Below are 115,343 nucleotides of genomic sequence, written 5' to 3' on the forward strand. Positions count from 1 at the left end.
ATAACTGATGCTTCTCAAAATGAGACTGAGATTAGTATTTATTTAGAAGAAAAGAATATTGTTCCCGCTGAGCATCAGCATAAAAAACTTCACGCCAAGGACTTCCTTCCTCCCGTTGCAGTCCAGGATTTTCCTATCCGCAGAAAGAAGGTTACTTTATATGTAAAACGCCGCCGGTGGGAGGTTGTAGCTACCGGAGAAACAGTAACAAGAGATTGGGAAATAGTAAAAAAAGGGACGCGAATGACACTGGAATTCGGTTATTTTTTAAAAGGATTACTTAGATAATCACCCTATCAGCCCCGTTCAGCTTGGCCATATCTACGGAGTTGACGGAAAACAGCTCGGTCAACAATACAAACATCATTTAAGTGATTTTTCCAGTTGGGAGCAGAAAGAACATGCTACCCGGTGGATGCTTTTTGAACAAAACATTGGCCCCGCATTAAGTATAGACGAAACGGCCTTTTCCAGCGGGGAATTGTATACAATCGTCACCAACAAGCTGGCTAAAGGGCGTAAAGGCTCAATAGTGGCTATGATCAAGGGTACTCAGTCTGAATTTCTCAAAGAAATACTATTTAAAATCCCTAAACGCTTACGAGATAAGAACGCTAAACTATTCCATATTACGATCCATTACCACTATGGTACCCTATTTCTGATTTAAGGATCTTGAAGAAATTCTCCATTACGGCATTATCCCAATAATTACCCTTTCTACTCATACTCTGTCGTACAGGCTTACCTTTTAGCAGATCTCTGAATTCATGACTGGCATACTGCACACCTCTGTCTGAGTGAGAAACCATATTTGGAGCCACTGATCTAGTTCTGATAGCCATATTCCAGGCTGTGACCACAGTCTCTCTGGCTGTCATACTTGTGCTCATTGACCATCCAACAATCTCCGATTAATCAGGTGAGTTTACTCATTCTATTAAGCATAAATGATTGTTTGTCTGTCCCGATTGTTTACTCAGGACTGTTGTCAGTTTCATCCGGGAAATATATTATTTTATAGGCTTCCTGCATGAACTCAATTTCTTCATCAGTCAGCTTTGAAAATTCAGCCCGCCTTTTTTTTGCCAGCACCCCTTTATTCTGGTGGAGATATTTGAGCATTTGTGTAATCATCTTGTCAGGCATATCAACAATTTCTTGTATCGCTTTCTTCGCCTCATCAAATCGTAGAATAAAAGTCAATTCTTCAGGCATTTCTTCCTCTATCGTCTCATGAATCGCCCTTACAAGATATAAGCATTGATCTGTCAAATCAGGGTACCTGAAATAGCCTTCAATATCTGCTTCGTTTGTTATCGTCAGTTCTCCATGCCCATCTCTTGAATATTTAATCCTGTTCATTAAGCGCGTGGAGTATTTTTCCAGCGTAGTATCATATTCTTTCTTATGATTGAGCATGTGTGCCGATACTGGTATGATGATACCGGCAGGTACAATTTTTCCCTGGGTTAGTAAGTCATGGATCAAAAAACGGTGTATCCGCCCATTGCCATCATCAAACGGATGGATAAAGACGAAGCCAAATGATAAAATACCACAACGTACCTCCGCCGGAACGCTTTGAGTTTTTAATGCGACTTTTTTTAGACCTTCCATTACGCCAGTCACCATTGAAGGCGGTGGACAGATATAGTGAATGTACTCTTCTCCCAAAGAAATAGACTCGCCGACATAATCTTGGAAATCCCGGAAGGATTTTACCCCGAACCGTGAATCGACGATAGCATTTTGTAATTGTACTAATCTCTCCTCGGATAGCATATCTATATCACTCTCTGCACCAGCCTGCTTCAGCAAAGTCACAAATTTCTGCGTGCGGTCGGCAGAGGGCTTCTCCTTTTCTATTTCATAGGAAGACCTGGTTTCCTTAGTATATAAATAGTTTATGGCCCTAGTAAATATATCATCGGGAAAACTCTTCTTTAGTTCTGCTATTTTTAAGGATAAGTCCTCTTTAAGTAACTCTTTTAATTCGGGTGTCTTCCGCACAACAGGGCAATACATTGAGCCGCCAAGCAGATTGTCATTGATCCTCCAACGGGCATTTTTTTTGATGTCGCCTGTCACATACTTCTCTGTATCGAGGAGGTCTATATAATTACCCCCGATTTGTTTGGTCACAGCAAGCGTACGCCCAGTAAGCCATTCATACAAGTATCCGATTTTACGGGGTAGTTCTCCGGCCGGAGAAAACTCAATAAATTCCAGTATTTCTTCCTCCGGAATCCGCTTTAATACTGCCTGGATAAAATCTAAACTGAAATCATCATACTTCAGATAGAATTCCATGTGCTCTAGCGGATTTGTCGGATCTCCGACATCATACTTTGCCACGAAATCACGCTCAATGTTTCCTTTGGATGTCACACGTACATCGGTACCTCCTGAAATATAAGAGGCATGTGTCATGGTATAATTCACCAAATTGAAACGATCCTTCAGCCACTGACCGCCGACTGCTCTAGGCTGCATATGTTAATAATTTTATATTGGTAGTCTTCCCGACTCATAAGTGATCTTGGGAAAAACAGATAATAAATGACCTATTTCATGTAAGACAGATAAAGTATTGGAAAAATTGATAAAAAAGACAAATATTGGAGAAAAATAGATAATCGATGCTATGATTATTGAGTCAACCCTGCATAGAAAGCACATTTTTTGAGAAAAAACGAATAATTGGCGGGAAAATCTGATAGGATATATCCTTTTCTGAAGAGAAACGGATAGTGATACCCCGAATAAAAAGGCCGTTTTCATAGGAAAAACTGATAGTCGAAACAAAATATAGATAAGTTGTGCCCACTTATTGGAAAAACTGATACCCCAACCTTGTATAAAAGGCCTGCATCTGGAGAAAAAACAGATAACCGGCAGGAATATCGAATAAAATAATATAAGTCCCATTTCAGGAAAAACTTATAATGATAGCCCGTTTTTGGAACCCACAGCAAGGTGAAAACCTGAAAACTGACAGGAAAAATAGGCAACAAGGCCTCTTTTAAGGATCAGAATTAGTCGGTGACTTACCCATATTCACAAAAATTGATACAAAAAACGATACCGACGTGAAAACAGAGCTCACAAGGTCGAGCACGCTTGAGCGGCCTTGTGCTATCCGCCATATATTTTTTGATGACTTTTAACCAAGCCAAGGCCCCCTCCCGGGCTGGCCGCGGTGGGCTGGAAGATAGCCTTTCCTGCCGGCGGCCTGATTTTATTCAGGAGCCAATGCCCATGGTTGCGCGTTGTGACCGCAAGTTCCGCTTCTCCGCAAGGCTTCCGGTAGAAATTTGTGGTCTGTCTGTGCACCGTAGCGTCGCAACTGCTGGTAGCCGATAATATCTTAACGCAAGGTCATCGTTATAAGAAGGGACCTAATGCCATTTGTGTCCAAAGTCACACTGGAAAAAAATGCTCTTAAAACGCTTGCTGCTATAAGTGCAGGCTACACCCTAAAGGGGAATTATTTTATTTAATCAATAAAGGTTTGAATTTTAGATAAATCATCTAAAAACAGGTTCGAAACTTGTCCCCTCCACCCCGCAAAAAGGGAGTCGATAGACTCAAACGAAAAGGCGCTCATAATTGAGCGCCTTTTTTGTTTTTATGATCGATGCGTTAATTATGACTTTTAACTGTCATATGTAGCTCAAGATGCAATTGTTTTTAACACCTGCCTCAGGTCTGCGGCCCTGGAGGAAATTGATTATCTGACAGGTCAATATCCAGCACCCAATCTTCTGATTCATCTTTTATTACCCTTTTATACAATATAAACCCAAATGAATCATCCAGCCATAGCGTAAACTGATGATCTGAATCATACTCAATAGTAAACTGCTTCTCGTGCGTAAATAACTTGTACTCCGTATCCGGTTCAAGTTCCAGCGAATATGCCGCTGGCTCTATCCACACAAACCTGGTCGTGGCAGTACGATTAGCAAACCTAAAGCCCACCAGCTTTTCAGGGTTACTGTATACCTCTTTCCAGTATAAAGCAGGGTTTTGAGGATCATAGGTATGATTCGAAGCCTCCATGATGCGATTGTTATTTTTAAACTAAAAACAGAAAATTCCGGATCAACGAAAATAGCTGTTTTCAGCTAGTTGTAGCACCTCCGATAATGAGTACTTTTATCTGGAAATCCGATGTCATGAGAAATAAATTTTTTATCCTGTCGGCCTGCAGCCTGCTCTGGTCGGTCGTTCTTCTCCACGCACAGGAACCCGTACCCGTCTTCCCTGCTGCAACGTTCAACAGTCAGCAGGCAGGTGAGATGCTGAATAACGGTACTGCCACTTTGCATGGTGTTGTCAAAAAGAAACAGAGAAATCCCGACAACACTTATCTCGGTATTGTGGTCACGTTGTTCCCCTGTACCCCCTATTTCGATGAATGGTACACCTTACAGAAAAAGAATAAAAAAGGAAAAACGTTGGCCATGATGTCACCGCAAGCCTACTCCTACCGGGTCGTTACAAAAGCTTCCGACAAAGACGGTACGTTTGAATTCCGGAATTTAAAACCCGGGAAATACTACCTGCAAACGATGGTGCGTCAGGGAAAAATGAAACAAATGCTGAAAGAGGTCGGTACGGCCACCTATACCGGCTATAATGTGTTCGGCCAGGCGATCACCTCCTATAGCCGGCCCATATACGAAGACTTTAAGTTGTTTTACGAAACCAATGACCTGGTAAAGGATTTCGTGGAAATTACATCAGAAGGTCAGACTGTAAATGTTAAGCTTTAAAACTCTCCCCATGTTATATAAATTCTTGTTTGGCTGCGTTTTGTTATCGCTCGGCCTTTCCTGCGCCGAAGCCCAGGTGGTCCATTTCCCCGACCCCCATTTCAAGGAAGCGCTGATCAGAAAAAAAATAGATACCAACAACGACGGGGAGATACAGTTGTCGGAAGCAAAAAAAGTGACCATCCTGTACCTGGAAGACACACCATTTTCATCCATGGAAGGACTAAAAAGTTTCAGCAACCTGGAGGAATTCGGCACCTATAAAAACAGGATCAGGCAGGTGGACCTGCAGGGGATGATAAGCCTTAAACGCTTATACCTGGTGGGAAGCGATATCGAAAGCCTGAATATTAAAGGCTGCACGAATCTCGAACACTTATCCATGACCGGAAACAGGCTGACCGATATCGATATCAGCGCATTTAAAAAGCTGACAGAGCTAAGCCTGGACTATAACCAGTTGACCAAAATGGAGATCAATAACTATCCGGAACTAAAAGTGATCAACCTATCAGAAAATACTATCTCCGATCTTAAGATCAGTGGTTGCCCCAAACTGGAATCACTGCGTATCAGAAAAAACCGGATAACCGGAAATCTCCATCTCACGGAATTTCCGCAACTGACCATTTTCGAGGCAGATCACAACCTGCTTTCCTCCGCAGACATCCGGGGCCTGAAGAAGCTAACCACCTTCTCGTGCCTCTATTGCAACATCACCACGCTGAACCTGAGCGGCACTGAAAGCCTGGTGGACCTTATATGGTAATCAGACCGTACAACTATTTTTCTTTTGCAGGGTGATCATTCCTGAAAACAGGTATTAATAGTACAAATGCATTCACTCATTTGTCAACTATTAATATTTATCACCATGAAAAAACAAACAAAAATTATTTTATGCCTCGTTTCTGTCACGCTGATTGGTTTATGCCTGTACCATTTCCTGGGTTAATCCGGACTAAAACCAGTTGCCATGAAGGAGAGCATCAATATATGGGGCATCAGGGAATATGAGGGTGATGGCGCCAGTTGCCCTATCGTCCCTGTAAATCTGCCCTGGTATAAAAAGGCATTACTTACTTTTTTCAGGTTCGGGGTATGCCCCGCCTGTGTGATTATGAGCCTGAGTTACAAAATCCGGAAATACTTTAAGGATAAGCGTAGTTAAATATACCGACAATCCTTTCGATCATACTCCAGGCCTTCCAGGAGGAATAGTTGCTGACTATTCCTCTTTTTGTATGCAGTGGAGAATGAAACAGGCCAACCATACACAACATTATCCTGAAACATAAAATTTACCATAACAGGGAAAGAAACAGTATATTACATAGTCAACTAAAATTTTCATGTTATAAGTCCAGTACTGGTGTTTCTGACCAATGTTACCCAAAGAAACACCCCGGGAATGCCAAAAAATACATGTAAAATATCCTTATACTGTTTTTTATGGAGAATTATCTGAACGAGTCTTTTAGGCAACTCTTCATCTCGCTAATCCTGTTATATGTTGTTTTCCTTTCCCCTTCGACGGTACAGGGGCAGGACCCCAATGGGAATTCCCCTTTCAATGTAATTGCACCTTCGCCCGCTGCCGCGGCCATGGACAAATTCGCATTGGTGCCGGTAGGTTATTATACCGGAGTGCCCAATATCAGCATACCGGTTTTTACCTACGCTATCCCCCGTCTGAATTATCAGATGGTGATCGACCTGGGTTACCATTCCGGTGGTATCAAGGTAGACGAAATGCCGGGTAATGTTGGCATTGGCTGGGCATTAGGGGCAGGAGGGTCTGTTAGCCGGAGTGTGGTAGGTCTTCCGGACGATCACCTTGGCTTTGGTTTTATGTATGCGCCTCCGTTTGATGGTACCAAACAGATGCTGGAGAAATACTCTTTTGGCCGGGAGGACTGCGAGCCGGATATATTTACTTTTAACTTTAATGGCATCTCCGGAAAATTCTACATAGGAAAACGGAAGAACAATGTCAACCAGATTATGCTGGCCACGCGGTCAGGTGTGAAGATCGAGTTTCTCCAGAGCAGCGGCCCCGAAATCAATAGTCCCATAGACGGCTTTATCATCACCAATACCGACGGTGTAAAATATGTTTTTGATGTGAAAGAGTTTAGCATCAACAGCTACACCTATGCAGGAACCGTCACCTATGCCTCTACCTGGCACCTTTCTAAAATAATCCTGCCGGTACCAGGTCTGAGTATTCTTTACGAATATGAGCCATATCGTTCGGAATATACAACAGGCATCTCCGAAACCCGGGAATATCGTCTGCGATTTAACATTTCCGGAGGCTATCCGCCTGAGAACTCCCGCACATCGACCAGCAGCGTTGATATTGCTGGTAAGCGGATTTCCCGGATCATTCTACCTGGCAACAGGGATATCCGGTTCGTGTACGGAAATGCCAGAACCGACCTGCCGGGAGACAGCCAGCTGGACAGTATCATTTACGATACTAAAAATCTCAGGGGGATGAAGTTGAGTTATGATTATTCAGTAGGAAGCAGGCTTACCCTTACCGGCGTACAGGAATTTGCCGGCAATCAGCGTAAACCGCCCTACCTTTTTACCTATAATGCAGGCTTGCCCGCCAGGTTATCCTATAGCCAGGACCACTGGGGATATAACAACGGCAAGAGCAATGTTACCCTGATCCCAAAGCTGGAAGACTTTGAGAGATATATCTTTGCCGACATCGGAACCGGCGCACCACCGGAGAACTCATTACGGAACGGCAACCGGGCGGTAGATTCTGCCTCCGCACTGGCAGGATTGCTCAATAAGATCACCTATCCCACCGGCGGGACCACCACTTTTGAATATGAACCAAACCGCGTGTCCGACACTATCCTTCGCCGGTATTACCGGAGCAAAACGGTAACGACTTTCCTCAATGGATATGAAACAACCAGGAGCAAGGTGTTCTCTCTTTACAATGACAGAAAAGGAGGATCAATGGAATTCAGCTTTTATTTCCGTGATTACCCCCACGGTCTTGATACACGCTTTGCTTTTGCCTTCGACATCAAGAGCATGGACGACAGCAAGACCTACGCCTCCGCCACCTTCGACTACAACGACACTAACGGGAAGACATTGCTTCGTAACAATTTACTGGACATGCCGGCCGGACAGTACAAGATCGTGTGGAGTTCAACTTATACCGACCCGCTGGATAATCCATTTACCTTCAACTTAAAGTGGACGGAGATCGTACCGGACTCCATGATGACTCCCAGTTTTCTCACTGGTGGCTGCAGAATAAAGAAAATAGAAGTCAGGGACGGTTTCACCAACGTGATACAATCCCGCAACTATAAATACGTACTGGAAGATGGTATTACTTCTTCAGGGGTCATGGGTAGCCTTCCTGTTTACAACCATATCTACGATACCAGGAAACTGGAAGACATTAATGTGGGAGGCCAACCTGCCAAAATTTTATATACTGCTACCTATCTATCCCGGACCAACTATCCCAATCAGGCCATGCTGTATACCTCCGGCAGTCCTATCGGTTACAAAAGAGTAGAAGAAATACTGCTCACCGGGAAAAATGTATACAAGTATTCTACCTTCAAAGATTCCCGGTCGTTTTCCGAGAACCTCTTTCCTAATCCGCCTGCTTACCTGAAGGACTGGGAACTGGGGCTGTTGAAAGAAATGTATTCCTATGACGTTAATGGCAAAATGGTTAAAAAAGTACGTACGTACTATCAAACACCTTCCATGGCCAGCGACGCCGGAACATTGGACGCGCTGAAAGCAGCCCAGCAGAATTTTGCATACGATGGCGGCAGAGATCCTTCCGGCGAAACCTTCGTCTATCTCGAATACCCCACCCCTATGGGATGCGCGTTACAAGACAGCACGGTACAGACACTATATACGTCAGCGGGCGACTCCGTCGTTAACCGGACCAGTTATACGTATGAAACCGGCAACAACTTCCGTCATTATCAGCCATTATCCATTACAGAGGAGACCAGTAACGGGTGGAAAAAAACCTATCTGGCATATCCTACGGACTATACCGCAGGTACTCCTTTCATTGATAGCATGGTCAATAAAAATGTTATTGCCCTGCCAGTTGAACAGGTAAGTACGCTCAACAGCAAAATCACCACCGGCAGTGTGACACATTACCACCTAACCAACCCGGGTATGCCCGCACAAACATACCGCCTGGAAACTGACCAGCCTATTCCATACGCTAACTTCAAATTTTCCAATCAATTGCCGGGCGTATTACCAGCAGGGAATAAATCCGCTTTTGCGAAAGATGCCCGCTACCGGCCGGAAAATACCCTGACCCTCGGCAACACCGGCGGCAGTGTGCTGACCACCCAAAAGGAAAATGATATTCCTGTATCGTATTTGTGGGGATATCAACAACAATTCCCCGTGGCCCGTATTACCGGCGCCACCTATACACAGGCAGCATCACTGGTAGACCTAAACGTATTAAACAACCCAGCCAGCGATCAGCAACTCAGGACAGAACTAAACAAACTGAGGACTGGTCTGGGCAATGCGGCCGTCACCACCTACACCTATGATCCCCTCATCGGGACCACCAGCGAAACCGACCCATCGGGCAAGATCATTTACTACGAATACGACGCCTTTGGGCGCCTTAAACTCATCAAAGACATCAATGGCAAAATTGTAAAGCAATTCGACTACCAATACCAGGTACCTGCGGCTCAATAAGAAGCAGGGATCATGCCCTCCCGGAGGTATGGTCCCTGTTTCTTAATACTCCCTTAACACAAATTCTTTTTCTTTGCAGCCAACAGCACCATGTACAACATGCCTCATGAGGACATTTCAGGCCCGGTAGAACGTTGGCTGCAGGGAGATGATGCCGCTTTTGAAGCGGTATTCCACTATTACCGGCAAAGACTGCTGCGTTATACTTTCCGTTATCTCAAAAATGAGACGGACGCAGAAGACCTTACTACAGAGATACTGGTCAAAGTCTGGCAATGCCGGCAGTCCGTCACCAGTCCTGCTACCTTCGAAAACTACCTGTTCACCATCGCCCGCAACCGGGTGATTAAATCCTGGCAGAAGAAAGTAGACAACCTCTTATCTTTTGAACCGGGCAACGAGCCCGCGGTTCCAGCCGAAACGAATGATCCTGTATTATACGGCGAGCTGGTACGTCAATACCAGGAAAGCCTCGCCGGCCTGCCTGAACAGCGTCGCCGGATATTCCTGCTGCACCGGGAACAAAACCTCACTTACAAGGAAATCGCCCGGCAGTTAAATATCTCCCCAAAAACAGTAGAGAACCAGATCTCCGCCACACTCAAACAGTTACGCATACAGCTCGCCCAACATCTGGCCTCCCTGATCCTGTAGTTACAGCCAGTATTAACAAATTGTTACGCCATAGGGGAACACCGCAGCAAAAGGATATACAACGGTAAAAGCATTAAATACCTGACTGTATGCGGCAACTACCCGTTGACCAAACACTTATAGAACTATATATCCATGGCCGTTGCACAGCAACGCAACTGGCCGAGGTCCGCCAGTACCTGCACGATCCCGCCTACCGGGAAAGCCTGCAGGAATGGCTGCATCATGACTGGCAGCAGCTCTCCCATGAAAACTATGCTCCCGAAACCGACGCCGATGAAAAATACCGGCAGTACCTGGCATTGGTACAGCCTGCGCCGGCCACACCTGTAAAACAAATATCTACTATCCGGTGGTGGAAAGTGGCAGTTGCCGCGGTATTCACGGGCATCATCGCCCTTACCGGATGGCGCTGGCAACAGCACCTACGGCAACGGGCTTTTCAGGAGCAGCAATGGGTGCAACTGCATAACGAAGCAGGCAAAAGAACCAAAATCACCTTGCCTGACAGCTCGCAGGTATACCTCGATGCCGTCAGCAGCCTGCAATACAATAAGAACTACGGCGTCACCAACCGTAACATCATCCTGGAAGGGGAAGCCTACTTTGTGGTGAAGCATGGCGGCGCCCATCCTTTCAGCGTACAGACCGGAAACCTTACCACTATTGATGTTGGTACGGCGTTCAACATCCGCTACCGCCATACTGAGCCAGCCATTGAGGTGGCCGTTGCCGAGGGTATCGTAAATGTTATGGACCATGCGCGGCCTCAGACGGGTGTTCTGGCACGGCTAACCCAACAGCAGCAGCTACACTTTGACACTGCCACCCGCGAAGCCACTGTTCAAATGCTGCCCGATGCGGAAAGCATCGGCGCATGGCGTCACGGCGTCCTGATATTCCGCCAGCAGCCGCTCAAGGCCGTGGCCGCAGCGCTGGAACGGTACTATGGCATCAACATCCGCTTTGACAGCCCGGAAGCTGCCCGGGGAGTCATTACCACCATTCTCCATCACTCAACGGTAGACGAAGCGCTGGATATTGTTGCCATAACAGCCGGCGTGAGCGTGAAAAGATCAGGGAAAGAAGTATTGATCAAATAAAAAAACCGCTCCTGCAAAAGCGGAGCGGAAATAAGTAATGTGCGCTATGAAGCCGCCGGGGACGGGAATCCAAATGGCGGCCATTTCCATAACACAAACAACAATTAAAAGTATGAAAAAAAACCGAACGGGGCATTGGAGACGAATGCTGCCCGGAAAAACGTTGCGTACCATTTTGCTTGGATGCCTGCTGATGTTCAGCGCGGCGCTTTCCGGACAGGATGCCCGTAAAATGATATCCGTACAATTCAGGAACACACCGTTGCGGGAGGCATGCACCGATCTTGAACGACAAACAGGTTTTAGCTTTTCCTATTCCGAAAATGCACTGTCGGCCTATGGCAAAAATGTTACACTCTCTTTATCTGATGCAGCAATAACGACCGTGCTGACACGGATCTTTGACAAAAGTCCTATTACCTATACCATCAAAGGCAAACTGATTTTCCTGGTCCCCGATCCCGCGTACAGGGCGGCTCCCGACCCTGCTAAAAAAGGCCCGGGGCGCGTTACCGGCAAAGTCATCGACGAAGCCAACGGCGATCCGCTGCCCGACGTTACTGTCCGCATCGGCGACAAAGGCGCTACCACAGCAAAAGACGGCTCTTTCACCATTCCGTTACCCAAAGGTACCTACCAGGCGGAGGTAACTTCTATTGGTTATCTTTCCAAACTGGTCACCGATATTGACATAAAGGACGATCAGACTTTCGAAGTAAGCATCACCCTAAAGAGAGAGAAAAAAACACTGGCAGGCGTGGTAGTGACGTCTTCCGTAAAAAAAGAAAGTGTCAACGCGCTTTACACCCGCCAGAAGAATGAAGCGGGTATTTCCAACGGCATCAGCAGGGAACAGATTGCAGCGCTGCCCGACAAAAACGTGGGCGAAACTTTAAAACGAATTTCCGGTATCAGCACCAACGACAACCGCCGTGTAGTCGTACGCGGTATTGCCGAGCGCTATAACCTCGCCATGATGGACGGCGCCATCTTACCCAGCACAGATGTACAGGTACGTGATTTCGAATTCGACATTATTCCCAGCAACCTGATCGACAACGTAATTGTTTCCAAGACCTCCACCCCCGACATGAGCTTTGGCTTTGGTGGCGGCCTGATACAGGTAAACACCTTTGCTATCCCTCATCAGAACTTTATCACCATCGGCGTTGGCAGCAAATACACCTCCGGCAGCACCGGCAAGGAATTTCTGGGTTATGGCCGCGGCAATAAGGACTACCTGGGTTTCGACGACGGCATCCGGGAACATTTTCCCGACGAGTTGCTGACCTTCAACAACCAAAACTATAATCCTAAAAACCCTAACGCCGCCCCCACACCAGGTGTTACCATGATCACGCCGGCGATGATCGCCGAACAAAATAAAAGAATAGGCGGGCTGGAGAGAATGGGCACCCGGATTTACCGCGCCGCCCCCGGGCAGAATTACCAGTTCAGCCTCGGGCGCAACTATCAGCTGAAGAACCATCGCCTGGGTTTTGTAGGATCTCTCAGCTACCGTAATGAACAGTCTATCGACGACATTTCTCATTTTGAACGGGGAGACTGGGAGAAACTGGGCGCCACGCGCTACAACGCAGAAACCGGCGAAGAATTAGACCCAACGTCTTCCAAACAATACAATTTTAGTACTACATGGGGCGCGTTGCTCAACATGGGCTGGAGTACCCAAAATCATAAAATCACCTTCCGAAATTTTTACTCCCGCGTGTTTAACAACCAGTTTTCCCGTATCGTAGGCTGGGGCAACGAGATCGGTTTTGACGGGCACCCCGCCATCCGGGAATATGACAGGCCCAAATTTATCGACCTGTTACAAAACCGGATCAACGGCGAGCATACCTTCGGCGCTTTTAAGTTTGACTGGAGCCTTTCCCGCAACAAACTGACCAACCTGGAAAAAGATGCCGTGGAAGCCTGGCTGGCCCCTACTACTACACTCAACAGCACCACCTACAACGTAGTTCCCAGTGGTGTTACCAACCCGGGCAACGGTACCTTCAACAGGGCACAGTACCGGTATGAAGAAACCAATAAAATAGCAGAGGCGGCATTGAGCTATCAATTCAAACTACTGGGCCAAAAACAAACGGCCAAAGGTGGTTACCAGTTTATGGAACGCCAGGGAGCATATGACTGGATGGTACTGCCCATTGGTACCGTAGAAACAATCGGTAACGTTTATCCATTTGTACCGGTACAGGAATGGAGTAAATACATGGAGTTCAAGGACCCGCTGAGAGACCTCCTGTATTACCCGGCCTCTTTCTCCCGGAACAGCTACGAAGGTAAAAACACCAACCAGGCGCTGTACGGAATGCTGGACAACCGTATTACCAGCTGGCTGCGCCTGGTATGGGGAATCAGGGCTGAATATTATCAATACGAAAGATTGAAAAACGGCTCTAATGATCTTGCCATCACCACCATGATGGAGCAGGGAGAAAAGCTTAAATATGTTGATCCGGAAACAGGAAAGATCGTCTCTCCTTTTGCAGATCCCACCTCGGAAGAAAAAAAATGGCGTTATCTGCCATCCGCCAGCCTTACCGTCACACCGCTGAATGACTTTAACATCAGAGCCGCCTATGCCCAATCAGTGGTAAGGCCTGCCCTGATTGAAAACTCCCGTATGATACGCTACGACCCTGCTATTGGGGCTTATCGCCGTAATGAAGGCGTGTTATCCACGCTCATTGATCACTACGATTTCCGCCTGGAATGGTACCCTCAAGCTGGTGAAGTTCTTTCCGCAGGGTTCTTTTATAAATACTTCGATAAACCGGTAGAGCTGTACCGAATACAACCGGATGCCAGCGGAAGGGTGTATGTGGTCACCCAAAACTCAGAATGGGCAAAGGTTACCGGCTGGGAATTTGACGTACGCAAACGTCTCGGATTCATTAACCCCGGTGCAAAATGGCTGAACAATATTTTCCTGAGCGGTAATCTCACCTTGCAAAGCTCTGAGGTGCAGGCCAGCACCTTCCAGGGAAAAAGCATGTCGGAAGACAAATACGGCAAACAATACGAATACCGCACCAAAGTACTGCAAAAAGAGAAAAGACCGCTGTACGGACAGGTGCCCGTGCTTTACAATATAGGGCTGCAATATGCCGGTAATCGTTTAGGCGCTAACGTTGCCTTCAACCACATGGGTTATAAAACGTTCACCGCCGGCATGACGCCCAACATTGTGGAGTATGAGCGTCCCCGCGACCAGCTGGACGCACAGTTGAGCTATGCTTTCCTGAAAGACAAAAAACTAACCGTAAGGCTGAATGTCAGCAACATCACCAATACCCCTTACCGCTTCTATATCAACAGCGTTGATACCTACAAATACCAGGACAAATGGAACGGCCTTTCCCTGTCTGAAATTCCGGTTACCGAATGGAGCGACATCTACGAATGGAAACCAGGTTTTTCCCGGAAATACGAAGAGGGACAATATGAAACATCCACAGACGGAAAAACAAAAACCCGTGTCGGAGACAAAGAGACCTTTATCCGTAAAGTAGGTACTTCTTTCAGCCTGTCTGTTTCCTATTCTTTCTAAACAATATCTGATCCTATAAAAAAGAAAAATGAAACACACCAAGATATTAACACTGATAGCGGGCGCCTTCATACTGGCCGTGACGGCCTGCAATAAAAAAGACGAATTCTTTTATGAAGGCGGCATGATGCCAATCACCATCAAAGGATACAACGGCAGCGGCGAAGACCTGGCGGTGAAAGTGGACACCTTCACCTTCAAAAATTTTCTGAACAGCGGCAGCTTCAACCAAAGCGAAGCCTACACCTTTCCCAATGGGCAGCCGGCCGTAAAACTGACCATCGCCGGACGGGAAACAGGAAAAATCATACTGGAAAAGGAGTTAAAAAGAGCGGAAGGCCCTTCTACCATCAGCTTTTTTTATATGAACGGACAAATGATGAACATGCCGGAAAAACAAGATAAAGAAGAGGGCAAAATCAAGCTCTCCTACATGTTCATGCCCACACTCACCCATTACAGTGAACCGGTGGATATTGTATTGGGAAAATATTACTTCACCCCGAAAGTGTTCGAGGAAATCACCCGTATTAAAAACGTAAAGCCTTACGAGTTCAGCGAAACCGTGACACTATCTACGTTTCCCACCACCGGCCAGCAGTATAACGGGCAGAATACCGCCGTGCTGTTCAAGGCCTATATCTACAAGGCCGGCACCAATGAGTATTATACACAGGGAACAATATACAGCTGGCATCCCACTTCGTCCAGCGCACCTACCCCATCGGCGCCTAATCCTTCTTCCACTATCTACATCTTTAGTGAGAGCGATGCTAACAACAGCATAAGGTTCACTAAAAATCTGGAGTTATAAAACATAACAAATCATGAAGTCTTTAAAACAACATATCATCATCATGGCGGCGCTTTCCTGTATGCTTTTCGCTGCCTGCAACAAGGAAGAACAGGAAGTGACCAAGGCCATGCAGGTGGTCATTAACGGTTACAACGGCAGCGAGCACGCATGGCAGGTAGCCATTGACACCACTGTATACGATGCATCGGCCATGCACGGCAAGTTCATCATCAACTCCGCCTCTATGGTCAGCTTCAATGCCGTATATACTTCACCGTTAAACCAGCAGGCTACGCTTACCCTTACAGACACCGCTACCCGGACGGTCCTTTTTAGTAAGCAGTTGCCCGCAAGTGGCACCAAAGCCCTTTTTAATTTTATTTATTTCGATGGCAAAGAACTGGCGATCCAACAACCGGCAGCCGATCCCACTACCAACAAGTTGGGGTTTTATATCCGCTATGCCGCCAGCGATGCACCTTTTGACATTTTCCTTTACCGGCAAGACGCCACTACCGGTATGGAATACCGGGCTTATCTCACCAAAAATGCAAAGCCCAATACCTGGATATATACTGACTATATGCCAACTGCGGATTTTGACAGCAAAAACGCGCTGAATGGCGCCACTATCTGTTTCACAAAGACCGGCACCACAGACCAGTGGGCTTTTGGCGACAGTGAGTACTTCAGCAAAGTACCCACCTTTGGCATGAACTTCCCGCTTGCCGGAGAAAAGGGAATCGTACAACCGTACTTCCTGACGCCCGGCGCGGGCCAGCTGGATATTACCCGCTTATATTTTTATGCCGACAGGCCCTGGTAACTATCCCCTATACCTGCGAACGCCCTGCCAGATCACCGGCGGGGCGTTCTTTTTTATCACAAAAATCCGGGCTTTCGCACCAAATATCTCCCTTTTTACCCCAGCTTACATCCCTGGCACCTCCTGTTCCGCTACTTTTGACATACATCAAAATCTACTTATCAGCCATGATGCATTTCAAACAATACTATCCCTTATTGCTGTTACTGTTGATCACCATCTGTTGCCCGACCCGGATTATTTCCGCCCAGCGCCTCGAAGCCCGTGCCGACAGCCTTATCTCCACCCTCTTTAAAGACAAAAATGGCCCCGGCGGCGTTTTTATGATCGCGCAGAAAGGCAAACCCATCTACCAGAAAGCATGGGGGAAAGCCAACCTGGAACTAAACACCCCTCTCACCGGGGACCATGTGTTCCAGATAGGCTCCATGACCAAGCAGTTTACCGCCGTCGCCATTCTCATGCTGGAACAACAGGGCAAACTAAGCGTTAAAGACCCGTTGTCCAAATACCTGCCCGACTTTCCTAATGGCAGTAATATCACGCTGCACCATCTGTTGACACACACCTCCGGCATACAGGACTACCTCCGGATGAAAACCCTTCCCACCATCGCGCAAAAGGAGATGACCCCTGAAATGGTGATCGACTTTTTCAAAAATGAACCGGTAAACAGCGCACCCGGCGAAAAATACGCCTACAATAACTCAGGCTATTTCCTGCTGGGATATGTGGTGGCTAAAGTTTCCGGTATGGCTTACAAAGACTTTATCCAGAAAAATATCCTCGATAAAGCAGGCATGCATGAAACCTATTATGCCAGCGACAGGCAAGTCATTAAAAACAGGGCGTACGGTTATCATAAAAAAGATTCCGTTTATATTAACAAAACGGTGATCAGCTATGACCTTGCCTATGCAGCCGGCGCACTCATGTCCACCACGGCCGATCTGCTAAAATGGCAAAATGCTGTGAACCAGCACCTGTTACTGAATACGGAAGAAACACAGAAAGCTTTCACCCGGTACACCCTCAGTAATGGCGAGGCTCACAACTATGGCTATGGCTGGCAGTTTAAAGATATCAAAGGAGTCACCGTGAGAGAACACGGCGGTAGTATTTTCGGCTATAAAACAATGGGGGTATATATTCCCGGCGAAGATATTTATGTGCTGGGCTTTAGCAACTGCGATTGTAATTCACCGACAAAAATAACAGAAGAGGTGGCGGCAATAGCGCTGGAGGAGTTAAGGAAGTAATGCAATCACCTCATCATCTAACCAGCCCGCTGCCATTGCCATTTCAAGATGTCCGACGGTGAGTGCTTTTATTTTACGTGACTGTTCATATCCCCGCAAATTCAAGAAACCGGCCGCTTAGCGCAGCCGGTTTCTTTTTTATAAAAAGGAGCTATCTATTTCTGGAAAAACAATTTCCTGGGTGCTTCGGCGGTCAGTTCGCAGCGGAGGGTAGCTCCGTTGCCTGCCAGTTTGGTGATTTCTCCGGCGCCTTCCACTACGGTGCAAACGCTGAAATGTTCATCTTCGATCCGGGAAACGATAATCTTTCCCACGGTTTTCTTACGGGTGATTTTTTTACCGTCTACGTTCACTTCTACTGCTTCGTACACTTTGAACTCGTCGCCCTCCCGCAGGTCGACCGCCTTGCCGGCTGACAGCAGCACTTTTACGGCATCGCCGTAGGCGTTTTTCTCTTCTACGGAGGCGATGGTAGCCATCAGTCTGAAATTCTCTTTCACGAATTTGTCGAGGCGGCCACGGGTGCCGGCCAGCGCGTCGTTGAAGCCATTCTTTCCTTTGCCGGTATTGGAGAAGTTGCCGGCAGCCACCAGTTCACCGGAATTCACGTCCAGTACTTTCACGTTAAAGATCACTTCTGTTTGCTGAGTGACGGAATTGCCAAATACCGGCAGTTTGGATTGTTTCTGGTCTTCCATGACACTCACTACGTTCCCTACCAGCAGGTACTGGGCCTTCAGCTCTCTCATGGTCGACAGCTGCGCGTTTTCCGTCGGCTGGGCTTTCACCTCATTGAGTTCATCCCGCTCCACGAAATCAAAGCGTTTGGCGCGCAGAAAAGCGTCTTCCACTGTATTCCGGATAGCCGCCTGATGGCCGGTACTGTCAGTTCCCTTGAAGATAATACCAATGAGCGGTTTAGTTTGACCGAAAGCGCAGGAAGCCAGCAGCAAAGCTGCAGCCGTAATTATATTCTTCTTCATACTCTATAGGCCCGGAGGTTTTATGAACATCCGGATGATTTATTGGCTATAAGTTTGTCAGTCTCAAATTTAGGTGAAAAACGTATAACCTAACGGGTTATTATGCCGCCGGGCCACGGTATAGGTGGTAAAACTAAATTTTAACATGCCTTTAAGAAGACGGGGAAACGTATATTATTTGACGCTGATCGCTGGTATTTTATATGCCGCTACAGCGTTGACAAGCTTCATTTTATCTGTTTTCAGTTTTTTAAGAAAAGCTTCAATATCAGCGCCATAGGCCCGTTCGCTGGCGGCCAGTAATACGATGCCGGACTGCTGCGGATGAGCGTTTTGCTGGTAGCGGTACACATTCCTTTCCACCACCGCGATGGCTTTACCGTCGGCCGTATTCTGGCTGATCAGGAAGTCCAGTATGTACTGCTGATCTTTTTCATAGACGTTGTAGTTCACCAACGGATTGGCGACCTGCATTTTTTTCAGTTCCTCCACTTTCTGGTTTACCAGCGCCACCACTTCAAAATTGCCCTGTAAAAAATCGATGGTCACCAGCGAGCGGAATTTCTCGAGACTTTCCCCTGATACCAGGTATTCCTGTTTGTAATAGTTGTTGCTGGGATGTGCAGACCAGGCCAACTGGAAACTGGCGTCGTTCAGGTGCAGCGGTCCCGGTACATTCAGATAGTCGGTTGCTTTTGTTTGCGCCATGGCGACGGCGGCCCACAGGGCAAAAACCAAACTTAACAATACTGATTTGTTATGCATCTTGCTTCAGATAATAGTTATAACCTAATAATTGCAGATCATGCGGGTTTTCCCGGTATGCTTCATGTTTGTTCATCCATTTCCATCTGTTGTGATTGTTCTATTAATAATAATGAGTGTTTTTCCTTCTTTTGGTTTATCTGATTTGGGGTAGATGATGACGGCCAGCGCGTTTTCCCGGGTTTTATTCAGGCCGGAGATAATCAGTTTTTTCTCCGGGATGCTGATCTGTTCACCCGTCAGCAGGTTTTTATAGCCATCAACGCCTTTACTATAAAACAATTCTACCAGCTGATGTTTGTGAATTACCATCCAGCCGTTGCCGAATTCAGTATTAAACCGCAGGGCAGATACGCCGGGGCCGATGGAGACCGGCGGCCAGGTGTTAAAGACCGGGTCTCCCAGGTCAAACAAGGCTTTTGGCGTGACGCTCCCCGCGGCGTCTACGACAGCCAGTTCCAGTTTGCCTTCTTCTTCTGTCAGCAGGCAGGAGCTGTCATCGAAGGAAAGGTGAATAATTTCCCGCGGGTATTTATCTCCCAGGGAAAAATAGCGCCGTCTCAGTTCCTCTCCTTTTTCATTGAGCAACCGGTGTATCCACTGCTCCCCCTCTTCTGCCAGGAGGTGGATCTCTTCTCCCTGCACATACACTTTGTTTTGGGCTGGCGGCGGCACTTTGATATTATTTTTCTTTTTGATGGCGCCGTCTTTAAACTCGATGGCCAGCATCTTGTCCGGTTTTTTGTCTGACCATGGGTCTACGTCGTAGAAGAGGGAGGTATCCTTCACTACGCCGATGAAGTTTCCGGTAAAGGGACGGTTACCTTTGGGCTTTTCCGTCTGTTCCCGGTTAAAAACCGGGATACTGATTTCCAGCTCTTTATCCGGATGGTAAGGTACTACCGAGACGAAAGGCTCTTCGGTCGGGCTGTTAAACAATGTCGGCAGTATGCCGTCTTCTTCCTCATAGCTTTCGATGACGACGCCGACGGCGTCCATCAGGGTGTATACCGTATCATAGGAACGGTCGTTATACACATAATTGGCCATGAGGGTCTGGTCTCCACAGTTGAGATTGTCTTTGTGGGATACGCCTGTTGCGGCGGTTAAACGGGTTACGACAGCCGCTGCAGTGCGGGCAGTTTCAATTTGAAACGGTGCTACGGTTTTGTTATTATTCATGCTGGGTACGATTGTGTTCCATCAGGCATGCACACTAATGGGGGTTACCAAATATATTTTACATATGGACAGTCAATTCCTAACGAAAGATACAAAAAAATTTGCACGGCGTGTCCTATTCCGGCAGGTTCAGTTGACATATAGGTATAACACGTAAAAACATACTATCACCTGATAAAACGCATGTATATGGACACTTTTCTCGCCCCCGTAGAGCATCCTAAAAGCCTGATCATGAAACTGGCTTATTATTTCACCCGTAAACAGTTCGGTAAAGTGCTGGCGCCTCTGAAAGTACACAGTGTAAGGCTGCCGGCCGCCTTCGGGATGTTTTACGGCAAAGTGAATAAACTGGATAAGAAACTGACGCTGAGCAGTGAAACCGTCATGCTGGTACGCCAGCAGGTGGCCCGGCTGAATATCTGCCTGTTCTGTATGGACATCGCCCGGTATGAGGTGATCCGCAGTTCCATGGACAGCGCCAAATTCGACGCTCTGCCGGAGTACAGCACCAGCTCTCTGTTCAACCCGGCGGAAAAAGCCCTGCTGGACTATACCACGGAGCTGACCCAGCATAAAAAGGTACACCCGGACACTTTTTCCCGTATGGCCATGTTTTACAACGAAACACAGATCTGTGAGGTAGTGTGGCTGATCGCCAGCGAGCATCTGTATAATATGACTAATATCGGACTGAATATCCATTCCGATATGTTGTGCGATCTGAGCAGGAGAGGCTAAGAACTATATGATAGCCCCCGGGCCTGATGTCCGGGGGCTGTCCTGTTATGACCGGGCAAACAGCTCTCCGGAGAGAAACTGCTGCTGCAAATCTTCCAATTCTGCCACGCGTCTCCGTACGAGGGTTTCATACTCCGGGGAGGCCGTTTTAAAGAACAACGGATTGGTGACCATGCCGGTCAGTTGTTTAAGACCGGTCGTAAAAAACAACGCTACGGGAATGGGCACCAGGTGATCGTCTTTGTAATCATTGATGACCGCCATCGTCAGCCGGATAAACTCCTGATAGGCTTCATCATCCCATTCCGCTTCCATCCTTACTTTAAAGGAAAATTCTTCATCGGAATCGAGGTATTCCAGGTATTTTTTCAGTGATTCTTTCATATTTATACGCATGGTGGAGTATAACGATGCACAACCGCTTCGTTGGGGATCGTTCCATCAACCAACAGTTCTTTAGCGCCTTTGGCGTATTTATTGGCTTTGTGGAGATCTGATCCCGGAGCAGCCCGCGATACATCGCCGAGATGGTCGAGGCGGCCTTCCGCTGTACTCAGGTCTAATTTAGTGTTATTTAGTTTATCAAGATCTATTTCCGCTACTTCTGTACCACCTTTTCTGGCCCACCTTTCCGCGAAGGCCCTTTCTTTTGTCAGCGAGATGTATTGGTCGCCATAACCATCGGTGGAGCCGTTGAGCACGTGGCTCATCGGTGTTTCCGAAGCGCCCGGATCTTTGGGGATGATGCCGTCGCCCGCATCGAGGGTGGTCATATCATTGGGATGCAGTGCCCTGAACCAGATATCTTCCCAGCCCCACACATCGATGTAACAATTGGTATCTTTTACATAGGCGTAGCTGTTCCAGCCTCCGGCAAAACCGATGGGGTCCGGACTGATATAAACACCTTCCTGTGCTGCATAGTAGCGAAAACGGTTATAATACAGTCCTGTCTCCGCATCTTCATACTGCCCGGGGAAGCGGAACGGGATGAAGTCCCGGCTTCCTTTCAGCTTCCTGATATTGCCGTCTATGTCCAGCTCGGCGCTCCATACTTTTTGTCCGGCGCTGTCATAAGCCTCACAAGGGGTGCCCAGGTGATCGGTGATCACAGACCAGGCGGCGCCGGCAGTTATTTTAGCTGCCACGCGAAAAGTATTCTCCTCCCATACCCAGGTGTGGAGCTGTTCGGCCGGCGTAGGTTCGGGATGACTGGCTTTCAGTTCTCCATATTCATCAATCACCGCCCGGGGCTGTTCTTTTTCGGGATAAGACCATTCGTGCAGCAGTTTATGGCCGTCCCATACGAAGCGGGTTACCTGGTGATTGAAGATTTTCTTCGTTCTTCTGCCGAGGCCATCATACTGGAAGTTGACAGTTTTACCATCAGGCCGTGTAACTTGTTTCAGCAATCCGTTGCCGTACCAGGCATATTCCCAGATGGCTCCTGCTGTGACCTTCCGGACAAGGTTTCCTTCCTCATCGTATACCAGGCGGGCTTTATCCGTTTCCAGCAGGCGGCCGCCGGTTTCATATTGACGGTCCTTACGGAGGGGTGTCTTAAAAATATTGCCGGCTTTATCCGGGGAGCGGTATTCATAGTGCCCGTCTTCATACTGCGCCCAGGCCAGGCTGCCTGTTTCATCATGGCCAAATTTCACCGCGCCTTCTCCCTGCCCTTTGATGATTTGTTTGAGCCGTGCGTTGGCTTCCCAGTGATACCTGCGATTGCGGAGGATGGCTGCGCCGCTGGTCACCATATGCGCATCCGGTGTCTGGGCCTGGGCTGCGCCGGGATGATATGTCCATTCGCTGCGGACAGCTCCGGGCAGCTGTCGTACCGTTTCTATCCCCAGCAGGTTGTGTTGTATTTCCGTTTCCCAGTCGCCTGCCCGGATGCCTGTGAGGTCATCCATGGCATTCCATTGAAGCCGGATATCCGCGCCGAGGCTGCTTTGGATGGCGATTCTTTTACCGTCGGCGTTGTACATACTGGAGACCGTGTGCTCCTGCTGTATTTCGCTGAGGACCGCCCCGGTGGTATTCCGCGCAAACCGAAGCAGATTGTCCGCAGTAGACGCTTCCAGCAGGCGGCCGTTGCGGTCGTAGCTGAAAGCTTCCCAGGTGCCGTCGCTGTATTCCACGCGGGAAACCATGTTGTTGGCATTATACTCGTACTTTGTCCATCTGTTGCCGGGCCGGTGTATTTTCAAGAGTTTACCGGTGGAGTCCCGCTCATAATGCCGGGTGATACCATCAAATCCTGTTTCACTGATGATATCTCCGTTGGCATTGCGGCGTATGCGCAGGGTATCGCCGTTTCCATTTACGACGCCGGTCAGCTCCTGATCATTGTTGTACAGAAAATGGACTTTGCTGCCCTGTTCTTCCCGCATACGGATATTACCGATGGGCGTGTAGGTATAACGTACATGGTGTTGTTTATCTTCCGCTGCGATGATATTTTTATAAGCGTTGTATTGCAGCCTGATCACATTGTCCGGCTGCCTGATCTCCGTGACGCGTCCCAGTATATCGCGGAAGAAGTGCTGCTCCTCGCCTACTGCATTACTTTTCCGGACACACTGTCCCCATGCGTCGTATTCCCATGTGGTTTTTCCGCCACCGGGAAGCGCCATAGCGATAACGTTATGGTCTTCGTCATAGGAGATCAGCGTTTCATTTTCCGCTTCGTCTTCCACTTTACATACCAGCCCGTTTTTGTTGTAACGCAGAATGCGTATCCGTCCATCCGGCTCTGTCAGCGTATGCAGCAGGCCGGTATCGTTGTGGTAGATAAAGGTCCGGCTGTCCCCGGAGGGGTTGACAGACTGCAGCATTCTTCCCGCTTCGTCATAACGCGCCCTGATGGAAGAGCCGTCCGGCAGTTCCACCGTGGTGCGGTTGCCCAGTTCATCATATGTATATCCGGTAACATTTGCTTCGCTGTCGATCACCCGGTACAGCTCCATATGGTCTGTATATTCCAACAGGGTAGTATTGCCCATGGGCGCTGTGATGCGATTGACCACAAAATCGGGCGTATAATGCATGATGGTGGTATGTCCCTGTGCGTTGGTGATCTTATTATACCCTTCCCGTGGGAAGTAGGCAATGTGGCCTTCGAGGACGCCACCGTCGCCCCGGGTGTGGACACAGCGTTTCAGCTTATCGTATTCCCAGTAAAAGGACATACCGTTGCGGTCTGTTTTTTTCACCATCAGGTGGTCCTGGTATTCCATGATGGTGGTCTGCCCCAGTGCGTCGGTGATCGCAGACAGATCGCCGGTTTCGTTATAGGCATACCTCACCAGCAGCCGCTGCGACTGCCGGTGTTGCACAGTAATGTCAGTAATCCTGCCTGCCGGGTCCGTGGAGACCAGCAGCTGACGGCCAGCGGTATCAACGATGCGTTGCAGCCTGCCATTGCCATTGTAATGCACGCCGATCATACATCCGGCTTCATTGGCAATACTGATCAGCCGGTACTCCGGCAGCCGCGGATGTATTTTGCGGAAAGTGCAGGTAAGACGGCTCTCGTAGCTGAACAACGTATATTCGTCCGTGCTGGTCCGTGTTAGCAGTAGTTTTTCATGACGGTTGTATTCGTTGTCGCCAGCGTAGGGCAATGCGCTAAAAACGGCGCTACGGCCGTCTTCCAGCAGCACTACAGCGGCATTCTCCTCCGGAAATTCCCGTACCTGCATATCGTAGCGGCAGTGCTGGCCGTAGCCCAGCAATCCTTCAAAGCTGCTGTCGCTGTTCCAGGAGCGCTCCCAATTCAGCGGGATGATGCCCGGCAATTCGAAGTCGATGCCGTCATAGATAACGATGCCCTGCACCAGGTCTACCGGCTCAAATCCTTTTTTACACAGGGCTTTGCTTAGTTTATTGCTGCCAATTTTGTTCTTCAGTGCATGGTTGAACTTAGTAAGTCCTTTTTTGCCCAGTTTACCCAGTCCTTTCATGGCGGCGCCGAAGCCAAAGGACATGATCAGGTTGAGCAATACCCCGGCCCAATCCGGCACGAACGGGCCTCCCACATTTACCGGCTTGCCGAAAGACAAGGGGATGGAATAAGATGTAGGCAGGTACAGGCTGGGAATGGGGATAAACTTCTTGCCCGGCGTCAGCGACAGCGGGATACCGATATCGTTACAGGTCATCAGCATGTGTCCGGAAGGGCTCATCAGGTTACCTTCCACTTTTACTTTTTTACTGCCGAAGAAATTCACCGAATCATGGCCGATCATGGGGGCCAGGAGAAAAGGGCCTCCCATGGGGATATGGAACAGGAATATCAGTTTACCGCTCGTATCGCTCTTTCCCCTGGGCACGTGGTTGATCCGGGTAGTGGCGCCGATGAAGGGAACATAATCCATAGGGTCTATCACCAGACCAATATACGGGTGTGGCAAAGGTATCGGAAATCCGAAAAGGATGACGAAGTGAATATCCAGCCCGATTACCGGGATGAAGTGCTTATTGGTAACAAGCATATAAAGACATGGTTTGGGCGCCCGCAGGCGGGTTTAACAAAAACTAAAACAGTCAGCGAATATAAGTATAATTTAAAAGCGAAAACCGGACGAAGGATGTCCCGTTTCCGCTTTTATTTTTTGGGGGCCACAAACGGGGCTAACACAGAACAACAATTGATATATCAGGATTTTAATGTCAGTATTACCAATACGGACATATGATCGGACGCATCCGCTTTGATGACTTTCACGTCTTTTATCTCCCATACGTCCCGTTGGTGAGACCACCGGCATAACTATCAATTCCTTTTAATATTACCTCCCTCCATTCCGGTGGCGCTTTCAGAGTAAATGGCAATAGTCGATCGGCTTCCAATCAAGGGCGGTGGCTGTATGGTAGGCAAACAGCATACATAACAATAGCGGGCAGAGGATATATTTCATAGCCAGGGGTAGTGATTATTTCCTAAGTTAGGGATTTTTGCATATGCATTCGTATTCCCATGCCTGTGATAGATGAGGACAAATACAGCGGCGCACCAGGGTATCGGGTGGTGTACGGAATTGAGTCCCGGCGACGATACAATCAGGAAACCTATATTATGATACGCAGCACTTCAGCGCATCTATCCATTCCAAAATGGTCCGGCTTACTCCGCAGGCGTATACGTTCGTTTCAGTGCCACTGTATAATATCATGATAATATTACTTTAATTTTCTCCGAAATTCAATTTAAACAGAAAAAGGTAAGTTACTTTTTTGTATCTTGAAACTAATTGTTTGACACCCGTCTCAGAATCTAAACCGGTGCCATTTAAAATTTTCAGCTCAGTTTGTAACCTTTAAATTTAAAATCCCTATTTATGACTAATGTATACGTCAGTGGCGTATTTGACCTGTTCCATGAGGGCCACGTTAATTTTCTCCGGGAAGCATCATCCTATGGCAGGCTGATTGTAGGCATACATGACGATCAATTTGCAACTCAATACAAACGCCGTCCAGCAGTCCCTGAAAAAAGCAGATATGCTGTCGTAAAATCATGCCGGTACGTATCTGAAGTTATTGAAGGCGTTGGCCTTTTAAGCACACAATTATTAGAGGCTTATCAAATTGGCCTGGTATTGCACGGGAATGATTTCAGCCCCCAGACAGCCGAAAAGTATTTCCAGCCGGCAATTAGCCGGGGCATATTTCAGTTTATCAATTACACCTATCACATATCCTCCAGCCAAATCCTTGCATCAATTGAGAACCGCCTGAAGTAGGCTCCTCTTAGCAAGACGCTCATTGGATAACTTATATCCCCTCCTAATAACACAACCCCGCAAAAATGAGAATCTATACTTTGACTGTCAACAGTGACCAATCCATTTGTATTAATATTTCAACTGACAACAATAGTTATTCTTTACCCTGGAGTGACTTTTCACATGATGTCACTATAGACAGAGAATATCAATGGGGGAAATGGGGGGTTCCACTCAGTAGCTTTGATATTAATTATTTTCTGGCGCATCGATTTATATGGCATCATTTTGCAACTTCCTCCAAGGATAATGATTGGTGCTTGATAAAAGAATCCGGCGTGGAATTAGTATGGTCACAGGAGAGGATAAAACAGTTCACAAACCGCATACCTCCTTCCTGCGACTTATATTTCCCATTTGACAAAACCTGGCAAAATCAAAAAATGTTATTAACTCCGTCGGTATTAGGGTACTACTGGGGGGCTCACATCTATCTCCTGCAAGCATCCGGAGCAAGGCGGATGCTGCCTATAACGTCATTAAAACAAGCAATTGATGACGAATTACTTCAACTTTCATTCAACAACCTTATTGAGGTTTACTATTCAAACGAAGATAATTTCTTCGAATACGATGATACTGTTGCTCCCTCTTATATCTCCAGGAGAAATCAGATACGACAGGCTATATTTAATCATTCAGCATGGGATGAACGCAGCAGACAAAAAGTCAGGCATCTTATTCATATAGTAAACAGTCATGCAAAAAACCATCACATCCCACTCGTACTGCATGGAGGGACACTCTTGGGCGCTATACGTCATGGAGGTATTATGCCTTGGGATGATGATCTTGATTTTGGCATTTCGGACGGGAACATACAAGTGCTGCTAACAGCGCTTTCCGAAGAAAAAAATATTCAATATACCTCCTGGAGGGCCAATTTCAACGGAAACCCTTCGATTTACTATAAAATCTGGATGAAAGACGGAGATGTCATCCCCGGTCGTCCATATACTTTCCCATTCTTGGATTTGTGGATTTATCGGGAGGATATTGATCATATCACTTATAAGGAGCTTCCCCCCTTTGACAAGCCACGTTATTTTCCATTGCAGGAAATTCAATTTGAGGGAAGTCAGCTATGGTTACCGAACGATTCCCACACTGTGTTGGACTTATTGTTCAAAGACTGGCGTAACCTTATAAAGGTGTATCCTTTATGTCACCGGCTGGAACAGTACCTGTTCAAACCACTAAGTTATGCTATTAAGGTAGATAAAAAGGGACGGATGTTAGCATAAACAAAACGTCCCTTCACCTGAACATATTATGAAAGAAGATAGCGGAGTTCAGCAACATGATAGTTATCCGGTATTTGATATCCGTTTACAAAAATGGTTGGTGTAAAAGCAACTCCCATTTTCTCACACCATTTCCGCATGTCAACCAGTTGTTCTCCCTGATTATTTAATTCGTACGCAACCGGATGGCTAATGGCATATGCAGCGTAGTCTTTATCCTGCATGAGATACCAGTCGTCCAGTATCTGTTCCAGGCTGACAGGATCCGTACAAGACGCAGCTAAAGCCAGCAGGTGAGCAGCAACCAATCCGCTCCTGTGATTGAGTCCCGGTGTTAGGAATATAATCTGTAGGTGTACATCCAACTTTAATTTAAATAGTTCAGCGAGGTGTTTATGGGCTAACATACAGGGCTTGCAATAAGGATTACACACTTTGATTATCTTATGGCGTGCTGCGGGGTTCCCTAGTGAGATACCAATTCCATCGAGAGATACATTTATTTTCTTCTGCTTAAATAATATCGCATTAAACACTTCAGGACGCAGCTTTATCCGCCGCAACTCCCGTTTGTAACGTTCCCCAGCCTCAGCTTGCTTCAATACCGGCAGCAAGAAATAAAGCAACAGCGGCATCGACAATAGCGCCCATACAAGTGACATCCATTTTCCGCTCTCCAGGAAGTTCAGTAGGACAGGCATTGACAGCCAATCCTGCTGAAAAGCGATTGTACCTTGCAACAGCAATACAATCAGCACAGAGAGACATAACACGCACCATTTTTTTACTATCCTTCCTTGATAGTATGCTGAATAGAAAACATAGGGTATTACGCAAATACTCATCCATGCCAAACAGGATAACGTCGGAGCATGATTAACTCCATTGAACAGCAACAGAAGTAACTCTGCGGAAAAATAAGCCATTCCCAACTGGCTCCACTTTACACCACCAATGGTTGACGCGCTGCTCTTGAGCACTTTCGAACAACTTCCCGCTCCACCACTTTCACAAATGCTCTTAAGCAACGAATGCTGATGGTCCATATCATACCAAACCAACATTCCTGTTATCAACATTCCTAAAACAGCAGCCAACATGAAAAAAACGGCAGGTAAAGCGACAATTCCAAAAGAAAAAATTCCTTGAAACGCGGCTGCCGCCACTACCAACGGCAACATACACAAAGCAGAAACACGAATAATACTTTCTCTTTTTTCATTGCTTCTATTTTCATGATAGTTTTCTTCACCTTCCGGATTATTGGCACCAACCAGCAATACGTATCCTGACAACCACCTTCCAACAAACAACGATGTATCAACTCTAATCATTTTATTTTCCTCCGGGCAAAAGAATTCCAATTTATCTCCGACACGACTTGTTACCACCGTAAAAAAATCATGCTTCCCCTTTCTATCTTTTATTTGTGTTACAAATGGCAAGGGCAGCTCATTCAATCTGTCAGTTCCTACTTTGACTGCTACGTTTTCAACATCGTATACAGACAACACATCACTAACTGCCAGCATGCTGGGATAATAAAGGTGATCTTTCAACGATTTCTTTAAAGATGTAAGGGTAACTGGAACGTTCATATTACTCAGTAGAGCATGCGTAACAGCTATGCAATTCTCCTGCGGGAGCTTAAATAAAAAGTCTATCATACAAAATGGCTTGATAAGTATTCCAAAGGTTTATTTCTCAAAAAAAGTCTACTACGGAAATATGGGGATAATGATTTCTTCTTTACTAAAAGTGGTTAACAATATCACTTAAAGATAAAAAAACTGAAGCATTCGTGTTAACTAAACGAGTATTTTTTTTCAAAAATTAATTTGTTCAATTATTTTTTTCATCTAAATTGTGCGTATAAATTGTTTGAAAAATTATCCCAAACCAAGTCAAAAAAAATCCCCGTATCTGACCGTTAACCTATCATACATTAGTACCCCGTTTTCTCATCTTAAAACTTAGCCAACATGAAAAAAATCAAGCTAGAGGATTTCCATCTGGAACACGAGGATTTATTGTCAAGAGACGACCTGAAAAAAATATTTGGGGGTCTTAGCGGCAGTCCCATTGGAAGTGCCATTATCTTATGCACCGTTACTTTTAGCGGATCCTGGCCGCCAGTCGGCTCGCTTTACCGATACGATTTTGGTTGCAACAGGGAAATGGATTCCTGCAATACTGAAGCCATCGAGCGTTGTGAGAGTTCTGCTGCATTTTATGGCGGTAAATGCGAATCTGTATCCTGTTCCTACTGACCTGCCTTCCAGCTACAAGTGTTTTATTTTCTCCCCTCAAATTTCAGATCATGAAAAAACTCAAACTGGAAAACCTTCATTTCAGCAATGAAGACCTATTGTCAAGAGAAGAATTAAAAAAGATCTTCGGCGGCCTCGATGGCAGCGACGGAAGTGGTCATACTATATGGTGCACCGGCACCTATAGTGGCTCCGGAAATACCACACTGCAGGTTACCAACGCCTGTAGCTCCCCTGACATGGATGCCTGCCATAAGGAGATGAAACAGGAATGTGACAGGCTTGCCTCCGATGCAGGAGGCTCATGTTTACAAACAGCCTGCCAGTAATTTAAAGTCACCTGGTTATGCTTAAAGGGCCCTGCAGCATAGTCAGGTGATTATTTCCATCATCATTAAATATTTGTTATGACGCTCTCCCCAATACCGGTCTACGTGATCAATCTTGAAAAAAGAACAGATCGAAAAGATAACATACTCAAAGAATTTCATGGCAAGAATGAGTTCTCTTTAAGTATTGTTACCGCATTTGAGCATAAACAAGGAACTAAGGGGCTTTGGAAAACAATTCAGCATATAATAAGTCATTATGCAAAAAAAGACGATGAATATATAATTATTTGCGAAGATGATATACAATTTTCAACCCATTATACCCCGAAATACCTCCACCATTGCATTCAGGAAGCTAAAGCTAAAGGAGCTGATTTGCTCCTGGGAGGGGTGAGTTGGTATAATGGGCATATCAGCGTTACCTCAAACTTATATTGGGCAGAACAATTTACAGGACTACATTTTACGGTTATTTTCCGAAAGTTTTTCAATGTAATATTAAATACCTCACTGCATGATCCGGAGGTAGCTGACTACAAAATAGCCTCCCTTTCTAATGATGTTCTGTTCATGTATCCTTTCATCGCCACTCAGCGCGAGTTTGGATATTCCGATGTTACGTCGTTAAACAATGAGCCCGGACGTGTAGAACAATTGTTTAACTTAGTGGAAGAACGGGTTCACAAATTAGAAAGACTCAGTAAAATATATCAACACGCAATTTCCACTCGCCCTCCTTCATACACCAACCTTGAATATGATAGTTTATGTATTCCCACCTATGTTATTAATCTGCCAGAGAGAACAGACCGTCTGATGCATATTAAAAGTGAGTTTGAAGGACGAAAAGAGTTCAATGTGACAGTTATTGAGGCCTGCAAACATCACATAGGCGCCTTTGGTCTTTGGCTTAGCATCAGGAAAATAGTCGGCATCGCTATGGAGAATAACGATGATGTAATTCTCATCTGTGAAGATGATCATCAATTTACCAATTCCTATTCTAAAGAGTATCTTTTACAAAACATATTAGAAGCGCATCACGACGGAATAGACTATTTATCAGGAGGTACCGGACGATTTGATTGCGTAGTTCCGATCACGAGCAATCGCTATTGGGTAAGTCACTGTCTCTCCACACAGTTCATTATTCTGTACAAAAAATTTTTCACGAAAATACTAAATGAACCATACGACGAAAGTACAATTTCGGATCTTTTGCTGTCTTCCATTACCAGTCAAAAAATGCTTCTTTATCCATTTGTCTCAATACAAAAAAACTTCGGCTATTCAGACATCACCCCGGCGCACAATGAAGACAAAGAGCTTATAACACGTTTATTTTCAGAAAGCATGAATAGGTTGCAACATATTCAGCAGGCGCATCAGAAATACGCATCATTTCGTACGCAACAGATAAGTATTGCGTATTAGCGCTATGACCAATTATCCCGTTCCAATATGTCTGAGCGTGTTTTCAGTATTCTGCAAAAACGCGGTCTTCATAACACCAGAGCCATTGCTCTCCCGGTTCAGCCGAAGAGATGGCCGGATGGCTTGTCTGGTGGTAATGCTGTGTCATATGCCTGGCGGGGGAATCGTCGCAGCAGAGGGTAGCGCCGCAGGTTTGACAGGTACGCAGGTGTACCCAGGTACCGTGCTGTTTAACGCATTCCTCACAAACGTGGTCTTTCGCTGTTTTGATTTCAGTGATGGCTTTCAGATGAGAACAGAGGGTCATGATGCAATGATTTATGCTGATAGAAAATAGCCCTGGTGACACGATATGGTTATTAAATATACAAATAGTTAATATTGCAGCGAAAAGCAACTGATCCATGATCACACCCACCGAGGCCATCACCCTGCAGGAGCAACTGAGGACGCAGGTCATCACCACCGATGTACTTCCTTATCCTATACGTACCATTGCCGGCACTGACGTAGAGTACGATAAATCCTCCAACCTCATCGCTGGCAGTGTAGTAGTACTGGATTATAATACCCTGTCTGTATTGGCCGTTGCCTCTCATTGCATGGAGGTGACCTTCCCTTATATCCCCGGACTTTTTTCTTTCCGGGAGATGCCACCCCTGCTGGAGGCCTACCGTCAGCTGAAGATCATACCCGATCTTATCATCTGCGACGGGCAGGGTCAAGCCCACCAGCGTCGTTTCGGGCTGGCATGCCACCTCGGCGTAACGCTGGACATACCCGTGATCGGTTGCGGTAAAACCCGGCTCTGTGGCCAATTCCAAAACCTGGGGGAAAGCCGGGGCAGCGCAGCTCCGCTGATAGCCGAAGAGGACCAGGCCGTTATCGGCAACGCCCTGCGTACCCGCGATGGTATTAACCCGGTGTTTGTCTCCGTAGGTCACAAAATCAGTCTGCCTACCGCCACAGACATTGTCCTGAAGATGGCCACCCAATACCGCCTTCCGGAGACCACGCGGCTGGCCGATCACTATGCGCGGCTGGTATTGCTGGACTACAAAGCAGGGTCAAACGAGCCACCAGTAAGACTTTAAAGATTTATTTAAAATAATTCGTATAATTATTTGGTTGATTCAGATAAATATTTCTATATTTGCAACCCCAAACGGGGCCAACAGTTTGGCGTAAAAGCCCAACAGTAGCGAGGATTGGTAGTTCAGTCGGTTAGAATGCCGCCCTGTCACGGCGGAGGTCGCGGGTTCGAGTCCCGTCCAGTCCGCAAAAAGGGACAAATCATCAGAAGATGGTTTGTCCCTTTTGCGTTTTGGGAAGAATGCCCTGTTGCTCCAGGTCACCTTTATTCATTTCATTTATCCGTTTTGGTTAGTTGATACTGATAGAGGCAACAACCAAACAATGGATCAGAGGGGCTTACGAAATCAAAAATTAAACGGTCACGGGTAAATTTGACGGTAGTTACAATAGGGCGCCTGCAAATAGACCTGAGCATCGTAAAATGTTCCAGGAATAATGAAATAATACCCAATGCCCTTGTCATCGCAGCCGCCGGGAAATGATCTCGTGTTCACGCTCACATAAATAGTATCGTTGTTCCAGATTTTAGGCAATACAAGCGTTTGAGACTGCGCAGAACAGCTCGCCGTTTCCTCGACAGCCGCATATCCTGCCCCATTTTTTACGGACCCGTTGAAAACGAGGTTGCCACTGCAGAAGGGACCGCTCGAATTCGGGTCGTTTACCCATGTGATTTGCACGGTGGTATTTTGGTCGTTCGATATAGTATGGATATTCATGCCGGGAATTGGCTCGTTGCCTGAAGAACCAACGAAATTAGTAGTGCTGGCGCTGCCGCTGACGTTTTGGAAATCAGTAACCTTGACAGATACTGCGTCTCCCTGTTTGAGCGGTTTCATCGTCGAATAGGCGTTATCAAATGTCTCGAAAATATCCGTCCCTAAGGGCGTTACCACCTTCACCTTGAAAGGAGGCTCTCCTCCAAACCATGTGATGTCAATAAAGCCATCTATTGAATGGACCGACACCGGGAGCGAGCCGGCGGTTACACGGCTTATTAGTTTGTCCGGCTGTTCTGTACTTAAAGTGCTGTTCTGCTTTTTACAGGATAGGAAAGGCAGCGCCAGTAAAACGGAGAAAACGACCAATGGTCGTAGGAATAAATGAATTGACATAGATATAACTTTAGGAAGATGAATGGATTTACCAGATATCATACCGGTTGCAATAAGGTGAGGTAAGTGCTATCTGGTTACTATAAAATATACCGGGAACAATGAAATAGTAGTCGATCCCATTTTCATCGCAAATAGGATATCCGCCTGTTTTACCTATATATACCCTGACGGTATCGTTATACCAACCTTTTGGTAATTCAAGCGAAACATGATTGTCGCTGCAACGTGCGGTGGCAGTAGCATGTCCCGAAAAACTTCCGTTCTTGACAGTCGCAAAAAAACGTATATAATCAGTACACCAGGGAGAAGACGAATTGGAGTCATTAGTCCATGTGATGTTTAGCACGTTAGCGAGATCGTTCGAACTGGTTGAAATTGTCATGGTAGGGACTGGCTGGGGACTTGTATTACCGGACCCTACGGTGGTACTGCCGGTCATTAGGTATTCATAATAGTCGTATACCTGGACGGAAATAACATCTCCTGCCTGGAAAATATGGGTAAGATTGATTTCCGATCCAAATAGTATTGTGGTGGGGTAGTTGTTTATCTCCTGGAAGAACCCCGGACCGCTTATAATAACCCGGTACGGTCCTACATGGCCATCATCCCATATGACGGTAAGTTGGTTATTTTCATATGTCACGGAAACAGGCGGAGAGGTTTCGTTTGCACGCATTACTTTCCGATTTGCAGGAAGTTGCTCGTTAATTCTTTCACGATAGGATTTAGTGCATGCTGTAAGTGCTAGTAGAATGAACGTAAATCCAGCTAATAGCGAGATTTTCACTAGTAAAGGGTTAAAAGGTTAAACGGATAAGAATATAGTTTCGAAGTAAAAATAAGTCAAATAAACTCAGATAAATAACATTTATTGTTAATTTAAAGTGATATTATTGGAATAATCGCTGCCACCCCGATACCAGGAAAATAGTTTTAGTGACGGCTATCGAATTTTTTCACTCAACCCCCTTCCCCAACGCGTCCAACCGCCGTATCTGCAAATTCATATGATGCAACACCACTTTCTCATAATCATTAGACCTGTCGCCACTTTTACTAACCAGTACCAGCATCTCTATAGAAAAGAAAAAGAAAATCCACAGGAGCCAGAAAAATAACGCGACGTATGATGCGGATAACAGTTGAACCATAATCTTCAGCTCATCCAAAAATCCGGTACTCGCTTTCATCTCTTTTTCCAGTGCGGGTCTGATATGAAGCAGTTCATCTTCCTTTTGGGCTTTCTGTTGCCGCATAGCGCCAATGGCAGAATCCATGGATGGCAGCAGGGCTATTTTAGGGTTGGGCACCAGCGTGGACGCCACCGTGACATCTGTGACTGTTTTCCAGATAGTTGAATCCCGGCCGGTAGCGGTGACTGCTTGTACCGGCACGCGTTTGGTGGCTGTTTGTGTAGTGGTAGCCGTGGTGGTGGTTCGTTTACTGATATCCTCCACATACTTTTCTTTCTCCGCCTCTTTTTTACTGATGGTCGTATCCAGCGCGGCAATCTGTTTTCTTAGTTCTTCCGTTTTTGAGGGTAGTATCCTGTCTACTTTCGCTGATATGTAGGAAATCTTTTCGATTTCAATATCTTTTTCGAACAGTAACTGATCGATGATCACAGCACCCAGAATAGACATCATAAAAGCCAGGCACGTTCTGAAGATCAACAGCAGCCGGCCCGGATGGATAGACAGCACAATCTGTTTCTCCACCTGCACAATAATGACCGTTGATAGCACTCCCGCGAGTATACAACCTGGCAGGCTCAATGCCAGGTAACGATGCGCAAAAGTAAAACCAATAAAAAACCATAGGATGCAAACGATCAGCATCGCAGCGGTATACTTCTTGACGGACTTAAAAGCCGCTTCACTACAGTTTCGCAGGATATTGTAGTTGTACCCCGTCAGGAAGCAGCCGAAACGGACCCATAAATGTTTCATAACGCCTGGTTTTAAAAGTTTTTATTCAGAATGATATGACTGGAAATCGCAGCAAGACCATTCCGGAATCCGCGGCTATAGCTGATGATAATACCATGTCCCACGCCTTCGTTGACTCTCGCCTGTTCTTCGATTTCCCTGACCTGCAGAATATGGCTTTCGGCAATCTCTTTTTTGATGGTAAGCTCTTCCACGGTATCTATCATCCCACTTCTGCTTCTGCTGGAGATATGAAAATTAATTTGCCGGATAAAGTCTTCGTAAAAGGTTTTCACCTTTCGTATGGACCGTTCCAGGTCATTTTTCAGCGCAATCACGTTTTGCTCCAGGTGAGTGGCGTCTGGGTTTATCAGCGCATCATTATAACCCTTTGATTCATAGTTCTTGTCAAGAAAATCGTATAAAAGGTGTATGCCGCCGTTGAGTGGCGCAACAACCTTTTCCTCAGGTTGCTCCTGCCCGGGAGTCTCCTTTTCGATGAACGTAGTTTCCGGAATATCCGGTATGGTACTTCCTGTTTCCATGGCATGCTGGTGCCCATTCAGGCGTTGCCTGTTGAAGATATTGAACAAACTCATACCTGTTTTATTTGATGATGATTGTTGGAACTTTATATTTATGATGTCCTTTGCTGTGGCAGGACTCGCAGAGCGTGATAAGCAAATGACCAGGATACTCCCAGGGAAGGCGAAACCGTTGCTTTGCTGCTATAAAATGATATTGCCGGTGATGCACCTGCAAGTCTTTATCGCTACGGCAGTGTATACAACGATACTGATCACGTTGGAGAATTTCCTTTCGTTTGGCCTTCCAATCAGGGTGAAATAGAAGTGCGCCATAACTGCCGTGGGATTTGTCGCTTACCCAATACTGTTCCTGGGGTTTCGTCAACGAAGGTTTTGTGCTGCCATTCTCCTGGACATACCTGCGATACAACTGGTCGCTTTTAAAGCGCAGGTAGTGATGCGGCGGATCATTGGGAGTTATCATGGTAGTTGAGGTTAGATGTTGTCAGATGAGGTTACAGCCGGTCATTGCTCCCACTTGCAAAGTGTCCTGCTTTCCATCGCTTTTTCAAGGGGAATACTGATGATCTGATGCCTGCAATTACTTAGTCCACGGCAGTTCGGCTTATAATGATACCGGACGGCGCTTCTACTGTCGCAGACGTACACCATTCGCTGGCTGCAGTGAAGCTGGCTTATTAACAGCCAGGCATATAAGCATTTCATGAAACAAAAATACACCCCCTTCTCTTTCTTTTTTTACGGGAAACCGTAATGTTACGGGACCGCCTATATAACACCGATATCCTTGCAATAAGCCACCAGCTGTTCATTTTTGCTAAAGCCCAGTACGGACTTCATCTGATTGAGTTTTTTTTCTATGCTGCTTAAGCCCGATGGCGTAATGCCCTTCCGCTGAAGATAAGTTGGAATATCTTTCTGCAGCATCCCCTGCGCCAGCAGGGTTATGATCGTGATATCCACCTCTGAAAATGAGTAAGTATTCTTTTTTTCCATCAACTGCTTCACATGGCGCGGAAAATAACGCCGGTGCCGGGCTATTTCACGGATGGCTTCCTTCAGCTCCCGCGCATCGTTCCGGGCTTTGCGCACAAAACCATCGATACCATCATTATGGCAAAGCTGGTCAATAGCAGCCGGTCTGTTTTCCGCCGAAAAGACCAGGATCTTCAGGTCGGGCTGAACTTTCCTGGCAGCGTCAATCAAATCCATGCCGCCGGGCAGCTGCTGATGATGACCATCCGGTTCGAAATACAAATCTGTGATAAGAAGATCAAAAGAGCTGTCAGTTTTAACCGCCTGGGTTATCTTGTTCAGCGCATCATCGCAGTAATAGGCATATGCTATATTCGTGATGTCCAGTTCTTCCAGTGTTTTCTGCACGGAGATATTAGCGCTTTCGTGATCTTCAGCAATAAGGACCTTTGTAATCATGACGAATGATCTATTGGAAAGGAAATATGAATTTTTGCTCCTTTAACAGGATGCTCAAATATATACCTCCCACCAATGCTCCTGATACGGTTTTCCGTATTCCGCAGTCCATTCCCATATTTAACTTGCGGAGGAATACCAACACCATTATCGGTATAGATAATTTGAACCTGGCCGTTCTGACGTTCGAACTTTATCATCACGGAATCAGCCCGGCTGTGTTTTTTCATATTAACCATCAATTCCTGCAGAATATGTTCCACTTCATGTTGTGTTTGCATATCGACCTGGTCCCAAAGCACAGGACCGTTACCGACGATCAGCACTTTAACATCGTCGGAACCAAAGGATGTCAGCAAATTATCCGTTTTAACATAAAAAGGAACGTTCGAGCGGGTGGGGGTTTCGTAAGAGATATCACGGGACCGCTCATACAACAACTCAATCTTATCCAGTAGGTCTTCCTTGTCCATGGCGGCTTTATACTCAAGGTCGGTCATAATGCGGTACAAGCCATTGGCTACCACATCATGCACTTTCTGGGAGGTTTTAAGTTGATGCTCCTGTATAGCCTGCCTGGATGCCATTTCAATCTGCTGCTGCCGTCTGCGGTAACGGAGAATTAAAACAATACCGGCGATTAAGAAGAACAGTACGGTAATCGCCAGCAGGAACCGTTGTATTACCAGCTGGGTTTTCCTTTGTGCATTATCCTTTTGCAGCTGAAGATTGTCGGCCTTATTCTTTGCCGCCTCATACCGGATTAATGCAAATTGGTTCTTGGCGGCGTTCTTTGCGGTTTGGATACTGTCCGTCAGGTATTGGTACCGGATAAAATAAGGTTTCAACAAATTGGTAGGGCTGAGTGTAATAAGTTTTGAAAGCGCTTCGACTTCGTCGTCCGGACTATTCATTTCCCTGGCTTTGTCATACCTTTTGCCGGCATAATACAGTGCAGAATCAGGCAGGGATTGTGAATAGTAGTCAGACAGATGCGCATAGCTGGCGTTGAGCCCCCAGATATCGTTTGAATCCCTACGGATCTTCAATGCCTGTTGCAGCTCAGGCCCGGCTGGATAAGTGGAATCTTTCAGCCATTTAGCTCTGGCATAGTTGGAAAGTACCCGGGCATATTCTTTTTTATCGCCCTCGCTTTTAGCCAGCAGGGACTTGTATATATCGATCGCCTGGTCGTAATCACCTTTCTTCTGGTAAGTAAGAGCTATACCGTTCTGGGCGATGGCCTGGTCTCCCGGCTCTTTTAGAAGTGTGAGGGCTTTACGATAATAATCGATAGCTGCTTCATAGTTTTTAAGATTAAGACAGATATTGCCCAGTCCATGATAGTTGGAACTCAGACACTCCTGGTCCTTCTCTTTGTGTTCATCCAGATAGTTAAGGGACTTCAGCAGGCTCTCCTGCCCTCCGTAATGATCTCCCTCATATGCCTGGATGATACCCATATAAGTATAGGCCATGGCAACTTCCAGGCTGTCTGTAGCTGTCGTGGCAACGAGATTAAAATAATAAAAAGCAGAGTCGTTATTCTTATTGAAAAAGGATTCTCCTTTCTCCAGCGTGGGTGCAGCCATTGGCTGCGGGTGCTCCCGGTAGGATGTGCAGGCCCAAAGACTGCCAAAAAGTATAAGCAGGATAATGTTTGAGGGACGCAAGAAGGGTTATTTTTCTTAAAAATATCGAATTTCTCCATTTTGATGAATTATTAACCGGGAAAAAAAGTGAGGCAAGAAGAATCTTGCCTCACAGCCGCCCTTACGGATTGGGTTTCCTTGGAGGAATTGTTCCGGTTTCGCCACCGGTATCGTCCAAAGTTGTGACCTGTTCATTATTATGATGATGACCGTTGTTAGTGTGGCCGGGACCCAGGCATGCCAGGAAGAAGCCTAATATAATGTAGAGCATTGGTTTTGTTTTTTGAATGTTGAAGAATAGGCTGCCGGTTGCCGGGGCTACCGGCAGCGGGGTTTGAGATTCGTGAAGAAGCGCTTCTTGCTTTTTGGGAAGTGTGGGTGAGGATTACGGAAGCTGATGATCGCTTCCCAAGCCGGTAACCGGCCTCCGCTTTCTTTGCCCAGGGGTGCAGGGGTCCTGTACAGAAAACCTCTTAGCTAAGGAGGTATTACCCGATTGCAGAACAAAGATAATTTGAGATAAATGGTTGATTTACAAACAATTCCGATAATTCCGCTAATTCCCGGTATTCCGTCCGCAATTCCGGGAATGCGGGTTTAATTCCGATTATTCAGGTTTATAATTTTCATTTATGGCAACACTTTATGGCGACTACCAGCAGCTGATCATGCAGGCGTATGAACAAAAAAGGGAAGACAATACGCTTCCCCATGGCTTAATGCATCTCACCCCCGCCAATCTTAAAGAGGAATGCATAAAAAAATGTACACTGGGGATTAGCAAGCGGGATGAGAAGGCCATCAGGGATTTTTGTGGGGACCTGGATAAGTCGAAAACCTGTAAGCGTATCCTCGAAATATGCAGCACAGATAAATTCAGGCCATTGGTCAACTACCTGAAAGGAAAGTCTGAAAATCCTGAAGTGAAGAATATTGAACTGCTGGCCTGGCTAATCGACTTCCCCGGCAGGCCCTGGGAAATAGGGAAAGTGATTTCCGTTGAAGATCAACCAGCGAAGGATCCGGTTATTCCGGAAATTCCGGAAAATCCGGAAAGCCCGGCAACTCCAGTCCGGCTGGAAGACGCCATCCAGGTGGAAGACGCAAAAGATAGGGGGAACACCGGCACTAAACCACTAGAAATCAGCGCCTTCAGAGCAACGCCGCGGAAATCCGCAAAAACACTGGTCACCGCAATCATGTTATCGCTGGTGGCGGGAACAGGGGGCATGTGGTGGTGGATGCAGCCCCCTGCGTCCGGGGAATGCATGTATTGGCAGGAGGATCACTACGAACCCGTGGCCTGTAACCAGAAAATACCGAATGCGGTCATCATACCACGGGATACCTTAAGATTGAAACACTTCAGGAAGATTACCAGGCCGGACACTATCACCTATCAGGCCCTCGGAAAGGTCTGGTACTCCAAGATTAAAGGGGAAATAGAATACTTTACGTTGCCCGGTGAGCACCCGGTAGTGTTTGGCTACCAGCTGAGGCCACTTACAACCTATATGCTCGAGACACGCATTCTGCCGAAAAACTAACAAGAAGCTCCCTCCCCAGCAATAATTAAAAAGCCTCCAGGCCAGACGACCTGAAGGCTTCTCCACTCGCGAACCCCCTGCGGATACCGCGTTCTATCTCTCCTGAATTTTTCCGCAGGACATATTAACCGTTATTGTAACTCCCTCCTATCCTCTCCTGCAACACTCCTATCTTTATAATAAAACCGGCAAAGTCATCCATCGCCGACTGTTTCGAGGTGGCGATGATTTCAAAAATTCCGGTATCTGATGTAAATGTATATTCAGAATAAGCACATACCGGGAGTTTCCGGTTGTTGTTAAAACGCCTGTCCGGTCCTCCCGATCTGTTGACATACTGCCAGGTATAATCGACCACCCGGGCGTCTGCCGGCAATGCTTCCGATTCAATAAAATTAATACGCTGGCCTTTCAGGCGTAAATTCTTATAAAATACCGCTGCAAAGGTACTTCCACGCTTTATTAACAACCGTTCCGGTAAAAAATACAGTTCCATATTATGTAACGCAATACATGGTATGGCCACATTTGTAATAAAATACGGCATCGGCATCCTGTTCCCTGACAAACCCCGTATACCCGTTCTTCTGATGATCTTACCCGCTCCGGCATTGCGTTTATAATCTGTCGTACGCTGCGCATTCAGATACTGCCAGACTTTTGAAGACCGGGAAAATGTACCAAAATGGACTTTGAACTGGTCGTACACCTGCAGGTACTTATCGTCCATGTCATAATGAAGCTCCATGGTAAACCGCTTTCTGTCCAGCTTTTTCAACCAACGGACCAATGGAATGAAACAGACCATACAAAGAGCAAGCTCGCATCCCAGGTATTCATTCTTCAGGTACCATTCCTCTTCTGACGCAGGTTGTACAGTCCGCTCCCGCTTATCAAAGGAAACAGCCAGGAACGCAACAACCACCAGCAACATCGGCAACATCGCCCCTTTTAGGTAGGAAACCTGCCCGCTCTTCCTGTTCAGCTCATTTATAAATGCCTGGGAGTCGGTGTCCGTCAACGTATCCACGTCGGCCGAAGCGATATTATTATCCGCTTCGGCCGGCCCTGATGCCGGTCCGGGATAAGGCGGGGGATAAACAGGTCCTGCTATTTTTTGCCGATAATTAATACCATGGGCATTGAGGTTAACATATGTTCCCCGGGACCCCAGGTTGATGCGTGCACCGCGCACGCCCATCGAATAACTAACACCACTTTTGGAAAAATTTACTTTGAATAACCCGGAGCCAACAGATTTACGAAATGACCACCCCATAATCAACAATTTTTTTTAGCGAAAACGATGGAACGGTTCCACGAAACAGATAAAACAAAACCTATATGGTGAAACAATGGTGAAATAATGGCGAAAGGAAACGGCGACGTATATAGGTATCTGTCCACCACTACCACGAATGGCATCTCGGAGAACAGATTTTACAACCATCTGATGTTAAATAAACTTTCCTGGCCGCCCTGACGGCATCCTGACAAGTATAAAATTCTCCCAGAAACAGCCGCTCTTCCGGTTTGGGCAACACCCGGCACGCCTGGCTATGCACTTCATGATCTCCATTATCCTGCGGATCGAGAGAGACGTAATAGTTTATTTTCATAAAACTATATTTGGTTAGATCTACATTCATAAAACATCTTTAATAATTCCAGGTCAAAACTACAGGATGAAAAATGCCTGATCTTACGGAAACCCGTATCCGCAGTTTTTAATGAAACTTTTAAGCAAAGCGTATAAAAGACATATATTTATAAAAATTTTAGATCCTTATACCAAAAAAACGGATAATGAAACGTGTTTACCCGTTCCTGTACCTGATGCTTTTCAGTACAATAACCCATGCCCAAAAAACCGTTATTAAATGGGGGGAAGAATTTAAACTCCGCAGAGGCAGTACCGACCTGAGAGTCATCGCGGCAGACGACGACGGCGCTTATCTTGAAGAAAGCCACGTAGCCATGAAAGCTTACTTTGTCGTCGGCGCCTCCTTCAGGGAGTCAGCATCTCTCGTAAAAGTGGATAAAAACTTAACCGAAGTTTATCGCAACGATTTTAACAAGGAGCTGAGAGGTAAAGAATTCGTACAGTTCTTCGCCTGCCAGGAGAAGCTGTTCCTGTTCTCTTCCGACTACAGTAAACGCGACAGAACACTGGCCCTCTATGCTTCTGCTGTAAACAAAAAGACGGGAGAGCTGACGGGAGAATGGAGAGAAGTGGCCACCTTCCAGAAAGGTGAGAAAAGAGATGACATTGACTTCAGGATCGGCTACAATGCTGACAGCACCACCATGCTGATCGTAAGCAGCGTGGAAGGATCAGAGAAGAATGAATATAAAATACAGGAGCTTGATAAAAATCTGAAAGCAACTGCCAGGCCACTTATTCTCCGGAACGAGTTTGAACGTAAAAAATACCAGCTGGAAGATGTGCTGTACACAAACGATCGTAAAATAGTACTGGTAGGCCGTATGTTTGAATATGAAGAAGGCAGAAAGAAAAAAGAGAAATTCCTGGACTTCACCAACTATAATATCCGCATCTATAACAACAAAGGAAAGCAGGAAGCAGAGATCAATACCGGTATCAACGGGAAATGGCTCTCCAGTACCAAACTGGTACAGGAAAAGAATAAAGACCTGGTCCTGGCGGCATTCTACAGCAATGAGAAAAAAGGCAGGACCATCGATGGACTGCTGGTGCAGCGTATCAACGTGGCAGACGGAAAGGTAATATCCACCAGTGACAGGAAAATCAACAATTCCCTGCTGTCAGGAGACCAGGATAAGGAAGATGACGACGATACGGACGATACGGACGATAAAGACGAAAGCAGGGATGAACGGAAAATGAGAGCTGAACTGGGAAAAATGAAAGATGAAGGCGAAGGTTTTTCCAGGCATATGCAGTTCCGGAAGATATTTTATACAGCAGATGACGGACTGGTTATCCTGGCTGAACAATACCGCCACTATGTAACTACCAGTCAAAGTTATACCCCGGGCTCCCACGGATCGCCCAGCCAGTGGAGGTCAAGCACCTATGCGCACTACCTGTCCGGCGACCTGATGATGTGTAAAATAGATGCTTCCGGTAACATCGGATGGCTGCAGATCTTACCCAAAGATCAGCGGGAAATCATCATGATGAACAGTTCAACAGCGCCTACCAGCGGACTTTATTACCACAACAGCTATTTTAACGAGGGCAACAGGCCTTTTTATTCAGGCTTCGGCGCGCTGCAGGCCGGCGGCTCCATTCAACTGCTGATGAACGACCATTCCAAAAACAGCAACGTCACCCAGGCCGGGCAGAAAGCAAAAGCCATCGGCCGTTATGCCAAATCCAATTGTTACCTGGTAAGCGTCAACGAAGCTTCCGGCAAAGTCACCCGGAAAGTATTTTTCTCCAACACAGAGGTTCCTACCGCTATGCCCCGACTGGGCGCCATTGTCGGAAACGATATGTATATGGTGGGGAAAACAGACCGGATGATGGGCAAATCAAAAATTGCCATCGGCAAAATCACTTCCAGGTAAACACCACAAACAATAACGTAGCAACAGACCCCACCGTTCAATGGAACAGGTGGCGCCTGTTACTACGTAATTGCCGGCCTCACTCCTACCCCTTCCGATATCCGAAGCTTCTTCCGGACCTACGTAACATTCTCTTTTCAACAGAATTAAAATTATAAAAAAATATAATACATAATATCTTCAGGTGACAGGTAAAGCCGTTGTATTTACCCCACTCATTATCGCCTTTGAGCAACAGCAGTTAATAAATCTCTATCAAATGATATATTCCATTTCTTAACGCCTGATTAACAAACGTAATCCCCCCAAAGTAGTCAATAACGAACTTCATGTTTTACATTGCAAGCTTCTTTTATGTATATGGGATTATGTAGCTGCAATAGAAGTAAAGGATCCTAAATATGCCAACCGGCATTCTAATGTTCAATTTTTCAAACCCAATCTAATGCAACAACATTACCAATTGTCGCAACTGGAAAAACGCGTACGTGTAGACCTCAAAGAACTCAGTCTGCAACAAACGCAGATCGACAGAAACTATTTTTCGTTTATTACGAACGATGTCATTTCACAGAAGAGAGAGATATTGAGCTCTTTCAGAAAACATTTTTATAGTATTGATAACCAACATCAGGCTGTCTGGTACGTCCGGCAATACCAGCATCAACTGATAATGCTGTTGGATCAAATTAACACCACCTTCCTAAAGATACAGCCAGCAGCAAAGACACTCCACCCCAGGAAACAACATGGGACAATCTTCTTGAGATCATTCACAACAACATCAGAAAACTCTTAACTTTTATAGAACGAGATTTCAAACCTCACCTGGATACCGATTTTAAGATTCCCGATTCCACACTACTTTCTGAACAAGCGCTAATCGCAGGCAGGACAGATTTTATTCCTCATATGCCTTTCCAGCATTTCAAAAGAGTTCAAAACCGATCTAATTCATGACCACTAATACATTACTGATAAAGCAGGCTGTAAGCCTGTTGGAGGCAGCCAGGCATCAGGCTGTCAAACAAACCAATAGCCTGATGGTGCTCACTTATTTTTATCTCGGATATCTAATTGTTGAACACGAACAAAAGGGTCAACCCAAAGCCACTTATGGAGCATCGACAATCAAACATCTGAGCAAGGCCCTTTGTAAAAAGTTTGGCAACGGGTTCTCTGAAAGAAATCTGGAGCAGATTAGAGCTTTCTTTTTAATATATAAAAATCGTCAGAAACAAGTGACAATTCCGCAGACAGTGTCTGCGGAATTTGCCACTCAGCATAAAATTCAGCTAAAAAAACCTACTGACAAGGCTTTCCCTCTGTCCTGGTCTCACTACGTGCTATTATGCAGAATAAAAGAGAAAAATGAACGTTCATTCTACGAAATAGAAGCTACACATAACAACTGGGGCGTAAGAGAGTTACAACGTCAAATCAACAGTAGTCTCTTTGAAAGGCTGGTCCTGAGTAAAGACAAAAAGAGAATACAAGAACTGGCCCGAAAGGGCCAAATAGTGGAAAAACCGGAGGACATTCTGAAAACTCCTTATATACTGGAATTTTTAGGACTGGAAGGAAAAAGTAATTATACAGCGTCTGATCTCGAAAAGGCTATTATCGATAAAATTGAACATTTTTTGCTTGAGATGGGAAAAGGTTTTCTTTTCCAGGGCAGACAAGTCAGGTTTTCTTTTGATGAAGAAAGTTTTTTTTGCAGATCTGGTTCTATACAATCGTCTCCTACAATGCTTTGTATTAATTGATTTGAAGATTGGAAAGCTACGACATCAGGATATTGGTCAAATGCAGATGTATGTAAACTACTACGATCGATATGTAAAAGTTGTACATGAAAAGCCAACAGTCGGCATCATTATCTGTAAAGATAAAAGTGATGCAGTCATTGAAATCACTTTACCCAAGGATAATAGGACCGTTTTCGCCAAAGAATACAAATTATACCTGCCAACAAAAGCAGAACTGAAAAAAATCATCACATGAACACTATTAGCATTATGTTACAGACTTCCGGATTGATACCGTCTACCGGCATTCATCTCTTTACTGTCCTACTCCGGGTTCTCCCAATATCCCGAAGCATCTACCGGATCTAAATAAGTCCCGTCAAAACCGGCATTGATTAATTTCTGTGTATAGGAATCGGCGTTGCCATAGATAAGGGCTTTCCATTCCGGCATCCAGTAGCGTACATAATAGTTGCCTTCCCAGTCGCCGTCTATGGCTCCCAGCCAGTCGGGTTTATGCTTCAGCCAGTCGGGGTTCCAGTACCAACGGTAATCTTCCGCCTGTCCCATGCTCATATAGGCCAGCACCAGTCTTTTACCGCCATTCTTCTTCACTTTAAGGGAATTGATCTGGGCGGGGGTCCAGGTGTTGGCGCCTCCTTCCGGCGGGAACGCATCGATGACGAGCACGTCGTAGTTGGTTGCTTTCAGCTGGCTGATATATTGGTCGTCCGGAAAAATCAGGTAGAGGAAATTTTTAGCGTCTGCCAGGGTGTTGATATTATTGGTGTTTTCCCGGTACGGAGCGCTGGTGGGGATGGTTTGCAACTGGCGGCTGGCGGTGGCAAAGGAGATAAATCCGTTGTCTTCATTCTTTTGATAGGAAGCGGTCATATAGGCAGGCGTGCTGCAATAATCGGTGGCCATGACCGTAAGGTGGTTGGCAACGGCCCTTTTCCCGAACCGTACCCATTCTGCGGTCACATCATCGGGGGTCATGGCATTATCCTGGTTTTCATATCCATAATACAGTTCCTCTCTGCCGATGCCATCGATGGCGTTGAGGTAATCAGGTATCACAGGGTCAGAGGTGTCGCCGGTGGTCGTCAGCAACTCGGTACTGTTCTGCGCCACCACGATAAAGCCCGGCTTCCGCGCCCGCGCCCAGCCGCTGATCTCCTGGATGAAGTCACGCAGTTCGTCGCGGTAATTGACCTCTCCCATCACGGGAGCAGAGGTATCGCATTCATGGTTATTACTGACCGGCGGCTGCTCGTTTTTACTGCAGGAAGCAAATGTGAACAGTCCAATAACGGCCAGGGTGAGAATCGTATAGAAAGCACGCATGGTGTAAAGCCTTTAGGTTTTTCCGCTTATATAACGCGGAAAACATGAAAATCCCTCTGTTCGGCGGCGGGTATATTTTCCGGTGGTATAAAATACGCCGCATTCTTCCCGGAGGAAGAATACGGCGCGTGCATCTGCATACATCCAACAAACTGTGTCAGGGCCAGATAACCCCTTCCTGGTCATCACTGAGCCAGGGCTTGCCATCGCAGCTGGTGCCGGGATGTGCTGCCAAACAGTCTTTTACCCATTGGGCGCCGACAGCATGGCTTTTTACTTTAACGGGTGTGCAATAGACCGTTCCGGTGTTATCCTGGTAAAGCTGATATGCCGGATAGCCGCCTTTGGCACTTGTTGTCTCCGATACCGCTTTGGATGCGGTGTATGCCACTCCGCCTACATATACATCATTCAGCAGACAGGCGACTGTCACATACCCATTACCCTGACTGAGGCGCCACTCGTTGGGCGTAACACTCTGGAGGGTCCAGTTGCCGCTGGCACTGTTGTAGGTAAGGTTCGCGGCTGCGAAACCTCCTTCGGTGCTTACCGCTATCTGGAAAGTATAATTGTTATTGATAGTTACTGCAGCTTCCCGTACATAATCGGGAGGGAGCGTGAATGAATCAGGAATGCTAATGATCCAGTCCTGTGTAGATTGGGACCGGTTAGCCCATCGTAGGGTGAAGTCTGCCATAATTAGCTGGGATTAAAGGGTTGAAAATATCAGGCCCACTTGATCGTGAACAACTCTGCCAGATTTTTGGGCCTTGTCTCTTTACCTCCTGCGGGTTTTGTATTGGAGGTATTACTGGTGTTGATAATGGTGGCCGATCCCTCTTTACCGGTGAGGATGGGTTTATCTGTAGAGAATAAAAGCTGATGGTCATGCTTGAGGAATTCATCTTCTTCCAGGGTTCCCACATTATCGCCTTTGATCGTACCACCGAGTGGTTTACGCTGACCGGCATCCGGATCGGTGCCTGCACCATGGTCCCAGGCCCTGCTGAAATATCCGCGCATATCGGGCAACAGCGACCGCTTGTTAGTGCCGGTGCCAAAACGGCCGTTGATGACACTGTTCAACCGGGAAAAGTCAGGGCCCAGTTCCGTTGCCGGATTACAGAGCGACAATTCTTCTGCCGGAGGATTATCGGTAGCGATATATTGCTTACGTTCTCCGATAATTCCCTGCACCGTGCAGGGAAGACTGTCCAGCGCCACCTCACCCACATTGGCACATATGCTGTAAATAGCGATCCTGGCAAAAGGTGTGGCACAACCCACCGTTAGCAATACGGCAGTAGACTTCGGGTTGATGACCAGGTGGACCACCATCTCTGTCAGACCACTGCCCTTACGGGACATTGTGCAGGCATCTGTTCCATCCGTCAGCGAAAATGTTACTTCCGCACCGGAAGGAATGTTCAGTATAGCCTTTGCCGTTACCTCTTTGCCAGCGAGCACGGATTGCCAGCGCGGGAATTCATGGAGGGCCTGAGCAAAACGCATTGGGCTGTTATCCTCACTTTTTGTAATGATACAGGTGTTGCTGGCCGGGTCAAAGCCGATCTTGCCATTTCTGCCGGGATCAAGGTATATCCAGCCATCAGGGGAATTGTAGGTCACATCATTCCCGATTACGACTTTATTGCTGTAATACCGGAAATCGTAGTTATAGACAAGGTTTCTTTGTTGCATAGCCAGTAACAGGGACTGCGTCGTAACAGTACCACATACAGTTTCCATAGTGCTTCTTTTAGCCAGGGAATATACCCCGGCAGTGGAGGTTTACAAAACAGGCTCGAGGTGTAAGATATAAGCATCCAAATGCCTGGCGCTGTCAGCAGACAGGAACTTACCGGAAGCACTGTCATATGCTACAGACAAGTTATTGACCCCGTCGCCATATTTGAGCTGGGTCATGGGAGATGTTACCAGGGTCACAACGGTGTTGCTGAGTACCTGCGACTGAAGCCAGATGTAAACCGTGGTAAAGGGAGTCATAGTGGCGGTGCTGGCCAGCAGCACAGGAGCTGCCGACAGCGCGTTGCCTGTAATATCTGTTCCGTTAACGGTAGCGTCCTGATATAAGCCAACTGTCATATAATCCTGCGCATCGTATTTGTTGAGCAGTGAATACGCGTCAGGAGAACCTCCGCTCACCGGACCTTTAATATTGGCCGAAGGTTCCAGGGTGTACAATTTATTCATGGCTGCTCCCACCGGCACGCTGGATAATTGGTCCAGCTTCGCGCCATTCTGCACTTTGGAAGTAGAAGCGTAAATGCCATATTCTTCCCCCCAACTCAGCTTGTTGGACCGCATGGGCCTGAAAACCTGCCATGCGACATTGGGGGCAGAGCCTCCGGTGGGTTTAGCCACCACCACATTGCTACCGGTTGCATACAATACGTCCAGTTGCGCCTGGGTAAACTGTACAGATAAACTATATTCTGCCATTTTACTAAGTTTTAAAGTACTTACCTACTCTTTTCAGGCTTTTCGGTATCCGCCTGTGATGGTCAATCCGGAGCTCCATTGACTTGATGTTTCAAAGCTAACCAGCAGTAAAAAAAATTCCTATTTCAACATATTTCAACGGGCCGACAAAACGGTTTCATAGGATTTGCGTGATATACGGAGAGCTACCTGATCGGCCGGCAGCTCCCGCAGCCATTGCAGCGCCTGCTCGCACAGGGAAATACATTCCCGGTTGGCCGACGTACTGATCAGCTGCTGTATGCCTGTCAGCTGCCATTCAATAGCGGCTGCCACATTACCGGCGCCGTGAAGATGTTGTGCGAGCTCATTCATCAGCAACACGTCCGGCTGTTCATCGGGAGGGACCGATGCCATCAGCGCTTCCGCTATCCGGGCGTGCGCCTGCTTCCGCGCAGGCGGCGACTGACTGTCGTATGTTACCTCGCAGAAAAGCATATGACGAAACACATAGTACAGCCCTTTCTCTGTCCGCAGCGGAATGAGGATATCCGCCGCCGTCAGCACCTGTAAATCCTTCCACACGCTGCCGGCTTCTTTCATCGCCACTTTTATCAGCAGCCGGGAAGAAAATTCCCTTCCTATAGTAGCTGCCAGCTGCGCTGTTTCTTTGGCGGCGCCCGCCTGGTCCAGTTTAGCCTGCAACAGCTCCTTCAGGGTAAGCGGCACACCCGGCAGCCGGTTCTCCCTGATGAGATGATAAATATGCTCTGCCGATGTCAGCCATCCTTCCGCCAACAATAACTGCAACAACTCTTCCACAAAAAACGGTACACCGCCGGTATGTTGCAGGATATAGTGCAGCGCGGCAGGCGCTATTTTTTTTCCATGCCCCAGCTGCTCCTCCACCATAGCCTTTACCGCCGGCTCGTCCAGTGGTTCCAGTGGGAGCCGGGTAAACAAAGTAGTATGCCATGACGGCGTAAAATTTGTTCTGGCGGAAAGCAAAAACATACACCCTCCCTGTCCGCGGTCCGCCATCATATCCGCTAAAAACTCATGGCTACCGGGATCCATCCAATGCAGGTCTTCCAGCAGCAGTACATATTTTTTCTTCCGGGAGATGTTGATCATACATTTTTTCAATGCCTGGAAGAGTAACCGTTTCTGGTCTGCCGGCGCCGCCTGCGAAGGGGGATAACAGTCGGTAAACGGCCAGCCAAAACAGGCCAGCACCACCGGCATGGTAACCGCCAAATCGCAGCCTGCGGCAGACAACAGCTGTTCCAGCAGCGATACGGCCCGCCCCCCTGCCTGCTGATACAATCCATAGTACTGCCGGATGATTTCTATAAAGGGAAATAAAGTCCGGTGTTTATGCTCCGGCAAACAGCGGCGTTCAATCAGCATGACGCCTGTCATTTTTTTCCTGGCCTCCAGCATTAGCCTGGATTTGCCAATGCCCGCCTCACCGGTTATCAGCACCACCTCCCTGTGCGTCTCCTCTACCCGTTCATAACAGCGGATAATAGTATCCAGCGCCTCGGCCCTCCCATGCATGGAGCGGTTGGCTGCCGTGGCATACAGCCGGGAAAAAACTTCCGCACGGCGTTCCTTCAACACGTAAAAAGTTTCCCGCACCCCGACACATCCTTCTCCGGGGAGATGGTGGCATTTCTCCAGCTCCGCAAAGTGGCTTATCAATGCGGCGGTGGTACCGGTAACGAGTATACGGTCCGCCGGCGTGTCCTGCAGCAGGTTAAATCCCGTACCGGGCGTAGTACCTTCCGCCACCCTGTTCTCCCGGGAGATAATAATGCCGGTATGGATCGTTTGCCGGGTTACCAACGTTATCCTTTGTTGTTCATGTAACAGCAGGTTGTGCTGCTGCATCTCTCCCAACACTTCCAGCGCGGTGCGGCAGGCCATGCGGGCGTCGTTGTCGGTGGCCTGTGGATAACCGAAATAAATCAACAGGTTACCAGCCATCATTCCTTTGACGAAACCGCCAAAACGTGCGGCAATGGCAGCACATCCCCGCAGCTGACGATGCAGCAACTCCTCCAGTACATCTTCCTCCGGCTGCAGCCCTTTACAGGCTACCGTCTCCAGCTTTATGCACAGTACGGTTACCAACCGCTTTTCCCTTTTTTCGTAGTGCCATGACAGCATGTTGTCCATGGTTTCCATAGAAGAGAACTTCCGCATCGTATGGGTAACCGCCGCCATTGGCGGAACGGTTAATTCGGTAGCTGCCAGCTCCTGCAGCAACAGGTGCGCGTCTGCCGCCCGGTCCACCGCTTTTTTCTCCAGCACCCGTTGCAGCAGGTTTCCAAGCGGATGCTCCGTTAAAAAGCCTGGTAGTGGGACAGGGTCCGCGCTTAACTGCTGCTCGTACACCGCTGTTAATGTACCACCGCTGATAACAGGGGTACCGGTGATACATTCTGTCAGCACCAGCCCCCAGGCATACAGGTCAGACCGTACAGAGGGCGGTTCTCCCCGCAGCTGCTCCGGCGCACAATAAGCAGGGGTGCCGGCCGTGTCATCTGCCGGAAAACCATCTCCTGTAAAAATACTGATACCGAAATCGAGCACTTTGGCATAAGGCCTTGCACCTGGCTGCGTGATCATGATATTTTCCGGCTTCAGGTCCCGGTGTACGATCCCCATGCTATGTGCGCAAGCCAATGCGTCCAACACCTGCCCCATCAGTTCCGCTGCCAGGGGCAGATGAATGACTCCATGTTGCTGAATAAACTGTTTGAGCGTTATACCCGCGATGTATTCAAAAACAACAAACGGTATGTGATCCCCGGTGTAGCCGGTATCCAGTAGCTTCACGATACAGGGATGATTGATCTCCGAACAGATCCTTACTTCTCTTTCAAACCGCTCCTGCCGCTGCCGGTCTGACAACGAATTTCCTTTTATCAGTTTAATGGCCACATACTGACGGGTGTTTTTCCGGATAGCTTTGTATACACAGCTGTGCATACTTTCAAACAGGGTTTCCACGATACTGTAATATTCCATGGAGGGAAAAGGGCCGTGCTTTGAGGGTTTCATAGGAATACATTGCTGTTTTTCAGGCAGCCTTCCTGTCAGGGCAATATGCTGCCCAGATCTTCAGATCCCTTGCTGATACTGAAATAAGGATGCCCTAAACGGACTTCTCCCATACGTCTTTCTACAACGTTGGCAAACATCTGCCCGAAAGACAGTTGTTCGTATAGCTGTTTCCGTAAGCGAAAAATCTGTAGGTTGATAAAATAAACATCTATTTCTTTCCGCATCTCTTTGGAGATGTCGCTGATGAGTTCATCGAGGGAGATCCATCCCTGTTCTTCCGGACGTTGCTTTAGCTGGTGATCGGCCAGCCGTTTGCGTGCCAGTGCCAGCAGCAGGTAGTTGTGCGCCCTGCTGCCCAGATCAATGAGCTGGTCTGCCGATACCTTCAGCTGCAAACGGATATGTTCTTCATTACTGCTGAGCAAAAACAGGAAAACGGTATGGCGGGTCAGGTTGAAATGATCGATCGTATCTTCCAGATAACCGTGCAGACCAGGAGCAGGCGGTTGCAGATCGATCACATTCCAGCAGGTTGTTTCCGTACTGCCAAAACGTATCTGATGTTTTCTGCTGAGTTTGCGGATGGACTGGCGCAGCAGCTCATTGTCGATAAGCGTTCCGTTCCGGCTGTGGTCACGGAGAAACCACCCTTCCCGGTTCCAGAAAATGGTAGCGTGGGATTGAGAGACATCCTGCTGTGGAATACATCTGTGAACGATAGCAGCATTCCGTCCGAAGGCATAATAGGGTGTTAATACAATGAGCTCTTTGGTAACAACATTGATCATACTAGCCATGGATAGTCAGTTTCATTAGGGTTGTCAACAGCAATATGGCGATATTCTGATCTGATAGGGATAGCAGGGACTTCCGGTCAAAGGGATAGATAGTGTCCAGGTATAGGCAGCGGAGTATACCTGTCCTGCTAAAATAAGCTATTTTATGGGAACAGTCACCAAAAAGTGAAAGCCGTATAGCGATGCTATACGGCTTCCTGTAACTTCTTTTCGGGTACGTTTTTTTATCAGGCAGAGGATTCATTACCGGTGATTCGTTTCATCATATTTCTCCAGCTCCACAATAAACTCCGTTCCTTTTCCTTCTTCGCTTTCAAACCATATCCTGCCACCGTGGGCATCTACAATTTGTTTGGAGATCGCCAGTCCGAAACCGAAAGACTCTTCTCCCATAGTGCCACGGCGTTTTACATCCTGCGACAAATTAAAAATACTTCCCTTCAGATGATCGGGAATACCGATACCATTATCCCGCACTGTAATACGGACCACAGCGTCTTCCAGTGCCATAGCCACTTCCACCACACCACCAACGGGGCTGAACTTCACCGCATTGGTAATAAGATTGGAGAATACCCGCCATATTTTTTCACGGCTGGCCCAGATGGTCGCCTGGAAAAGATTCACCACAATCAGCTGTTCTTTTTCTTTTGCTTTTGTTTTTACCAGGTCGATACAATAGCGCAGGGCAACATCCACTTCTACCTGCTCTTTCCTGATATCTCCCCGCACATTCATATACAGCAGGTTACTGATCAGCTCCAACGCCATATGGCCCGACTGGTGGATGAGGTATAATGCTTCTGTATTCTGCGGATCAGTGATATTGCCGTAACTTCTCAGGAAATCGGCCATGGATATCATATTTCCAACGGGGTTACGAAGGTCGTGGGCTACTACTTTCAGCATACGGGTGTTATCCTGCTGGCTCTGCTCCAGCGCCCGCAAGCTTTTTTCGAGATGCTCGTTCTGCCGGGAGATCAGCCTGTTCAGGCTTTCCAGCTTAGCCGTCTGTTTGCTGGACCGCTTCCAGTTCTGCCAGATAAGTACTACAATGATCACTACCAGCAGTGTAAAAAGCAACATGATACTGAGGTAGGTGTTCTTTATCTCGTTCTGCTTTTTCAGCAGGTCCAATTCCATTTCGCCTGACAGGTAATTGACCTGCGTCTTTACATCCACCGCATGAAAAGGGTCCCTGACAATGGTCAGCGAGTCTTTCATACGCCGGTGGCTTCGCCACAGCGCCAAAGCATCCGTAAGGTTACCCGTTGCCTCGTAGTACCTGGACTGCAATTCCATCCAGGATAGCTCCGAGCCTTTATCCGGTACCGTATCAATCGTTCCCCGCATTTTTAGCAACCACTCCTTCGCCTCCGGAAATTTTTTTTGCATCAGTTTTAAACTGATCAGATGTCCCATATTGATCTGCGCGTTCTTCGGTTCGGCACCAGGCAGCAAATTCAAAGCAATGCTCTTCCTTAGCAATTGTTCACCCGTGAGCGTATCTCCATGCCTAATCAGCAGATCACCTTTGTTACCCAGTACGACCCCTTCTGCAGCTGCTGAAAAAGCAGCCCAGTTATCCACTTTCAGGAAAGGGAGTTTATGCAGGTTGATATATTTCAGTGCGCTGTCATAATAGTACAAAGCACTGTCTTTGTTGTTCAGCCGGTCAAAGCACAGCGCAACATTGTCCAGCTCTCCCTGCTGATAACTGAACCGGTAAAATGTTTTTTCCCGGCAGGCGCCCAGTTCTGTGAACGCGTTTTTAAAATATGGAATCGCCATGTCGTACTTCCGTTGCTGATAGTACACCATCGCCAGCTTGGCGCTGTATTCTCCCAATGCACAGGTATCTCTGGTACGCTCAATAAACGTTCTGCCCTCGTAATACAACGACAACGCATTGTCCAGTTTCCCCTCGTCTCTGTTGATATCCCCCAGGAAGATGAGGGCCCTGCCGTATTCCGCTGCATACCCCGGCCGGTTGGTTTTGCCGGAAAGCACTTTCAGGATGCTGTCTATATATATCCTTCCCCGGTAGCGGTCCACCTGATTCATCCAGTAGTAATCCAGTTTATATCTGTACTTCCATACCAGGTCCATAGGACCGGGGTTAGGAAATTTTGCGTAAATGGAATCCAGTATATGAAAGGCTGCAGGACCCGGCACCAGCAGGTCCGTTCGCTGAAAGACAGGTTTAAAATAAGCAGGATGATCGGCGTTATCATTGCCGGTACGGTTACACGCCATCGGCAAAGTCAACAACAATGGGACCAACCAACACAATATGCTTTTATAAAAACATTGATCACAGGACACGGAAAAAAAACGCATTCAATAAAATTAATATACTAATAAACAGCGTTTACCAATCGGTTCGTCGTAAGCCAGGGGAACAACATGTAAGTCTTCCGAACATTCATGACCAAATATACATTGGAAGGCAGACATTCACAACAGGCGGGATATTATGTCGGAAAATGTGACAGGGAGGCCTTTTCCACCTGAACAACCGCTTTTCAGCGGTTGTTCAGGTTATTATTGATGTGCTTGCTTTTAAAGCCTCAGCTTTTACGTAACAGAGGCTGTGTGCTGCAACGAAAAGAACCGCCCAGGCTGCGGGTGATATGAAAATCCACGTATTCCACGGTAACTCCGCGGCTGGCTATCTGATCGCCGATATGCCGGAACACCGGATCGGTCACATATACCTCCGGGCTAAGTGGCAGCCCGTTCGTGGCCAGGTTGGTCGCTTCTTTATACGTCACGTTGATACGGTCCCAGGTGCGGGGCCTTTCGGGGATGCCATCTTTGAACGCCTCCTCACACACTACCATCAGGTCGTTCCTGATAAAACCGAGTGCGCAATCGAGATGCAGGATGTCTGGTTGCAGCCGCACCACTTCCAGCGTGTAGCCGTAAGGGTGAAGCAGTTTCTAAACTATTCCGCATTAGCCCGGTATGGCACCTAACCGCACCCAACCTTTCCCGGCATTTTTTTTTAATATTTACACAACATTTCCTATCCGTTAATCCTTATTTATTCATCTCACCTTTTTTAGAAAAATCGTCCCCGGAAAAAGCCGTGTTTGGTATTGATGATCGCTGAGACTGGCAGAAAACCCCATTTCCCGAAGGTTATCCTGTGACACCCCTTCACTCCTTGCTATATTCTTTCACTTCTAAAAAAGTATCCACATGAGTGCATTGTTTAAAAAACAGCCGGCAGTGGTAACATCTACCGGAACACCCCAAAAACTCTTTCGGGCCGGCATGGCGGCCACCGTTATCAGCTTTCTGCTGACAGTCACCAGCTGCCATAAAGGCGACCCACACCAGGCCTGTGTTCAATGTGACTGTCTGAGTAAATCCTACAAACAAATCAATCTCGTGGCAGACACGAATGGTTACAATGCAGGCCGTATCGACCCCCGACTACGGAATGCCTGGGGCATCGCTGTGGGCGCCACCGGCGCCTTTTGGATTTCCGCTGCCGGCAACGGCTCCAGCGTGATCTACGATAAAAGCGGCGCTGCCCTCAGAGCACCGGTATTTATCCCTTCCCCCCTGGGTAAAAATCCCGGCTCCCCTACCGGTGTGGTATTCAACAGCACTACCAGCTTCAAGGGTGCCCGTTTTATCTATGCCACGGAAGAAGGCACGATCGTATCCTGGACTTCCGGCGATACAGCGGTGATACAGGCCAACCGCGCTTCCTTCAATGCTGTTTACAAAGGCATTGCAATGGCCATCGACAGCGGCAAACTTTACCTCTATGCAACCAATTTCCACAATGGCACCGTCGATGTATTTGATTCCGCCTATCATTACGTCAGCACCAAACCCTTCCATGATCCGGCTATCCCTGCAGGCTTTGCGCCGTTCAATATCCGCAACATCGAAGGCGTGCTTTTCGTTACTTACGCGAAACAGGGACCCGGCAAAAAAGATGATCAGGCCGGACCAGGCAACGGGTATGTGAACATCTACAGGACCAACGGCACCCTCATCAGGAGGTTCGCCTCCGGCGGCACCCTTAACTCACCCTGGGGCATCACACAAGGCTGCTCCGGCACATGGCCGTTCAATGACGGTGTAATTCTCATCGGTAATTTCGGCGACGGTCATATCAATGCCTACAATGCAAGAGGAACTTATCTCGGACAGTTGCAGAAAGGCAACGGCCCGGTTATCATAGACGGCTTATGGGCACTGGAAAGCAACCTGCCTTCCGCCCCCAATCAGCTGTTCTTCACAGCTGGCCCTGATGATGAGAAACATGGTTTGTTTGGTTATCTCCGGAAAAACTAACATCCACTTATATCAGCACAGCGACGAGCAACTGCAACGTCAGCAAAAAGCCGGGCGTATTTTTGCGCCCGGCTCCCCATGTATCATAAAAGTAAGTTACAACGTGGATAACAGACAGGCGACGATCACCAGCGTCACGGTAGCGATGGCGCACACTGTACGAACGGTATTCAGCCTGTTCCAGGGCCGTTCAAAACGTACGCGGTGTGCGGCCAGCGCGGCGCTGTCCTCCAGCGCCACTTTGTCCAGCGCATTGTTCAACGGCACATTACCCGCCATCGTTACACCGAATACGCCTAACAGGTAAGTCACCGCCGCTGCCAGCAGCCACCATCCCGACGACTGCATTCCCTCCCGGAACACCAGCCAGGTGCTCAGCGGCAGCAAAAACACCGGTCCCATAAATCCCACAAAAAACACCGGGTTGAGAATAGCCCGGTTAATAGACTGCATCGCTGCCAGGTAAGCAGCATCCGGCAAACGGCCCAGGCCAGGATTCACCGAACAGGAGTAGGCATAAAACAGGCCCGCCATCAGCGCGGCCGTTACGGCTGTTATGACCAATAGAAAAAATAGCATAGTAACAGATCAGGTTATGCTTAAAGATAGGCAACCTGCCAAAAACAGACAGCGGAATTTTTCCGCTGTAAGGAAAAATTCCGCTGTTGGTCGTTATGACATGGTAACAGGAAGATTACCAGCCGGGTGTTTGTTTGTAGAGACCGTTGGTACGGGCAATTTCATCCGGGCTGATAGGCCATGCCATATGTTTGGCCGGACTGAAATTACGGGCAGGCCAAACCACCTGTATGGTATAGGGAGAAGCAGGGTCCTGACGGTTGGCGTGAATACGGCCATGCAGCGGCGCATTGATCTTGTCATAGTCACCCCATCTTTTCAGATCATGAAAACGGTCTGTCCACTCACAAGCCAGCTCCACGCGGCGTTCATGTTTCAGATCGGTCATCGTGGGGTTGGCAATGGCTGCCAGGCCTACACGGGCCCTTACCTCGTTGAGCGGCGCAGCAGCTTCACCACCACGGCCCAGCTGGATCAGCGCTTCTGCTTTAAACAACAGCACTTCCGCATAACGCATCAGCGGCAGATTGAGCGCCGTAGTAGGGTAATCCGGGTTAGAACTGGCGAAAGTATTGCTGGCCATGTCACCGTTGGAACCATAACCATAAGGCTCCATGTATTTATTGATCTGGAAACCGGACAGGCTGTTGGTAGAAGAATACTTCGTCTTCTGGCCGATATAGGTGAACTCATCACCGAATTTCAGGATGGTGACTTCACGACGCGGATCGTTGGCTTCGTATTCGTCATACAGTTCCTCTGTAGGCTGGAAATAGCCCCAGCCATTGTATTTACCCCAGCCTTTGTTCTCCAGGATTACCCCGGGGAATTCAGAACCGCCCTGGATGCTGGAGTTAACAGACCAGATGTATTCGGAAGACCAGTTATTGGCCACGCGGAAAACAGCCTGGTAGTTTTCACGGTTGGTGGCTTTTCCGGTGATGAGCGCACGGTGGCCTTCATCACGGATTTTATCGCACAAAGCCGGTATCGGCTGCCATTTGGTTTTATCAAACTGCGCCCAGTAAGCATAGGTTTTCACCATATAGCCCCATGCTGCAGCTTTGTGTGCACGGCCTTTGTCGGCATCGCCATAGGTTTCAAACAACGGCAGCATGTCTGCCGCTTTCTGCAGATCGCTGATCACCTGTGCATAGTTGTCTGTTACAGAGCGCAGCTGCGGTGGTATACGTTTGCCGTATTCCGCATTTTCCGGTCCGTCAAACGGAACACCCTGGTCTTTATGGCCGTACATGTAGGCTAACCAAAAATGCGCGAAACCACGCATAAAGTATGCCTCGCCGAGAGAACGTTTCCTTACTTCGTCTGATACGTTGACAGCTTTCGGGATATTTTCAATCGCCTGGTTGGCCCTGTTGATGACATTGTAGAGGTCACGCCAGCCAGCAGTCAGGTAGCCTTCACGGCCGCTCGGAATGAAGTTTTTGATATTTTCACCGTCCGCCTTGGTACGTCCTACGATCAGGTCGTCGCTGGCATCCTGTACCCAGAACAGGTCACGGCCCCAGGTGCTTTCGTTTTTCATGTCCACATACATGGCTGCGGTAGCCTTACGCAGGTCGTTATCGCTCTGCCAGAAGAAAGCGGTGGAAGGCGCGCCGTTAGGTTTGGTGTCCACCCATTTGTCTGCGCACGAGCTCCAGCCGGCCATCAGCGCCATCAGTGCGGGTATATAGATGTATTTCTTTTTCATGATTGTCAGTTTGATCAGAATTTAACATTAAGGCCCAGGGAATAGGTACGGGAAACCGGGAACTGTCCGCCATCGAGGCCGATGCCGCCCACTTCAGGGTCCATACCGGTATACTTGGTGAAGGTAAGCAGGTTGTCACCGCTGAAGTATACACGCAGACCGTTGTTCCAGCGCATTTTGCCGAAAGTATAACCGACCAGCAGGTTTTTCAGGCGCAGGTAGTTACCGTTTTCGAGGTACCAGTCAGATGCTGTCTGGAAGTTTTTGTTGGGATCCTCTGCAGAGATACGCGGGATATTGGAACCGGTATTTTCCGGAGACCAGGCATCGAGGATTTTGTCCCAGCGGTTGTAACCCTGTTCTGCACCGTTGAGCGTGGATTGTTTAAAGGCGTTGAACAGTTTCACGCCGCCCACCCCCTGTAGGAACAGGCTCAGGTCAAAGTTCTTCCAGGTAAGGTTAGCAGTAAAGCCGTACGTCAGTTTCGGGAAAGCAGCGCCCATATATACGCGGTCGCCATCGTCAATTTTACCGTCTCCATTCTGATCGATGAACTTCAGATCGCCGGCTTTGGCGTTTGGTTGGATCTTCTGCCCGTCTTTTGTATAGCCATTCACTTCTGCGTCTGACTGGAAGATACCGGCAGACTGGATCAGCCAGTAGGAATAGTAAGGCTGTCCTACTTTTGAACGGTACGGGGAGAGCACTGTTCTCCAATTATCAGCATGCAACCATACGGAGTTAGGGTTTTCGTCAATTTCTACCACGCGGTTTTTGAGTGTGGCGATATTAGCGTTCAGGTTATACCCTACCTGACCGATTTTATCCTGCCAGCCTACTGCTACTTCAAAGCCTTTGTTACCAATTTTACCTTGGTTGATCAGTGGTGCGGACAATCCGAAGGTGGCCGGCCAGTAAGTATCCTGTTGTTTGATCAGGTTGTAAGTCAGTTTATCAAAATAATCAGCCGTGATGGTGAGACGTTGTTTCAGCAGGGCGATATCGATACCGATGTCCGTCTGCTGGGAGGTTTCCCAGGTAAGGGTAGGATTAAATTGTTTGTCGATGTACAGGGCGTTGGACAGCGGAGCGCCGTTGCCTACCTGGTAGGTGAAGTCGTTCGCGAGCAGCGGATAAGGATAGTTGATAAACACGGACTGCATGTTACCGATACGTCCCCAGCTGGCGCGGATTTTCAGCAGGTCAACAGCCGGTAAGCTGAAGAAGGGTTCTGAGCTGATTTTCCATGCTCCGGTAACACCGGGAAAATCCAGTGCGCGATAACCTGCCGGAAGCCGGCCGGCAATATCACGGCGATAGCTACCGGTTACAAAGTAACGATCGGCCCAGCTATAGGAAATCCTTCCCACGTAGGAAACGTTCCTGTCTTTCCATTCTCCGTCAGTCGGACGGTCCTGATCAAACACTGAAGCCAGCGACATGAAACGCGCCCAGTCGGATTCATTTTCAAATCCTCTGGCAGCGATGGCGAAGTTGCGATTACCGGTCTCCTGTCCTGTCATAGACAGCATAGCGCCGATATTGTGTTTCTTAATGATCTTGTTGTAGTTGAGGGTATTTTCCCACAGCCAGTTGTAGTCTCTGTTAGTAGCATAAGACAGCTTGTTCTGTGCGTTGGATTTACCGGGTTCCAGCCTTCTGGGTTCAAAGTTTTTCCAGAGGCCGTCGGTCTGGCGGTAAGAGAAACGGGATATGTAGGAGAGGCCGGGAAGGATGTCGGAGACGGTCAGTTCGGTCACAGACTGCAGATCGCTCTTCTTATTGTAAGGCTGGTTACGCAGCAGGGTGGCCACGGGGTTTACCACGTCGCCATGGATACCGAGGTATTTGGAATCTACGGGACCTACGCCGCCGAAGGAGCCATCCGCATAGTAAGGGGTGGCAGAGCGGGGCATATAGATAGCGGAGAGGATAACGCCGGTATAACCGCTGGAGGTTTCCGCATCGCGGTTATCGTTATTGTTCCAGAAGATGTCCTGGCGCAGTTTTACATGCTTTGACAGCTCGTAGTTGGCGTTGAAGCGAAGGGAAATATTTTTGTTGTAGGTGTTCAGCAGTGTTCCTTCTTCATTTTCGTAGCGTGCCTGGAACAGGGTGGAGAATTTATCCGATCCTGCGTTTACGCTGATGTTATGCCGTTGCATGATACCGGTGCGGAATATTTCCTTCATCCAGTTGGTGCGGGTCACCTGTGCATAGGGGTTGAGAGAAGCGTCCCATCCCGGTAACGGCGGTTTTCCTGCGTTGGCATAAGCCAGGTTGGATACTTTGGCTTCGTCTTCCGCGCTGAGCGACTGGAGGGTGCGCCACGCCTGTTTAGCGCCGACAAAACCGGTGTATTGCACCTGCGGCAGGCCTTTGGCAGCCTGGCGGGTAGTGATGAGGATAACGCCTGCAGAACCGGCGAAAGCACCGTAAATAGCCGAAGACGCGGCGTCTTTCAACACGGTGATAGATTCTACGTCGGCGGGGTTGTAAGGGGCGTTAGGCACACCGTCTACCACGTACAACACGCTTTCTTTTCCGCGGGAGCCCATACCCCGGATCACCACATTATTGGAATTGCTGGTATGGCCACCGTTGCTGACAACAGTGATGCCTGGCACTTTGCCCTGGATCATGTTACCAACGTCCATTACAGGGCGTTCCTTGATCTGTTTCATATCCGGCACTGTCGCTACCGCGGCGGAGAGGTCACTTTTTTTTGCGGTACCGTAACCGATGACCACCACTTCGTCCAGCGCAGTGTTCCCGTTTTTCATCACGAGGTTGAGCGTGTTGCCGCTGCCCGGTGTGAGCTCGGTGGTCTGGTAGCCTACATAGCTGAAGCTGATGATGGGGTTTTCGGTGTCGATGGTGAGTTCATAGCGTCCGTCCGCGTCGGTGATGGCCCTGTTTTTAGTGCCTTTCACCCATACCGTGACACCGGGAATAGGTTCATTGTTCTCCGTTGTAACACGACCGGTGATACGGCGTGCCACCACCTGTTTACCGTTCTGGGAAGCTTCTTGCTGCTGTTGTGCGCGGCGCAGCAGGATCGCTTTGTCATTCACGCTGTATTCAATGCCGGACTGGTTCTGAAGCAGGTGCAGTGCTTCATTCAGGGTGATGTTGTTGGCTTTGAAGTCGCGGATCAGGATGTTGTCAAAATCCTGTTTGACATAATTAAAGGTAAAGCTGCTTTGATTGCTTAATGCTTTTAGCACCTGCGATAAAGAAGCGTTGGACATGTCCAGCTTTACTTTTTCGTTGAGACTGTTTTGCCGGCCGAAACCGATGGTGGCAGGGAGCAGGCAGCAGCCCAGCAACAGGAAGCGTTTCATCCCTGACATGGTAAGCCCGCCGCTGCGGACCTGATGGTCCGAGACTGTAGATTTCCTTTTCATAATAATTGTTTTTCGGAGTGTTGTAGCTTTTTAAAAAATGGTCACCTCTCTACCTGAAATTTTATACTGTTTACGACTGATATAACAAATATTGTCCAGCATTCCTGTGAAACTGTCTGTTTTGAACATCACGGTAATATTTTTATCTATCCCTTGTTGGTTTTTCCAGCTGGCGGAGTAGCCGTAGCGGTCGCAGAGCCTTTCCACTGCATCTTTCAGCGGGATATCGGCAGCGGTGAAAGCCCCGTCTTTCCAGGCGGCTACTTTAGCGGCGTCGGTTTCACTGACCTGCAAAAGGGTATCGCTGGCGTTGCAGGCGGCAGCATAGCCGGGCTGCAGTATCAGCGGGCGGGCGTTGCGCGGGTGCGCTTTGACCTGTACTTTGCCCTGCAGCAGCGACACACGGGTATTTCTTTCGCTGGCGTAGGCTTCTACATTGAACCGGGTGCCCAATACCTGGATGGCCATATCACGGGTATGTACCACAAAGGGATTTCCGGCGCTGGCATGCACATCAAAGAAACCTTCGCCGGTGAGGGTAACGCTGCGTTCCTGCCGGTTAAAATCCTTTTTCCAGGCTACGGAAGCATGTGCGTTTAACCATACCTGAGAGCTGTCTGGCAATGTTACCTTTTTGATACCGGCCGTTTCGTTGGTGACGGTCACCATACCGGCCAATGCAGGCAGGAGGGGTCGGTCTCCCTGTTGTTGCTGCCACAACCAGCCAGCGCCGCCCAGCAGCACGATACTGGCTGCCGCGGCCCATCGCCACCAACCCCGGGATGCTAACCGCGGACCCGGTTGCTGTGCCGGTGCGTTATCCACAGGGGGCTGTCCGGAGGGATGGTCTGCCGGCTGTATGCTACCGTAGCCGACCATATGCTGTGGCTGCCCGGATGCATCATCTGCCGGCAACGTACTCCGGAAGCCCGCCAGGAACTGTTGCCGCCGAAGGTCTGCTTCCAGGCCTTCCAGGTCGACAGGCGTCCCCGCTCCCAGACCGTTATACCATTTGTCCAGGACCGCCAGCTCTTCAGGGGTACATTTCCCTGCATGAAATTTTTCTAACAGGGCCTGTGCCCCGGGATAATTTTGCGGTGTCATCTACTTAAGAATACCCGATGCGAAAGAAATGTTAACTCAGCCAACGTTAAGAAATTGTAAACAGCATCCAGGCGGATACGAGGCTGACCGACAGGGAAGGATTAGCTTTAATATGTGTCTTTACCTGCTTCAGGGCACGGCAATACAACACACGGGCGGAGGCGGCGTCTATATCCAGGATACCGGCGATCTGCTGGTAGGAATAATGATGACGGACCCGCAGCGTCATCAGCTGCTGCTGGCTGGGCGACAGGGTGTCCAGCGCTTCGTTGAGAATGGCTTCCTGCAGGCCATACCGGTCTTCCTGGGCAAAAATACCCGGTGTCTCCAGCGAATCATTCAATAATGTTTCCAGCTGTTTAAGGTGCGCCTGGTAACGGCCTTCGGTACGATAATATTTAAATATACGGAGCTTAAGGGCATGCAGAAGGTAATACTCAAGACCTTCATCTTTAGGAGCGGTTTCCCATTTCTCCCACAGGGAAAGAAATATGTCCTGCACGATATCAAACGCGTCGTGTGCATTCGTTTTGGCCACAGCAATGGCCAGCAGCTTGTTCCAGTAAACACCCACAGATTGCTCAAAATCGGCCACGGCGCCGGCTTTACAGGAATTGATTGGTTTATGCACGGTCATAACTAGTGAATATAACAGTCTCTACAAAAGTAATCGTTCAATATTACGTGGATATTAATTCTCGCAGCAGGACAGGCTTTTCCCGAATATATGTTACAACACCTGCTTTTTTTGGTTGACATGTCGTTGTATCGAATATAATTCTGTTTTTTGAAAAAAGAAATACCCTTTTGGCCGGTTACCTTTATTATTGTAAACTACACAGGATGGAATACGACGTAATTATCATTGGTGGCGGCCAGAGCGCGCTCGCCGTAGCTTACTACCTCCGGCGCACCTCCCAGCGGTTTCTCCTGCTCGACGGGGAAGCGCATCCGGGAGGTTCCTGGCAGCATGGCTGGCATTCCCTGTCCCTTTTCTCTCCGGCGCTATGGAGCTCATTGCCCGGCGTGCTGATGCCTGGCGGGCAGCAGTACTACCCCTCCCGTGATGAAACGATTCAATATCTGCGGGCGTATGAAGACCGTTACCAGTTTCCCGTACAAAGACCGGTGAAAGTGCTGTCCGTAGAGAAAGATGCTGATGGCTACCGCTTGCAGACCACGGCTGGCGACTACCGCACCCGTGCGGTGGTCAGCGCCACCGGCAGCTTCGTCAACCCCTACTTTCCGGATATCCCGGGGAAAGAACGTTTCCGCGGCACCCTCCTGCACTCTTCCCGGTACCAGTCGCCCTACACGTTCCGCGGCCAGCGGGTGGCCGTAGTGGGCGAAGGCAACTCCGGCGCGCAGATACTGGCCGACCTGGCGCCCGTAGCCGATACCCTGTGGATCACCCGGCAGCCCCCCTCCTTCCTGCCGGACCATATAGATGGTAAATACCTTTTTGACGCCGCCACCATGCAATATGAAGCCATGCAACAAGGCAAGGACTTTCAGCGGCCCTCCCTCGGGCAGATCGTGATGGTGCCAGCCGTAAAAGCGGCCAGGGACAGCGGTGTTTATCAACATTACCTGCCTGCCTTCGATTATTTTTATGAAGATGGTATTGCGTGGGAGAACGGACAAAAAGAAGCCGTCGATACCGTTATCTTCTGCACCGGCTTCCGGCCCGCGCTGGAGCATCTGCGGCCGCTGGGCATCATGCAGCCCAATGGCAAAATCAATACCCGTGGTACCATGGCCACAGACATGCCCGGATTATGGCTGGTAGGATACGGCCAGTGGACCGGCTTCGCCTCCGCCACCCTGATCGGGGTGGGCAGAACAGCACGAAAAACAGCGGAAGAACTGATCGCTTACCTGGAAAACGCTCAAGGATAAACAAAAAAGGTTGGCGTAAAATGCCTCCTGTTTGCCGCTATCACACACCATCTATCCGGACAAGTCGCCGTAAGTTTGTATTGTCAACAACAAACAAAAAAAATCTAAAATACTTATATCATGACAACCGCAAATCAGACTACCATTACCGTAGAAAGCACTATCAACGCCCCTATTGAAAAAGTATGGCAATACTGGAACGCTCCGGAACACATCACCCAATGGTGTGCAGCATCCGACGACTGGCACGCACCCGAGGCTTCCAACGATCTGCGTACCGGCGGTAAATTCAGCACTACCATGGCTGCTAAAGACGGCAGCTTCAGCTTCGATTTCGGCGGCGAATACACTGAAGTGAAAGAACACGAACTGATCACTTATCAGCTCGGCGACAACCGCCGCGTAAAGATCATCTTCAACAGCTACGGTGATACTACCCATATTACCGAAACTTTTGATCCTGAAAACACCAACTCGCCGGAAATGCAACAGGCTGGCTGGCAGGCTATCCTGGACAACTTCCGCAAGTACACCGAAAATAACTAAGCGTAATTTATATCAGGCCGGGGCGTAAGCGCTCCGGCCTGTTTTTGATCTTACATCATTGTCTTCAGTAACTTCCGCGTATAGCCGAGACCGATAGTATAGATCGCATCAAATTTACTGAAATCGAATATCCCGAATTGCCCTAATCCTTCCGGCTCGATAAAATACTCACACTGTTGTTTGCTTTTCAGCACCGGCTCCCGGATAGCCATATGCACCGTGCGTTCCATGTTGGCAAAAAAACCACCCGCAGGGTTATACGGTGTCAGCGGGTTTACATGCACGCCTATCACCCGTTTATATTTTAACAGCAGCGGTTCAACAGGCAGGTTACCGGAAAGTCCTCCGTCCACATAAGGGACCCCGTCTATGTCCACCGGGCGGAATAACATAGGAATTGTAGAAGCTGCGAGGATAGCCGGTATCAGCGGACCGCGATCGAAAATTTTCTGTTCACCGTTTGCAAAATTGGTTGCCGCCACATACAGCGGCACAGGCAACGATTCAAAAGTAGTATGCCGCAGATTTTTCTTCAGGGCCTCTTCTACTTTTTTTAACGACAAAAAACCGGCGCGCCAGTTTTTCCATTCCATGGATAACCCCAGCTTCTGCTGCCGGAATATTTCCCGGACTTCATCCGTATGAAAACCGTCGCAGATAAATGCGGCGGCAATAGAGCCCGCACTGGTGGCTGCAATAGCTTCCGGAAAAATCTGCCGTTCGGCAAAAGCTTTCAGCACGCCTAAATGGGCATAGCCACGGGCGCCTCCCCCGGACAATACAAACGGACGTAACACAGGCATATGGGATGCGGTTTGATTTACACTTCAAGATAGCCAAAAAACAAACGCAGGGAAACAGGGCGTTGTCCGGAAACGGACAGAAAGCTGTCCGCCCGTGAACAAACCAGGACCGCTACAGCCAGTACCACCGGTCCTTTCATGGCTGGCAATGTTATTGTGCATTCAGGTCAACCAATATCGTCTCATGTTACGCAACTACCTGAAAATTGCCTGGCGGAACCTGAACAAGCACCGTCTGTACACGTTAATCAACGTCATGGGCCTTGCATTGGCCACCGCTACATTTCTGCTGATCACGCACTACCTGCGGTTTGAATACAGTTATGAAGATTTCTATAAAAATGCTGACAACATATACCGTGTGACGCTGGACCGCTACAAGGGAGCGGAGTTTGTGGTGACCGACTGCGAAACCCACTATCCACTGGGACCTCTTATGAAAAAGGAAATACCGGAAATAAAGGATTTTGTACGGATACAGTCCATGGAAGAATTCCGCGAAATAAAACAGGGCAACCGGATTTTCCGGATGGACCGGTTCTACGCCGCCGACCCGTCTGTTTTTACCGTATTCAACTATCGTTTTATTGAAGGCGGTCCGGCCACCGCGCTACATGCACCGTTTCAGGCGGTCATCACCGCTTCCGTGGCCAGGAAACTGTTTGGACAGGTACATGCCAAAGGCAAAATTTTCGAGATCCTCAATAAAGTATTCACCGTTTCCGGTGTGATAGAAGACCTGCCCCCCAATACCCATCTCAAAATCAACGCGCTGGTCTCCTACGCCACACTGCCCTCCCTTGGCCGGGTACTGGATAACTGGAACGGCAACAACACCTTCACCTATGTGCAACTGGCGCCGCATAGCAGTCTCCCGCTTCTCAACGAAAAACTGAAAAAACTGTCCAAAGAACATATCAGGGAAAATATCTTCACCGCACAGGCCATCAAAGATATCCACCTGTACTCCCATAAATCCTTCGAACCGGAGATCAACGGAGACATCAGGACAGTACGCTTTCTTATGGTCACTGCTGTTCTTATACTGCTGGTGGGCTCCGTGAATTATGTGAACCTTACCACCGCCCGTGCTGCTGAAAGAGTCAGGGAAACAGGTATGCGTAAGGCATTGGGTTCTTCCCGTAGTATGCTGATCAGCCAGTTTATGGTAGAAAACCTGTTGATTAATCTGTTGGCGATGGGTACAGCCCTTGTACTCGTTAAGCTGGCGCTGCCCGCTTACTTTAACCTGATGAACCGGCCGGAAGATGCCGGCTTCTTTGTTTCTCCGACGTTATGGCTCATGGTGGCCGCCCTTTTTCTGCTCAACTGCCTGCTTTCCGGTATTTACCCTGCGCTGTTTTTGTCTGGTGTACCACCGGTGAGCGTGACCAAAAGAACATTTACCGGTGGCGCCAAAGGTGTGCTGCTCAGGAAGGCACTGGTCGTAGGGCAGTTTACCGCCGCATTGGTCGTGCTCTCCGCCTCTTTCATCGTATACCGGCAGTTGAACTGGCTCCGTACGCAGGACCTGGGCCTGAGTACCGACCAGGTGCTGATTGTCAGCGCGCCGTCTGCCGACGAGGAAGTTGCCCGGAAAAACGACCTGACCGCCTTTCGTAACAGCGTGCTGCAGCTGCCGCAGGTAAAGCAGGTGTCTGCCTGCGGTTCGGTACCCGGTATCGATCTTTCCATGGTGAGCAGCAGTTCCGGGATCAGCCAGTATGGCTCCGGGACAGGAGCGGGGTATAACTACTACCTCTATAGTATCGACGCCGGTTTTATACCCACCATGCAGATAAAAATGGCTGCAGGACGCAATTTCGACCCGGGCAGCAACAACGCCAACGCCGTGATCATCAACCGGGAAGCAGCCAGGCTATTGGGCTTCAGCAGTCCCGAAGCGGCCGTTGGCGGCAGGATAACGCCCTCCTTTAGCGACACCCTCCCCTACTCCACCATTGTGGGCGTAACAGAGAACTACCACCAGCAGTCCATGAAAGACGTGTTGCTGCCGATGTTCCATTGGTACGATGACACGGGCAACTTTTACGTCCTGAAAATACACACCGCCGATATGCCCGGCACACTGGCTGCTATTAAACAACTATGGGAACAGCAGCATCCCGGTTATCCGTTCGACTACCATTTCCTCGACGCTATGTATCAACAGCAATACCAGGGGGATGAACAATTCGGTAAGGTGGTGAAGCTGTTTTCTGTATTTACCCTGCTCATTACCTGCCTGGGTATTCTGGGGCTGACCGCCTTCAGCATCACCAAACGAAGGAAAGAAATCGGCATCCGCAAAACGCTGGGGGCTTCTGCAGGACATATTGTGACGTTGCTCAGCCGCGACTTCGTGTACCTGATATTGATTGCGCTGGCGGTGGCCACGCCGCTGACCTGGTGGGCGATGAGTCAGTGGCTGAACAGTTTCGCTTACCGTGCACCTATTTCATGGACCGTCTTCAGTATGGCAGGTCTGCTTACACTGTCGGTAGCCATGGTGACGATCAGTTTCCAGACGCTGCGCGCAGCGCTGGACAACCCTGTGAATGCGCTCCGGTCTGAATAATATTTATATGCATCCTGCAATAGCGGGCCTGCTATTGTTTTGTTAAAAGTCAACCACAAAATATTTTCCCGGGGGATACGCTTTAGCCTACATGTCCTATATTTGTCGTGTATGAAATTACTGTTAGTAGAGGACGAACCGGCGGTAGTATCCGTGATCACGCGCGGTTTGGCGGAAGCCGGCTATGAAGTGAGCGTTGCGCCTGATGGCGCCAGCGGCCTGCGTATGGCGCTGGACAACCGTTCGTTTTTACTGATCATACTGGATGTGATGCTTCCCAATATGAACGGGATAGAAGTGTGCCGCGCCCTGCGCGCCGCACAGATAGCCACGCCCATACTCATGCTCACGGCGCTGGGCACCACCGAAAATATCGTGATGGGGCTGGACAGCGGTGCAGACGACTACCTGGTGAAGCCTTTCAAACTAGCAGAACTGGAAGCCCGCATCCGCAGCCTGACACGGCGCAAAAATAATATAACCGCCCCCGTTACCACCCCGGAGCTGGGACTGCTACAACTGGGCGACCTGGAACTGAACACCGACACCAAAGCGGCCAGCAGGCAAGGGAAAAACATCCAGCTCACCGCCACCGAATACCGGCTGCTGGAATACCTGATGAAAAATCCCCGGAAAGTGTTGTCCCGGATGGAACTCCTGGAACAGGTGTGGGGCATCGACTTTAATATGAACACCAAAGTGGTGGACGTCTATATTAACTATCTCCGGAAAAAAATCAACAAAAACAATCTCCCTGAACTGATACAAACCGTAACGGGACTGGGTTACATGCTAAAGGAACAAAAGGCGGATGAAAATACGCACTAAAATACTGCTCATCTTTGCCGGTCTCACCATCTCTACGATCATGGTGATGAGCGTACTTGTGTATTATTTTGCCAACCAGCATTCTTTCGAAGATTTTTATAAACGGCTCGAAATACGCGCCTACCTTACCGCCCGGGCCTCTCTTCCCTATTACGAGGCCGACTCTGTGATCTACAACGAGATCCGTGACGAACACCTGGAGAAACTGCCTGCCGAAAAAGAATACCTGTTACAGGTGAGCGGCAACGGCCAGGTGCAGCAGGACAGCTCCCTGAAACTGCCAGTCAGCTTCTATCAGCAGGTATTGACCAACAGTAAGGCCACCTATCGCCAGGGCAACCGCTTCTATGAGGGGGTGCTCTACAAAAGCAAAAAGGGACTGTATATCGTGATCGTATCGGCCATCAACCAGTACAGCGCCGATTACCTGGGATGGCTGCGCAAAATCCTGCTGATCTGCTTCGTGGTGTCTTCCGCTATCCTGATTGCGGTGGGCGCCTTCTTTTCCCGGTATATCTTCCGGCCCATCCGGCATATTATGCACCAGGTGAAAAGCATCAGCTCCCGTAACCTGCACCTGCGGCTGCAGGCCAAAGAAAGTCATGATGAGATCAATGAGCTGGCCACCACGTTCAACAATATGCTGGACCGGCTGGAAACGGCCTTTGAAACGCAGAATAACTTTGTCAGCAACGCCTCTCATGAACTGAGCACCCCCCTCACCGCCATCATTGGCGAAGCAGAACTGGCACTCAATAAAGACAGGACTCCTGAAAATTATACCGCCGCCCTGCGCAGTATCCTTAGCGAGGCCGGCCGGCTGGAACATATTACCAAGAGCCTCCTGCACCTTGCGCAGACCGGCTTCGACGGCAAAAAGCAGGACTGGGGGCAGGTGCGCATGGATGAGCTGCTGTTCACCATCAAAAGCACCGTAGATAAAATACACCCTGGCAATAAAGTAGAGATAGACTACAGCCTCTTCCCGGAAGAAGAAGAAAAACTGTCTGTCAACGGCAACGAACAACTGCTGGAACTGGCGCTGAGCAACATTGTGATGAACGCCATCAAATACTCCAACAACCAGCCTGTTTCCATTGCGCTGGCTGCCACCGACCTGAAAATACTGATCAATATAAAAGACCAGGGTATCGGTATCCCGCCTGCCGACCTGCCGTATATCTTCTCCCCCTTCTTCCGCGCCTCCAATACCGGCCTCTTTAAAGGGTATGGTATCGGGCTGCCGCTGGCGATGAATATCCTCCGGATGCATAAAGGAGATATCATCGTAGAAAGCCAGGTAAACGTGGGAACCGAGATCAGAGTTGAACTTCCACTGTAGCGGCTGCTTTTCTTACCGTTTTCTTACCACATTCTTACCACCTTTTAACCCCCTTCTTACCGCTTACTAACCTGCGGCTGGTAGTTTTGTGATCATAAAAGCAACAGCTATGAAAAATATACTCATTCCGACCGATTTCTCCATACGTTCACTGGGATATGTGCACAGCGTTGTAGCCCACTACCCCAACGAAGCTGTGAATATCATTTTTATGCACGCCTTGCATATGCCCGATTCATTGTTTGACCTGATTACGTATACCCGTAACAGTAGGCACATCGAGCTGATCACCGCCGATTTCAAAGATGGTTGCGAGATCATCCGTAACAAATATGCCTCTTCTGTCAATAAGCTGAAAGTGGAATTTTTCCATGGTAATACCAGGGTGGCATTCCGCAACTTCTGCCTGGCACAGAACATAGATGTGATCCTGCAGCCGACCGACAACGATTTTATTTGTCCTTCCAAAAGAAGTTTCAATCCGGCCAAACTGATCGCTTCTTCCAAATATCCATTGATTAAAACAACACTGACCGGATCTACCCGGAAGATAGTCGCCAAATCTACTATTTCCGCGCTGCTGATGGCTTCAGAATAACTACTAAAAACAGGGAGCTATGTTACTAAAGAAGAATATCCCCTTAAAATATGTATTCGGTAAAATCAAATACGAGATGCTGCTGGTAGCGGTGTATACCATGGCCATCAGTGTACTGTATTTCCAGTTTGATTTGACCTTTATCAGTATTCCGATAGCCGTACCCATGGTGCTGGGCACTGTCTTATCACTGCTGCTGGCTTTCCGTTCCAACCAGGCGTACGACCGCTGGTGGGAAGCACGGACCATCTGGGGCGCTGTCGTGAATGATTCCCGTACCCTGACAAGACAGGTTCTGAGTTTGATGGATTCCACCTACGCATCAGAAGAGATGCAGCATTTTCAGGAACGGTTTGTAAAGCGGCAGGCAGCCTGGTGTTACAGCCTCGGGCAGTCATTAAGAAAAACAGATCCGGTAAAAGGGTTAGACAGGTTAATCACCAGAAGGGAGTTGAACCATTTGATGAAATATGATAATGTACCGGCTGCCCTGTTGCTTTTACATGGTAAGGACCTGAAAGAAGCGCTGAACAATGGTTGGATCAACCAGTACCAGCAGGTATGTATGGACCAGACGTTGTCCCGCCTGTGCGATTCTATGGGTAAATGCGAAAGGATCAAGAATACGGTGTTTCCGGCCACTTACAGCCTGTACACGCACTTTACGCTGATCTTTTTTATCCTGTTATTACCATTTTCCCTGGTAGACGTACTGGGCTTTATGGAAATACCGCTGGTGATTGCCATCGCCTCCTCTTTCCTGCTGATAGAGAAGATGGGCATCAACCTGCAGGACCCGTTCGAAAATAAACCTACAGATACGCCGGTAACCACCATCGCCCGCAATATTGAAAAAGACCTGCGGCAGATGTTACAGGAACAGTACGAACCACAGGAGGAAGTACTGGAAACAGGCAGAAGGTATTATGTACTATAAGACATTCCGCTCATGTGTCAGTTAACGTCTAAGACAAGGACGTAATATTTATAGCGTATAGTTTCCCCCGGTATATACCGGGGGTTTTTCTTGTCTGGTCACCAGATGGACCAAATGGGGGAAATTGATTATCTTGGTATCATCAAACAAATCCTTTATCAACCCATACATGGCAAGAAACAACTCATTTCTCAGTGATCTGTATAACGAGGAGATAACCGGCGTTGCTTACAAAAACCTCCAGCTGAAGAAAAGCATCCTGTCGTGGTTTGCCAACCAGGGCAGCACCACCATTGCGGACCTGAGCAAGGTGCTGAATGTAAGCTCCCCCAAGATTGCAGAGCTGATCAACGAACTGATGGAAGCCGGGCTGGTAAAGGACTACGGCAAAACAGAATCCACCGTGGGCCGCAGGCCCAACCTGTATGGGCTGGAGTCCAACTCCCTGTTTTTCCTGGGCGTGGAGGTCAAAAACAATTATATCAACATCGGCCTGCTCAATTTCCAGAAGGAGCTGGTGAAGTTCCAGGAAAAGATCCCTTACGAGCTGAGCAACACGGCCGCCTCGCTGGACGAGCTTTGCCGCCTGATCAGCCAGTTCATCAAAGAGCTGAAAGGCGTCGCCAGGAAGATCTCCAGTATCTGCATCAACCTGTCCGGCCGTATCAACTACCGCACCGGCTACAGTTACAGCTACTTTTATTTCAATGAAGAACCCCTTACCCGCATCATAGAGCGTAAACTGGGCGTTAAAACCTATGTGGAAAACGACTCCCGGTCCATGGCCTACGGTGAGTTCTGCAATGGTGTGGTGAAGAATGAAAAAAACGTAATTTTCATCAACGCCGATTACGGTATAGCCCTGGGCGTTATGATCAACGGGGAACTGTATTATGGCAAATCCGGTTTTTCCGGTGAGTTTGGGCATATCCCCTTTTTTGAAAACGAGATCCTCTGTCACTGCGGCAAGAAAGGCTGCCTCGAAACCGAAACATCCGGACAGGCGCTGGTACGGCAGTTCAAACAACGGTTATCTGAAGGGGCTACTTCGGGCATCACCCGGAAAATAGCGGTGAAAGACATTACGCTGGAAGATATTCTGGATGCCGCTAATCACGACGATACGCTGGCCATAGAGCTGATTGCCGCCATCGGAGAGAAACTGGGCAAAGGCATTGCTATTCTGATCAACCTGTATAATCCGGAGCTGATTATCCTGGGAGGGGCATTGTCCGCCACGGGGGAAACGATTTTCCTGCCTTTGCGGAGCGCCATCAATAAATATTCCCTTAGCCTTGTCAATAATGATACGCAATACAAGCTGTCCAAGCTGGGCAGCAGGGCCGGCGTAATTGGCGCCTCCCTGCTGGCCCGTAATAAGCTATTTGATATGTTATAGGCCTATGCCTTCCAGGGCAGCGTTACCCAGGGGCTGTCCGGCGCCTGCAACAGGTAATTCATATTGTTTTGCAACGCCTGGAAACTATCTTCCTCCACCCCATTCCATACGCAGCGGGCAAACTGGTAGGAGAGCGACAGGTGCCTCCATGAACTGTAAGTACGCCTGATCACCGGCACGCAGGCCATGATCTGCTCCAATGCCGCTTCATACCCGATGTATCCCGCGTCAAAGCCTGCCCTGGAGAGGTTGATGATACGGGCAAAATCCCATATCAGCATATCCGGCTGCAGCTTGTCGTGGATGAGCTGTTTGCTGCGGAACAGTTCCAGCGCATCGCGGGTATTGCGCAGACGCTCCATCACCACGGCCTCTTCCAGCTCGTTGGCCGCAATGTATTCCCGCAGAAAGGCTTTGCTTTCTTTCATGGACACGCTGCTGATGGCCTGTAAGATGATGTCATAATCAATTCTGTGGCCGCTCTCCCGGAGCCATGCGAACATCTCGTTCAGTTCTTCCGGACTGTCGATGTCCCACCATTCGGAAAGTAACTGACGGCATTCCGGTTTGGAAATACCCGTGGTAAGGTCGTTGAGGTATTGGCCGTTGAGGAAAGCCAGATCGGCCCCACAGGCTACGGCCCATTGTTGTTCCTGTGTTAGTAAGCTGGTTTTATTCAGCAACACCGTTTCCGGTTCCCGGCTGAGCGCTTCTTCATCGGCATCGTCGCCGGTAAAAAACTGATTAAACTGTTTGATGTTTTCCGCAAATGGAAGAAGTTGATCAGTCGTATTCATCGACTGTTCCATCTGCTGGCGGTACAGGTTAATCATCTCGTTGCTCAGGCCCAGATTCTTCAGTTGTTGCCAGTACAGTTCCATATACTGCTGGGAATTCATGGGAAATGGTTTTTGGGTATGGTCGTATGCGTATTCTGATACAAGATAGACATTCCCGTAATCATAACCAAAAACCTTTTTGTGAGGCAACCTCACCTTTTCATCTGACTATCAATGGCTTGAATAGCCATAACACAAAATAGCCATTTCTGCCGAAGCACTGTAATCCTTTACCCATAGCGATTCAGGGGGATTATTTCCGGCAGGGAACCGGTAGCAGCTCCGGAACACAGGCGTGGCCGTTATACTTTAGCTGCCTGCCGCAATAGTAAATCCCCCCAGTCATTCAGTTGCCACAACACTTTCACCAGCTCCGCTCCCAGTGCAGTAAGCCGGTACTCCACCCTGGGAGGCACTTCATTAAAACTTTCACGGGAGATAATACCCGCAGCTTCCAGCTCTTTCAACTGCTGATTGAGTACCCGCCTGTCTACACGGCCAATACCCCGCAAAAACTCGCTGGGCCTCTTTTTCCCTTCATTGATCTGCCACACGATAGGGATCTTCCACTTTCCGCTGATGGCATTAACAGCAAATTCCAGCGGGCAAATTTTTTCTTCAATAGCACGGTCCTTTGTCTTCATAAAATTGACTTTTTTGTCCCTATGGGATAAAAATATGCGGTATTGTCCGGCTCCATTTGTTTTCTCACCTTTGCGAAAACAACAGGCCTGCCTGCATATTATTCATTTTTACAAACATGGACAAACCCACCCGCAAAGGCGCCAGATCTACGAAGGACATCACGCCGGAAATACAACGCCAACTGAACAATGGGGAAACATCCTCGGTCAACCTGACCGAATGGCTGGCCGTAGACCAGCGGACATTACTCGCCCACCTGCTGCAACAGCTGGACCGGCAACAATATCTGAAGCCCGTACTGTCTGCTGCCGGCCAGCTAAAAAAACAGACGGTCAATACGCTCAACGAAGTTATCGGGACCACGCTTTTGTCACTGGCAACCACCCACCAGGACCAGGAACTATTGGATAAGATGATGCAGCATCCGGCTGATATGGTGCGGTGCTGGGCCACCTATACCATCGGCCGCCATCCCGCGTTATCGCTGGCAGAAAAGCTGCAACGTATCCAGGTCTTTGCGGCCGATGATCATTTCGGGGTAAGAGAAATCTGCTGGATGGCTGTCCGGCCGGATATAGCCACACACGTAAAGGAAAGCATCACTATATTGTCCACCTGGACCGCCCACAACAATCCTTATGTCAGGAGGTTCGCCACAGAAGCCACCAGGCCCAGAGGCGTATGGTGCGAGCATATAGAAGTCCTCAAAAAAGAACCCTCACAGGCACTGGCAATACTGGAGCCGCTAAAAGCGGATGAAGCCCGGTATGTACAGGACAGTGTAGGCAACTGGCTCAACGATGCCGGTAAAACACGGCCCGATTTCGTACAGGCGCTCTGCCAGCGCTGGCAACAGGAAAGCGATAGCAAAGCGACCGCCTACATCGTCAAAAAAGCGCTACGCACCCTCACAAAAAAGACAGCATAACCTCCGCAGAAGTTATGCTGTCACCAGAGAAACAAACCCTGATTATTTGCGGGCATTCACGGGATTAGGCTTTGCTTCCCCGCCTCCCGGCAGGGTCACAAAATACGGCGTGCCGTAACCATTCCCCGGCCGGAAAAAATCCGTGGAGATAATCTGGGCGCCGCTTCTAAATGCTGCATCGGCACGGGTATGGTCATTCACTTTCGCCTCATACGTTTCTATATCGGAGCGGGTCCTTACCAAAAAACCTTGCTGCACGGCCTGCTGTATCTCCTGCTGGCGTGTAATGGCATTGTCCAGCAGTAAAAACGCAGCATAACTGTCCTGTGGCTGCGACTGCATAAACATCACCCGGCCTTCCAGGTTAGGCCTGTTCTTAGCATAGTCGGACGTAAGGTTCATACCAGCCGTGGAAGGCAGCAGCAGGAAAACAAATTTTCCGCGGGCGGCTTTTACGGTCGGCCAGTTTTTTGCCAGCACCGCCTCACGCAGTGTAGGAAACCTGCCGTGTACATCGTCAGGTGTAATCAGTTTGTCCCTCCCCAATTGCGCAAGCACCTCCTGGTCTAAGGCATCGAAAGCCTTTTCGTCAAAAGGCAATACCTCCGCAGCTCCGGGGAACAACGGGATACCTTTGTCTTTTGCTTCAATCATCACATAGATCGGAAAGTGGCCGGGATGAGCGTCGGACCAGGAGCGCATAGCCGCCAGCGCGCCTTTGAAGGTAGTATAGTGCGTGCGGAAATCAATATCTGCCATGTGCAACACTTTGAAGCCCGGCTTGTCCAGGTCAGTGGTATCAAAAGGCGCGAGGTCCGTCACACCTTTCCGGCGCAGCACCTGGTAGGCCGCAGGATGGTTAAACCGGTTACCGGTAGGATCGTTATACACATCTATCTCGATACTCCTGATACCCGCGTCCAGCTGTACATCAAACGGAGGATGATTGTAATGCAGTCCTTCGCTCATCTTTACTTTGTTGGGATGAAACTCCTGGAAAGCGGCCAGTTGTTCTTTCGGCATGCTTTTCATATACGTCTCTCCCATTTTTTCAAAGACGGGATCAATCAAAGCCAGCACGGAGGAATCCACCGGACGGGCGTAACTGTTATGTGTGCCCAGTACCTGCACCTGGTTTATTTTGAGCTTGTCCAGCGACTGCGCACTGCAAACGGTGGTAACACAGGCCATCAGCATTGTCCCCAATGCATGGGTAATATTTATTCTCATCGTTAATCGTTTTTTTGTCTTTAGAAAATTTTAACGCTCACGCCTATCTGTCCGCGGAGCGAATACCATTCGGCTTGCTCCACGCGATCAAAAGTGCCGTGGTAATAGCGTACCGGCGCGTTGGTGATATTATTCAGTTCGAGGAATGTCCTGATCTTCGGCGTAATGGCATAAGAAGCGGAAAAGTCGACCGTGAAGTTCTCTGCATACCAGCGGTAATGGTCCGGGCCGGCAGCCTGACGGATTACATCCAGGTATTTACCTTTGTAGTTGCCCGCTATCCTCGTCATTAACTTTCCGTATTCATACAAGAGCGAGGCGTTGAAGATATGTTTGGCCTGTTTGGGGATCACACTGTTGTCTTCCACCTTTTCGTTGTTCACAAACCGGGGGATTTTCACGCGGGAATCGGTGTAGGTATAGTTGACATCCACGCCAAAGCCTTTCCAGAAGCCAGGCAGTCCGGTGAACCGTTTCACAAAGCCAGCTTCGACACCTGCCAGCCAAGCCCCTTGCAGGTTCTGGGGTTCGCTCACGGTATACTGTATACCATTGATATTTTCAGAAGACTGGTTCGTATATACCAGGTCGGTTAGTTTTTTGTAGAACACGCCTGCATTAACCATGCCGATACCACCGAAATAGTGTTCGGCCATCAGGTCGAAATTATTGGCAAACGTGGGTTTCAGGGCCGCGTTGCCCCGGGTGATGAGTTTATTGGCATCGTCCTGCGTAGTGCCGGGGTTCAGGTTATTGAAATCCGCGCGGGCAAAGCTGCGGGTATAAGCCACCCGCAGTATATCCTTCTCCGTTAGCTGGTATTTTACATGCAACATCGGCAGGAAAGCGTTGTAGCTATTGTCCTGTGTAAGGGTCGTTACCTGCTTGCCGTTCACTTTGCTGCCATTGAAAGTCACCTTGTTGTACTCATTGCGGATACCGCCGGTCAGCATCAGTTTATCGGACACTTTGTATTCCCCCATCACGTAAAGCGCATATACGTTTTCCACACCGCTGAAGTACTTGGTGGCGCCGGATGCATTGGTAGCAGAATCCACCTGGAAGGGATACAGTTTATACCGGCTGATACCTTCCGGCGTAACCAGCGATTGCAGATTACCCAGTGCCATCTGATCGATGATCACGTTGTTGTAGGGTGAATGGATTTCAGACAGGAAGCCGCCGTTGTAAGGGAAAGGTTCGGTGCCGAGGCTGGCCATGGACGGCGCCGCGCCCTGCATACCTGCGATGTATATGTTATAAGGCGACTGCACCACTTTGTCTTTGTGAATGAACTTACCACCGAATTTCAGCAGGAGCTTTTCTGACGGGGTATATTTTAAATTAAAACTGAAACGTTTGTTCTCCTCCCAGTTAGTGGCGCGTAGCATGATCACCTGCGACAGTTTCATGGCATCGGCAGTGATGGGGGTATTGGCCGATATATGCGGTAATACGGCGTCAATCACGTCACCCTTTCCGTCGGGGGCGTCCATGGCGAGGTACTTTTTACCATCGGCCGCGAGGCCTTCATAAGCAACTGCCTGCTGGAAAGTGGCCATAGGGTAGTATCCCGGATCTTTAAACCGGAACTTCGATTTATCCATGCTGGCAGCCCAGTCCAGCATGAGCTTTCCGGAGAAAACAGACTGACCGCTTAATTCGCCGGAATACAGGTCGGTGAAATAATTGGAGGCGCGGTCTGTGATGGTAGCGTTTTTATTGTTGAAATAGAAATAGGTCTCGCGTACGTTCTGTCCGTCGAGGAAGGAACTGTAGATACCTCTGAACTGAATCTTGTGCCGGTCGTTGAATTTATATTCCAGGCCGGCATTCAGGCCGGTGGTTTTCCGGTGGGCGATGTAGTCGCGCAGCTGCAGATCGGTGATGGAATACGACTGTTTTTCGTTCGGGTTGGCGAAGTCGTAGTTCATATTGTAGCGGTCCTGTGCAGCGGTGCGGTCCCAGATAACGGCAGATACGATGAAGCCCAGTTTGCCTTTCAGGAGGCGGTCGCCATAAACGACGGACGCGTTGTAGGAACCTTTGCGGGCCTGGTCGCCATACCCGCCGGCGGCGTTGATCCGCAGCATCCGGGACAGCGGCGCCGCCCTGGTGATGAAATTGATGGACCCGCCGATGGCATCCCCTTCCATATCGGGGGTGATGGCTTTGGACAGCTGTACGTATTCTATCAGTTCTGAAGGGAAGATATCCATCTGGATACGGCGGTCGGTATAATCCAGGCTGGCGGTGGGCAGGCGGTTACCATTCAGCAGGGTGGCGCTCCACTGAATGGGTGTGCCGCGTACAGATACATAACGTCCTTCACCCTGGTCCCGTTCAATGGAAACGCCCTGGATACGCTGCACCGCTTCTGCTGCATTGCGGTCCGGCAATTTACCGATAGCATCGGCGGCCAGTACTTCCATAATGCCCGGCGCATTTTTTTTGATGCTGATGGCCCGTATCTGTGAACCGGCGGAAGCGCCTTTCACCACCACTTCGCCCAGCACATCGTTGGCAGGCTCCATCATAATGGCGCCCAGCTGGTTCAATCCCGGTTTGACATCTACCTCAATTATTTTAATGGCAAACCCTACGTAGTTGATTTTAAGTGTCACTTTCCCGGTTTTCCGGAGGGTGAAGTTAAACACCCCGGAAAGATCGGTCTGCGTTCCGGCGCCATCGATGACGATAGTCGCAGAAGGCAATGGTCCCTCTTTGGATAAAATACTCCCCCGGATCTGCTGTGCCGTACAGAAAACAGGCAGGAGTAAAATCAGTAATAAAAGCCGGCTGCTCATGTGCGAAAAATATTTTCCGCAAAGGTGGGCCGGAGGCTGGTGGTAGTCGTCCTTGTAGATAAATCCGTACGACTTTATAGATCGGCAGAAACAAGCAGCCTTATTATTAATTAAAAATCAATTACTTATGAAATATTACGGAATTGTTATCTCCTGCTGTCAGCGCACTTTTCACAACACTCTCTACAGTCACTACCATCGTATTTTTACTTTTCATATAGGCGGAAGGGGTAGTACCGGTCACTTTTTTGAAGTATTGGTTGAACGAAGATTTCGAATGAAAACCCGCTTCAAATGCTAAGGAAAGGATGTTAGGTGTTTCTTTGTCCTCCCGGCATTTATTTAGCAGTTTCACCACCTCGCGGATCCTGTATTCGTTGACAAACTGGTAAAAGGACTGTCCGAGGTACTGGTTGAGCGTTTCCGAAAGATGGTGCCGGGATATCTCCATAGCGGCGGCGAGTTTATCCAGCGTCAGTTCAGGGTCTTTATAGGCCGCTTTTTCGTACATCCACTGTTTTACCTGCGCAGCAATGCCAGCCTGTTGATCCGCAGACAACACCGATTTACGGGGCAGCTGCGGCGCATCGGCTACCGGCTCTTCTTCAGTGGCGGCGGCTGCTGGCGGAGTATCTTGCAGCAGTGGCAGTGAGGTACCGGTATCCATTAAAAATAAAATCCTCACCCTGCCGATAGCCAGGCAGATACTCAGCAATGAGATGTAGGTAAATATTCTTCCCCACAGATGGCTGTCCATGATAAACCGGGAGGCAGGCGGCAGGTAATTATTGACGGTCAGTACCACGCTAAAAAATGCTGTCCCTAAAAAGACGATTGCCATCCACCGTACCAGCTGTATCTCCGAACGCCAGAAAACCGGTATACACCGGGCTTCCCGCAGCGATAAGATACCATACAGGGGGAATGAGACCATGGCCGTGTATCCCACTGCCTGATTATAATAAATGATAGCGGGCGGTGTTTTGCCATCGTGGGCGATAATGTAACCGGCGATGGCGAAGTAGGCCACAGCCGCGACCATTGCCGGCAGAAAATGGAGGTAGTTTCTCCACCTGGCCTGCTGATATCTTCCGGAAAGATGGGTGGTATACATCCACAATACCGGCGCGTACATCAGCGTAATGAAGGTGTAATACTGCTTGTGGATTTCCGCATGGGGGAACAAGGTATGTAGCATGAAACCCGCTCCCAGGTGGACAAACACCAATATTAAAAACCAGCTCAATATATTATCGGAAGATCTTTTCCTATGATGGATAACGAATATGCTGAACACCACCAACGCCTGAAAGGCGCCCAGTAAAATAATATACTTCATAACACCCCTGTTTATATGATTTCGGGGGTGAAGCTACATAACCACTATTAAGAAATTATTACCAGTCGCTCAGGGTTGTTCCGGCGCCGGTTGACGGAGTACGGCGTAACGGTCCAACAGTATACTTCCCATTGTTTCCCAGTCGGACGCCTGTTCCCGGATACCGAGCATACCGGCGATCGTGGAAAAGATGTCCGCCTTTGTTTTTCCTGCTTTCCGGAGATGTTGTACCGAAGCGGCGCCTTCCGACTTGGAGAGTTTTCTGTCGGGCGCTTCCATCAGAAGCGAGTGATGGTAAAAGGTAGTGCGGCTGAAACGGTCCATAGCGACTGTTTCGGCGAGGTATAGTTGCGCCAGCGTGGAGTCCCGGAGGTCTTCCCCCCGGACGATAAGATCAACGCCGAAGTAGTCATCATCCACCACGGAAGCCAGCTGGTAAGCAGCATGACCGTCTTTTTTCCGCACTACGAAATGCCGTTGTTCCGCCGGCAGTACCACCGGCAGCGCGCCTTTGTCCGTATGCATATGCAGCGGCAGCGGTGTTTCCGTATTGATGCGCCAGCAGACATCCGGTTGGTCCCATGGCAGGCCGCGGTGGAGGCAATGGCCATCATAGACGCCGCCTGTCTGTTGTAACCGCGACCGGCTGCAGTCGCAGGCAAAAAGTTTGCCCTGTGCCTTCAACGCTTCCAGCGCCTGCTGGTACAGTGCTTCCCGGTGCAGCTGTGACCATTGGCGGTGCAGGTCATCCGGTGTACGGGGACCTTCTTCCCAGGGTATTTCCAGGAAATGCAACGTGTCGAAGATATCCTGCACATATTCCGGACGTACCCGTTGCTGGTCCATGTCATCGATGCGCAACAGGATGGCAGCGCCGGTACGGCGGGCCAGCGTGGCTGTCAGCACAAACGAAAACACATTGCCCAGATGCAGGAAACCGCTGGGCGTAGGCGCAATGCGGGTTTTACGATGCGCCGGGTATGACTGGCTGTAGAGGGTCTTTTCTATGTGGAAGCTGTTTTGCGCAAAAATAACATGTCTTTGCATTTTGCGCTTCATAAAATGAAGACGGCTAATACCCGAAAAAATTTTTCATCAATTTGTTGGAAAATAAAAAAAGAAATCTTTACCTTCGCACTCCCTTAGGGGAAGAGGATTGGTAGTTCAGTCGGTTAGAATGCCGCCCTGTCACGGCGGAGGTCGCGGGTTCGAGTCCCGTCCAGTCCGCAAAGAGGGACAAATCATCATCAATATGATTTGTCCCTTTTGCATTTTCGGGGGTATTGCCCGACAGGTGGGCGATGAGTGCGAATACTTCATTTACTTTTCCGGTTCGAAGTGCCTCATTTTTGCGATCATAGACGATTCCTTCAGGAAATATGAGTTTTTGTAATTTCTCTTTCATACCCGCATCACTGGAATGCCACACCATAGGCAATTTAGAAGAAAGTGACAACGCATATTGAATAGCTTCTTCCGGGTTCGAAATGCCTAGCTTACATTTATCCAGTTGCGCGGCTATATTTTCACGTTCCTTAATATAACGAGGATAAATTTTATCAAAAGTTTCCTGGCTCATCTCCTTTAGCACAAAACGGCTTTCCTCCAGACCATCTATCTTTTTATTTATTTCCCTTAACTGGCTGGTTAGAATGCCTTGTTGTTCCAGGTTACCCTTATTCATTTCGTTATATTCTGCAATAAGCACTGATTTTAATGGCTCCATTAGTTCCTCCTGCACACAATACCGGTCCAATAGCTCCTCAAACAGTTCATGCATTCGTTTCGCACTTTTATTGCACTTACAACCATCTGTCCGGCATTTATAATACCATAGCCCTTTGGCTTTCACCACATACCCTTTAAATAACTTTTCCAGGTATTCAATTTTAATATCCCGGTAATCATATATAATGGGAGAAGTGCTACTACGCTGAACACGTCCTATGTATTGAATTAATTTCCCTTCAAATGCAAAAGGGAATGCAAGAAAGAGACAATCCAGATTATTAATATCGATCCCTTCTCCTATAAATTGTCCGGTAGCAATCAGCACTTGAAACTCCCCGGAAGCTATCTGCTTCATCTTTGATTTTCGCAATTGCTCACTGTCATCACCAGATAACGTTACTATCTCAAATTGATGTTTAAGAAATTGACAAAGTGTATCAATATGACTTTTCCTTTCTGTAAGGATTAATCCTTTTCTTCCTGCTCCAACTTCCTTTTTAATATCATTGATTATAAGATTATTCCTTGCTGAATCATGGATTAGAATCTGGGATAGAGATTCAAACTTATCTGTTTTATAATCAAATGGAACAAACAATTCTGTGTCCCGGATCTTTATGGAAAGATTATTATGTTCTCCTTCTTCATCGTTATTTGATTTTATTTCATGTATAACATCGCCGATGAAAGAGAATATTAATTGTTCATCTTTATTCTTTCTGAATGGTGTGGCCGTTAGCCCATATAGATAAAATGAATTGAATCTTTTAATTGTATCCCTAAACGTTTTAGCTGGTATGTGATGGCATTCATCAATAATGATAGTTCCAAAAGCTTGAAAAATGGGGTCATTCTCGTTTATTACCTCCAAACTTTGCATCATTGCTACAGTTATTAGCAGGCCTTCTTTCTTTTCTCCGCTCACAATTTTACCAATCAAATGCCTGGGAATTCCCATAAAAGTTTGTATTCTTTCCATCCATTGATCAAACAATTGTTTGCGATGCACTATGATCAGGGCGGGTTGCTTTTTGTTTGCGATAATGGAAAGTGCAATCACTGTCTTGCCCGCTCCCGGTGGGGCCACGATTATGCCAAAATCCTTTTTTGCAGTTATTTCAACTGCTGCTTCCTGATAATCATACAATGTTATTTTTGAAGGGATCTTTACATCGGCATATTTTCTTCTATTATCCTTTAATTCATAGGGAATACTTTCTTGTATACAATACCGTAGTAATTGGCCGATGAATCCTCTGGGAATAATAATCCTATCTCCCTGCTCCTCTAATATTTTAAAATAAGCGGCTGTTCCGTAAATGGGCGTTCCCATTTTCTTTTTGATCAGGTAATCAGTATTTATAAAATTGAGATTATCTCTCAAAAAACCAATTAATTGGGTAGACAATTGAGATCGGTTCAGAGAAATAATATTGCTTAAACCTATATTAAGATGATCTTGTTTGGATACAATATTTACAGAAGAATCTGATTGCTGTACAATAGTATTAAAAAGTTGATTATAAATTATCTCCAGACTTTCAGTAGCTATTTTTGAGACAGTACCCAGAAATTTCCATTGATTTTCAAACGGTATTAAACTCACAGGATCTATAAAGCAGGAGTTACCCTTTTCAATAACCTGCTTTTGAAGAGGTAATGCAATTAAGTTTCCTAAACCTATGCCAGTGTGATAGTCCTGATTTGGAAATATTCTGTCAAAGCTGGACTTCTTGTCAAATATGGAAATAATACCCGCCAGCTCAAGCAGATATCTAACAATTTTTCTGCTTTTGTAAGCAGCATAAGGGTTGGTAAAAAAGACCCAAACATGCCCTCCATTTCCTGATCTGGATCGTTCTAATGAAGCAGGTATCTTGTATTGCTCACATAATGCCAGGAATTTCCGGCATTCATCATCCCATCCTTGCTCATCAAAATCAACTGCTACAAACCAAGAGGTATTATCATCCAGTAAAGGATATATACCAGTTACCTGTTCTCCTGCTAAATGTTTAACAAACTCTTTTGTAGTAAGGGGCGATAAAGTTTTTGTCCTTAAAATTCGAGAATGTGCCTCCTTTATGTTTGTGCATCTTATAGGCACCCCAATCCATTTGATAAGAAGGCATATATCCGCTCTTGCCATCCTTTTCCCATCTAATAGCAAAAGCGTCCTCTTTTGCTTTAAAAAGGGATTGGAATAATGTTAATTTTTCTTCAGTTATTTCAATGGCATTATGCACGGCCAGAATAAGTTTACAAATTTTGATCGCTTGTTTATCTCGGATAGGCAAATTCACTTTACATAGAATACCAGGAACCACGTCCGGCGCCATGTTGTTGCAGATGTTTAGCAGAAACGAGGCTTTCCAAGTGTTTTTTTACAGTATTCCTATTGGCTTTTGTTAAAACTACTATTTCACTGATTGTTACACGACCTCTGGATTTAGCCAGTTCAAGTATTTCTATAGATAGTGCAGGTAGCTGTCCTAAAAGAAGTTTTTCCCGTTCAATTTTAATCTCCAGTCGGGCTTTCTGCTGCTGTAGGGCACGTAGAAAAAATAAAACCCAAGGCATCCAGTCTGGATTTTCGGTCTTTAACGTGCCTTGTGTTCTCCTTAAAGCAAGGTAATACCCTTCTTTACTCTGTTCAATAACGGCTTCCAGAGAGCTATATGGTACGTATGCATATCCTGCTCTTAATAGAAGAACTGTAGTTAGAATACGTGACAACCGACCATTGCCATCCTGAAATGGATGGATTGCAAGAAAAACTACAATAAAAATACATATTATTAAAAGTGGATGAAGTTCTTTCGTTTCAATAGTATTAACAGTCCAGCTAACAAGTTCCTGCATACGCAATTGTGTATCAAAAGGACTGGCGGTTTCAAATACAATACCCAAACTTTCCCCATCTTGGTCAAAAGCTTCAACATGATTCGGTGATTTTTTGTAATTCCCCCGATGCCAGTTGTCTTTGGAACTATGCTTTAATAATTCCCGGTGAAGTTGCTGAATGTATCCTTCAGTTAGTGGGATATATGCATAATTTTCAAAAATAAGGTTCATTACATCTGCATATCCAGCAACTTCTTCTTCATCTCGAGATGTAAATTGCTTTATAGCTAAGTTCCCAAGCAATTTTTCTACTTGTTGATCAGTTAATTTCGCTCCTTCGATACGAGTTGATGACCCAATGCTTTCAATTGTCGCAACTCGCTTTAGTGAAGTGAGATGTTCTGGTGCCAGTTGCCCTAAGGCGCGCCATGCACCTTTAAATTCATCAATTTCTGAAATCAGGGAGAGCACCTCAGCAGTGATATTTATGGTTGTAGTCTTTATCATATATACCCATAAAACTACCCAATTATACCCAATTATTTAAGAACTAACTTTAAATACCCACAAAATTACCCAATTATACCCAATTTAAATTTACTCCTACGTCTTGACTTAAGAAGAAGACAATCTTCAGAAAATTATCTCAGTGTTTCCTCTTTATATGTTCAATTCAAAATAATGAATTAAAAATATTTTTAATAAGTAGATAGTCTCATGAACTGGTGGATGTCCTCTAAATCAGCAGCAAAAAGGTTCGAACATTGTCCCCTCTTTCATTTGAGCCGGTTTTCCCTGACAGGCTTGCAATTAGCGCGAATACTTCATTTACTTTTCCGGCTCGAAATGCCTCATTTTTGCCACAGATTTTTATACTTCAGACTGGCCCGATAAATGGGAGGACCTCAAAATCAATTCGTAACTCTAATTCTTATGGCCGAAGTTCGGGGAAGTCTACACTGCTATCCGGTACATAGAAAAGTAAAAGCAAAGCAACAAATTACTTAACGTATTTTGCGGCTTTGCTCTTCTCCTCTCCTAACAGATAAAGGTAATCGACGTTTTAAAACGTCCAACTACTAGTATCTGGGCCTAAATCCAGGGCCTCGGTTGGGTCTGGAAAAACGATTATTTTCCGGTCTTTCAGGTTTTGGACGAGCCTCATACACTACTATTGTCTGGCCAGCAACTACTGAATTATTCAATTCCTTAATTGCCAGTACGGCATTGGAATCGTCCGGCATTTCAACGAATGCAAAGCCTTTAGAACGGCCACTGTACTTATCATAAGCCACATTAATACTATAAACAACTCCAAATGGGTCAAATAAAGACCATATCTCATCTTCAGTTGTTCTGTCACTTAAATTACCTACAAAAATATTCACAAATATAATTTTAATTAAACATGTATACTCTGAAAAAACAGGGGCTAAGGAAGAAACAGAAACCCAAACTAAATCAGAAGAAGCCAAATGTAACCTTGCTAAAGTTAGGGCAATAAATTGGGTATTACAGGAATAATTTATGGGGATATTCCAAGTGCGTTAAAAGTTAGCTTCCTGTAAGGCTAACGCGCTGCAAATTAAAAAATGGCTGTTAGCGAATTGATCAATAAATGGGAAGATTGGTAATTGCGCCTTTTAGCGCTGCAGGAGACCGACTGACCGCGATGGTCTTTTTAGGGTCGTAATATCCTCTATTACCGCGGTCGGAGGTAACAAAGGCAGGTCATTATAAGAAATAGACGGATAATATATAATTTTTTTAACTTATAAATGTATATAAATCTAAGGCTTAAATTTCGCCCCTCGTTAAACAATTTAACGGCTTCTTTCAATCAGCTTTTTACTTTAAAATCCGCCTTGGAAATATAAACCTCTTTCCTTTTTTACGATATTCTCTGATAGAAGTAATCAGCCATTTCGAATAGGTGGCGAAATCAGCATCATTTTCCCTGGAAAAAAGTTCAAATATTTCTCCTCCCCAGTCTACTATCACATAAAAATAAAGATCGCCGGATTTTCCTGTTCCCCATAAGAGGCTGTCTGCAGTCCGATAGATGGGAAACCCGTAACTGTTTGCAATATCCTTTCTAACCTTATCATCGTTCCAGGTGTAGTTGTCATAGGCCCTCCACAAGAGGTGTCTCTGGAAAACATGTTTTCCATTGGAATATCTGTCATCTTCTCCCAATGGATGGTCTCCTTCTATTAATTTGAAACCTTCAGGAAAAGACGCTTGTCCTGCGGCATCAGTGGCACTGTCCGACGCCCCGATCTCTGTTCCGATAAGCATCTCCGTTTGGGTAGTAGTTCCTCCCGTTCCAAGATGTTCAATGGTAAAATAGATGCAGTGCGTTAGGCCTGACAGAGGCATATAATAATTGGTTGAAGGTAACATCTGAATATATATCGTTATTTCGCCGGAATTCCCCCCCTTAATTGTCGTTTCTGCACAGTATCAAATCCCGGAATGATTTTCATCTTTGTATTACTGACAAATTCAGGTAATTTATGAAAACGCCATTTAATATACGCTATCTTCTTAAATCAATATTGCTAATTACGATCGTTATGTCTACAACATCCACATCTGACGCGCAAACTGTCAAACCTGCCGAAACCGGCTATGCTTCTACCAACGGTATTAAAACCTATTACGAAGTATACGGCGAGGGCACGCCTTTAGTATTACTGCATGGGGCTTATATGACCATCGGTCTGAACTGGGGCCGGTTAATCCCTGAACTGTCAAAAAACAGGAAAGTAATTGCTGTTGAGCTGCAGGGCCATGGACATACGGAATATTCAGACAGAGCGCTGTCGCTTGCCACCCTGGCCAGCGATGTGGCCGGCGTGTTGGACCACCTTAAAATTGACAGTGCTGATGTGGCAGGGTATAGTTTTGGCGGCAAAGTGGCTTACGAGTTCGCCATACAAAACCCTGAGCGGTTAAGAAAATTAGTCATCATTTCTGCTGCCTATAAAACCAGTGGCTGGCTGCCGGAAGTCAGCAACGCATTTAAAAACATGAAGACTGAATTTTTCGACAACACACCCATGAAAACCGCCTACGATGCAGTGGCGCCGGATAAAACAAAATGGACAACATTCCTGGAACAGATGTTCGCCTCCGCTGCGGCGCCATTCGACCTCGGCGATGACAATATTGCAAAAATTGCGGCGCCGGTATTGATCATATCCGGTGACAACGACGGGATGAATAAAATGGAGCTGATAAAAACCTATCAATTATTGGGAGGCGCAGGTACGGCAGACCTGGGCGCAGCGCCGAAGTCGCAGCTGGCCATTGTGCCCGGACAAAGCCATGTGAGCCTGATGATGCAGACAGCCCTCCTCTCCAATTACATCAACGGTTTCCTGAAGTAAGCCTTACTTGATAAAAAGCCTTCCAATCCAACGATTGGAAGGCTTTTTTACTCAAAGAAAGATACGTTAGGACATCGTGATTTCATTTTCTTTTAACCGTTGGTAGATCTGCTGCAGCATACGGCTCTTAAAAGCTTCCTCCTGGTGTACATTCTGGATCCATACCTGCAACTTCAGCGCTACGTTGCTGTCGTTAATACTCTTCACCAGCAATTCAGGCACTACTTTACTGATAATAGCATCCGACCCGGACACTTCTTCCAGGATGATTTTCTTCGCCATCGGCAACGCTGCGGAAGGAGCAATGGTGAATAACATCTCCGTTCGTATATGATTATTGCTGAGTGTCCAGTTAATCAGTTTGGAAGATAACAGATCCCCGTTGGGCACCGTGACCTCCGCCCCTTCTGTGGTCATCATTCTGCTGGACCGGATGCCGATGTCTTTTACCCGGCCTTTCTGTCCGGCAACTTCCACATAGTCGCCGATCTTCAGCGGACGTTCAAAAATGAGGATCACACCGGAAACGAGGTTATTCACAATGTTCTGCAACCCCAGACCGATACCTACGCCCAAAGCGCCGAGTACCACCGTGATCTTATCCATCGGTAAACCGGAAGCCGCAATAGCGATCAGAAAACCGGCAACCAGCACCAGCAGGCGCAGTAGCAGCAACCGGGAACTCTTCTCTTTTACTTCACCCACTATATCATCATCTGTTTCCCCAAAAAAGTAACCGATATATTTCTGGAAGAAATTAGAAATTAACAGGATCACGAAAAACAACAGGATATTGCCTAGGGTAAAAGAGGTGGTGCCAATCTTTCTCGGCGTGGAGATCAGGTCGCTGATGCCGTTATACAAATCATTATAGATATTCAGATTGGTGGTAAACACCATCAGCCATAATACCACTACCAGCACCGTCAGTATCTTGTGTAATCCCGCACGTATCTTCTCAAAATCAAAACGGGCCGTGATACCGCCTGCTATCCGGCTGGACTGCATCTGAAGATAAAAGGTTTCTTCCACGATCTGCACAAACACCGTGAGACCGATGATCTGTAATAAACCGGCAATGGCAGCCGTACTGTATACCTGCGCTATGCTTAATCGGCCATACAGGTTGAACAGCGCCGCCAGCACATTGAAAACAACAAATACCATCGACACGATCCTCACCAGCTTGCCGGCAGATAGGTTTTTATAGATACGGAAGTAAATAAACAGACCAGTTACCACAGACAATACATTCAGCACCAGCATCCATATCCGCACACGCAGGTCCGGCGCCACGACGGCCGCAGTCCCCGTCGTCAGCATATATAACACTACAATGGCGATCCAGTAAATAAACAGCCGGCGTTCCCACCTGCGCCAGAACAGGAAGGTGAGTATAAACAGCAAAAAAGATTGCAACAGATCTATGTAGGCCGCCGGTGCATTAAGATCGAAGAAAGAAGCGATATTCAGTATAATTACCAGCGTGCCGGCAAAGGGAAGAACCTTCAGATATTTTATGTAGGGCGGCTGCAGCAGGTCGCTTTTACCGGCTTTTTTTATCCTTTTGAATTGTTTGTTTACCCGGAAGAAAAATACCAGTCCTATCAACAGCATCCACCACCATATATCAGAATGGGTACTGGCATAGTAATTCAATATTTTACCCATTCCTTCGAACGACCGGGAAGACTGCCGGGTCAGTGTGTCGGCAGCGACGTCCTTACGACCATTGTCTTCCCACAGGTAATTGTACTCTTTACCAAGTGATTTAAGACTAAAAACCTTTAACTGTTTATCTACTTTGTTTTCCAGCTCCACTGCTTTAAAGTAGCTGCCGGAAATACCTGCCTGCAATACGGCGATTTTATCCAGATGCTGTTTGGTAGCAGCATTTGCCTCTACCCATTTGCTTTTCAGTTCTTTTAATTCCGGCAGGTAGAAGTTTCTGAAGGTAGTATCGGCTTTGATTTGTTTAACAAAGGAGTCTTTGGTAAAAGCCATCATCTCCGCATTCATCTTCACGAGTTCCTTGTTATATTCGAACAGCCGGGAGCGCCAGTTTTCCAGGTGCCCGCGCATATCGGCCAGTAATACATGGAACATCTGGAGGTTGCGGATATTCAACACCTTATTATACAGCTTCAGGTTATCTTCGATCGTCTGCAGATTGGCTTTTATTTCAGGCAGTTCTTCTGCCATGCCACATGTATCAAATCCCCGGGAGGTGATGTCATTGATGCGGTTCAGGGTGTTGTGGAGCTCTTCCATCCGTATCAACAGACTGTCAACGCTCAGCTTCACGGGGCCGGGGGCGATTGCAGCAGAGGAGTCTTTTCCGGATTGCGCGCGCGCCGCGTTTCCCATAAAAAGTAAACCGCACAGGAGAACAAGCGATACCAGTATTCTCGTGCATGTACCATGCATAAATGTTGTCATTGTGTGTGTAGGCAAAGATGTCCCGTTCAAAAGCATACGCCCTGAAAGGAAAGTGAAACAAGTATTAACAGTGGTGACGGGTTATGGGGATGGTCAAAAAGCGAAACAAATATAACGATATTTTTTCAATTGTATATTTTCTTATTTTGTCTGCGATTACATCGCAGGTAAGGCGGGTTAGTAGCCCGGAACAACGACTTGCAAAATAATACGCATCTTAGCGAAAAAATTACGCGTACTGCATCCAATTTTTATGTAAATTACTGTCATCTGTCGATTTTCACCTTAGAGAGCTGTTATCATAAATTGGTTCCATGAATAATGAAAAGTCGTTAAACCCGGTATTGTTATACATATAACGGTACTCCCCCATTCTTAAAGTATTAGTGCATCATCAGGTTTCGTGCGTCCGGAAACAGTAATAAAATCATTGCTGAAGTACCGGTTTGTTTCTTCACCGCATTTGCTGCATACGGCCATGGCCGTATAGGTAAATCGTTTAAGCAAAAGTCTTAGGTCAACCCAAAAAATATACTCCCGGCATTATTAATCACCAATAAAAATTCATCCAAATGAAACCGAAATGTCTATCGTTCAGTTTATTGACCGCCTTTATGATGATGCTCTTGGGCGCCGGCTGCACCAAAGAACAACGTCCCGCCGATGTACCCACCAACAGTGAATCCGCCAAAGCTTCGGGCGCTGTTACCGAAAGCCTCGACAGTCTGCTGGCATACAAGAGCAGGCCCCACGAAATCTATGCAGCCTTTTACCGCCTGGAAGGTCCCTGTTACGGACCAGCGCCCTTTGGCACCAACTTCTCACAAGTGCCCGACAGCCTGGACATATTGATCCTCTTTTGTTTCTCTCCCTCTTCTCCGGTAGCATCCCAGGTTCCAGGATGGATTAATACCCTGCATACCAAAGGCACCAAAGTGATCCTGACAGGAGGATTAGACCTGGTTGCCGGCGCTACCCATGACGCTGTCGGCTACGCTAAGACCGCCAAATATATTATGGACAGTGTTGTCAACAAATACGGTTTTGACGGGTATGATATTGATATAGAAAGCGAACCATCCGGTCAGGACCTGACTGACAAAGCAGGCGTATATAAGGCGCTTTCCAAATACCTGGGCCCTAAATCCGGTACCGGAAAGTTACTGACCTTCGATACCAACAGAAACGGCAGCAACAGCCTTTTCCAGAAAGTGTACACCATGGTTGATTATGTGTGGCTGCAGGCCTACGGACGCGGCGCCAGCACCCTGCAATCCACCTGGTCTACTTTCTCCCCTTATATTCAATCATCGCAGTTCGTGCCCGGTTTCTCTTTTTATGAAGAGCGGGGTTATCCTTCCAACGTATGGTACGACGTGACCTATCCTGTGAACGGCACCGGCCGGGCTTATGACTATGCCCGCTGGGAACCTACGTCCGGCAAAAAGGGCGGCGTGTTCAGCTACGCGATCGACAGGGATGCACCACTGACATCCTCCACCGATAACACAATGTACGCACCCACCTACATCGTCAGCAAACAACTGATCCAGATCATGAACCCCAGCGGTGGCGGCAGCGGAACAACCGGCGTAGTGTTTTACCAGGATGCGGGCTACGGCGGCGCCGCATCACAACCCATCGCTAAAGGCAACTATACTTTGTCTCAGTTACAGGCAAAAGGCGTGGTGAATGATTGGGCGTCCTCCGTAAAAATTCCTTCCGGTTGGTCTGTTACCATTTATGCAGATGATAATTTTTCCGGCACCTCCTGGACGCTGACCAGCAACAACAGCTGGCTGGGCGGATTATCTCCCAGCGCGAACGATAAAATGAGTTCCGCAAAAATCCAGTAGCCTTTTCCATATAATTAAAGCGCCCGGCTATGGCCGGGCGCTTTAATTTGGATCGTTAAATCGAAATTATATCGTAAAAATCATATTAAAGCGTCCCTTTAATATACTCAGCGAGCTCCCTGATCTTTTCTTCGTTACGCTTATAGTAGGTCCACTGACCTTCCCTGACAGACTTCAGCAGCCCGCAATTCACCATAGAAGAGAGATAAGCCGATGCGGTGGACTGGGAGATCCCCGCTTTCCGCTGAATCACACTCATACACACGCCATAATCCTTCACCTCCGGCTCAATGTCCTCCGCCGCAAAATGATCATGCGGATGTTTCAGCCAGGTAAGGATCTGGATGCGATGCTCATTGGATAAAATCTTAAACAGCTCTATCATATCTATATTTCCCGAAATATCAATACAAAGAAAACGATTTTAATCGATATCCCTTATCATAATTATTCTGATACAAAAACATAAGTTATACCATTCTAAGAATCATAAGATGCCGCTATCCACCGGCAATTTACCGGGCGCCTCCTTTATTCACGTCAGTACTTTGCCTGTCCTATATCCAGCCGGTCAAACTTTCCATCAGCGCCCTCATGGAATTTGAAGAACACTTTAAAAGTACCCCAACTGCCGGCTTTGAAATTGCCATACACCGCTTTTCCCTCATTCTCCACCTTGTCGATGGACAGAAATTTTTCATGGCCCAGCGCCTTTCCGAAAAAAGATGTAAAATCAACCGTATTACCGTCATCTGTCATCACAGGATGATCGATAAAAAAAGAATACCAGCTTTTGTCGCCAGCCTGTAACGCCGCTATGGCTTTCCTCACATTCTCGTGGGTTATTTTTGATACGTCCATCGTTTGTTTTTTGGGAGATGATTGTGCTGCTATTTTCCGGGAATGACTTTGCGCTCCGGCCATCAGTGGCCCGCAAAGTGCCATAATGATAACAATCCTATACATGGTTAACCATTTTTGAGTGGATGTTGCAGGTAGATGATCACCAGGTTGAGTAACAGGAAAGGCAGCTCTATAAGCACCCCTTTCAGGTCTTTGTCCAACAGGTGAAAACAAATGATCAGCAGGATACCCAACGCCATCAGGAAGTTGCCCCATACAAAAGTTTTCGGGAACAGGATCAGCACCGCCGCCAGGATGGTGACGATCCCATTGATCATCACCCCCGTTTTGCCGATGCCCCACTTACCAAACATATCCAACATCTCCGGCTTCCCGGAAAACATGGCATATCCCTGTTTTAAGCCCATGAACACGGCAACGAGGATCAGTATAGCATTAATGATTTTTAAGACCATGACAGACAGTATTAGTAGCGTTAACGGGGATCATTCACTTTTGATGGTAACAAAGCTCGACAATATAATTTACTGATTTATGGTGAACTTTTCGCTTTTTTAATTCCTGCCAGCCGTAAAAGGCAACGGCCCGCTCTTTGAGCAGGCCGTCGTTTTGCTATATACAACAAACATTAAAACAGTTTTCTCCACACATGGCTCATGAAGCGAAGCTTCCATAAACTGCGGCGTATGTTTTTTGCACTGCCGCGGCGCAGTTCCCCGAAAATAGGCGTTTTATATTGTTCCATACCCTGGGTGGCTATCTGCAAGGCGAGGCCATACTCTTCATTGAGCGTGGCAATGACCCAGCCCAGGAGCAGGTCGCGCTGGGACTGATGGTCCCGGGCATCGAAGTTATTCAGGTATACCATTTCTCCCCAGCCGGCAGTTTCCTTATGAGAAGCGGCCAGCAGCTTTTGCAGGAAGGGGCTGGAGCTGATGCTTTTGAGCTGTTCCTGTGAAATGCGGTTCGGCCCTTTTACGGTGATTTCACTGAGGAAAAAAGGCAGGTTGTCCATATGCCGCAGCACAGCGTGCAGCTTATCTTCACCATGATAGGCATGCATAATGCCCGGCTCAAACTCTGCTATTTTAATAGCACGGGCCATCTTTTCATCGAGCGACTGGAAGATACGCAGGTCCAGTCCCTGTGAATCCGTTTTGAACCAGTCGATATACCCGATATTCAATTCCTGCAATACCTCCGGGATGGTGCGTGTCATCAGCTTCGTTTCCCTCTCCACGGCAAACTTGTCCGCAAAAGCATACGGCTTCAGATCGTCCATGCGGGGCACCAGGAAGCTGGAGCAGTAAGGAGACTGCGTGAGGTAAAACGGCTGTCCGTCGCTGGAGGTATCCGCCACCACACAGTTGAAAACATACAGCTTCCGGTAATTATCGTTCTCACGGACGATGTAACCATACTTCCGGTCATCCGGGTCAAAGGCAATACAGACAGCATATTTCGCGATCTTCTTCCACCTGAAATGGATAGCGCCCGACGCACCTATATCCACCAACACAGGCGGCTGATTGATTAACTCCGGTGTATTAAGTACTTTTTCTATTAATGACATCTATGTTCTGCTGTTTAAATGGATGTGGATAACCCGCTGAAATACCGGTAAATATAAGCACGATTCACAATATATAGAAATAACAATCGTATCTATTAACGGCCACAGGCGGGCTTTAAATCCTGCCGTAATATCGTGATTTCTTCAGAAATGCCATCAAGGCTGCCTCGTCCCCGTAATTTAGCGTGATGATATCTTTTATCGCCTGACTTTTATTTTTAGCACGGCGGTAGTAAGACTTACAAATGGCATATCCCATGAAGTAACCCAGATCGCCCATCGTTTTCGTGGTGGCGCCGTTGTACAACCAGTTCGAGAAATCTTCTCCCATCATCTCTTTTCTGAAGGCTTCCTTCAGCGCTCCTTCGTTGGCCCGCCCATACTGGAGATAAGAATTCATCAGGGGTTCCTTCAGGATCAGTTCTGTAATAAAATCACAGGCGCCTTCGTGTAACGCCTGACCGAGTAATATCTTCGCCTCGGACCGCTGTTGGGTATGCACGTATTCATGCACCACCACAGGAATGATATTGTCGGTACTTTGCGTCCCGAAGAAGTTCGCCAGCCGTTTGTCGGGGAACTCAGACACGTCGGTATTTTTATTGCCGGTGGTTATTTCCGTCCCTATTAACGCCAGCGAATCATGTACCGTGCCCGCGGCCCGTATAGCCGTAATGGTGAAAAAGAGCTTTGCCGGACGCAGATCGGGATATAGTATTTTGAACTCCCGGATATAGGTTTCTATAGCCGGTATCTTCGGTTTTACCTTCAACGTGTTCTCCCGGACAGACGCCCAGAATTTCGGGTATTTATTGATGGCCGTCACCAGCCTCGGCGCATCAAACCGCCTGAGTTTCATAAACAGTTTAAGTCCTTCAGTACCCTTATCGATATACAAAGACTGCATAAAGGCAATCTGCTGGCTGGTATCTTTCACTGTCTGCACACTGTCGAACGCTACCCAGAAATTGTCGACATCGGAAGTGAAGACCCGGGGAGCTTCCTGGCCGTCAACACGGGCAGAACAGGTCAGTAACAAGATAAATAAAACAAAAGGGAGGAGGCTATTACAGCGTAAACCGGTTTTTCTTTTCATGTAAGATGGCATTTGTTGACAGCAGAAAGATCCGGTAAAATAAAGAAAAACGATCAGCCACCCAATTATCCGCAACACTATTTTGTGTTATGGATTTTCGCGGTTTTTTCATCTTGTACAAAACATCCGGTATGTCCGTTTTTAACATCCTGTTCCCCCACCCGTGGCTGAAGCCCCGGACTATATTGAGATTAATGACTGTGACCCTTTTGTTGTTGTCCTGTAAAAGCCGGCAGGCCGATCCTGTCATTGCGGCCCAGTGTCATTACTTTGATGGTGTTGCAGGAAATGATATCGCCCTTGGTCCACCACAGGAAGGAGACTGGCGTTTTACACACCACGAAAAAGAACAGACCTATGAAGCGTACAAGGCAGCCCGTCCGGCAAAACCCTCTGCCACCCGTTCGGTCATTTACCTGTTACCTGTCGGCGATTTTACGCCTTTACAGGAAAAAATACTTGAAGCCACACGTGAATACACCGCCATTTTCTTCCAGCAACAGACAGTACTCCTGCCAGCCCGCGCTGATGCCGGCTTTCCGCCAAACACCTTCCGGCAGCAGGAAGACGGTCATACACAGCTGCTGGCGCCATACATCCTCGACAGCCTGCTGAAAGGCGACATTCCGCCGGATGGCCTTGCGCTGATGGCTATTACGGCGCGGGACCTGTTCCCTAAAAGTGATTGGAATTATGTTTTCGGGCTCGCTTCCTATGCAGACCGGGTGGGGGTGACATCTATCTACCGGTTCCAGAACGGTACGCCGGACAGTGCCTCCTATATCCCCTGCCTAATGCGGCTGAATAAAATCGCCTCCCATGAAATCGGACATATGTTTTCCCTGCATCACTGCCTCCATGTCCGCTGCGTCATGAATGGCACCAACAATCTGCGGGAAACAGACAGCGCGCCTGCCCGTCTTTGCTCCGATTGTCAGAAAAAACTTTACCGGAGCCTCCGGTACGACAATCAAAAAAGATTACAGCAGCTCACGGATTATTGCCGGCAGCAAGGACTACAACCGGATTACCGCCTGCTTAAAAAAGATCTGGATGCCATTCAGTAACGCATAAATACGCCAACCTCCCCCCCGGCCCTCCCTTATTTCCGGTAACGTTCTCGGAGATTTATATGCCCGAATGGTTGCAAAGTAACCGGTTTCGGACGTAATTTGTTAGAGAAACTGTATCAACCAGAATAATTCTATAGCATCAGGGAAGCAGAGAAACAGAAGAAGCCTGTTCACCACGTCTTTCATATATCAACAGTGTCTTCCATCTAATGTGGAACAAAGCACGCCCGATGCGGTCGCATGACCGCCCGGCAACGCTTTCCGGCAAATACCGAAAATATTCACACAACTAAATATCCGGGGGAATATTTATGAAAAAATGGCTACTTCATTTATTGCCGGCAACACTGTTTGTCACGATCGTTACTAACGGCAACGCCTATTCGCAAAGCTCCGCTACTGCCACGTGGGCGCTTACGGCCAACCAACAGGCGGTAACCACAGGAAACATCTCCGCCACTGCACAGCAGCTCAATGGGCTGGTACATTACGATTATATCTCCGGCGGGGAACGGACCATCCCCACCGGCGGCGCCTGGCCGGCGCAGACAAGCGCCGATGATACGCGCAATATGTTGTATACTGTGGCTCCCGCTACCGGCAGCACCCTCACTGTAAAAGAAATAGCAGTGTCTCTCAGCTTCAACGGCTCCGGCGCCGGCAGGGTAAAGCTGTCGTGGTCTACAGACAGCCTACACTTCACTGATGTCACGACTGACTTTGCGCTGGTATCTGCCTCCACACCTACCGCCTATACTTTCTCCGGACTGAACATCAATGTACGCAACAACGGCAGACTGTTCTTTCGCATCTCGCCATGGACCACCGGCGTGGTGACAGGTAAGTACCTCATCACCAAAAATGTGGTCATCAAGGGGATTACTACCACGGCGCCGGTGGCGGCGTGGCCGCTTACCGCCGACCAGCAGGGTACGGCAACCGGTAACATTACCGTGGCCTCCCAAACGCTCAGTGGCCTGTCCATCGGTGGTTACAGCAATGGTCAGCAACTATCCCCAGCCACCGGTAACTGGCCCGCCGAGAGCGCTCCGGCCGCTGGCAGATATGTACAGTTCGCCGTCGCGCCCACTACCGGCAACGCCTTTACTGCTACCGGCATCTCCGTGTCGCTCGTCTTCGGCGCCACTGGCGGGCAGGCGCGGGTATCCTGGTCTGTCAACGGTACTGACTATACGGATTTAGACACCACACTTACCATCGGCGCTACCGCCAACACCTATACGCTGAGTACCCCCGACATCACCGCTGCTACCGGGCAAATGCTCTACCTCCGCATATCTCCGTGGAGCAGCACCGCCGCCACCAGTGCGCTCACCATCAGCGATGTAAACGTTACCGGCTACACGTACATCGTACCGGCTGTTATGTGGGCGCTCACGGCAGACCCGTCGCCCACCGTATCCGGTGATGTTACCGCCACCGCACAAACGCTCACCGGCCTGAAAGTGAACAACTACATCTCCGGCAACGGCGGCCAGCGGCTGCTGCCACCGGACAGCATCTGGCCTGCGGCCACAAACCCGGATAACGGACGGTATATACAATACACCGTAGCACCTGTAACCGGCAACAGCCTCACAATACAACAGGTAACCGTTCCGCTCTCTTTTAACTCCTCTGACTATGCACATGCACGCATCGCGTGGTCCACAGACGGTACCTCCTTCACGGATTTTACCGCCAACCAGGCACTGACGGCAGGCGCCACGCCGGTAGCCTATACTTTCAGCAACCTTAACATAGATGTGCCCACGGGAAAAACGTTCTATCTGCGCGTGTACCCATGGACCACCGCAGCTGTCAGCGGCAAATACCTCGTCACTAAAAATGTGATGATCAGCGGCACCACCTATCCTTTCCGCCAGATCGCCTTTCCCGGCGCCGAAGGCGCAGGCAGGTTCGCCAAAGGCGGCAGAGGCGGCAGTGTGTATTATGTCACCAATCTCAATAATTCCGGCGCCGGCAGCCTCCGCGACGCTGTCAGTCAGCCCAACCGCACCGTGATGTTTAAAGTCTCCGGTACCATCAACCTCCTCAGCGCCGTTGTGATCACACAGGACAATATCACCATCGCCGGGCAGACAGCGCCGGGAGATGGTATCTGTCTTGCCAACTACGGCATGGGCATACGGGCCAACAACGTCATCATACGCTATATCCGCAGCCGCCCCGGCGATATCATCCTCAACCCGAACGACACCGCCAAGGCTGTGGATGCCATGTACAATAACTTCGGATCACCAGTCACTAAACCGTTCTCCAATATCATCGTAGACCACTGCTCTCTCAGCTGGTCCACCGACGAAGCCGGTTCCTTTTATGCCATCTCCAATTTCACGCTGCAATGGAGCATGCTGAGCGAAAGCCTCTACAAGTCCAAACACGTGAAAGAGACGCCGCACGGCTACGGCGGCATCTGGGGCGGCCAGCAGGTGTCCTTTCATCACAACCTCCTCGCCAGCCACAGCAACCGCAATCCCCGCTTCTCCGGCAGCGCCAATACCGGGCAACCGGAACTGGAATATGTTGACTTCAGGAACAACGTCATCTACAACTGGGCGGGATCGACCTATGGCGGCGCCGGCGGGCATCATAACATGGTCAACAACTACTACAAACCCGGCCCGGCTACCACCGGCAGCGCCAGCTGCGCTACCGCCAACCGCCGCCACCGTATCCTGATGTATACCACCTTCAGCGTATCCCTCGCCGGCGACACCATCCCCGGCGGCAAGTTTTATGTCAAAGGCAATTACGTGCCCGGCTATCCCTGCGTGGAAGAAACCACCGACACGTCGTCCAACAACTGGACCTATGGCGTACATCCTGACGGGCAGCCCGGCGCGGAAGCAGCGCTGGCCACCGCCCGCGTAAACACGCCTTTCCCCTATGCACCGGTAACTACCCAGACAGCGCAGGATGCATTCACCTCCGTGACAGCTGCCGTGGGCGCCATCCTCCCCCGCAGGGACACGGTAGACCGGCGCATCATCCGCGAAACACGCACCGGCACCGCCACCTTCGGCGACAGCAGCTACCAGTCCGGCGGCATGGGTATTCCCTCCGGTATCATCGACAGCCAGAACACCGTAGGCGGATGGCCCACTCTCCAGTCCACCACCTATCCTGATGATACGGATAACGACGGACTGCCCAACTGGTGGGAGAAAATGAAAGGCGGCGACTCCACCGGTATCACCGCCAATAGCCTCGACAGTGACGGCTTTACCATGCTGGAAAAATACCTCAACGCCATCCCTTCGCCCGACCAGCAGGTGACCTTCACACAGGCCTCCGGTATCCGCACCGGCGGAGACACCGTACGCATCAGCTTCGACATCGACTGGGCCAAAGACGTATTTGCCTTCGGCATCTACCGGTCCACCGACAATGTCAACTTCACCAAAATCACCACTATCACTGCCAATATCAACCAGACACATTATCTGCTGGACGATCCGGCAGCACCAGCGCAAACCTGCTACTATAAAATCGGCAGCACCCGTATAGACGGCACCGGTAGCACCCTGTACAGCCAGACCATCACCATCGGCAATGCCCTGATGATGCGCCAGCAGGCCGGCAAAACGCTGATGCAGGCACTGTCATCTGCCGGCATCTCTAAAAACAACGGTCTCACGATCTACCCCAACCCCGTCTCCGACAGGCTGGTGGTAAATCACCCCGCTGTGAAAGGCAGAGGAGCCATCACCCTTTACACCGTCGACGGACAAAGAGTAAAAACCTGGATCGCTGCCAACGGCACCACAGAAACAAGGATCGGCACAGGAGAACTGAATAACGGCACTTATGTGCTGGTGATGGACAACGGAGGAATCAGCAGCGGAAAAGTGTTCATAATTTTTAAATGATTGTCATGATGTATAAAAAGGATTTTATCAAACAACTAACCGGCATGCTCGTCTGTATGTTGCTGTGGCTGGCGCCCGCCGCCACAGCACAGTCGCAGGCAGGCACACTGACAGGAACGGTTACCTCGGCAGAAGATCACAAACCACTCATCGGCGTCACCGTAAGGGTGAAAGACACTCAAACCGCCACCATCACGGATGAAAACGGCCGCTACAAACTGAAGCTGCCTGCCAAAGCAGACAAACTGGTATTTTCCTACACCGGCCACGTGACCAGGGAAGAAACTATCAGAGGTCGTGCAGTCATCGATGTGGCCATGGCCATGGAAACAAAAAATATCAGCGACGTTGTAGTGGTAGGTTACGCCACCGTAAGAAGGAAAGACCTGACAGGCGCCGTATCTTCCGTCAACGCCAAACAGCTGAAAGACATCCCCGTCAACTCCGCCGCAGAAGCCCTCACCGGCCGCCTGGCGGGCGTACAGATCACCTCTTCGGAAGGTAAGCCCGGATCGGATTTCACCATCAAAGTACGGGGCGGCGGATCAGTCACGCAAGACAACGCTCCTCTCTACATCATCGACGGGGTACAGGTGGAAGACGGCTTCGCCGGCATCGCACCACAGGACATCGAATCCGTGGACGTGCTCAAAGATGCCTCCGCTACGGCCATCTACGGCGCCCGTGGCGCCAACGGCGTTGTGATCATCACTACCAAAAACGGAAAGGAAGGCAAAACAATTGTCAGCTACAACGGTACCGTAGGCGTACGCAGCCTGCCTAAAGAACTGAAAGTACTCTCACCTTACGAATTTGTACGGTATCAATACGAACGAAGCCGCGGCCTGTCGGCAGACAGCCTTTCCTTCGCCAATATTTACGGGGAAGACCTGGAGAAATATAAGTCCGTACCCACCATCGACTGGCAGGACAACGTCTTCGGCCGCAAAGCGCTGATGCAGACACATAACGTCAGCATCGCCGGCGGCAGCAAAACCACCCGCTTCAACCTCTCCTACACCAACAACCAGGAAGACGGCATCATGCTCAATGCAGGACTGAAACGTAATCTTATCAACTTCAAACTGGACCACAGGGCCAACGATAAACTACGTATAGGTCTCAACGTAAGGTACAGCGATGAAACCATCAGCGGCGCCGGCTCGTCCAACGAAGGCGCCTCGGCCTACAACGGGTTGCGCCATGCCATCAAATACCGCCCCTTTGAACTGGATAACACTAACGCCGAACTGGAAGACGACGTGGATTACTACAATGACACTAACGCCGGCAACGGCCTGGGTATCATCAACCCCGTCCTGCTCAGTAACGCACAATACCGGAGAAAATACACCCGCATCTTCAACATCGGCGGCTACCTGAATTATACATTCAATAAATATTTCTCTTTCCGCTCTACCATCGGCTATGACCGCAACAACCAGGAACGGAACGCTTTCGACGGCCCTATCACCTCCAATTCAAGACTCAACGGCGCCAATCTGCCGCTGATCAGCAACATCCTCACCAACCGCAGTTCGCTGAACAATTCTAACGTGCTCACCTACACGAACAGAGCGAAAAGCGGTCACCATGTAAACGTGCTGCTGGGCGAAGAAACCTATACCACCACATCCGGTATGCTGGACAACGAGCTGCGCTACTTCCCCGTGAGCATTACACCGGAAAAAGCTTTTGCACAGTTCAACCTCGGGACAACGGTGCCGCTCTTCCCTAAAACAACAGTGCTCGAAAGCAGCATGCTGTCTTTCTTTGGAAAAGTAAACTACGACTACCAGGATAAATACTTATTCAGCGCCAGCCTCCGTGCCGACGGATCTTCCAAGTTCGCCCCGGACAAACGCTGGGGATACTTCCCCTCCGCAGCCCTCTCCTGGCGTATCTCGCAGGAAGCGTTTATGCAGGACGCGCATTTTATTTCTGACCTGAAGCTGCGCCTGAGCTATGGACTCGCAGGCAACAACCGTATCGGTGATTACCTTTACCTGAACACCTACGCCGCCAACGCACAGTATGCCCTGAATGAGCAGATCACGCCCGGTTACGCTGCCAACAGCCTGGCCAACAAAAACCTGAAATGGGAAACCACCGTATCGCGGAACATCGGCATAGACGCCGCCTTCTTTAAAGACAGGCTGCAGTTTACCGCCGACCTGTATTACAACAAAGTAAAAGACCTGCTCATTCCCATCCGCATCCCTACCAGTTCGGGCTACCTCGAACAATTACAGAACGTAGGCATGACCTCCAACAAAGGGATAGAACTGCAGCTGACCGCGACCATCATCCAGAAAAACGATTTCAGCTGGACCTCCAATTTCAACATCGCGTTTAACCGCAATAAAGTAGAATCGCTTTCCGGCTACCTCACACAGTTCTATAGAAACTCGGGCTGGGGCATCTCCGGACAACCGGCGGACTTCATCGTCAGGACCGGCGAACCCGTTGGCTCCATGTATGGTTTTGTGAACGACGGCTTTTATACCCTGGATGATTTTAACTATGACGCCACCACGAAAGTATACACCCTGAAGCCCGGCGTAACAGACGTATCCACCGCCATCGGCGTAGCACAGCCCGGCTGGATGAAACTGAAAGATCTCAATGGCGACGGCATCATCGATGAAAGTGACAAGACCATCATCGGCGACGCCAATCCCAAATTTAACGGTGGCCTCCATCAACAGTTCGTTTACAAAAATTTCGATCTGAGCGTGTTCCTGAATTTCGTGGTGGGCAACAAGATCCTTAATGCCAATAAGGTGGAATTTACGAACAGCTATTCCCGTCATACCAATATGCTGGGCATAATGGAAGACCGTTGGCGGACTATCGACAACAGCGGAAAAGTGATTCAACAGGTGATCACTGTGGGCGGCAAACAGGTGGTGACCGGCGCTTCACCCGAAGAACTGGCAGCCGTCAATGGCGACGCCAGGATCTGGATGCCGATTTCCGGCGCCGGCGCCTTCTATCCCACCTCCTGGGCAGTAGAAGACGGCTCCTTCCTCCGGATCAACAACATCACCATCGGCTATACGTTTCCGTCCAAATGGTTGAGCAGAGCAAAAATCAGCAGCCTGCGCATTTACGCCACCGGCAACAACCTCGCCGTGCTGACCGGCTACAGTGGCTATGACCCGGAAGTGAACTCCCGCCGCTCCACGCCCATTACGCCAGGGGTAGACTATGCCGCCTATCCGCGCAGCCGCTCTTTCTTTTTTGGTTTAAACCTGACATTATGAAAATGATGAAGATAGTTTTCTACACAGGATGTATCGTGATGCTGACGATGGCCGTTTCCTGCAAGAAATTCCTCGACAAAGAGCCATCGTCCGCCTTCGACGAACGATATATTTTCAGCGATGTGCCCAATGCCACCAGCGCCGTCGTCGGCGCTTATGAGCCGCTTACCCACCAGCAGGCCTACGGTAGCCGGTTGAGCCTCATGTACCCGTACGACAACGACGAAATGATTGGCGTTACCAACACTTCTGCGCCGGACAACAGCTCCCGCGACCTGTCCCGTTACAACCTGCAGGCTACCAACGCACAGTTGCCCGGGCCTTTTCAGCAGCTCTACGTAGGAATAGAACGCGCCAACACCTGCATTAAAAATATCCCGGCCATGGAGCTATACAGCAAAGGCAGCGCCACCGAGCAGCAGCAGTTGCGCCGCTTGCATGGCGAAGCACTCACCCTGAGAGCGCAGTATTATTTTGAACTGATCAGGAACTGGGGAGACGTGCCCGCACAATATGAACCCTCTATTGATCAGCCTGACCTGTTTCTCCCCAAGACCGACCGTGACAGTATATACGGCCGTATCCTCAACGACCTGAAGCTCGCCGCTGAACTGGTACCCTGGCGCAACGAGCCGGGCGTAGCAGCAGATGAAAGGATCACCAAAGGCGCGGTAAAAGGGTTACGCGCAAGAATTGCATTGTTCAGAGGCGGGTATTCCCTGCGACGTGCTTCACGGCAGATGGAGCGTGCGGCAGATTACCCGGAGTATTATAAAATAGCGCGCGAAGAATGCGCTGACATCATACAACGCCGCGATAAACATACGCTGAATCCTTCATTTCAGGCTGTATTCAAAGACGGGCTGGATGCTTACAAGCAGGACCCTTATGGTGAAGTCATCTTCGAAATAGCCATGGCTACCGGACTAACGGGCAACCTTGGTTATTATGACGGCCCGCGTTTTTATGTGGCCGGTAATGCCGGTCAGCTGGGCAACAGCTCCATCCGCGTCATTCCTACCTACTTCTATTCCTTCGATTCGCTGGATACCCGCCGCGATGTCACCACTGCGCCCTACTACAACAATGCCGACAAGACCAAGACCGTTCAGACGATGGTGAATATGGTCAGCGGAAAATTCCGCGCTGACTGGATCACGCCGGCGCCGACCACCACCACGCAGCAGCTGGGCATCAACTGGCCGGTGTTACGTTTTTCGGATGTGTTGCTGATGTTCGCGGAAGCGGAAAATGAGCTAAACAACGGTCCTACAGCCGCTGCCATCGCCGCTTATGAAGAAGTGAGAAAAAGAGGGTTCAAAGGCAATGAAACAAAAATCGGCCTCACGCCTGCTACCAAAGCAACTTTCTTCTCTGCGCTGGTCAGCGAACGCTCTTTTGAATTTGGGGGAGAAGGAATCCGCAAGTATGATCTGATCCGGTGGAACCTGCTCCATCAGAAGATCCAGGAAACAAGGGCCAACTATACAAAGATGATGAAGCGGGAACCTCCCTACAATAACCTGCCGCAGGCGATGTATTATAAAACCGGCTCTCCGACGGTGATATGGGGAAATTCGCTTTACCAGCCAACACCTGGCACGCCGCCGGCAGGCTACGCCAAAGCTAACTGGGTCAGCTCCATCACCGCCAGCTGGATCACCAACGTGGCACAGCTGTTCACGCCCAATCGCAGTGAGTTACTACCGATACCACAAACATCGCTGGAAGCGAACCATAAACTAACACAGGATTATGGATATTGATCATTTAGGGATTTTTTGATTTACGATTTTTTGATTTCGCAAATCATAAAGAAGAAGACCAAAGCGATTTAATTTCTATCGCTTTGGTCTTCTTCATTTTTACCCAAAATCAAAAAATCGTAAATCAAAAAATCCCTAAATTCTTCAACTCTCTCAGTGCTGTTTCCGCTACTTTAGTAGCGCCCAGCTCACTCAGATGGGTATCGTCTTTTTTACCTTTAGGCAGTTTGGGGAAGATTCCCGGCTGAATGTGCACAAATAATTTTACAGATGCTTCCGGTCCGTATTCCTCCAGCAGTTCCGCGGATTTTTTATTCAGGTCTACCAGCGGCACCTTCATGTCAGCCGCCAGTTCCCGTACCACGGAAACATAGTTCCCGTGCGTGTTTTCTATTTTGCCGTTGTTGTCGAACTTACGGCGCACAAGGCAGGTAAACAGCACCGGGCGGGCCTTTTTAGCTTTCACTTCGTTGACATAGTTCATCAGGTTCTGGCGGAAAGTAGTATGCGGATCGGTATGCCTGGCCGTATCCGGCTTCTGGTCATTCGGGCCGAACATAATAAAAACATAATCGCCTTGCTGAACGCTGTCGATCACTTTTTGCCAGTGCCCTTCCGTACGGAAACTTTTGGAACTTCTGCCGCTGCGGGCAGCGTTATGCACTTCTACATAAGAAGGGAAAAGCGGGCGTGCCATCTGCATCCAGCCGCGGATAGGATAGAGACTGTCGCCGCCGAAACCCGTAAGGTATTTTTCATCATAATCACACATGGTAGAGTCACCGATGGAGAAGATACGTACTTTCTTTTGCTGTGGCAGGAAACTGCAAAGTAACAGGCCCATGCCTGCCAGCATTATCCTGGTGATTTTGGTTAGTCGCATGTTGGGTTTGTTTTCACCTTAAATATAATCAACGTCGGAGAGCCATGCCAGTGCCTGCGGGATAAAAGAGCGAGAACGTTCTCGCTCTTTTATGCTTTACAGCGTATTTAATTGATTATTTTGTTGGTTATGCAAGACCACTATTTTTCCCGCAGAAAATTTTTGTATACCAGCGCTGTGGCGCTGTCAGGCGCCATGTTTACCAGCACCCTGCCCGTACTGGGACAGACAGCGGCCGCACCGCTGAAAATCGGCATTATTGGCACCGGCAACCGGGGCAGCGGTATCGCTAAACTACTGCAGAAAATAGCCGGTATAGAGCTGACCGCCTGCTGTGATGTGATACCGGCGCATTTGCAGCGGGGCATGTCGCTGGCAGCCAAAGGAGCGAAAGCCTATACCGATTACCGGCAGTTGCTGAATGATAAAAAAGTGGAAGCCGTTATCATCGCTACACCGCTTTCGATGCATTACCCTATGGCTAAAGATGCGCTGGATGCCGGCAAACATGTATATCTCGAAAAAACCATGACTTATGATATTCCGCAGGCGATACAGCTGGCGGCTCAGGTCCGCAAAAGCGGGCTGGTGTTGCAGGTAGGGCATCAATACCGTTATTATGAGCTGTACCACCGGGTGAAGGAAGTCATCGGGCAAAACTGGCTGGGGAAAATTACCCATTTTGAATGCCAGTACCATCGCAATTCCGACTGGCGAAACCCTGTACCCGACCCGTCCCTGGAGCGACTGGTCAACTGGCGCATGTACCGCGAATACTCCGGCGGCCTGATAGCAGAACTGTGCGGTCATCAGATCGACATGGTAAATTATCTTCAGGACGCGCATCCATTACGCGTAGTGGGCATGGGCGGCATCGACTACTGGAAAGACGGCAGGGAGACCTGGGATAATGTGCGGACAATTTTTGAATATCCCGGCGGCGTGAAAGCCAGCGTATCCTCTATACTCAGCAATGCCTACAAAGGGTATGCTATCCGGGTGCTGGGTGACCGTGGTACTATTGAGATACAGCGGGACAAAGCATTTGTTTACAGTGAAGGAGGAAAAAAGGAACTGGCGGTGGTAGACGGTGTTACCGGCGCCACTAAAACCGATCAGACCGGAGAAGGTGTTCCCCTGACATTCGGCATTGCCGGCCAACGGGTACCGGAGCCGACCACTTCTGCGCTGCTGGCTTTTGCAGAAAGCATCCGTAAAAACATCCCTCCTGCTTCCAGTGCGGAAACAGGCAAAATAGCCGCCATAGCGGTACATATGGCGAACAAAGCCATTGAAACGGGTACCAGCCAGTCCTGGCAGCCGGAATACGATGCATCTTAATATAGCCGGACAAATCTTTGCTTTCTTCGCGCACTTTGCGTGAAAAAACGGATCTTTGCACCAGATCTCATTGTGCCCCAAAGAAACCTTTGCCTATGTTCAAGGTGCAAACGTTCCGGCCTCATCAGCGGTTGCAGGATGATCTGCTGTCATGGCAGATGATCACGTGTGATTTCCCCGCAGAAGAGGTCCGGTACCTGACGGTCCTCCCGCATTTTATGCAGAGCATGTGGTTCAATCCCGGCCCTGAGCGTACTTTGTACGATGTTATCAGACAGGAATATTTACCCGCTGCCACTCTTTCGGGCCCCCGCAGCCAGGTCAGCGAATGGCGCGTCAGCGGCAACATGCAGCTATTGGCCGCACATTTTAAGCCAGGTAGCTGGTCCAGGTTGTTCCATCTGCCTGCGCAATCGTTTTGTGACCGTAGTACAGACCTCGCTGCCATATTTGGCGCTGGTACGGCATCCGTCATTGCAGCGATCAGCGCGTGTCGTTCTCCGGAACAACAGGTAACATTGCTGGAGTCCTGGCTGCTGGCGCAGTTGACAGACACGCCTAAAAACGGCTGTCATCTCGGAGATGCCATACAGCTTATACTTGCGGCCAACGGCAACATTACCATCAGGCAACTGGAAGCGCAGGTATTCCTCACCAAACGCACGCTGGAAAGGGCTTTCCTGGACCAGACAGGACTGCACCTTAAAATGTTCTGCCGGCTGGTACGTTTCAGAAAAACCATCGATTACATCGCACGGATGCGGTACCCGCAATGGAAGTTGCTTGCACATAAAGCCGGCTATTGCGACCAGACACATTTTATCAATGAATTCCGGTATTTCACCCATCGCTTACCACATCAGTTCCCCGATTTATCTCCACAAACCGCGGCAGATTTTGTCACTTTTATCTGATAAACACTTTTCCGGTTTCTTTACATTTATATTACTTCTCTTCAGGTATTTTGACCGTGTCAGGTGATAACTATACTATAACCTCAAATTTTTAAGCTATGTCTCATACACCAAACGGGGGTACCAACCGCCGCGACTTCCTCGGGAAAATGCTGACAGGCGCCACGCTGCTGAGTATCCCCTCTTTCGCCACCCTGGCACAGGAAAGCAAACAGATGAGCACCGATACCCCTGATGCATGGGTTAACAAAATCAAAGGGAAACACCGCATCGTACTGGATGTTACCCGTCCGCATGAGATGTTTCCCTTTGCATGGGCAAAAGTGTTCCTGCTGACCAACCAGGCTACCGGTGTGCCGGAGAAAGACTGCTGCGCCGTAGTGGTGTTACGGCATGACGGCATCCCCTATGCGATGAAAGATGAGCTGTGGGAAAAATACAAGTTCGGACAGCTGTTCAAGGTGAATGATCCCAAAACAAAAGCACCGGCCATCCGTAATCCTTTCTGGCAGCCGCAGCCGGGGGACTTCGTTGTTCCTGGCATTGGCGCAGTGGAGATAGGCATTAATCAGTTACAGGCCAGCGGCGTGTTGTTCGCCGTGTGCAACATGGCCATCACGGTGTACAGTGCTATTGTGGCAAAGGAAATGTCGCTGGACGCAACGGCTGTTAAGAACGAATGGCTGGCAGGCGTTTTACCCGGCATCGACGTGGTGCCGTCCGGCATGTGGGCGCTGGGGCGGGCACAGGAAAAGAACTGTGGCTATTGTTTTACAGGATGACCAACAAACAACGTTATGTCACTTTTTTAATGGGGCTGCTCGCCGCCCTGTATAGCTGTCGCCGCGCAGGCCCCTTACCGGAAAAATTATGGCAGGCGCCTGATACCGCCATGATACCCCATACCGCCGAAGGCGACAGGATACGTTATGGACGGTCGCTGATAGCACATACCGCCCAATACCTCGGCCCACAAGGCAGTGTGGCGCAGATCAGCAATGGCATGAACTGCCAGAACTGCCACCTGGATGCCGGCACCAAACCGTGGGGCAATAACTACGGCAGCACCGCCTCCACCTATCCTAAGTTCAGGGCCAGAAGCGGCACCGTGGAATCCATCGGTAAAAAAGTGAACGATTGTTTTGTGAGAAGTCTCAATGGCGCCGCCCTCGATAGCAACAGTCCGGAGTTGCAGGCCATCATCGCCTATATACAATGGCTGGGAAAGGATCTTCCTAAAAATTATAAATCACCTGGTAGTGGTATCCGTGAACTGCCCTATCTGCCGGTAGCTGCTGATACTGTGAAAGGGAAAACCGTTTTCCTGCAACAGTGTCAGCGGTGCCACGGCGCCGATGGCCGCGGCGAGCGCCCCGCCGGGGCAACGGAATACCGTTACCCGCCGCTATGGGGGCCGGACAGCTACAACACCGGCGCCGGTTTATACCGGCTGTCAAGGTTTGCAGGATATGTAAAATACAATATGCCCCTGGGCACCGATTACCAGCATCCGCTGCTCAGCGATGAAGACGCCTGGAATGTGGCCGCTTTCGTGAATTCGCAACCACGGCCAGCAAAAGCTTTTCCGGCCGACTGGCCCGATATCCGCACCAAACCGCCGGACCATCCCTTTGGGCCTTTCAGCGATACCTTTCCCGCTATACAGCATAAATACGGCCCCTTCGGCCCCATTGCACGGCAGCACAAAAAATAATATCCGTTTCACCTAAAACGATCCGCTATGAAAAAGTTGTTGATCATGTTCACCTTTCTGCTGGGCAGCATTGTTTGCCTCGCACAGG

The 115,343-nt window shown here is 48.5% G+C and carries 91 protein-coding genes, 2 tRNA genes and 2 pseudogenes (1 of these 95 running past the window's edge); 45 read left to right on the top strand and 50 right to left on the bottom strand.

Annotated features, from left to right (window positions below):
• The coding region (locus B5D63_RS09585) for an ISAon1 family transposase N-terminal region protein (RefSeq protein WP_143312858.1) at window positions 1–288 on the top strand (288 nt) is incomplete at its 5' end.
• 341 nt (window positions 289–629) lie between these two features.
• Here the strand turns inward: B5D63_RS09585 and B5D63_RS35705 are convergent.
• The 3 genes from B5D63_RS35705 to B5D63_RS09600 all read right to left on the bottom strand — a co-directional run bounded on the left by B5D63_RS35705 (window position 630) and on the right by B5D63_RS09600 (window position 4,065).
• Complete coding sequence (locus B5D63_RS35705) at window positions 630–908, bottom strand: transposase (RefSeq protein ID WP_394333850.1); 279 nt, start codon at window positions 906–908, stop codon at window positions 630–632.
• A gap of 67 nt (window positions 909–975) precedes the next feature.
• Complete coding sequence (locus B5D63_RS09595; protein WP_078668609.1) at window positions 976–2,496, bottom strand: Fic family protein; 1,521 nt, start codon at window positions 2,494–2,496, stop codon at window positions 976–978.
• A 1,209-nt stretch (window positions 2,497–3,705) separates the two neighbouring features.
• A complete protein-coding gene (locus tag B5D63_RS09600) occupies window positions 3,706–4,065 on the bottom strand; it encodes a hypothetical protein (protein ID WP_078668610.1) in 360 nt (119 codons plus the stop codon).
• A gap of 116 nt (window positions 4,066–4,181) precedes the next feature.
• Here B5D63_RS09600 and B5D63_RS09605 point away from each other — a divergent pair, with 116 nt between their 5' ends.
• From B5D63_RS09605 to B5D63_RS09650, 10 genes are all read left to right on the top strand, one after another.
• The gene (locus tag B5D63_RS09605) at window positions 4,182–4,781 is read left to right on the top strand and encodes a SpaA isopeptide-forming pilin-related protein (RefSeq protein ID WP_143312859.1); all 600 of its coding nucleotides are present in this window, start codon (window positions 4,182–4,184) and stop codon (window positions 4,779–4,781) included.
• A 10-nt stretch (window positions 4,782–4,791) separates the two neighbouring features.
• On the top strand, window positions 4,792–5,550 hold the full coding sequence (locus B5D63_RS09610; RefSeq protein ID WP_078668612.1) for a leucine-rich repeat domain-containing protein: 759 nt from the start codon (window positions 4,792–4,794) through the stop codon (window positions 5,548–5,550).
• 207 nt (window positions 5,551–5,757) lie between these two features.
• Window positions 5,758–5,952 carry a hypothetical protein gene (locus tag B5D63_RS09615; RefSeq protein ID WP_078668613.1) on the top strand — a complete coding sequence of 65 codons (195 nt, stop codon included), beginning with the start codon at window positions 5,758–5,760 and terminating at the stop codon, window positions 5,950–5,952.
• Window positions 5,953–6,233: 281 nt separating this feature from the next.
• Complete coding sequence (locus B5D63_RS09620; protein WP_078668614.1) at window positions 6,234–9,521, top strand: RHS repeat domain-containing protein; 3,288 nt, start codon at window positions 6,234–6,236, stop codon at window positions 9,519–9,521.
• 99 nt (window positions 9,522–9,620) lie between these two features.
• Window positions 9,621–10,175 (top strand): RNA polymerase sigma-70 factor, encoded by a 555-nt coding sequence (locus B5D63_RS09625; protein ID WP_159455966.1) that lies wholly within the window; start codon window positions 9,621–9,623, stop codon window positions 10,173–10,175.
• Between the two features lie 89 nt (window positions 10,176–10,264).
• Window positions 10,265–11,278 (top strand): FecR family protein, encoded by a 1,014-nt coding sequence (locus B5D63_RS09630; protein WP_078668616.1) that lies wholly within the window; start codon window positions 10,265–10,267, stop codon window positions 11,276–11,278.
• A gap of 112 nt (window positions 11,279–11,390) precedes the next feature.
• Window positions 11,391–14,858: a TonB-dependent receptor domain-containing protein gene (locus tag B5D63_RS09635; protein ID WP_200816976.1), complete on the top strand. Its 3,468-nt coding sequence runs from the start codon at window positions 11,391–11,393 to the stop codon at window positions 14,856–14,858.
• A gap of 28 nt (window positions 14,859–14,886) precedes the next feature.
• Complete coding sequence (locus tag B5D63_RS09640; RefSeq protein WP_078668618.1) at window positions 14,887–15,672, top strand: hypothetical protein; 786 nt, start codon at window positions 14,887–14,889, stop codon at window positions 15,670–15,672.
• 13 nt (window positions 15,673–15,685) lie between these two features.
• A complete protein-coding gene (locus tag B5D63_RS09645) occupies window positions 15,686–16,480 on the top strand; it encodes a hypothetical protein (RefSeq protein WP_078668619.1) in 795 nt (264 codons plus the stop codon).
• A 167-nt stretch (window positions 16,481–16,647) separates the two neighbouring features.
• Window positions 16,648–17,739 (top strand): serine hydrolase domain-containing protein, encoded by a 1,092-nt coding sequence (locus B5D63_RS09650; protein WP_200816977.1) that lies wholly within the window; start codon window positions 16,648–16,650, stop codon window positions 17,737–17,739.
• Window positions 17,740–17,894: 155 nt separating this feature from the next.
• On the opposite strand, the gene B5D63_RS09655 is transcribed toward B5D63_RS09650, so the two are convergent.
• The 3 genes from B5D63_RS09655 to B5D63_RS09665 form a co-directional block, all read right to left on the bottom strand.
• The gene (locus tag B5D63_RS09655) at window positions 17,895–18,722 is read right to left on the bottom strand and encodes a hypothetical protein (protein WP_078668620.1); all 828 of its coding nucleotides are present in this window, start codon (window positions 18,720–18,722) and stop codon (window positions 17,895–17,897) included.
• A gap of 174 nt (window positions 18,723–18,896) precedes the next feature.
• On the bottom strand, window positions 18,897–19,487 hold the full coding sequence (locus B5D63_RS09660; protein ID WP_078668621.1) for a hypothetical protein: 591 nt from the start codon (window positions 19,485–19,487) through the stop codon (window positions 18,897–18,899).
• Between the two features lie 72 nt (window positions 19,488–19,559).
• Window positions 19,560–20,669 (bottom strand): hypothetical protein, encoded by a 1,110-nt coding sequence (locus B5D63_RS09665; RefSeq protein ID WP_078668622.1) that lies wholly within the window; start codon window positions 20,667–20,669, stop codon window positions 19,560–19,562.
• Between the two features lie 189 nt (window positions 20,670–20,858).
• On the opposite strand from B5D63_RS09665, the gene B5D63_RS09670 reads away from it, so the two are divergent.
• A complete protein-coding gene (locus B5D63_RS09670) occupies window positions 20,859–21,410 on the top strand; it encodes a carboxymuconolactone decarboxylase family protein (protein ID WP_078670258.1) in 552 nt (183 codons plus the stop codon).
• Between the two features lie 45 nt (window positions 21,411–21,455).
• On the opposite strand, the gene B5D63_RS09675 is transcribed toward B5D63_RS09670, so the two are convergent.
• Together B5D63_RS09675 and B5D63_RS09680 are read right to left on the bottom strand one after the other, a co-directional pair.
• On the bottom strand, window positions 21,456–21,806 hold the full coding sequence (locus tag B5D63_RS09675) for a hypothetical protein (protein WP_159455967.1): 351 nt from the start codon (window positions 21,804–21,806) through the stop codon (window positions 21,456–21,458).
• On the bottom strand, window positions 21,797–25,909 hold the full coding sequence (locus B5D63_RS09680; protein ID WP_078668624.1) for an RHS repeat-associated core domain-containing protein: 4,113 nt from the start codon (window positions 25,907–25,909) through the stop codon (window positions 21,797–21,799). Before B5D63_RS09680 ends, B5D63_RS09675 begins: the two co-directional genes overlap by 10 nt.
• 846 nt (window positions 25,910–26,755) lie before the next feature.
• Here B5D63_RS09680 and B5D63_RS09685 point away from each other — a divergent pair.
• Together B5D63_RS09685 and B5D63_RS09690 are read left to right on the top strand one after the other, a co-directional pair.
• Window positions 26,756–27,160 carry an FAD synthase family protein gene (locus B5D63_RS09685; RefSeq protein WP_078668625.1) on the top strand — a complete coding sequence of 135 codons (405 nt, stop codon included), beginning with the start codon at window positions 26,756–26,758 and terminating at the stop codon, window positions 27,158–27,160.
• A gap of 65 nt (window positions 27,161–27,225) precedes the next feature.
• Window positions 27,226–28,446, top strand: a complete 1,221-nt coding sequence (locus tag B5D63_RS09690) for a LicD family protein (RefSeq protein WP_078668626.1) — start codon at window positions 27,226–27,228, stop codon at window positions 28,444–28,446.
• A gap of 26 nt (window positions 28,447–28,472) precedes the next feature.
• On the opposite strand, the gene B5D63_RS09695 is transcribed toward B5D63_RS09690, so the two are convergent.
• Complete coding sequence (locus B5D63_RS09695) at window positions 28,473–30,113, bottom strand: vitamin K epoxide reductase family protein (protein WP_078668627.1); 1,641 nt, start codon at window positions 30,111–30,113, stop codon at window positions 28,473–28,475.
• Window positions 30,114–30,428: 315 nt separating this feature from the next.
• Here B5D63_RS09695 and B5D63_RS09700 point away from each other — a divergent pair, with 315 nt between their 5' ends.
• From B5D63_RS09700 to B5D63_RS09710, 3 genes are all read left to right on the top strand, one after another.
• Complete coding sequence (locus B5D63_RS09700; protein ID WP_078668628.1) at window positions 30,429–30,716, top strand: hypothetical protein; 288 nt, start codon at window positions 30,429–30,431, stop codon at window positions 30,714–30,716.
• Between the two features lie 50 nt (window positions 30,717–30,766).
• Window positions 30,767–31,045 carry a hypothetical protein gene (locus tag B5D63_RS09705; RefSeq protein WP_078668629.1) on the top strand — a complete coding sequence of 93 codons (279 nt, stop codon included), beginning with the start codon at window positions 30,767–30,769 and terminating at the stop codon, window positions 31,043–31,045.
• Window positions 31,046–31,123: 78 nt separating this feature from the next.
• A complete protein-coding gene (locus B5D63_RS09710; RefSeq protein ID WP_078668630.1) occupies window positions 31,124–32,482 on the top strand; it encodes a glycosyltransferase family 25 protein in 1,359 nt (452 codons plus the stop codon).
• Between the two features lie 43 nt (window positions 32,483–32,525).
• On the opposite strand, the gene B5D63_RS09715 is transcribed toward B5D63_RS09710, so the two are convergent.
• Window positions 32,526–32,789 carry a UBP-type zinc finger domain-containing protein gene (locus B5D63_RS09715; RefSeq protein WP_078668631.1) on the bottom strand — a complete coding sequence of 88 codons (264 nt, stop codon included), beginning with the start codon at window positions 32,787–32,789 and terminating at the stop codon, window positions 32,526–32,528.
• 97 nt (window positions 32,790–32,886) lie between these two features.
• Between B5D63_RS09715 and nfi the strand changes: the two genes are divergently transcribed.
• A complete protein-coding gene (gene nfi / locus B5D63_RS09720) occupies window positions 32,887–33,576 on the top strand; it encodes a deoxyribonuclease V (RefSeq protein WP_078668632.1) in 690 nt (229 codons plus the stop codon).
• A gap of 111 nt (window positions 33,577–33,687) precedes the next feature.
• A tRNA-Asp gene (locus B5D63_RS09725) sits at window positions 33,688–33,761 on the top strand.
• A 175-nt stretch (window positions 33,762–33,936) separates the two neighbouring features.
• Here B5D63_RS09725 and B5D63_RS09730 read toward each other — a convergent pair.
• The 7 genes from B5D63_RS09730 to B5D63_RS09765 form a co-directional block, all read right to left on the bottom strand.
• Complete coding sequence (locus tag B5D63_RS09730) at window positions 33,937–34,692, bottom strand: hypothetical protein (RefSeq protein WP_078668633.1); 756 nt, start codon at window positions 34,690–34,692, stop codon at window positions 33,937–33,939.
• A 28-nt stretch (window positions 34,693–34,720) separates the two neighbouring features.
• Window positions 34,721–35,374 (bottom strand): DUF6266 family protein, encoded by a 654-nt coding sequence (locus tag B5D63_RS09735; RefSeq protein WP_078668634.1) that lies wholly within the window; start codon window positions 35,372–35,374, stop codon window positions 34,721–34,723.
• A 280-nt stretch (window positions 35,375–35,654) separates the two neighbouring features.
• Complete coding sequence (locus B5D63_RS09740) at window positions 35,655–36,647, bottom strand: DUF4407 domain-containing protein (RefSeq protein WP_078668635.1); 993 nt, start codon at window positions 36,645–36,647, stop codon at window positions 35,655–35,657.
• Window positions 36,648–36,658: 11 nt separating this feature from the next.
• Entirely contained in the window at window positions 36,659–37,225 is a 567-nt protein-coding gene (locus B5D63_RS09745) for a hypothetical protein (protein WP_078668636.1), read from the bottom strand.
• A 7-nt stretch (window positions 37,226–37,232) separates the two neighbouring features.
• Entirely contained in the window at window positions 37,233–37,637 is a 405-nt protein-coding gene (locus B5D63_RS09750; RefSeq protein ID WP_078668637.1) for an HNH endonuclease, read from the bottom strand.
• Between the two features lie 305 nt (window positions 37,638–37,942).
• Complete coding sequence (locus B5D63_RS09760; protein WP_078668639.1) at window positions 37,943–38,608, bottom strand: response regulator; 666 nt, start codon at window positions 38,606–38,608, stop codon at window positions 37,943–37,945.
• The gene (locus tag B5D63_RS09765) at window positions 38,605–40,281 is read right to left on the bottom strand and encodes a tetratricopeptide repeat-containing sensor histidine kinase (protein ID WP_143312861.1); all 1,677 of its coding nucleotides are present in this window, start codon (window positions 40,279–40,281) and stop codon (window positions 38,605–38,607) included. Before B5D63_RS09765 ends, B5D63_RS09760 begins: the two co-directional genes overlap by 4 nt.
• Window positions 40,282–40,892: 611 nt before the next feature.
• Here B5D63_RS09765 and B5D63_RS09770 point away from each other — a divergent pair.
• Window positions 40,893–41,807, top strand: coding sequence for a hypothetical protein (locus B5D63_RS09770; protein WP_078668641.1), 915 nt, complete (start codon window positions 40,893–40,895; stop codon window positions 41,805–41,807).
• A gap of 124 nt (window positions 41,808–41,931) precedes the next feature.
• Here B5D63_RS09770 and B5D63_RS09775 read toward each other — a convergent pair whose 3' ends face one another.
• Entirely contained in the window at window positions 41,932–43,086 is a 1,155-nt protein-coding gene (locus B5D63_RS09775; RefSeq protein WP_078668642.1) for a DUF4236 domain-containing protein, read from the bottom strand.
• A 527-nt stretch (window positions 43,087–43,613) separates the two neighbouring features.
• Here B5D63_RS09775 and B5D63_RS09785 point away from each other — a divergent pair.
• The 3 genes and pseudogenes from B5D63_RS09785 (at window position 43,614) to B5D63_RS35710 (ending at window position 47,369) form a co-directional block, all read left to right on the top strand.
• Window positions 43,614–45,362 carry a hypothetical protein gene (locus tag B5D63_RS09785; RefSeq protein ID WP_078668643.1) on the top strand — a complete coding sequence of 583 codons (1,749 nt, stop codon included), beginning with the start codon at window positions 43,614–43,616 and terminating at the stop codon, window positions 45,360–45,362.
• 1,043 nt (window positions 45,363–46,405) lie between these two features.
• Window positions 46,406–46,945, top strand: a pseudogene (locus B5D63_RS09795) (DUF1016 N-terminal domain-containing protein); the annotation flags it as partial.
• 64 nt (window positions 46,946–47,009) lie between these two features.
• Window positions 47,010–47,369, top strand: a complete 360-nt coding sequence (locus B5D63_RS35710) for a PDDEXK nuclease domain-containing protein (protein ID WP_394333848.1) — start codon at window positions 47,010–47,012, stop codon at window positions 47,367–47,369.
• Between the two features lie 68 nt (window positions 47,370–47,437).
• Here the strand turns inward: B5D63_RS35710 and B5D63_RS09800 are convergent, their stop codons facing one another.
• From B5D63_RS09800 to B5D63_RS09840, 8 genes are all read right to left on the bottom strand, one after another.
• Complete coding sequence (locus B5D63_RS09800) at window positions 47,438–48,460, bottom strand: endo alpha-1,4 polygalactosaminidase (RefSeq protein ID WP_078668645.1); 1,023 nt, start codon at window positions 48,458–48,460, stop codon at window positions 47,438–47,440.
• Window positions 48,461–48,617: 157 nt separating this feature from the next.
• The gene (locus B5D63_RS35275; protein ID WP_200816978.1) at window positions 48,618–49,157 is read right to left on the bottom strand and encodes a hypothetical protein; all 540 of its coding nucleotides are present in this window, start codon (window positions 49,155–49,157) and stop codon (window positions 48,618–48,620) included.
• A 29-nt stretch (window positions 49,158–49,186) separates the two neighbouring features.
• Complete coding sequence (locus tag B5D63_RS09810) at window positions 49,187–50,209, bottom strand: hypothetical protein (RefSeq protein WP_078668646.1); 1,023 nt, start codon at window positions 50,207–50,209, stop codon at window positions 49,187–49,189.
• A gap of 42 nt (window positions 50,210–50,251) precedes the next feature.
• Window positions 50,252–50,923 (bottom strand): hypothetical protein, encoded by a 672-nt coding sequence (locus tag B5D63_RS09815; RefSeq protein WP_078668647.1) that lies wholly within the window; start codon window positions 50,921–50,923, stop codon window positions 50,252–50,254.
• A 135-nt stretch (window positions 50,924–51,058) separates the two neighbouring features.
• Window positions 51,059–53,971, bottom strand: coding sequence for a protein kinase domain-containing protein (locus B5D63_RS09820; RefSeq protein WP_078668648.1), 2,913 nt, complete (start codon window positions 53,969–53,971; stop codon window positions 51,059–51,061).
• A gap of 35 nt (window positions 53,972–54,006) precedes the next feature.
• Window positions 54,007–54,771 carry an FHA domain-containing protein gene (locus B5D63_RS09825; protein WP_078668649.1) on the bottom strand — a complete coding sequence of 255 codons (765 nt, stop codon included), beginning with the start codon at window positions 54,769–54,771 and terminating at the stop codon, window positions 54,007–54,009.
• 243 nt (window positions 54,772–55,014) lie between these two features.
• Window positions 55,015–57,027 (bottom strand): tetratricopeptide repeat-containing sensor histidine kinase, encoded by a 2,013-nt coding sequence (locus B5D63_RS09835; protein WP_159455968.1) that lies wholly within the window; start codon window positions 57,025–57,027, stop codon window positions 55,015–55,017.
• A 314-nt stretch (window positions 57,028–57,341) separates the two neighbouring features.
• Window positions 57,342–57,677: a hypothetical protein gene (locus B5D63_RS09840; protein ID WP_200816979.1), complete on the bottom strand. Its 336-nt coding sequence runs from the start codon at window positions 57,675–57,677 to the stop codon at window positions 57,342–57,344.
• Window positions 57,678–57,975: 298 nt separating this feature from the next.
• Here B5D63_RS09840 and B5D63_RS09845 point away from each other — a divergent pair, with 298 nt between their 5' ends.
• Entirely contained in the window at window positions 57,976–59,088 is a 1,113-nt protein-coding gene (locus B5D63_RS09845) for a TIGR03118 family protein (protein WP_078668653.1), read from the top strand.
• Between the two features lie 96 nt (window positions 59,089–59,184).
• Here B5D63_RS09845 and B5D63_RS09850 read toward each other — a convergent pair whose 3' ends face one another.
• The 5 genes from B5D63_RS09850 to B5D63_RS09870 all read right to left on the bottom strand — a co-directional run bounded on the left by B5D63_RS09850 (window position 59,185) and on the right by B5D63_RS09870 (window position 66,529).
• Window positions 59,185–59,667: an anthrone oxygenase family protein gene (locus tag B5D63_RS09850; RefSeq protein ID WP_078668654.1), complete on the bottom strand. Its 483-nt coding sequence runs from the start codon at window positions 59,665–59,667 to the stop codon at window positions 59,185–59,187.
• Window positions 59,668–59,782: 115 nt separating this feature from the next.
• A complete protein-coding gene (locus B5D63_RS09855; protein ID WP_078668655.1) occupies window positions 59,783–61,381 on the bottom strand; it encodes a RagB/SusD family nutrient uptake outer membrane protein in 1,599 nt (532 codons plus the stop codon).
• Between the two features lie 14 nt (window positions 61,382–61,395).
• Window positions 61,396–64,788 carry a SusC/RagA family TonB-linked outer membrane protein gene (locus B5D63_RS09860; protein WP_235021501.1) on the bottom strand — a complete coding sequence of 1,131 codons (3,393 nt, stop codon included), beginning with the start codon at window positions 64,786–64,788 and terminating at the stop codon, window positions 61,396–61,398.
• A gap of 30 nt (window positions 64,789–64,818) precedes the next feature.
• A complete protein-coding gene (locus B5D63_RS09865; RefSeq protein ID WP_078668656.1) occupies window positions 64,819–65,892 on the bottom strand; it encodes a FecR family protein in 1,074 nt (357 codons plus the stop codon).
• Window positions 65,893–65,938: 46 nt separating this feature from the next.
• Entirely contained in the window at window positions 65,939–66,529 is a 591-nt protein-coding gene (locus tag B5D63_RS09870) for an RNA polymerase sigma factor (RefSeq protein ID WP_078668657.1), read from the bottom strand.
• A 206-nt stretch (window positions 66,530–66,735) separates the two neighbouring features.
• Here B5D63_RS09870 and B5D63_RS09875 point away from each other — a divergent pair, with 206 nt between their 5' ends.
• Entirely contained in the window at window positions 66,736–67,791 is a 1,056-nt protein-coding gene (locus B5D63_RS09875; RefSeq protein WP_078668658.1) for an ArsO family NAD(P)H-dependent flavin-containing monooxygenase, read from the top strand.
• Window positions 67,792–67,911: 120 nt separating this feature from the next.
• Window positions 67,912–68,337 carry an SRPBCC family protein gene (locus tag B5D63_RS09880; RefSeq protein WP_078668659.1) on the top strand — a complete coding sequence of 142 codons (426 nt, stop codon included), beginning with the start codon at window positions 67,912–67,914 and terminating at the stop codon, window positions 68,335–68,337.
• A gap of 50 nt (window positions 68,338–68,387) precedes the next feature.
• On the opposite strand, the gene B5D63_RS09885 is transcribed toward B5D63_RS09880, so the two are convergent.
• On the bottom strand, window positions 68,388–69,140 hold the full coding sequence (locus B5D63_RS09885) for a patatin-like phospholipase family protein (protein WP_078668660.1): 753 nt from the start codon (window positions 69,138–69,140) through the stop codon (window positions 68,388–68,390).
• A 184-nt stretch (window positions 69,141–69,324) separates the two neighbouring features.
• On the opposite strand from B5D63_RS09885, the gene B5D63_RS09890 reads away from it, so the two are divergent.
• The 6 genes from B5D63_RS09890 to B5D63_RS09915 all read left to right on the top strand — a co-directional run bounded on the left by B5D63_RS09890 (window position 69,325) and on the right by B5D63_RS09915 (window position 76,822).
• On the top strand, window positions 69,325–71,718 hold the full coding sequence (locus B5D63_RS09890) for an ABC transporter permease (RefSeq protein ID WP_159455969.1): 2,394 nt from the start codon (window positions 69,325–69,327) through the stop codon (window positions 71,716–71,718).
• Between the two features lie 111 nt (window positions 71,719–71,829).
• Window positions 71,830–72,546 (top strand): response regulator transcription factor, encoded by a 717-nt coding sequence (locus B5D63_RS09895; protein WP_078668662.1) that lies wholly within the window; start codon window positions 71,830–71,832, stop codon window positions 72,544–72,546.
• Entirely contained in the window at window positions 72,530–73,888 is a 1,359-nt protein-coding gene (locus B5D63_RS09900) for a sensor histidine kinase (RefSeq protein ID WP_078668663.1), read from the top strand. Before B5D63_RS09895 ends, B5D63_RS09900 begins: the two co-directional genes overlap by 17 nt.
• A 109-nt stretch (window positions 73,889–73,997) precedes the next feature.
• Window positions 73,998–74,486, top strand: a complete 489-nt coding sequence (locus B5D63_RS09905) for a hypothetical protein (protein ID WP_078668664.1) — start codon at window positions 73,998–74,000, stop codon at window positions 74,484–74,486.
• Window positions 74,487–74,505: 19 nt separating this feature from the next.
• Window positions 74,506–75,423: a bestrophin family protein gene (locus B5D63_RS09910; RefSeq protein ID WP_078668665.1), complete on the top strand. Its 918-nt coding sequence runs from the start codon at window positions 74,506–74,508 to the stop codon at window positions 75,421–75,423.
• A gap of 169 nt (window positions 75,424–75,592) precedes the next feature.
• Window positions 75,593–76,822, top strand: a complete 1,230-nt coding sequence (locus tag B5D63_RS09915) for an ROK family transcriptional regulator (RefSeq protein ID WP_078668666.1) — start codon at window positions 75,593–75,595, stop codon at window positions 76,820–76,822.
• Window positions 76,823–76,824: 2 nt separating this feature from the next.
• On the opposite strand, the gene B5D63_RS09920 is transcribed toward B5D63_RS09915, so the two are convergent.
• Both B5D63_RS09920 and B5D63_RS09925 read right to left on the bottom strand, forming a co-directional pair.
• Window positions 76,825–77,721, bottom strand: a complete 897-nt coding sequence (locus B5D63_RS09920) for a DUF1266 domain-containing protein (protein WP_078668667.1) — start codon at window positions 77,719–77,721, stop codon at window positions 76,825–76,827.
• A 242-nt stretch (window positions 77,722–77,963) separates the two neighbouring features.
• Complete coding sequence (locus B5D63_RS09925) at window positions 77,964–78,305, bottom strand: winged helix-turn-helix transcriptional regulator (protein ID WP_078668668.1); 342 nt, start codon at window positions 78,303–78,305, stop codon at window positions 77,964–77,966.
• Between the two features lie 116 nt (window positions 78,306–78,421).
• Between B5D63_RS09925 and B5D63_RS09930 the strand changes: the two genes are divergently transcribed.
• The gene (locus tag B5D63_RS09930; RefSeq protein WP_078668669.1) at window positions 78,422–79,234 is read left to right on the top strand and encodes a DNA alkylation repair protein; all 813 of its coding nucleotides are present in this window, start codon (window positions 78,422–78,424) and stop codon (window positions 79,232–79,234) included.
• Window positions 79,235–79,276: 42 nt separating this feature from the next.
• On the opposite strand, the gene B5D63_RS09935 is transcribed toward B5D63_RS09930, so the two are convergent.
• The 4 genes from B5D63_RS09935 to B5D63_RS09950 all read right to left on the bottom strand — a co-directional run bounded on the left by B5D63_RS09935 (window position 79,277) and on the right by B5D63_RS09950 (window position 85,657).
• Window positions 79,277–80,464, bottom strand: a complete 1,188-nt coding sequence (locus B5D63_RS09935) for a Ca2+-dependent phosphoinositide-specific phospholipase C (protein WP_078668670.1) — start codon at window positions 80,462–80,464, stop codon at window positions 79,277–79,279.
• Between the two features lie 20 nt (window positions 80,465–80,484).
• The gene (locus B5D63_RS09940) at window positions 80,485–83,271 is read right to left on the bottom strand and encodes a TonB-dependent receptor (RefSeq protein WP_078668671.1); all 2,787 of its coding nucleotides are present in this window, start codon (window positions 83,269–83,271) and stop codon (window positions 80,485–80,487) included.
• Window positions 83,272–83,392: 121 nt separating this feature from the next.
• Window positions 83,393–84,610 carry a helix-turn-helix domain-containing protein gene (locus tag B5D63_RS09945; protein ID WP_078668672.1) on the bottom strand — a complete coding sequence of 406 codons (1,218 nt, stop codon included), beginning with the start codon at window positions 84,608–84,610 and terminating at the stop codon, window positions 83,393–83,395.
• Window positions 84,611–84,679: 69 nt separating this feature from the next.
• Window positions 84,680–85,657, bottom strand: coding sequence for a glutamate--tRNA ligase family protein (locus B5D63_RS09950; protein ID WP_078670261.1), 978 nt, complete (start codon window positions 85,655–85,657; stop codon window positions 84,680–84,682).
• A 106-nt stretch (window positions 85,658–85,763) separates the two neighbouring features.
• Here B5D63_RS09950 and B5D63_RS09955 point away from each other — a divergent pair.
• Window positions 85,764–85,837, top strand: a tRNA-Asp gene (locus B5D63_RS09955).
• 712 nt (window positions 85,838–86,549) lie between these two features.
• Here the strand turns inward: B5D63_RS09955 and B5D63_RS35715 are convergent.
• The 5 genes and pseudogenes from B5D63_RS35715 to B5D63_RS09980 all read right to left on the bottom strand — a co-directional run.
• Window positions 86,550–88,448 (bottom strand): annotated as a pseudogene (locus B5D63_RS35715) (TOTE conflict system archaeo-eukaryotic primase domain-containing protein); the annotation flags it as partial.
• Window positions 88,357–88,680: a TOTE conflict system archaeo-eukaryotic primase domain-containing protein gene (locus tag B5D63_RS09965; RefSeq protein WP_078668673.1), complete on the bottom strand. Its 324-nt coding sequence runs from the start codon at window positions 88,678–88,680 to the stop codon at window positions 88,357–88,359. The pseudogene B5D63_RS35715 and the gene B5D63_RS09965, both read right to left, overlap by 92 nt.
• Window positions 88,646–89,692 (bottom strand): Fic family protein, encoded by a 1,047-nt coding sequence (locus B5D63_RS09970; RefSeq protein ID WP_078668674.1) that lies wholly within the window; start codon window positions 89,690–89,692, stop codon window positions 88,646–88,648. The genes B5D63_RS09965 and B5D63_RS09970 overlap by 35 nt, the downstream gene beginning before the upstream one ends.
• Before the next feature lie 572 nt (window positions 89,693–90,264).
• Window positions 90,265–90,660, bottom strand: coding sequence for an RNA recognition motif domain-containing protein (locus B5D63_RS09975; RefSeq protein WP_235021502.1), 396 nt, complete (start codon window positions 90,658–90,660; stop codon window positions 90,265–90,267).
• Window positions 90,661–91,033: 373 nt separating this feature from the next.
• On the bottom strand, window positions 91,034–91,588 hold the full coding sequence (locus B5D63_RS09980) for a hypothetical protein (RefSeq protein WP_235021503.1): 555 nt from the start codon (window positions 91,586–91,588) through the stop codon (window positions 91,034–91,036).
• Window positions 91,589–91,761: 173 nt separating this feature from the next.
• Here B5D63_RS09980 and B5D63_RS09985 point away from each other — a divergent pair, with 173 nt between their 5' ends.
• Window positions 91,762–92,577 (top strand): alpha/beta fold hydrolase, encoded by an 816-nt coding sequence (locus B5D63_RS09985; RefSeq protein WP_143312863.1) that lies wholly within the window; start codon window positions 91,762–91,764, stop codon window positions 92,575–92,577.
• Window positions 92,578–92,643: 66 nt separating this feature from the next.
• Here the strand turns inward: B5D63_RS09985 and B5D63_RS09990 are convergent, their stop codons facing one another.
• Entirely contained in the window at window positions 92,644–94,944 is a 2,301-nt protein-coding gene (locus tag B5D63_RS09990) for a mechanosensitive ion channel family protein (protein ID WP_159455970.1), read from the bottom strand.
• Between the two features lie 644 nt (window positions 94,945–95,588).
• Between B5D63_RS09990 and B5D63_RS09995 the strand changes: the two genes are divergently transcribed.
• On the top strand, window positions 95,589–96,872 hold the full coding sequence (locus tag B5D63_RS09995) for an EndoS/ChiA family endoglycosidase (protein ID WP_078668679.1): 1,284 nt from the start codon (window positions 95,589–95,591) through the stop codon (window positions 96,870–96,872).
• An 85-nt stretch (window positions 96,873–96,957) separates the two neighbouring features.
• Here B5D63_RS09995 and B5D63_RS10000 read toward each other — a convergent pair whose 3' ends face one another.
• From B5D63_RS10000 to B5D63_RS10020, 5 genes are all read right to left on the bottom strand, one after another.
• A complete protein-coding gene (locus B5D63_RS10000) occupies window positions 96,958–97,257 on the bottom strand; it encodes an ArsR/SmtB family transcription factor (protein WP_078668680.1) in 300 nt (99 codons plus the stop codon).
• Between the two features lie 155 nt (window positions 97,258–97,412).
• The gene (locus tag B5D63_RS10005; protein ID WP_200816980.1) at window positions 97,413–97,838 is read right to left on the bottom strand and encodes a hypothetical protein; all 426 of its coding nucleotides are present in this window, start codon (window positions 97,836–97,838) and stop codon (window positions 97,413–97,415) included.
• 2 nt (window positions 97,839–97,840) lie between these two features.
• Window positions 97,841–98,191: a DoxX family protein gene (locus B5D63_RS10010; protein ID WP_078668681.1), complete on the bottom strand. Its 351-nt coding sequence runs from the start codon at window positions 98,189–98,191 to the stop codon at window positions 97,841–97,843.
• 173 nt (window positions 98,192–98,364) lie between these two features.
• Window positions 98,365–99,309, bottom strand: a complete 945-nt coding sequence (locus B5D63_RS10015) for a class I SAM-dependent methyltransferase (protein ID WP_078668682.1) — start codon at window positions 99,307–99,309, stop codon at window positions 98,365–98,367.
• A gap of 115 nt (window positions 99,310–99,424) precedes the next feature.
• The gene (locus B5D63_RS10020) at window positions 99,425–100,405 is read right to left on the bottom strand and encodes a DUF2268 domain-containing putative Zn-dependent protease (protein ID WP_078668683.1); all 981 of its coding nucleotides are present in this window, start codon (window positions 100,403–100,405) and stop codon (window positions 99,425–99,427) included.
• Window positions 100,406–100,536: 131 nt separating this feature from the next.
• Between B5D63_RS10020 and B5D63_RS10025 the strand changes: the two genes are divergently transcribed.
• From B5D63_RS10025 to B5D63_RS10040, 4 genes are all read left to right on the top strand, one after another.
• Window positions 100,537–101,472, top strand: coding sequence for an archaemetzincin (locus tag B5D63_RS10025; protein ID WP_159455971.1), 936 nt, complete (start codon window positions 100,537–100,539; stop codon window positions 101,470–101,472).
• A gap of 317 nt (window positions 101,473–101,789) precedes the next feature.
• Window positions 101,790–105,371: a T9SS type A sorting domain-containing protein gene (locus B5D63_RS34625; protein WP_200816981.1), complete on the top strand. Its 3,582-nt coding sequence runs from the start codon at window positions 101,790–101,792 to the stop codon at window positions 105,369–105,371.
• 5 nt (window positions 105,372–105,376) lie between these two features.
• Window positions 105,377–108,637, top strand: coding sequence for a SusC/RagA family TonB-linked outer membrane protein (locus tag B5D63_RS10035; RefSeq protein ID WP_200816982.1), 3,261 nt, complete (start codon window positions 105,377–105,379; stop codon window positions 108,635–108,637).
• 2 nt (window positions 108,638–108,639) lie between these two features.
• Window positions 108,640–110,403, top strand: a complete 1,764-nt coding sequence (locus B5D63_RS10040; protein ID WP_200816983.1) for a RagB/SusD family nutrient uptake outer membrane protein — start codon at window positions 108,640–108,642, stop codon at window positions 110,401–110,403.
• Window positions 110,404–110,527: 124 nt separating this feature from the next.
• On the opposite strand, the gene B5D63_RS10045 is transcribed toward B5D63_RS10040, so the two are convergent.
• Complete coding sequence (locus B5D63_RS10045; RefSeq protein ID WP_078668686.1) at window positions 110,528–111,286, bottom strand: rhamnogalacturonan acetylesterase; 759 nt, start codon at window positions 111,284–111,286, stop codon at window positions 110,528–110,530.
• 129 nt (window positions 111,287–111,415) lie between these two features.
• Here B5D63_RS10045 and B5D63_RS10050 point away from each other — a divergent pair, with 129 nt between their 5' ends.
• The 5 genes from B5D63_RS10050 to B5D63_RS10070 all read left to right on the top strand — a co-directional run.
• Window positions 111,416–112,627: a Gfo/Idh/MocA family protein gene (locus tag B5D63_RS10050; protein ID WP_078668687.1), complete on the top strand. Its 1,212-nt coding sequence runs from the start codon at window positions 111,416–111,418 to the stop codon at window positions 112,625–112,627.
• A gap of 95 nt (window positions 112,628–112,722) precedes the next feature.
• Window positions 112,723–113,541 (top strand): AraC family transcriptional regulator, encoded by an 819-nt coding sequence (locus B5D63_RS10055; protein WP_078668688.1) that lies wholly within the window; start codon window positions 112,723–112,725, stop codon window positions 113,539–113,541.
• A 98-nt stretch (window positions 113,542–113,639) separates the two neighbouring features.
• Window positions 113,640–114,323: a hypothetical protein gene (locus tag B5D63_RS10060; RefSeq protein ID WP_078668689.1), complete on the top strand. Its 684-nt coding sequence runs from the start codon at window positions 113,640–113,642 to the stop codon at window positions 114,321–114,323.
• A complete protein-coding gene (locus B5D63_RS10065) occupies window positions 114,320–115,255 on the top strand; it encodes a c-type cytochrome (protein ID WP_078668690.1) in 936 nt (311 codons plus the stop codon). The genes B5D63_RS10060 and B5D63_RS10065 overlap by 4 nt, the downstream gene beginning before the upstream one ends.
• Before the next feature lie 27 nt (window positions 115,256–115,282).
• Window positions 115,283–115,343, top strand: partial view of a DsrE family protein gene (locus tag B5D63_RS10070; RefSeq protein WP_078668691.1) — the 5' end (the start) only. 353 nt of this gene lie beyond the right edge of the window; 61 of the gene's 414 nt are visible here — the first part of the coding sequence; the start codon lies at window positions 115,283–115,285; its stop codon lies beyond the right edge, outside the window.

It is taken from the genome of Chitinophaga eiseniae (assembly GCF_900167135.1).
In the GTDB taxonomy this organism is placed as follows: Bacteria; Bacteroidota; Bacteroidia; order Chitinophagales; family Chitinophagaceae; genus Chitinophaga; species Chitinophaga eiseniae.

What these genes read in the sequence shown, in the direction of transcription:
- B5D63_RS09670 (WP_078670258.1), top strand. Translation starts at nt 20,859, where the DNA reads ATGGACACTTTTCTCGCCCCCGTAGAGCATCCTAAAAGCCTGATCATG.
- B5D63_RS09880 (WP_078668659.1), top strand. Translation starts at nt 67,912, where the DNA reads ATGACAACCGCAAATCAGACTACCATTACCGTAGAAAGCACTATCAAC.
- B5D63_RS09835 (WP_159455968.1), bottom strand. Translation starts at nt 57,027, where the DNA reads ATGGCGTGTAACCGTACCGGCAATGATAACGCCGATCATCCTGCTTAT.
- B5D63_RS09995 (WP_078668679.1), top strand. Translation starts at nt 95,589, where the DNA reads ATGAAACCGAAATGTCTATCGTTCAGTTTATTGACCGCCTTTATGATG.
- B5D63_RS09715 (WP_078668631.1), bottom strand. Translation starts at nt 32,789, where the DNA reads ATGACCCTCTGTTCTCATCTGAAAGCCATCACTGAAATCAAAACAGCG.
- B5D63_RS09825 (WP_078668649.1), bottom strand. Translation starts at nt 54,771, where the DNA reads ATGGCTAGTATGATCAATGTTGTTACCAAAGAGCTCATTGTATTAACA.
- B5D63_RS09895 (WP_078668662.1), top strand. Translation starts at nt 71,830, where the DNA reads ATGAAATTACTGTTAGTAGAGGACGAACCGGCGGTAGTATCCGTGATC.
- B5D63_RS09615 (WP_078668613.1), top strand. Translation starts at nt 5,758, where the DNA reads ATGAAGGAGAGCATCAATATATGGGGCATCAGGGAATATGAGGGTGAT.
- B5D63_RS09935 (WP_078668670.1), bottom strand. Translation starts at nt 80,464, where the DNA reads ATGAGAATAAATATTACCCATGCATTGGGGACAATGCTGATGGCCTGT.
- B5D63_RS09760 (WP_078668639.1), bottom strand. Translation starts at nt 38,608, where the DNA reads ATGATTACAAAGGTCCTTATTGCTGAAGATCACGAAAGCGCTAATATC.
- B5D63_RS09655 (WP_078668620.1), bottom strand. Translation starts at nt 18,722, where the DNA reads ATGAAGAAGAATATAATTACGGCTGCAGCTTTGCTGCTGGCTTCCTGC.
- B5D63_RS09980 (WP_235021503.1), bottom strand. Translation starts at nt 91,588, where the DNA reads ATGTTACCTTCAACCAATTATTATATGCCTCTGTCAGGCCTAACGCAC.
- B5D63_RS10050 (WP_078668687.1), top strand. Translation starts at nt 111,416, where the DNA reads ATGCAAGACCACTATTTTTCCCGCAGAAAATTTTTGTATACCAGCGCT.
- B5D63_RS09750 (WP_078668637.1), bottom strand. Translation starts at nt 37,637, where the DNA reads ATGATAACTCCCAATGATCCGCCGCATCACTACCTGCGCTTTAAAAGC.
- B5D63_RS09745 (WP_078668636.1), bottom strand. Translation starts at nt 37,225, where the DNA reads ATGAGTTTGTTCAATATCTTCAACAGGCAACGCCTGAATGGGCACCAG.
- B5D63_RS10000 (WP_078668680.1), bottom strand. Translation starts at nt 97,257, where the DNA reads ATGATAGAGCTGTTTAAGATTTTATCCAATGAGCATCGCATCCAGATC.
- B5D63_RS09920 (WP_078668667.1), bottom strand. Translation starts at nt 77,721, where the DNA reads ATGAATTCCCAGCAGTATATGGAACTGTACTGGCAACAACTGAAGAAT.
- B5D63_RS09660 (WP_078668621.1), bottom strand. Translation starts at nt 19,487, where the DNA reads ATGCATAACAAATCAGTATTGTTAAGTTTGGTTTTTGCCCTGTGGGCC.
- B5D63_RS09675 (WP_159455967.1), bottom strand. Translation starts at nt 21,806, where the DNA reads ATGCGTATAAATATGAAAGAATCACTGAAAAAATACCTGGAATACCTC.
- B5D63_RS09695 (WP_078668627.1), bottom strand. Translation starts at nt 30,113, where the DNA reads ATGATAGACTTTTTATTTAAGCTCCCGCAGGAGAATTGCATAGCTGTT.
- B5D63_RS10060 (WP_078668689.1), top strand. Translation starts at nt 113,640, where the DNA reads ATGTCTCATACACCAAACGGGGGTACCAACCGCCGCGACTTCCTCGGG.
- B5D63_RS09775 (WP_078668642.1), bottom strand. Translation starts at nt 43,086, where the DNA reads ATGGGGTGGTCATTTCGTAAATCTGTTGGCTCCGGGTTATTCAAAGTA.
- B5D63_RS09900 (WP_078668663.1), top strand. Translation starts at nt 72,530, where the DNA reads ATGAAAATACGCACTAAAATACTGCTCATCTTTGCCGGTCTCACCATC.
- B5D63_RS09685 (WP_078668625.1), top strand. Translation starts at nt 26,756, where the DNA reads ATGACTAATGTATACGTCAGTGGCGTATTTGACCTGTTCCATGAGGGC.
- B5D63_RS09820 (WP_078668648.1), bottom strand. Translation starts at nt 53,971, where the DNA reads ATGAAACCCTCAAAGCACGGCCCTTTTCCCTCCATGGAATATTACAGT.
- B5D63_RS10065 (WP_078668690.1), top strand. Translation starts at nt 114,320, where the DNA reads ATGACCAACAAACAACGTTATGTCACTTTTTTAATGGGGCTGCTCGCC.
- B5D63_RS09640 (WP_078668618.1), top strand. Translation starts at nt 14,887, where the DNA reads ATGAAACACACCAAGATATTAACACTGATAGCGGGCGCCTTCATACTG.
- B5D63_RS09845 (WP_078668653.1), top strand. Translation starts at nt 57,976, where the DNA reads ATGAGTGCATTGTTTAAAAAACAGCCGGCAGTGGTAACATCTACCGGA.
- B5D63_RS10025 (WP_159455971.1), top strand. Translation starts at nt 100,537, where the DNA reads ATGTCCGTTTTTAACATCCTGTTCCCCCACCCGTGGCTGAAGCCCCGG.
- B5D63_RS09630 (WP_078668616.1), top strand. Translation starts at nt 10,265, where the DNA reads ATGCGGCAACTACCCGTTGACCAAACACTTATAGAACTATATATCCAT.
- B5D63_RS09965 (WP_078668673.1), bottom strand. Translation starts at nt 88,680, where the DNA reads ATGGCGCCGGACGTGGTTCCTGGTATTCTATGTAAAGTGAATTTGCCT.
- B5D63_RS09815 (WP_078668647.1), bottom strand. Translation starts at nt 50,923, where the DNA reads ATGGCAGAATATAGTTTATCTGTACAGTTTACCCAGGCGCAACTGGAC.
- B5D63_RS09930 (WP_078668669.1), top strand. Translation starts at nt 78,422, where the DNA reads ATGGACAAACCCACCCGCAAAGGCGCCAGATCTACGAAGGACATCACG.
- B5D63_RS09800 (WP_078668645.1), bottom strand. Translation starts at nt 48,460, where the DNA reads ATGCGTGCTTTCTATACGATTCTCACCCTGGCCGTTATTGGACTGTTC.
- B5D63_RS09985 (WP_143312863.1), top strand. Translation starts at nt 91,762, where the DNA reads ATGTCTACAACATCCACATCTGACGCGCAAACTGTCAAACCTGCCGAA.
- B5D63_RS09625 (WP_159455966.1), top strand. Translation starts at nt 9,621, where the DNA reads ATGCCTCATGAGGACATTTCAGGCCCGGTAGAACGTTGGCTGCAGGGA.
- B5D63_RS09690 (WP_078668626.1), top strand. Translation starts at nt 27,226, where the DNA reads ATGAGAATCTATACTTTGACTGTCAACAGTGACCAATCCATTTGTATT.
- B5D63_RS09885 (WP_078668660.1), bottom strand. Translation starts at nt 69,140, where the DNA reads ATGCCTGTGTTACGTCCGTTTGTATTGTCCGGGGGAGGCGCCCGTGGC.
- B5D63_RS09610 (WP_078668612.1), top strand. Translation starts at nt 4,792, where the DNA reads ATGTTATATAAATTCTTGTTTGGCTGCGTTTTGTTATCGCTCGGCCTT.
- B5D63_RS09770 (WP_078668641.1), top strand. Translation starts at nt 40,893, where the DNA reads ATGGCAACACTTTATGGCGACTACCAGCAGCTGATCATGCAGGCGTAT.
- B5D63_RS09635 (WP_200816976.1), top strand. Translation starts at nt 11,391, where the DNA reads ATGAAAAAAAACCGAACGGGGCATTGGAGACGAATGCTGCCCGGAAAA.
- B5D63_RS34625 (WP_200816981.1), top strand. Translation starts at nt 101,790, where the DNA reads ATGAAAAAATGGCTACTTCATTTATTGCCGGCAACACTGTTTGTCACG.
- B5D63_RS09785 (WP_078668643.1), top strand. Translation starts at nt 43,614, where the DNA reads ATGAAACGTGTTTACCCGTTCCTGTACCTGATGCTTTTCAGTACAATA.
- B5D63_RS09705 (WP_078668629.1), top strand. Translation starts at nt 30,767, where the DNA reads ATGAAAAAACTCAAACTGGAAAACCTTCATTTCAGCAATGAAGACCTA.
- B5D63_RS09620 (WP_078668614.1), top strand. Translation starts at nt 6,234, where the DNA reads ATGGAGAATTATCTGAACGAGTCTTTTAGGCAACTCTTCATCTCGCTA.
- B5D63_RS35275 (WP_200816978.1), bottom strand. Translation starts at nt 49,157, where the DNA reads ATGGCAGACTTCACCCTACGATGGGCTAACCGGTCCCAATCTACACAG.
- B5D63_RS09945 (WP_078668672.1), bottom strand. Translation starts at nt 84,610, where the DNA reads ATGAAGTATATTATTTTACTGGGCGCCTTTCAGGCGTTGGTGGTGTTC.
- B5D63_RS09940 (WP_078668671.1), bottom strand. Translation starts at nt 83,271, where the DNA reads ATGAGCAGCCGGCTTTTATTACTGATTTTACTCCTGCCTGTTTTCTGT.
- B5D63_RS09680 (WP_078668624.1), bottom strand. Translation starts at nt 25,909, where the DNA reads ATGCTTGTTACCAATAAGCACTTCATCCCGGTAATCGGGCTGGATATT.
- B5D63_RS09605 (WP_143312859.1), top strand. Translation starts at nt 4,182, where the DNA reads ATGAGAAATAAATTTTTTATCCTGTCGGCCTGCAGCCTGCTCTGGTCG.
- B5D63_RS09860 (WP_235021501.1), bottom strand. Translation starts at nt 64,788, where the DNA reads ATGAAAAGGAAATCTACAGTCTCGGACCATCAGGTCCGCAGCGGCGGG.
- B5D63_RS09650 (WP_200816977.1), top strand. Translation starts at nt 16,648, where the DNA reads ATGATGCATTTCAAACAATACTATCCCTTATTGCTGTTACTGTTGATC.
- B5D63_RS10055 (WP_078668688.1), top strand. Translation starts at nt 112,723, where the DNA reads ATGTTCAAGGTGCAAACGTTCCGGCCTCATCAGCGGTTGCAGGATGAT.
- B5D63_RS10020 (WP_078668683.1), bottom strand. Translation starts at nt 100,405, where the DNA reads ATGAAAAGAAAAACCGGTTTACGCTGTAATAGCCTCCTCCCTTTTGTT.
- B5D63_RS09890 (WP_159455969.1), top strand. Translation starts at nt 69,325, where the DNA reads ATGTTACGCAACTACCTGAAAATTGCCTGGCGGAACCTGAACAAGCAC.
- B5D63_RS09735 (WP_078668634.1), bottom strand. Translation starts at nt 35,374, where the DNA reads ATGCGTGCAAACGAAACCTCTCCGCCTGTTTCCGTGACATATGAAAAT.
- B5D63_RS09925 (WP_078668668.1), bottom strand. Translation starts at nt 78,305, where the DNA reads ATGAAGACAAAGGACCGTGCTATTGAAGAAAAAATTTGCCCGCTGGAA.
- B5D63_RS09665 (WP_078668622.1), bottom strand. Translation starts at nt 20,669, where the DNA reads ATGAATAATAACAAAACCGTAGCACCGTTTCAAATTGAAACTGCCCGC.
- B5D63_RS09700 (WP_078668628.1), top strand. Translation starts at nt 30,429, where the DNA reads ATGAAAAAAATCAAGCTAGAGGATTTCCATCTGGAACACGAGGATTTA.
- B5D63_RS09870 (WP_078668657.1), bottom strand. Translation starts at nt 66,529, where the DNA reads ATGACCGTGCATAAACCAATCAATTCCTGTAAAGCCGGCGCCGTGGCC.
- B5D63_RS09905 (WP_078668664.1), top strand. Translation starts at nt 73,998, where the DNA reads ATGAAAAATATACTCATTCCGACCGATTTCTCCATACGTTCACTGGGA.
- B5D63_RS09910 (WP_078668665.1), top strand. Translation starts at nt 74,506, where the DNA reads ATGTTACTAAAGAAGAATATCCCCTTAAAATATGTATTCGGTAAAATC.
- B5D63_RS09865 (WP_078668656.1), bottom strand. Translation starts at nt 65,892, where the DNA reads ATGACACCGCAAAATTATCCCGGGGCACAGGCCCTGTTAGAAAAATTT.
- B5D63_RS09990 (WP_159455970.1), bottom strand. Translation starts at nt 94,944, where the DNA reads ATGGGAAACGCGGCGCGCGCGCAATCCGGAAAAGACTCCTCTGCTGCA.
- B5D63_RS09595 (WP_078668609.1), bottom strand. Translation starts at nt 2,496, where the DNA reads ATGCAGCCTAGAGCAGTCGGCGGTCAGTGGCTGAAGGATCGTTTCAAT.
- nfi (WP_078668632.1), top strand. Translation starts at nt 32,887, where the DNA reads ATGATCACACCCACCGAGGCCATCACCCTGCAGGAGCAACTGAGGACG.
- B5D63_RS09850 (WP_078668654.1), bottom strand. Translation starts at nt 59,667, where the DNA reads ATGCTATTTTTTCTATTGGTCATAACAGCCGTAACGGCCGCGCTGATG.
- B5D63_RS09710 (WP_078668630.1), top strand. Translation starts at nt 31,124, where the DNA reads ATGACGCTCTCCCCAATACCGGTCTACGTGATCAATCTTGAAAAAAGA.
- B5D63_RS09915 (WP_078668666.1), top strand. Translation starts at nt 75,593, where the DNA reads ATGGCAAGAAACAACTCATTTCTCAGTGATCTGTATAACGAGGAGATA.
- B5D63_RS10015 (WP_078668682.1), bottom strand. Translation starts at nt 99,309, where the DNA reads ATGTCATTAATAGAAAAAGTACTTAATACACCGGAGTTAATCAATCAG.
- B5D63_RS09875 (WP_078668658.1), top strand. Translation starts at nt 66,736, where the DNA reads ATGGAATACGACGTAATTATCATTGGTGGCGGCCAGAGCGCGCTCGCC.
- B5D63_RS10045 (WP_078668686.1), bottom strand. Translation starts at nt 111,286, where the DNA reads ATGCGACTAACCAAAATCACCAGGATAATGCTGGCAGGCATGGGCCTG.
- B5D63_RS09730 (WP_078668633.1), bottom strand. Translation starts at nt 34,692, where the DNA reads ATGTCAATTCATTTATTCCTACGACCATTGGTCGTTTTCTCCGTTTTA.
- B5D63_RS09950 (WP_078670261.1), bottom strand. Translation starts at nt 85,657, where the DNA reads ATGCAAAGACATGTTATTTTTGCGCAAAACAGCTTCCACATAGAAAAG.
- B5D63_RS10005 (WP_200816980.1), bottom strand. Translation starts at nt 97,838, where the DNA reads ATGTATAGGATTGTTATCATTATGGCACTTTGCGGGCCACTGATGGCC.
- B5D63_RS10035 (WP_200816982.1), top strand. Translation starts at nt 105,377, where the DNA reads ATGATGTATAAAAAGGATTTTATCAAACAACTAACCGGCATGCTCGTC.
- B5D63_RS10010 (WP_078668681.1), bottom strand. Translation starts at nt 98,191, where the DNA reads ATGGTCTTAAAAATCATTAATGCTATACTGATCCTCGTTGCCGTGTTC.
- B5D63_RS10040 (WP_200816983.1), top strand. Translation starts at nt 108,640, where the DNA reads ATGATGAAGATAGTTTTCTACACAGGATGTATCGTGATGCTGACGATG.
- B5D63_RS09970 (WP_078668674.1), bottom strand. Translation starts at nt 89,692, where the DNA reads ATGATAAAGACTACAACCATAAATATCACTGCTGAGGTGCTCTCCCTG.
- B5D63_RS09855 (WP_078668655.1), bottom strand. Translation starts at nt 61,381, where the DNA reads ATGAAAAAGAAATACATCTATATACCCGCACTGATGGCGCTGATGGCC.
- B5D63_RS09740 (WP_078668635.1), bottom strand. Translation starts at nt 36,647, where the DNA reads ATGAAACATTTATGGGTCCGTTTCGGCTGCTTCCTGACGGGGTACAAC.
- B5D63_RS09600 (WP_078668610.1), bottom strand. Translation starts at nt 4,065, where the DNA reads ATGGAGGCTTCGAATCATACCTATGATCCTCAAAACCCTGCTTTATAC.
- B5D63_RS09810 (WP_078668646.1), bottom strand. Translation starts at nt 50,209, where the DNA reads ATGGAAACTGTATGTGGTACTGTTACGACGCAGTCCCTGTTACTGGCT.
- B5D63_RS09645 (WP_078668619.1), top strand. Translation starts at nt 15,686, where the DNA reads ATGAAGTCTTTAAAACAACATATCATCATCATGGCGGCGCTTTCCTGT.